Source organism: Leclercia sp. S52, assembly GCF_039727615.1.
Lineage (GTDB): Bacteria > Pseudomonadota > Gammaproteobacteria > Enterobacterales > Enterobacteriaceae > Enterobacter > Enterobacter adecarboxylatus_B.
This window is the reverse complement of record NZ_CP152474.1, coordinates 1,784,823-1,899,160: the sequence shown is the minus strand read 5'-3', so window position 1 is coordinate 1,899,160 and position 114,338 is coordinate 1,784,823. Positions and strand designations below refer to the sequence as shown.

The 114,338-nt window shown below is 55.7% G+C and carries 112 protein-coding genes and 12 pseudogenes (2 of these 124 cut by a window edge); 47 read left to right on the top strand and 77 right to left on the bottom strand.

Features of this window, described 5'->3' with window-relative positions; genetic code table 11:
* From AAHB66_RS09075 to AAHB66_RS09045, 7 genes and pseudogenes are all read right to left on the bottom strand, one after another.
* A protein-coding gene (locus AAHB66_RS09075) for a phage portal protein (protein ID WP_347115945.1) crosses the window boundary here: on the bottom strand, positions 1-711 show its 5' portion. 813 nt of this gene lie to the left of the window's left edge; the window shows 711 of its 1,524 coding nt (coding positions 1-711); the start codon lies at positions 709-711; its stop codon lies off the left edge, out of view.
* On the bottom strand, positions 708-929 hold the full coding sequence (locus tag AAHB66_RS09070) for a hypothetical protein (protein ID WP_347115944.1): 222 nt from the start codon (positions 927-929) through the stop codon (positions 708-710). Before AAHB66_RS09070 ends, AAHB66_RS09075 begins: the two co-directional genes overlap by 4 nt.
* Positions 926-3,029, bottom strand: a pseudogene (locus tag AAHB66_RS09065) (phage terminase large subunit family protein). Before AAHB66_RS09065 ends, AAHB66_RS09070 begins: the two are co-directional and overlap by 4 nt.
* Positions 3,029-3,517 (bottom strand): DUF1441 family protein, encoded by a 489-nt coding sequence (locus tag AAHB66_RS09060; protein WP_347116447.1) that lies wholly within the window; start codon positions 3,515-3,517, stop codon positions 3,029-3,031. The pseudogene AAHB66_RS09065 and the gene AAHB66_RS09060 overlap by 1 nt, the downstream one beginning before the upstream one ends.
* A gap of 346 nt (positions 3,518-3,863) precedes the next feature.
* A complete protein-coding gene (locus AAHB66_RS09055) occupies positions 3,864-4,073 on the bottom strand; it encodes a hypothetical protein (RefSeq protein WP_347115943.1) in 210 nt (69 codons plus the stop codon).
* A 59-nt stretch (positions 4,074-4,132) separates the two neighbouring features.
* Positions 4,133-4,378, bottom strand: a complete 246-nt coding sequence (locus AAHB66_RS09050; RefSeq protein WP_347115942.1) for a hypothetical protein — start codon at positions 4,376-4,378, stop codon at positions 4,133-4,135.
* A 160-nt stretch (positions 4,379-4,538) separates the two neighbouring features.
* Positions 4,539-4,766, bottom strand: coding sequence for a hypothetical protein (locus AAHB66_RS09045; protein ID WP_347115941.1), 228 nt, complete (start codon positions 4,764-4,766; stop codon positions 4,539-4,541).
* A gap of 615 nt (positions 4,767-5,381) precedes the next feature.
* Here AAHB66_RS09045 and AAHB66_RS09040 point away from each other — a divergent pair.
* On the top strand, positions 5,382-5,582 hold the full coding sequence (locus AAHB66_RS09040) for a glycogen synthesis protein GlgS (RefSeq protein WP_262658085.1): 201 nt from the start codon (positions 5,382-5,384) through the stop codon (positions 5,580-5,582).
* A gap of 155 nt (positions 5,583-5,737) precedes the next feature.
* Here AAHB66_RS09040 and AAHB66_RS09035 read toward each other — a convergent pair whose 3' ends face one another.
* From AAHB66_RS09035 to AAHB66_RS08990, 10 genes are all read right to left on the bottom strand, one after another.
* On the bottom strand, positions 5,738-6,058 hold the full coding sequence (locus tag AAHB66_RS09035; RefSeq protein ID WP_347115940.1) for a hypothetical protein: 321 nt from the start codon (positions 6,056-6,058) through the stop codon (positions 5,738-5,740).
* A gap of 34 nt (positions 6,059-6,092) precedes the next feature.
* The gene (locus AAHB66_RS09030) at positions 6,093-6,596 is read right to left on the bottom strand and encodes a lysozyme (protein ID WP_347115939.1); all 504 of its coding nucleotides are present in this window, start codon (positions 6,594-6,596) and stop codon (positions 6,093-6,095) included.
* Positions 6,597-6,827: a class II holin family protein gene (locus AAHB66_RS09025; RefSeq protein WP_168192050.1), complete on the bottom strand. Its 231-nt coding sequence runs from the start codon at positions 6,825-6,827 to the stop codon at positions 6,597-6,599.
* Positions 6,828-7,080: 253 nt separating this feature from the next.
* Positions 7,081-7,269, bottom strand: coding sequence for a hypothetical protein (locus tag AAHB66_RS09020; protein WP_347115938.1), 189 nt, complete (start codon positions 7,267-7,269; stop codon positions 7,081-7,083).
* Positions 7,270-8,222: 953 nt separating this feature from the next.
* Entirely contained in the window at positions 8,223-8,837 is a 615-nt protein-coding gene (locus AAHB66_RS09015; protein WP_106992787.1) for a hypothetical protein, read from the bottom strand.
* A 13-nt stretch (positions 8,838-8,850) separates the two neighbouring features.
* Positions 8,851-9,867, bottom strand: coding sequence for a DUF968 domain-containing protein (locus AAHB66_RS09010; RefSeq protein ID WP_225759043.1), 1,017 nt, complete (start codon positions 9,865-9,867; stop codon positions 8,851-8,853).
* Entirely contained in the window at positions 9,867-10,223 is a 357-nt protein-coding gene (locus AAHB66_RS09005; RefSeq protein WP_347115937.1) for a RusA family crossover junction endodeoxyribonuclease, read from the bottom strand. Before AAHB66_RS09005 ends, AAHB66_RS09010 begins: the two co-directional genes overlap by 1 nt.
* The gene (locus AAHB66_RS09000) at positions 10,220-10,516 is read right to left on the bottom strand and encodes a hypothetical protein (protein WP_347115936.1); all 297 of its coding nucleotides are present in this window, start codon (positions 10,514-10,516) and stop codon (positions 10,220-10,222) included. Before AAHB66_RS09000 ends, AAHB66_RS09005 begins: the two co-directional genes overlap by 4 nt.
* A 41-nt stretch (positions 10,517-10,557) precedes the next feature.
* Complete coding sequence (locus tag AAHB66_RS08995; protein WP_347115935.1) at positions 10,558-10,803, bottom strand: hypothetical protein; 246 nt, start codon at positions 10,801-10,803, stop codon at positions 10,558-10,560.
* A 74-nt stretch (positions 10,804-10,877) separates the two neighbouring features.
* Positions 10,878-11,078 (bottom strand): DinI-like family protein, encoded by a 201-nt coding sequence (locus AAHB66_RS08990; RefSeq protein WP_106992785.1) that lies wholly within the window; start codon positions 11,076-11,078, stop codon positions 10,878-10,880.
* A gap of 451 nt (positions 11,079-11,529) precedes the next feature.
* Between AAHB66_RS08990 and AAHB66_RS08985 the strand changes: the two genes are divergently transcribed.
* The gene (locus AAHB66_RS08985; protein WP_347115934.1) at positions 11,530-13,143 is read left to right on the top strand and encodes a restriction endonuclease; all 1,614 of its coding nucleotides are present in this window, start codon (positions 11,530-11,532) and stop codon (positions 13,141-13,143) included.
* Positions 13,144-13,526: 383 nt separating this feature from the next.
* Here the strand turns inward: AAHB66_RS08985 and AAHB66_RS08980 are convergent.
* The 6 genes and pseudogenes from AAHB66_RS08980 to AAHB66_RS08955 all read right to left on the bottom strand — a co-directional run.
* Positions 13,527-13,769: pseudogene (locus AAHB66_RS08980) on the bottom strand (DUF977 family protein); the annotation flags it as partial.
* Positions 13,770-13,772: 3 nt separating this feature from the next.
* Positions 13,773-14,192: a PerC family transcriptional regulator gene (locus AAHB66_RS08975; protein WP_106992782.1), complete on the bottom strand. Its 420-nt coding sequence runs from the start codon at positions 14,190-14,192 to the stop codon at positions 13,773-13,775.
* 15 nt (positions 14,193-14,207) lie between these two features.
* Positions 14,208-14,880 (bottom strand): annotated as a pseudogene (locus tag AAHB66_RS08970) (replication protein P).
* A 76-nt stretch (positions 14,881-14,956) separates the two neighbouring features.
* Positions 14,957-15,055: pseudogene (locus AAHB66_RS08965) on the bottom strand (hypothetical protein); the annotation flags it as partial.
* Between the two features lie 613 nt (positions 15,056-15,668).
* Positions 15,669-16,223 carry a toxin YdaT family protein gene (locus tag AAHB66_RS08960; protein ID WP_347115933.1) on the bottom strand — a complete coding sequence of 185 codons (555 nt, stop codon included), beginning with the start codon at positions 16,221-16,223 and terminating at the stop codon, positions 15,669-15,671.
* A 9-nt stretch (positions 16,224-16,232) separates the two neighbouring features.
* A complete protein-coding gene (locus AAHB66_RS08955; protein WP_337015537.1) occupies positions 16,233-16,445 on the bottom strand; it encodes a helix-turn-helix transcriptional regulator in 213 nt (70 codons plus the stop codon).
* Positions 16,446-16,547: 102 nt separating this feature from the next.
* Here AAHB66_RS08955 and AAHB66_RS08950 point away from each other — a divergent pair, with 102 nt between their 5' ends.
* Positions 16,548-16,955, top strand: a complete 408-nt coding sequence (locus AAHB66_RS08950; protein WP_032651369.1) for a helix-turn-helix domain-containing protein — start codon at positions 16,548-16,550, stop codon at positions 16,953-16,955.
* A 477-nt stretch (positions 16,956-17,432) separates the two neighbouring features.
* Here the strand turns inward: AAHB66_RS08950 and AAHB66_RS08945 are convergent, their stop codons facing one another.
* Complete coding sequence (locus AAHB66_RS08945; protein ID WP_146145500.1) at positions 17,433-17,624, bottom strand: hypothetical protein; 192 nt, start codon at positions 17,622-17,624, stop codon at positions 17,433-17,435.
* Positions 17,625-17,715: 91 nt separating this feature from the next.
* On the opposite strand from AAHB66_RS08945, the gene AAHB66_RS08940 reads away from it, so the two are divergent.
* From AAHB66_RS08940 to AAHB66_RS08905, 8 genes are all read left to right on the top strand, one after another.
* On the top strand, positions 17,716-17,838 hold the full coding sequence (locus tag AAHB66_RS08940; RefSeq protein WP_255474660.1) for a hypothetical protein: 123 nt from the start codon (positions 17,716-17,718) through the stop codon (positions 17,836-17,838).
* Entirely contained in the window at positions 17,835-18,017 is a 183-nt protein-coding gene (locus AAHB66_RS08935) for a DUF1482 family protein (protein ID WP_166182175.1), read from the top strand. The genes AAHB66_RS08940 and AAHB66_RS08935 overlap by 4 nt, the downstream gene beginning before the upstream one ends.
* Before the next feature lie 44 nt (positions 18,018-18,061).
* A complete protein-coding gene (locus AAHB66_RS08930; protein WP_181247213.1) occupies positions 18,062-18,403 on the top strand; it encodes an Rrf2 family transcriptional regulator in 342 nt (113 codons plus the stop codon).
* A 137-nt stretch (positions 18,404-18,540) separates the two neighbouring features.
* Positions 18,541-21,126 (top strand): 3'-5' exoribonuclease, encoded by a 2,586-nt coding sequence (locus AAHB66_RS08925; RefSeq protein ID WP_347115932.1) that lies wholly within the window; start codon positions 18,541-18,543, stop codon positions 21,124-21,126.
* Positions 21,127-21,178: 52 nt separating this feature from the next.
* On the top strand, positions 21,179-21,424 hold the full coding sequence (locus AAHB66_RS08920) for an excisionase (RefSeq protein WP_106992778.1): 246 nt from the start codon (positions 21,179-21,181) through the stop codon (positions 21,422-21,424).
* Positions 21,405-22,535: a phage integrase Arm DNA-binding domain-containing protein gene (locus AAHB66_RS08915; protein ID WP_347115931.1), complete on the top strand. Its 1,131-nt coding sequence runs from the start codon at positions 21,405-21,407 to the stop codon at positions 22,533-22,535. Before AAHB66_RS08920 ends, AAHB66_RS08915 begins: the two co-directional genes overlap by 20 nt.
* A gap of 202 nt (positions 22,536-22,737) precedes the next feature.
* A complete protein-coding gene (locus AAHB66_RS08910) occupies positions 22,738-23,547 on the top strand; it encodes a hypothetical protein (protein ID WP_347115930.1) in 810 nt (269 codons plus the stop codon).
* The gene (locus tag AAHB66_RS08905; RefSeq protein ID WP_347115929.1) at positions 23,522-23,986 is read left to right on the top strand and encodes a hypothetical protein; all 465 of its coding nucleotides are present in this window, start codon (positions 23,522-23,524) and stop codon (positions 23,984-23,986) included. The genes AAHB66_RS08910 and AAHB66_RS08905 overlap by 26 nt, the downstream gene beginning before the upstream one ends.
* Before the next feature lie 107 nt (positions 23,987-24,093).
* Here the strand turns inward: AAHB66_RS08905 and icd are convergent, their stop codons facing one another.
* Complete coding sequence (gene icd, locus AAHB66_RS08900) at positions 24,094-25,344, bottom strand: NADP-dependent isocitrate dehydrogenase (protein ID WP_347115928.1); 1,251 nt, start codon at positions 25,342-25,344, stop codon at positions 24,094-24,096.
* A gap of 117 nt (positions 25,345-25,461) precedes the next feature.
* Here icd and rluE point away from each other — a divergent pair, with 117 nt between their 5' ends.
* From rluE to AAHB66_RS08860, 8 genes and pseudogenes are all read left to right on the top strand, one after another.
* Positions 25,462-26,133 (top strand): 23S rRNA pseudouridine(2457) synthase RluE, encoded by a 672-nt coding sequence (gene rluE, locus AAHB66_RS08895; protein ID WP_347115927.1) that lies wholly within the window; start codon positions 25,462-25,464, stop codon positions 26,131-26,133.
* On the top strand, positions 26,126-26,599 hold the full coding sequence (locus tag AAHB66_RS08890) for an NUDIX hydrolase (RefSeq protein ID WP_347115926.1): 474 nt from the start codon (positions 26,126-26,128) through the stop codon (positions 26,597-26,599). The genes rluE and AAHB66_RS08890 overlap by 8 nt, the downstream gene beginning before the upstream one ends.
* Positions 26,600-26,640: 41 nt before the next feature.
* Positions 26,641-27,750: a tRNA 2-thiouridine(34) synthase MnmA gene (mnmA, locus tag AAHB66_RS08885; protein WP_142489116.1), complete on the top strand. Its 1,110-nt coding sequence runs from the start codon at positions 26,641-26,643 to the stop codon at positions 27,748-27,750.
* A gap of 27 nt (positions 27,751-27,777) precedes the next feature.
* Positions 27,778-28,407 carry a high frequency lysogenization protein HflD gene (gene hflD / locus AAHB66_RS08880; RefSeq protein WP_347115925.1) on the top strand — a complete coding sequence of 210 codons (630 nt, stop codon included), beginning with the start codon at positions 27,778-27,780 and terminating at the stop codon, positions 28,405-28,407.
* A gap of 19 nt (positions 28,408-28,426) precedes the next feature.
* Positions 28,427-29,797, top strand: a complete 1,371-nt coding sequence (purB, locus tag AAHB66_RS08875) for an adenylosuccinate lyase (RefSeq protein WP_347115924.1) — start codon at positions 28,427-28,429, stop codon at positions 29,795-29,797.
* Positions 29,798-29,921: 124 nt separating this feature from the next.
* Positions 29,922-30,593: a two-component system response regulator PhoP gene (phoP, locus tag AAHB66_RS08870; protein ID WP_032617646.1), complete on the top strand. Its 672-nt coding sequence runs from the start codon at positions 29,922-29,924 to the stop codon at positions 30,591-30,593.
* Positions 30,594-32,058 (top strand): annotated as a pseudogene (phoQ, locus tag AAHB66_RS08865) (two-component system sensor histidine kinase PhoQ). It abuts the gene before it with no gap.
* 89 nt (positions 32,059-32,147) lie between these two features.
* Positions 32,148-33,269 carry a cupin domain-containing protein gene (locus AAHB66_RS08860; protein ID WP_347115923.1) on the top strand — a complete coding sequence of 374 codons (1,122 nt, stop codon included), beginning with the start codon at positions 32,148-32,150 and terminating at the stop codon, positions 33,267-33,269.
* Between the two features lie 89 nt (positions 33,270-33,358).
* Here AAHB66_RS08860 and AAHB66_RS08855 read toward each other — a convergent pair whose 3' ends face one another.
* Both AAHB66_RS08855 and pepT read right to left on the bottom strand, forming a co-directional pair.
* A complete protein-coding gene (locus AAHB66_RS08855) occupies positions 33,359-33,850 on the bottom strand; it encodes a transposase (RefSeq protein ID WP_347115922.1) in 492 nt (163 codons plus the stop codon).
* A gap of 92 nt (positions 33,851-33,942) precedes the next feature.
* Positions 33,943-35,169, bottom strand: a complete 1,227-nt coding sequence (gene pepT / locus AAHB66_RS08850) for a peptidase T (RefSeq protein WP_347115921.1) — start codon at positions 35,167-35,169, stop codon at positions 33,943-33,945.
* Positions 35,170-35,417: 248 nt separating this feature from the next.
* Between pepT and potA the strand changes: the two genes are divergently transcribed.
* The 4 genes and pseudogenes from potA to potD all read left to right on the top strand — a co-directional run bounded on the left by potA (position 35,418) and on the right by potD (position 39,227).
* Positions 35,418-36,554 (top strand): spermidine/putrescine ABC transporter ATP-binding protein PotA, encoded by a 1,137-nt coding sequence (gene potA / locus AAHB66_RS08845; protein WP_347115920.1) that lies wholly within the window; start codon positions 35,418-35,420, stop codon positions 36,552-36,554.
* Positions 36,538-37,395, top strand: coding sequence for a spermidine/putrescine ABC transporter permease PotB (gene potB, locus AAHB66_RS08840; RefSeq protein ID WP_347115919.1), 858 nt, complete (start codon positions 36,538-36,540; stop codon positions 37,393-37,395). The genes potA and potB overlap by 17 nt, the downstream gene beginning before the upstream one ends.
* Complete coding sequence (gene potC / locus AAHB66_RS08835) at positions 37,392-38,180, top strand: spermidine/putrescine ABC transporter permease PotC (protein ID WP_347115918.1); 789 nt, start codon at positions 37,392-37,394, stop codon at positions 38,178-38,180. Before potB ends, potC begins: the two co-directional genes overlap by 4 nt.
* Positions 38,180-39,227 (top strand): annotated as a pseudogene (potD, locus tag AAHB66_RS08830) (spermidine/putrescine ABC transporter substrate-binding protein PotD). The gene potC and the pseudogene potD overlap by 1 nt, the downstream one beginning before the upstream one ends.
* 93 nt (positions 39,228-39,320) lie before the next feature.
* On the opposite strand, the gene cobB reads toward potD, so the two are convergent.
* The 5 genes and pseudogenes from cobB to lolC form a co-directional block, all read right to left on the bottom strand.
* Positions 39,321-40,142: a Sir2 family NAD+-dependent deacetylase gene (cobB, locus tag AAHB66_RS08825; RefSeq protein ID WP_347115917.1), complete on the bottom strand. Its 822-nt coding sequence runs from the start codon at positions 40,140-40,142 to the stop codon at positions 39,321-39,323.
* 15 nt (positions 40,143-40,157) lie between these two features.
* Positions 40,158-41,070, bottom strand: a pseudogene (nagK, locus tag AAHB66_RS08820) (N-acetylglucosamine kinase).
* A gap of 54 nt (positions 41,071-41,124) precedes the next feature.
* Complete coding sequence (gene lolE, locus AAHB66_RS08815; protein WP_347115916.1) at positions 41,125-42,369, bottom strand: lipoprotein-releasing ABC transporter permease subunit LolE; 1,245 nt, start codon at positions 42,367-42,369, stop codon at positions 41,125-41,127.
* A complete protein-coding gene (gene lolD, locus AAHB66_RS08810) occupies positions 42,369-43,070 on the bottom strand; it encodes a lipoprotein-releasing ABC transporter ATP-binding protein LolD (RefSeq protein ID WP_347115915.1) in 702 nt (233 codons plus the stop codon). Before lolD ends, lolE begins: the two co-directional genes overlap by 1 nt.
* Complete coding sequence (gene lolC, locus AAHB66_RS08805; RefSeq protein WP_347115914.1) at positions 43,063-44,262, bottom strand: lipoprotein-releasing ABC transporter permease subunit LolC; 1,200 nt, start codon at positions 44,260-44,262, stop codon at positions 43,063-43,065. The genes lolD and lolC overlap by 8 nt, the downstream gene beginning before the upstream one ends.
* A gap of 271 nt (positions 44,263-44,533) precedes the next feature.
* On the opposite strand from lolC, the gene AAHB66_RS08800 reads away from it, so the two are divergent.
* The 3 genes from AAHB66_RS08800 (at position 44,534) to AAHB66_RS08790 (ending at position 50,281) form a co-directional block, all read left to right on the top strand.
* Positions 44,534-45,607 (top strand): acyltransferase family protein, encoded by a 1,074-nt coding sequence (locus tag AAHB66_RS08800; RefSeq protein WP_347115913.1) that lies wholly within the window; start codon positions 44,534-44,536, stop codon positions 45,605-45,607.
* 119 nt (positions 45,608-45,726) lie between these two features.
* On the top strand, positions 45,727-49,173 hold the full coding sequence (gene mfd / locus AAHB66_RS08795; RefSeq protein WP_347115912.1) for a transcription-repair coupling factor: 3,447 nt from the start codon (positions 45,727-45,729) through the stop codon (positions 49,171-49,173).
* Between the two features lie 154 nt (positions 49,174-49,327).
* A complete protein-coding gene (locus AAHB66_RS08790; protein ID WP_347115911.1) occupies positions 49,328-50,281 on the top strand; it encodes a L,D-transpeptidase family protein in 954 nt (317 codons plus the stop codon).
* Between the two features lie 63 nt (positions 50,282-50,344).
* Here the strand turns inward: AAHB66_RS08790 and bhsA are convergent.
* Positions 50,345-50,603 (bottom strand): annotated as a pseudogene (gene bhsA / locus AAHB66_RS08785) (multiple stress resistance protein BhsA).
* Between the two features lie 241 nt (positions 50,604-50,844).
* Between bhsA and AAHB66_RS08780 the strand changes: the two are divergent.
* A complete protein-coding gene (locus AAHB66_RS08780) occupies positions 50,845-51,480 on the top strand; it encodes a TetR/AcrR family transcriptional regulator (RefSeq protein WP_347115910.1) in 636 nt (211 codons plus the stop codon).
* Between the two features lie 482 nt (positions 51,481-51,962).
* Here AAHB66_RS08780 and AAHB66_RS08775 read toward each other — a convergent pair whose 3' ends face one another.
* The 8 genes and pseudogenes from AAHB66_RS08775 to hinT all read right to left on the bottom strand — a co-directional run bounded on the left by AAHB66_RS08775 (position 51,963) and on the right by hinT (position 58,055).
* The gene (locus AAHB66_RS08775; protein ID WP_032617569.1) at positions 51,963-52,502 is read right to left on the bottom strand and encodes a glycine zipper 2TM domain-containing protein; all 540 of its coding nucleotides are present in this window, start codon (positions 52,500-52,502) and stop codon (positions 51,963-51,965) included.
* A gap of 198 nt (positions 52,503-52,700) precedes the next feature.
* Complete coding sequence (locus AAHB66_RS08770; protein WP_347115909.1) at positions 52,701-54,005, bottom strand: NAD(P)/FAD-dependent oxidoreductase; 1,305 nt, start codon at positions 54,003-54,005, stop codon at positions 52,701-52,703.
* 233 nt (positions 54,006-54,238) lie between these two features.
* Complete coding sequence (gene ycfP / locus AAHB66_RS08765) at positions 54,239-54,781, bottom strand: alpha/beta hydrolase YcfP (RefSeq protein WP_103179108.1); 543 nt, start codon at positions 54,779-54,781, stop codon at positions 54,239-54,241.
* A 34-nt stretch (positions 54,782-54,815) separates the two neighbouring features.
* Positions 54,816-55,841 carry a beta-N-acetylhexosaminidase gene (gene nagZ / locus AAHB66_RS08760; protein WP_347115908.1) on the bottom strand — a complete coding sequence of 342 codons (1,026 nt, stop codon included), beginning with the start codon at positions 55,839-55,841 and terminating at the stop codon, positions 54,816-54,818.
* An 11-nt stretch (positions 55,842-55,852) separates the two neighbouring features.
* Positions 55,853-56,678 (bottom strand): annotated as a pseudogene (thiK, locus tag AAHB66_RS08755) (thiamine kinase).
* Positions 56,659-57,309 (bottom strand): penicillin-binding protein activator LpoB, encoded by a 651-nt coding sequence (lpoB, locus tag AAHB66_RS08750; RefSeq protein ID WP_347115907.1) that lies wholly within the window; start codon positions 57,307-57,309, stop codon positions 56,659-56,661. Before lpoB ends, thiK begins: the two are co-directional and overlap by 20 nt.
* Positions 57,310-57,319: 10 nt before the next feature.
* Positions 57,320-57,694, bottom strand: coding sequence for a YcfL family protein (locus AAHB66_RS08745; RefSeq protein ID WP_347115906.1), 375 nt, complete (start codon positions 57,692-57,694; stop codon positions 57,320-57,322).
* Between the two features lies 1 nt (position 57,695).
* Positions 57,696-58,055, bottom strand: coding sequence for a purine nucleoside phosphoramidase (gene hinT / locus AAHB66_RS08740; RefSeq protein WP_146145498.1), 360 nt, complete (start codon positions 58,053-58,055; stop codon positions 57,696-57,698).
* A 354-nt stretch (positions 58,056-58,409) separates the two neighbouring features.
* Between hinT and fhuE the strand changes: the two genes are divergently transcribed.
* A complete protein-coding gene (gene fhuE, locus AAHB66_RS08735; RefSeq protein WP_347115905.1) occupies positions 58,410-60,596 on the top strand; it encodes a ferric-rhodotorulic acid/ferric-coprogen receptor FhuE in 2,187 nt (728 codons plus the stop codon).
* 185 nt (positions 60,597-60,781) lie between these two features.
* Here fhuE and ptsG read toward each other — a convergent pair whose 3' ends face one another.
* The 14 genes and pseudogenes from ptsG to yceD all read right to left on the bottom strand — a co-directional run bounded on the left by ptsG (position 60,782) and on the right by yceD (position 73,135).
* Positions 60,782-62,215 (bottom strand): PTS glucose transporter subunit IIBC, encoded by a 1,434-nt coding sequence (gene ptsG / locus AAHB66_RS08730; protein ID WP_347115904.1) that lies wholly within the window; start codon positions 62,213-62,215, stop codon positions 60,782-60,784.
* Between the two features lie 298 nt (positions 62,216-62,513).
* Positions 62,514-63,308: a metal-dependent hydrolase gene (locus tag AAHB66_RS08725; RefSeq protein ID WP_347115903.1), complete on the bottom strand. Its 795-nt coding sequence runs from the start codon at positions 63,306-63,308 to the stop codon at positions 62,514-62,516.
* A 10-nt stretch (positions 63,309-63,318) separates the two neighbouring features.
* Positions 63,319-64,323: a DNA polymerase III subunit delta' gene (holB, locus tag AAHB66_RS08720; protein WP_347115902.1), complete on the bottom strand. Its 1,005-nt coding sequence runs from the start codon at positions 64,321-64,323 to the stop codon at positions 63,319-63,321.
* Entirely contained in the window at positions 64,320-64,961 is a 642-nt protein-coding gene (gene tmk / locus AAHB66_RS08715) for a dTMP kinase (RefSeq protein WP_347115901.1), read from the bottom strand. The genes holB and tmk overlap by 4 nt, the downstream gene beginning before the upstream one ends.
* Entirely contained in the window at positions 64,951-65,973 is a 1,023-nt protein-coding gene (yceG, locus tag AAHB66_RS08710; RefSeq protein ID WP_347115900.1) for a cell division protein YceG, read from the bottom strand. The genes tmk and yceG overlap by 11 nt, the downstream gene beginning before the upstream one ends.
* Before the next feature lie 2 nt (positions 65,974-65,975).
* Positions 65,976-66,786 (bottom strand): annotated as a pseudogene (gene pabC / locus AAHB66_RS08705) (aminodeoxychorismate lyase).
* A 144-nt stretch (positions 66,787-66,930) separates the two neighbouring features.
* On the bottom strand, positions 66,931-68,172 hold the full coding sequence (fabF, locus tag AAHB66_RS08700; RefSeq protein WP_347115899.1) for a beta-ketoacyl-ACP synthase II: 1,242 nt from the start codon (positions 68,170-68,172) through the stop codon (positions 66,931-66,933).
* Positions 68,173-68,264: 92 nt separating this feature from the next.
* Positions 68,265-68,501, bottom strand: coding sequence for an acyl carrier protein (gene acpP / locus AAHB66_RS08695; RefSeq protein WP_003857954.1), 237 nt, complete (start codon positions 68,499-68,501; stop codon positions 68,265-68,267).
* A 154-nt stretch (positions 68,502-68,655) separates the two neighbouring features.
* Positions 68,656-69,390 (bottom strand): 3-oxoacyl-ACP reductase FabG, encoded by a 735-nt coding sequence (gene fabG / locus AAHB66_RS08690; protein WP_032617552.1) that lies wholly within the window; start codon positions 69,388-69,390, stop codon positions 68,656-68,658.
* Positions 69,391-69,403: 13 nt separating this feature from the next.
* Positions 69,404-70,333 carry an ACP S-malonyltransferase gene (gene fabD / locus AAHB66_RS08685; protein ID WP_347115898.1) on the bottom strand — a complete coding sequence of 310 codons (930 nt, stop codon included), beginning with the start codon at positions 70,331-70,333 and terminating at the stop codon, positions 69,404-69,406.
* 15 nt (positions 70,334-70,348) lie between these two features.
* A complete protein-coding gene (locus tag AAHB66_RS08680; RefSeq protein WP_347115897.1) occupies positions 70,349-71,302 on the bottom strand; it encodes a beta-ketoacyl-ACP synthase III in 954 nt (317 codons plus the stop codon).
* A gap of 6 nt (positions 71,303-71,308) precedes the next feature.
* Positions 71,309-72,344, bottom strand: a pseudogene (gene plsX / locus AAHB66_RS08675) (phosphate acyltransferase PlsX).
* 79 nt (positions 72,345-72,423) lie between these two features.
* Positions 72,424-72,597, bottom strand: coding sequence for a 50S ribosomal protein L32 (rpmF, locus tag AAHB66_RS08670; protein WP_003857964.1), 174 nt, complete (start codon positions 72,595-72,597; stop codon positions 72,424-72,426).
* 16 nt (positions 72,598-72,613) lie between these two features.
* Positions 72,614-73,135 carry a 23S rRNA accumulation protein YceD gene (gene yceD / locus AAHB66_RS08665; protein WP_142489077.1) on the bottom strand — a complete coding sequence of 174 codons (522 nt, stop codon included), beginning with the start codon at positions 73,133-73,135 and terminating at the stop codon, positions 72,614-72,616.
* Positions 73,136-73,276: 141 nt separating this feature from the next.
* On the opposite strand from yceD, the gene AAHB66_RS08660 reads away from it, so the two are divergent.
* Positions 73,277-73,861 carry a nucleoside triphosphate pyrophosphatase gene (locus tag AAHB66_RS08660; protein WP_142489076.1) on the top strand — a complete coding sequence of 195 codons (585 nt, stop codon included), beginning with the start codon at positions 73,277-73,279 and terminating at the stop codon, positions 73,859-73,861.
* Positions 73,862-73,935: 74 nt separating this feature from the next.
* Here the strand turns inward: AAHB66_RS08660 and rluC are convergent, their stop codons facing one another.
* Complete coding sequence (gene rluC / locus AAHB66_RS08655) at positions 73,936-74,883, bottom strand: 23S rRNA pseudouridine(955/2504/2580) synthase RluC (protein ID WP_142489075.1); 948 nt, start codon at positions 74,881-74,883, stop codon at positions 73,936-73,938.
* A gap of 571 nt (positions 74,884-75,454) precedes the next feature.
* Here rluC and rne point away from each other — a divergent pair.
* Complete coding sequence (gene rne / locus AAHB66_RS08650) at positions 75,455-78,637, top strand: ribonuclease E (RefSeq protein WP_347115896.1); 3,183 nt, start codon at positions 75,455-75,457, stop codon at positions 78,635-78,637.
* Positions 78,638-78,677: 40 nt separating this feature from the next.
* Here rne and AAHB66_RS08645 read toward each other — a convergent pair whose 3' ends face one another.
* Positions 78,678-79,616, bottom strand: coding sequence for a LysR family transcriptional regulator (locus AAHB66_RS08645; RefSeq protein ID WP_347115895.1), 939 nt, complete (start codon positions 79,614-79,616; stop codon positions 78,678-78,680).
* Between the two features lie 109 nt (positions 79,617-79,725).
* On the opposite strand from AAHB66_RS08645, the gene AAHB66_RS08640 reads away from it, so the two are divergent.
* Entirely contained in the window at positions 79,726-80,940 is a 1,215-nt protein-coding gene (locus AAHB66_RS08640) for an MFS transporter (RefSeq protein WP_347115894.1), read from the top strand.
* An 82-nt stretch (positions 80,941-81,022) separates the two neighbouring features.
* Here the strand turns inward: AAHB66_RS08640 and flgL are convergent, their stop codons facing one another.
* The 11 genes from flgL to flgB all read right to left on the bottom strand — a co-directional run bounded on the left by flgL (position 81,023) and on the right by flgB (position 90,922).
* Positions 81,023-81,976, bottom strand: coding sequence for a flagellar hook-associated protein FlgL (gene flgL / locus AAHB66_RS08635; protein ID WP_347115893.1), 954 nt, complete (start codon positions 81,974-81,976; stop codon positions 81,023-81,025).
* A 14-nt stretch (positions 81,977-81,990) separates the two neighbouring features.
* Positions 81,991-83,637, bottom strand: a complete 1,647-nt coding sequence (gene flgK, locus AAHB66_RS08630; RefSeq protein ID WP_347115892.1) for a flagellar hook-associated protein FlgK — start codon at positions 83,635-83,637, stop codon at positions 81,991-81,993.
* A gap of 75 nt (positions 83,638-83,712) precedes the next feature.
* Complete coding sequence (gene flgJ, locus AAHB66_RS08625; protein ID WP_347115891.1) at positions 83,713-84,666, bottom strand: flagellar assembly peptidoglycan hydrolase FlgJ; 954 nt, start codon at positions 84,664-84,666, stop codon at positions 83,713-83,715.
* Positions 84,666-85,763: a flagellar basal body P-ring protein FlgI gene (locus AAHB66_RS08620; protein ID WP_347115890.1), complete on the bottom strand. Its 1,098-nt coding sequence runs from the start codon at positions 85,761-85,763 to the stop codon at positions 84,666-84,668. Before AAHB66_RS08620 ends, flgJ begins: the two co-directional genes overlap by 1 nt.
* 12 nt (positions 85,764-85,775) lie before the next feature.
* Positions 85,776-86,474: a flagellar basal body L-ring protein FlgH gene (gene flgH, locus AAHB66_RS08615; protein WP_312743675.1), complete on the bottom strand. Its 699-nt coding sequence runs from the start codon at positions 86,472-86,474 to the stop codon at positions 85,776-85,778.
* Between the two features lie 57 nt (positions 86,475-86,531).
* Entirely contained in the window at positions 86,532-87,314 is a 783-nt protein-coding gene (gene flgG / locus AAHB66_RS08610) for a flagellar basal-body rod protein FlgG (RefSeq protein WP_032617536.1), read from the bottom strand.
* 11 nt (positions 87,315-87,325) lie between these two features.
* Positions 87,326-88,081, bottom strand: a complete 756-nt coding sequence (locus AAHB66_RS08605; RefSeq protein WP_312743678.1) for a flagellar basal body rod protein FlgF — start codon at positions 88,079-88,081, stop codon at positions 87,326-87,328.
* Between the two features lie 20 nt (positions 88,082-88,101).
* Positions 88,102-89,364, bottom strand: coding sequence for a flagellar hook protein FlgE (gene flgE / locus AAHB66_RS08600; protein WP_347115889.1), 1,263 nt, complete (start codon positions 89,362-89,364; stop codon positions 88,102-88,104).
* A gap of 18 nt (positions 89,365-89,382) precedes the next feature.
* Positions 89,383-90,087 (bottom strand): flagellar hook assembly protein FlgD, encoded by a 705-nt coding sequence (gene flgD, locus AAHB66_RS08595; protein ID WP_347115888.1) that lies wholly within the window; start codon positions 90,085-90,087, stop codon positions 89,383-89,385.
* An 11-nt stretch (positions 90,088-90,098) separates the two neighbouring features.
* Positions 90,099-90,503, bottom strand: a complete 405-nt coding sequence (gene flgC / locus AAHB66_RS08590; RefSeq protein WP_337015595.1) for a flagellar basal body rod protein FlgC — start codon at positions 90,501-90,503, stop codon at positions 90,099-90,101.
* 2 nt (positions 90,504-90,505) lie between these two features.
* Positions 90,506-90,922: a flagellar basal body rod protein FlgB gene (gene flgB, locus AAHB66_RS08585; protein WP_337015596.1), complete on the bottom strand. Its 417-nt coding sequence runs from the start codon at positions 90,920-90,922 to the stop codon at positions 90,506-90,508.
* A 161-nt stretch (positions 90,923-91,083) separates the two neighbouring features.
* Here flgB and flgA point away from each other — a divergent pair, with 161 nt between their 5' ends.
* The 3 genes from flgA to flgN all read left to right on the top strand — a co-directional run bounded on the left by flgA (position 91,084) and on the right by flgN (position 92,551).
* Positions 91,084-91,740 (top strand): flagellar basal body P-ring formation chaperone FlgA, encoded by a 657-nt coding sequence (gene flgA / locus AAHB66_RS08580; protein ID WP_347115887.1) that lies wholly within the window; start codon positions 91,084-91,086, stop codon positions 91,738-91,740.
* Positions 91,741-91,833: 93 nt separating this feature from the next.
* On the top strand, positions 91,834-92,121 hold the full coding sequence (gene flgM, locus AAHB66_RS08575; protein ID WP_333850105.1) for a flagellar biosynthesis anti-sigma factor FlgM: 288 nt from the start codon (positions 91,834-91,836) through the stop codon (positions 92,119-92,121).
* Positions 92,122-92,128: 7 nt separating this feature from the next.
* Entirely contained in the window at positions 92,129-92,551 is a 423-nt protein-coding gene (gene flgN, locus AAHB66_RS08570; protein ID WP_347115886.1) for a flagella biosynthesis chaperone FlgN, read from the top strand.
* 59 nt (positions 92,552-92,610) lie between these two features.
* Here flgN and murJ read toward each other — a convergent pair whose 3' ends face one another.
* The 4 genes from murJ to rimJ all read right to left on the bottom strand — a co-directional run bounded on the left by murJ (position 92,611) and on the right by rimJ (position 96,469).
* The gene (murJ, locus tag AAHB66_RS08565; protein ID WP_347115885.1) at positions 92,611-94,146 is read right to left on the bottom strand and encodes a murein biosynthesis integral membrane protein MurJ; all 1,536 of its coding nucleotides are present in this window, start codon (positions 94,144-94,146) and stop codon (positions 92,611-92,613) included.
* 152 nt (positions 94,147-94,298) lie between these two features.
* Positions 94,299-95,222: a Gfo/Idh/MocA family oxidoreductase gene (locus AAHB66_RS08560; protein ID WP_347115884.1), complete on the bottom strand. Its 924-nt coding sequence runs from the start codon at positions 95,220-95,222 to the stop codon at positions 94,299-94,301.
* 2 nt (positions 95,223-95,224) lie between these two features.
* Complete coding sequence (locus tag AAHB66_RS08555) at positions 95,225-95,875, bottom strand: YceH family protein (protein WP_347115883.1); 651 nt, start codon at positions 95,873-95,875, stop codon at positions 95,225-95,227.
* Between the two features lie 9 nt (positions 95,876-95,884).
* Positions 95,885-96,469, bottom strand: coding sequence for a ribosomal protein S5-alanine N-acetyltransferase (gene rimJ / locus AAHB66_RS08550; RefSeq protein WP_142489056.1), 585 nt, complete (start codon positions 96,467-96,469; stop codon positions 95,885-95,887).
* Between the two features lie 234 nt (positions 96,470-96,703).
* On the opposite strand from rimJ, the gene mdtH reads away from it, so the two are divergent.
* The 9 genes from mdtH (at position 96,704) to AAHB66_RS08505 (ending at position 103,395) form a co-directional block, all read left to right on the top strand.
* On the top strand, positions 96,704-97,912 hold the full coding sequence (mdtH, locus tag AAHB66_RS08545; RefSeq protein WP_347115882.1) for a multidrug efflux MFS transporter MdtH: 1,209 nt from the start codon (positions 96,704-96,706) through the stop codon (positions 97,910-97,912).
* 107 nt (positions 97,913-98,019) lie between these two features.
* Positions 98,020-98,580 (top strand): lipoprotein, encoded by a 561-nt coding sequence (locus AAHB66_RS08540; protein WP_347115881.1) that lies wholly within the window; start codon positions 98,020-98,022, stop codon positions 98,578-98,580.
* A 112-nt stretch (positions 98,581-98,692) separates the two neighbouring features.
* Positions 98,693-99,739 carry a dihydroorotase gene (gene pyrC, locus AAHB66_RS08535; RefSeq protein ID WP_347115880.1) on the top strand — a complete coding sequence of 349 codons (1,047 nt, stop codon included), beginning with the start codon at positions 98,693-98,695 and terminating at the stop codon, positions 99,737-99,739.
* 74 nt (positions 99,740-99,813) lie between these two features.
* The gene (gene dinI, locus AAHB66_RS08530; RefSeq protein WP_333850113.1) at positions 99,814-100,059 is read left to right on the top strand and encodes a DNA damage-inducible protein I; all 246 of its coding nucleotides are present in this window, start codon (positions 99,814-99,816) and stop codon (positions 100,057-100,059) included.
* A gap of 270 nt (positions 100,060-100,329) precedes the next feature.
* Positions 100,330-100,584, top strand: a complete 255-nt coding sequence (bssS, locus tag AAHB66_RS08525) for a biofilm formation regulator BssS (RefSeq protein ID WP_142489051.1) — start codon at positions 100,330-100,332, stop codon at positions 100,582-100,584.
* 117 nt (positions 100,585-100,701) lie between these two features.
* The gene (gene solA / locus AAHB66_RS08520) at positions 100,702-101,820 is read left to right on the top strand and encodes an N-methyl-L-tryptophan oxidase (RefSeq protein WP_347115879.1); all 1,119 of its coding nucleotides are present in this window, start codon (positions 100,702-100,704) and stop codon (positions 101,818-101,820) included.
* A gap of 56 nt (positions 101,821-101,876) precedes the next feature.
* Positions 101,877-101,990, top strand: coding sequence for a YceO family protein (locus AAHB66_RS08515; RefSeq protein ID WP_347115878.1), 114 nt, complete (start codon positions 101,877-101,879; stop codon positions 101,988-101,990).
* Positions 101,991-102,251: 261 nt separating this feature from the next.
* Positions 102,252-102,818, top strand: a complete 567-nt coding sequence (locus AAHB66_RS08510) for a cytochrome b (protein WP_347115876.1) — start codon at positions 102,252-102,254, stop codon at positions 102,816-102,818.
* A gap of 1 nt (position 102,819) precedes the next feature.
* On the top strand, positions 102,820-103,395 hold the full coding sequence (locus AAHB66_RS08505; protein WP_347115875.1) for a YceI family protein: 576 nt from the start codon (positions 102,820-102,822) through the stop codon (positions 103,393-103,395).
* 45 nt (positions 103,396-103,440) lie between these two features.
* Here AAHB66_RS08505 and AAHB66_RS08500 read toward each other — a convergent pair whose 3' ends face one another.
* Positions 103,441-104,490, bottom strand: a complete 1,050-nt coding sequence (locus tag AAHB66_RS08500) for a rhodanese-related sulfurtransferase (protein ID WP_347115874.1) — start codon at positions 104,488-104,490, stop codon at positions 103,441-103,443.
* Between the two features lie 221 nt (positions 104,491-104,711).
* Between AAHB66_RS08500 and AAHB66_RS08495 the strand changes: the two genes are divergently transcribed.
* From AAHB66_RS08495 to AAHB66_RS08485, 3 genes are all read left to right on the top strand, one after another.
* Positions 104,712-105,638 (top strand): Kdo(2)-lipid IV(A) acyltransferase, encoded by a 927-nt coding sequence (locus tag AAHB66_RS08495; RefSeq protein ID WP_347115873.1) that lies wholly within the window; start codon positions 104,712-104,714, stop codon positions 105,636-105,638.
* Between the two features lie 149 nt (positions 105,639-105,787).
* On the top strand, positions 105,788-107,038 hold the full coding sequence (gene mdtG / locus AAHB66_RS08490) for a multidrug efflux MFS transporter MdtG (protein WP_347115872.1): 1,251 nt from the start codon (positions 105,788-105,790) through the stop codon (positions 107,036-107,038).
* A 98-nt stretch (positions 107,039-107,136) separates the two neighbouring features.
* Positions 107,137-107,511, top strand: a complete 375-nt coding sequence (locus AAHB66_RS08485) for a MysB family protein (RefSeq protein ID WP_039032335.1) — start codon at positions 107,137-107,139, stop codon at positions 107,509-107,511.
* On the opposite strand, the gene AAHB66_RS08480 is transcribed toward AAHB66_RS08485, so the two are convergent.
* The 3 genes from AAHB66_RS08480 to mdoG form a co-directional block, all read right to left on the bottom strand.
* Complete coding sequence (locus AAHB66_RS08480) at positions 107,512-107,739, bottom strand: YceK/YidQ family lipoprotein (RefSeq protein WP_032617510.1); 228 nt, start codon at positions 107,737-107,739, stop codon at positions 107,512-107,514.
* Between the two features lie 99 nt (positions 107,740-107,838).
* On the bottom strand, positions 107,839-110,367 hold the full coding sequence (gene mdoH, locus AAHB66_RS08475) for a glucans biosynthesis glucosyltransferase MdoH (RefSeq protein ID WP_347115871.1): 2,529 nt from the start codon (positions 110,365-110,367) through the stop codon (positions 107,839-107,841).
* Positions 110,360-111,895, bottom strand: a complete 1,536-nt coding sequence (gene mdoG, locus AAHB66_RS08470) for a glucans biosynthesis protein MdoG (protein ID WP_347115870.1) — start codon at positions 111,893-111,895, stop codon at positions 110,360-110,362. Before mdoG ends, mdoH begins: the two co-directional genes overlap by 8 nt.
* Before the next feature lie 274 nt (positions 111,896-112,169).
* Between mdoG and mdoC the strand changes: the two are divergent.
* Positions 112,170-113,331, top strand: a pseudogene (mdoC, locus tag AAHB66_RS08465) (glucans biosynthesis protein MdoC).
* Positions 113,332-113,365: 34 nt separating this feature from the next.
* Here the strand turns inward: mdoC and AAHB66_RS08460 are convergent.
* Positions 113,366-114,338, bottom strand: partial view of a phospholipase D family protein gene (locus tag AAHB66_RS08460; protein ID WP_347116446.1) — the 3' portion only. Its footprint extends 512 nt past the window's final position; 973 of the gene's 1,485 nt are visible here — the last part of the coding sequence; its start codon lies off the right edge, out of view; the stop codon is at positions 113,366-113,368.

Here is a 114,338-nt window from a genome sequence, read left to right as displayed (position 1 = left end):
TTGATGCAGGCGCCGCATAAATTTCAGGTGAAGCATGCTCTCCGCCTGAATGTCCTTTGTGTCACCCTGGCGCATGCCTTCCGCCGGCATGTTCTTGTAGACCATATATTTGATCGGGCGGCCCCAGTCGTTGAGGTAGATGCCCTGGCACAGCTTCTGCCCCGTCTCCGTCTTCTCCATCGGGACAAAGTCGGGTTCCAGCGCTTCAATCCAGAAAGGAATTTCCGCCACAGGCGACAGACCATTACCGGTGCCACTGACCAGCTGCGCGAACACCTCGCCGTCACGTAACCAGGTCCGGCACATCAGGCGCTCAAGCACAGGCCGGGTAAACTGGCCGGTAACATCAGGAGAAACGGACCACTCCGCCCATTTGGCACGGATCTGCTTGGCAACGTCAGCGGCGATCGCGCCATTTTTCATCAGGGGTTGAGGCTCAACGATGATGCCTTTCGCCCCTACGATTCGCTCTTCGAGCTTATCAAGGAGGCCGATCACCAGATCGTGGTTACAGTCGAGCCACCGGGCCTGCTCGCGCAGTGAGCGCCCGCCGAATTGCGTCAGCTGATTCGCTGAACGGTTCTCGCGTTTGGCCCGGTGCGTCCGGGTAGGAATGACAGCCTCGTACGCCTGGATCATCAGACGAGATTTAAGGCGCTCTGCTTTCCAGCCAGGGGAAAAGACGCCTATCAGATTATCCAGGGTGCTCATCGCGGGAACCTCGCCAGTTTAAAGGGGCCACCCCTGCCCGCTGCGGCAGCCACAACAGCTGCCTCTTTTCGCTCCCATTCCTGACGGCCTTTTCGTATCTCGCTCAGGTTCTCCATGGTCATCTGCTGACCGTTAAACGTAATGGACTTACCCTGCAGGATCGCCATTTCCGCTTCGGTATAGCGGCGAACCATGTCCTGAATATCATTGAGATTCACACCCAGCCTCCTGATGATGATGACCATGCCGATTCACGGGCTGGTTTCGTAGCCTTAGGCTCTGATACTGACGGTTTTGCAACCGGCACCGGTGCCACTGCAGGCGCGTCTGGCGATGGCTCAACCACCAGATAACTCTCCCGGCGCGCCCACTCAGGGGCATCAGGCCACTTAATCTTTTCGTAACCATGAAGAATGACCAGGGCCTGTGCATAAACCATAAGGTCAAACGCTTCGTTAGCCCCCCTTACCAGGCTTCGTCCATTTCCCATCAGCTGATCGCTCCTCATAGGTCAGTTCGTCGTAAAACCACCCTCCCAGCCAGTCAGGGAAATGCACGTAGTTCGGCCCCGGCACATCGCGCCACAGCGCGTTGTTGATCCGGTCTTTCAGTGCGTTGGTCTGGAGAAGGTAGAGAGGGACATCACCGGCTGCCTTCGCGCGCCGGGTAGAACGCCCGGTGTTATCCGGGTAGGTTTTGGTAATCAGCTTCGCCCTGGTCTGGCTGTCACCCTTGAACAGCCAGACTTTGCGCTGCAGACCGTCACGGCGACAGCGCCGCCAGAACTCATAGGCATTGTCGGTAACGCCATCTTCACCACCGGAGTCGACGGCCATGGCCAGCAGACCCATTCGCTTGCCCGGTTCGCCATCAAGGGCCCAGGTTTTCTCCAGCACATCGGTGCGCAGCAGATCCCAGTCCTCCGGATAGCTGGCAGGATCGATGTGGTAGCTTTCGCCGTCAGGCGTGGTGCGCATCGACTGCATGATGTTGTACCGGTCAACCACCCACCGCTCGCCGTGGGCGCCGTAGCCAACAACCTGCACCACAAATCGCCGGTTTTTACCGCCCTGAACATCGACGGTCGCCACCAGGAAGTTGACGCCAGCAGGCACACGCCGGCGCTCAACCGGTTCGGCGCGCTGCTGCAGCTCCTCACCTTTACGTTGTTCAATGCTGGAGCGCGGGAGATACGGGAGTCCCCAGTCGGTGTTAATGACCGTCTTCAGCGTTTCTTCGCTGCCGGTCGCTTCGTACTCCTGTTCAGCGGTCAGCAGTTTGTAAACCAGCTGTGCCCAAGTCTGATATGCAGCTGCCGGGCCTTCCATCCAGAACGATGCGATTCGCGACCGCCGTCCGGTGCCCGTTATTGTTCCGCTGCTGTCGATCTGCTGATCCTCACGCAGCCAGACACCTTTCATATTCAGGGAGCGTTTCAGGTCGGCGGTGATAACCCCGGAGCAGGAAGGGCAATGTATACAGGCCGCTTCGCTGGCCTTTACCGGATCGCTGATTTCCCGGTAACCGGTCATCGCCGTCATCTCAGGCTGGAAAAACTCACCACAATGCGGACATGGCCAGTACCAGCGCCGGCGGTCGCCGCGGTTGTACAGTGACAGAATGCCGGTTGTTGGCGGGGCTTCATGCGCCGAGCTCCGGCGCCACTTCGTATCACGGATGTCCCGGCCTGGTGAACTCTCCACCAGCGTCATGCCGGACGACATAAACGTGGTGGTACGCTTGGAGGCCAGGGAAAATGCGTCACCTTCCCCGTCGATATCCTCCGGGAAGCGATCATAATCTGTCAGGGCGACGCACTTATAATCCGACGAGGACATGATATTGACCGATGGCCAGCCAATCTTCAGGTAGTTACCCGCCCTGAATGTCCTGTCGTAAACGTTGTTATCGTTCCTGCGGGGGCTCAGGCGGGTTGCCACTTCCGGACTGCAACGGAATGTCCGATCCAGTCGTTTCTTCGAGTGCTCGCGGGCCTTTTCCTCTGTCATCTGAATAATCAGCATGTCAGACGGGTCGCAGACCACGTTATAAACCACCCACCCGTCAATCAGGCCAATCGTCTTCCCCGTTCGCGCCGGGCCGACAAATACCACCGCGTCATACTCACGCGACGCCAGGCAGTTCATTGGCTCGAGTACATACGGAGCCAGGTTCGGATCCCAGGGAACGGAGTTACCGGCACCCATTGGCACGCGCATAAATTTACTGACTGCATCGGCCACCAGCATGCGGCGTGGGGCACGAAGTATTCCAGGGACATCCTTTCGGATCCCCCGGGCAGATGCCCGCTTCGCCATCAGTCCTCCTCTGGCTCATCCTCCTCCGGTTCTGCGTCCAGCACGCGCTGCGCAATCTGGTCGCGAAGATCGTCAATCACACTCTGCACGCGGCTGACAGCTGCGGGGTTCAGCGCACAGTCACGTTCCAGAATGTCCGGCAACGTTTCCAGCACCTGCACCACAGCTTTTGCCATGACAGAAAATTCACGGGCCACCTCATCAGCCGGGATTAACTGGCCGGTATCCTGCTCGAATTTGAGCCGCTCGTTTTCTGCTTTCCAGTGGGCGAGCCGATCCGAGGGCGTCATATCTTCGGCGCTGGACGCGACGACCGGCGCCATCAGCTCTGTGAGCACATCGGTGATGAGATAGAGTTTGAGTTTGTTGTTACTGCCCAGCGCAGGCTCGAGTTGCTTAAGCCTGGCGGCAACGGTCTGGCGATGAACGCCGGTGATCCCTGCCAGCTGATTTATGTTCAGCTTCAGGGTGGAGAGCTCCTGGCCCATGATGGTGAACACTTTTTGAACTATTCGACATCATTGCAAAACCGCACTTATAAAAATCATACAGTTATGCACATGATGATGATGACCCTAGATCACGAAAACTAGCCGTTTTCCGCGTGCACGCCGCCTCGTGGCAGGCCGCCCCTCCGGGAGGACCCGCCGAAATGAGAATATTTATCAATTGCAAACCAGGCGGTGATGGGGTGTGGTAGATATTTCGATGCGGCCAGGTCGCTAAGAACAACACATTTTCCATGCACACAGCTCAAAGACGCTCTTCTGAGACGCGTGGGATGCGCATAAAAAAGCCCCGCGAATGCGAGGCCATACCGTTAGCAGGCTTCAATCACATACCGTGAATGAAGTCATCGCTCCCTAATCTATGTGAGCCATAGTGTGCTTCGTAGCCATCCCCTGATGAAGCTGCTTTTGTTTCAGCAACATCTTTGGTGGCGTAAACACCGACTAAATGCCACGGGGATTTTCGAACAACTCCCCATCCTTTTACCCATCCCTCATTATCGAGATCAGGCTTTAATCCTTCTGCAACAAACATAGCTATCTCCTTTGGGTACCCGGAGGTCATGCTATGCAATTGAGAATGAAAAATAAATATTATTCAATCAGCTCAGCCGTGATCGTTAGCCATTTCAAATCATGGCGATCATGCGTCACAAAAATATCGGCATCACTGGCGGTAACATCGTAAGTTTTAGTGAATGGTTGGGAAGCTTTACCGGATAACGAGTCCCGGACTAATACTTTCTCATTCTGTATAACCTGGAAAGTGATTTTCGTCCCGTGAACAATGCCATCTCTGTGCTCCTCGAGATGAGCAATCGTAACTTTTAGCTTTTTCATAAATTGACTCCTGAGTTGCAGTACCACGGGCACTATGAGAATGCCTATAACATTATCCTTTTACCCCCTATAGGGCATATTTTATATTTATCCGCTACAGCCATTACGATGGCTCGGTCCATGATGATGGCAATAAAAAACCGCCCGAAGGCGGTTTAGATTAATTGCTTAGCAATTGCTCGATATTTGTTGGGATAGGGACGCCAGGCTCTACTTTAAGTTTGTTTAACCTTTCGAGGAGTGCTTGTCTCTCAGCCTCACTGGCGGACTGATAATAGGGCTTAACACGCTCTATGATTTCGTTAGCTGTTGCTGAAGAGCCAATCCCTGCGGCTCTTTCATTTTTAGTCAATGCGCTATAAATAACTTTCTCAACGGCCTGATTCATGGTCATTATCCTTAACCGATGGCGACATGCCACATCCTGTATATATGTTCACCATCGACCATTATCAAGCCACACGAAGCTCAGGACACCCTATGCTTAAAGTCCAGAGGAGAGACTGTGTCAGAGCCTCAGGGATGAGGTTCTATTTAGGGTTAGGTCGCATAGGATTAATCGTCATTGATCCACCAGCCAAAACTAAGAATCGTTCAGGTGTTTGCCAGTTCGCTTGTTAACTCAGCATTATGTGCCATAGTCAATATCCCTGCGAAGGCTCCTACCTACACCAGGGAACACCATGGAGCTGTATCATGACCCACATGAGAACACTCAACATAAGAGTCTGTTAATAGCATGTATTGCCCTCTTGCCAGAGGGCATTTTTTTTACCAACATCAAGCCTACCAGCAGAATAGCTCTGTAATGGCTGCCACTTCCCGGAGTGACCACACCCATGCCCTTGAGTTGATTACTCCGGCTCGTCTCTTATAACCAGTGCATGACTGGCGACGGCTTCAAGCCTGCTTCAGCGGCCGGAGTGATAGCGCGTGTGGATATTTGAGCCATACTTACAACAGTCGCATTTTTCTTTTTGTTGGTCTAACAGAGGAGGAATGTATGCAGTTAGTAAGTGAGAAGGGTGTCGTGTCTTCCCGGGATTTAGATTTTCTTGCCAGTAGCTTTGCCCGGATGCGCTTGCACGGCCGACACCTCTGCACGGATGCAATTACCGGCAACATGGATGAAGACTGCCGGCTGTGGTTCCTTAAGCGTTATGACTTTTACGTTGAACAACTAAAAGATAAGGAACTGCAGTAGTAAGCACAGGCCGGGTGGTGACAGCTGCCTGGCATTCACTTCAAAGCAACGCTTTATACCAGGCCTGCCAGCGATACGTGTTGAGCCGCAGCTGGCGCAGGCATTGGGCGGTTTCTATATCAGCCTGTAGATCTTCGTCGCTGTTGGCACCAGCATCACTTCCCTTGCACGGCTCCTGCATCAAATCCGCTGATGGAGTTGGCAGCATCGATAGCCTGTTGCCGCAACCGGACAGACTCATCATCAAAATCACAAACGGTACGATTCGGATCCTGGACATATTTCACCACATCGCGGGTTATGGTTCGGTAGATGATCCGGCCTTCGTCGCTGGCCTTAGCGGCCTTCGGCTCAACAGGCTGAATCGCCTTCTCTGCTTTGGCGCGCTTATCGGCAGCCAGCACGTTGATGTGGTCGGCGTGGGCGTACCAGCCATTCCGGTACCGTAGCTCGCCATAGCCAATAGTTAGCAGCATGCCCACGAGAGCAATCAGCAGAACTGTTCGAAGGCTAAAGGTCATATTTGCTCTCCGCCAGGCACATCGAACGCTCCATCTCTCGCCGGTTCTGGAGGCCTTTCCACTTCATACCACCAGCGTAAACCCAGCGGCGCATCTCTTCGCACGCTCCGTCGTGATCGCCTTTATTTAGCTTGCGCAGCAACGTGGACTTCGAGAATGCATCAGAGCCAACGTTAAAAACAAAGCTGTAAAGTGCGGCGCGCTGATATTCGCCCAGCGGCACCTTAACCAGACTGTCTACCGTACGCTTGGCTGGCTGGAGGTCTTTCCATAGCAGCTGGTCACATTCGCGATCGGTATACTTTTTACCTCTCACGATATCCCGGCCCGTGTGGCCGTCGCAGACAGTCCACACCCCGGCGACGTCTTTATAAGCTTCGTGTTTCCGTCCTTCTACGCCATCTTGCCCACCGAGGAACAGCGAGGCGATCAGCATTGCACCGCCACCAGCAGCGGCAATGAGTTTGTTACGCTGGCTACTGGTCATTGGCATTTAATCATCTCCGACTTTGACTGCAGGCCCGTACTTCTCAAGCGCTTTTACCTGTGCATTGGCGACCTTGCGTTTGAAATACCAGTTAATAAGCCCTGTAACGATGATCCCGGCAATACCAGCCAGTACGCCGATGGCGCTCCATTCGTCAGGGCTCAGTTTTGTGAGGACGCCGTTCAGGATGGTTCCTCCTGAGGTGCCGAGGGCGACTCCGGTGACAAGTTTGCTCATACGGGACATTTCTCTCACCTCGCTGGGATGCGGGTGCTATTTGGTAAGGGATCAGGCCCTCCGGATGAATAAACGACAAAACGAGTGATGGGGTTCCGGGAGCCTGAAACAGAAAAGCCCCGGCTTGATGCCGAGGCTTATGATTGTTGGACTGACCTCGCGGATAATTCCAACTTTCCGCCGTCCATTGGCGACGAGGCCAGTGGCGCGGGATGTTATAGATAACAATAAGTCGGTGATTAGCTATCAGTGCTTACACTGGTTGTGGTAACGGACCACTGATTACTTCTGCTTCACCATTGTCACAAATGTCATCGCCCTGCGTCAGATGCCAGATACCGGTTACGGTCTTGCCCGTTTCAAGGTCTTCAGTTTCGCCATTAGTGTAATAAGCGACCTGCACCCTGCCGTTATGCTGTATCCAGTAGAAACCTTCTTGCATACTCACCGTCCTCTTCAAGCTCTGATAGAACTCATCAAGACGACAGTATCTGATCTGTTAACCGGAATCCATGCGTGATGTGGACGGCAAAGCCTATATCAGAACCGTGCAAAGAAGCTCATTGTTGAATGTGATGCTGGGTGCCTCCCAGTGACTCTGCGCCAGACCGCAGAATCGCGCTACTCACTTGCCATGTCTAGTCGCCCCGCCGCATAGGGGGATTCATCACAGGCACAGCCTAGTCGTCTTCCTGCCATAAAGCTATTTTTATCTGTTTATATATTCAGTCTGAACAAAACGACCAGTAGTGCTGTGCTGGCTAAAGTCATATAAAACAAAAAGGCCGCCAATCGGCAGCCTTAGAAATCTATAGTAATGGGACTGTAGTGCCGGGTGCCTCCCGGTGACTCTATGCTAGACCACAGAATCGCGTCATTCACCTCCAAGTCTAGTCGCCCCGCCGCATAGGGGGATTCACCACAGGCGCAGCCTAATCGCCTTCCTTCAATAAAGCTAACTTTATCTGTTTATTTATTCAGTACGAACAAAAAAGACAGGCGGTGCTATGTAGGTCAAAACCATGTACATCAAAAAGGCCGCCAATAGGCAGCCTTAGATATAGATGACACTGAAGTTGTGGTGCCGGGTGCCTCCCGGTGACCCTGCGCTAGACCACAGAACCGCGTTTTACAAACCCGACTCGTTTTGCCTAGCCGCCCCACCGCTTAGGGGGGATTCACCACTCGCGCACTCTACGTGGCTTGCATCTTAAAAGATACATATCATTTACCATTTATTAATAATAAAAAACCCCGCCGGAGCGAGGTTTCGTAATTTGTTTGATAAGGGCTTTTCGACGCTGCCATCGTGGCGCAGCTCTGCCAAGCATGAATGAATTATTCATCTTTCTGGCCCGTTTTCAACATAAATTGAAATATTTTTTAAGAGGCCTCTCAGTTTTGCTCCGTTTTCATCTGCCGGCACACGGTCAGAAACACCTTTGCCTGGAAGATTTCAAGGCACCACCGCACGCGCTTACGCGCTTCGCCGTCAGTGAGCCAGGGGGCCACGTGCTGCAACTCTCGCGTGATGTCGGACATCTTCTTGCGGGTGGTATAGAACTGCCGGCCAACCAGATACACCGGGTCGTGCAGGTCGAAGGTGTTCAGCATGATCTGCTCGATAAAGTCAGCATCATCGCGGCGCTCGCTCTCTTCGATCAGCGCTGACAGGGTCACCGGCCACAGAATGGACCGGGCACGCAGCGCTGCCTGAACGCCACGGAACCCCTCTTCCCTCGCCTGACCCAGCGCCTCAGTGATGCGCGACAGCTGAGTGTCCGACCACTCCGATTGCTTAACCTCAGACCAGAACTGGCTGAAATTCTCCAGACGGTATTGCGCGCGGGTTTTACCGCCGACGCATTCGCCCCAGACCGTCAGCAAGGATTTGATCCAGGCAGACTGAACACTCTTAAGGGGCGTGAACTTCCCGAGGTAACTTTTTCTCGGTGCAGCAGCTGCTTTACCCAGACCTTCGATATGAATGCGGCGTTGACGTGGTGTCATCCTGTACTGCTCCTTAAGCCAGAACGCCGAGCGCAAATGCCCGGTCCAGCACTCTGATTATCATTTCCGGCTGAGTACCGTGCTTACGCTCGAATTTCACCGGATCGTCATGTAGTTCGGTATGGTGCTGGCGGCACAGGGGGATCACGAGACTGTCGTGCGCCTTCGTTCCCATGCCACCCTGGCCCCAGCCGATTAGATGGTGTGGATCATCTGACGGTCTGCCGCAGCACTCGCAGGGCTGCGTCTTAACCCATGCCAGATATTTGGGTTTGTCCCAGCGGGTCCGCTTTGGCCGCTTCATCAGGGTCTGAGGGGATTCGGGATCCACAAGTACGCTCACTACTGGCTTAATGGCTCGAACTTCAGGTAGCGCGCGGGCCTTGTCGGCGATGATGCTGGTGGCCGGTACCGACGGCACTATCTCGCTCTCGCGGTACGTTTGTGTCTCCGCTGGCAGGCGCAATGCCTCACGGGCAACGGATTCAGGCAGCGCATCAGTGACGCCGACACGAACAGCCCACCAGCACAACTCAGGCAGGGATATCTCGCGGGTCTTCTCGATCGCCAGCGCCGACCGCGCAGTGTCCAGCACCCAGTCGATGACGTTCTGCCGCGCCAGCTCCGCCAGACGTTCGGTGAATTGCTCGCGCAGCTGGTTGTCGCAGTGACCGCAGAGGCGGATTGCGCCGGGCTTGTGTCGCATGGTCGTCAGTTCGTGGTAGTGGTAATTGCTGTGCTGGTACTGGCAGGTGCCGCCGCCGTGGCGCAGCAACCAGTATTCCAGGCCAGCCAGCCCACCAGCAGCGGTGATCACCTTTTCGTGGAGGAAGAACGGACGCAGCGCCGGGTTGGCCGCCAGCGGCTGGCGAAGATCAGGCACCCGCCCGGTCTCAAAGCTGGCCATACTGGCAGGCTGGCTCTCCACCAGCACGCGCCCTGCAGTGAACATGGGCATCAGCTCGCTGCCGGGTTTCAGCAGAACAACACCCAGTTCGCGGGCGATAACAGGTTTCAGCAATGCGCGCATCAGGCGATCTCCCCGATAGTGATCTGCCCTTCTTCATCCCAACGCTTCGTAACGCGAGAATCCCAGATATGGGCATCATCCGCATAGATGGCATCCATCAGGGCTTTCTCCAGGTTATCTTTGTCGGGCTTCTGCTGGTGAGGTTTCCCCGTCATCTCCTGGCGCTTCTTCTGGCTCCAGCTCTGGGGCATCGGAAGGATAAACGTAATGTGTGCGCCTGCTTCCGGTAGCTCTACGCCCAACAGCCGAACGTGATCGCAGAACGCGCGGTACCGAAGAACCTCCGGGCGTTTCTTCCACTTATCGGCGCGGGTCATTCTGGGCTTGCCCATCGGGGTGATGTTGTATGTCTTCACGCTTCCCTCCAGAGCTTTTGCTGGAAGGTCTTATCCTGACGCGGGGCTCTGTTTGCCTCGGGCAGATAAGCGGTGAGCGTCCAGTGGATGAGATCGAAATCAAGGCTGCGCACAGTCCGCACGTCATTAGCGCGATAGCGGGCCTCGAGCTCGTCCACTTCTTTCGTCGTGAGCTGGGTGTGAATGAAGCTAGTTTTCTTCATGCCGTCACCAGTAAGTGCGCAGGCAAAAAAGAAATCGCTGATTCCGAAAGGAACCAGTTTAAGTGCTTGTTTGGAAGGTTTTTGCGCCATGGTATCTCTCCAGTGGCGCAGCAGGTATAGGTTGTTCAGGCCTATGACGGGAGTTTAACAGAATTAAGCGAAACACGGTAACCTGCCCGCTCCAGCATCTGCGTAAAGAGAGTTGGCGACCCTACAATCTCATCATCCAGAAGCGGCGTAAACGACACCACATCACCTCGCCTGTACATCAGCGCACGGTCACATTCAGGAAATGAGTGCAGTCGTGCAACGATAACCCCATCGTGACATCTGATGACTACATAACCCTTTTTTGGAAATTCTTCTTTTTGTTTCACCAAACCTCCCCTTCCACCCAGGAAACTAATTACATGCTGAATTAATAAAACCAGTCGTCAGCGCTTTCCCAGGTCTACTGGAAGATCTTTTCTACCTTCTTCTTCGCGTCCTTTTCACCGCCCAGAACACTTAACCCATCTGAGCCTGTTCGTCGTATAACCAGGGTGCAATCGCCTACCTGATCCTGCAGTCGTGTTAACAGTTCTTTTTCCAGAGCCGGGACAGCGCCCTTAGGAAGTTCTTTAGTTCTATCAATGCTTAACTCAACTCTCATAATAGCCTCCGCTGCATTAACTGTATGAATATACAGTATACCTATGGGCCGTTTTGATCAATGCTTTAGGCACACAAAATGCCGATAAGAATTATGAAAAATGAGAGCATAAGCCCGCTTGCCGCACTGTGTGCAAAGCGCTCGTTTAAGTCTGTAAAGTTCAATACGCCCCAACAGAGTCCCGCTTACAAGGGAAGAGTAACTTCCGTTTTGTGCCAGAAGCGGACGTTGATAAAACAGCACTCAATCAGTTAGTGATCATGACCAGCACTCCGTTGATTGGATAAGCGAAAACAAACCTGCATATTTTGAGATGTGGGCTAATTGCTTTTTTAAAATGTTATAGATTGAGTTGGTGCTAATAAAGTAGATTAATTACAGGTTAATTAGATGGACGGTTGCTTGAGGCAACTTCCCTTGTTGCAAACTGAACTTTATGTTGGGGATTGGGATGGGACGGAGATCAGGATTTGAAGGTTTTATACGTGCTACAGGCAGAGCCGTAGCAGCAGCAGAGCGTGAGCGTAAGAGAGCAGAGCGCCATCAGTTTGCCGAGGCTCGCCGAATAGAGCGCGAAATAAAACGTGATAATGCTCAGAGACTTCGCGAGCAAAAGGAGGCTGATAAGTTAGCAAAAGCCATGTATTTGGAAGAACGTCAAGATGAAGTTTCCGATCTTAACGCTGAGCTGAACGAGACTATTTCCGCGCTTTCAACACTTCTGGAACATACTCTCGAATTTGATGATTCAATTGATTTTTCGGCGCTGAAAAAATACCCAAAATTCGAAGACTTCAAAACACCTAAGCATCTCTTACCAGACCCGGAGCCAGAGATAAAAGTTGTGCATGCTCCAGCTGCATGGAAGACTATTTTCCCGTGGGTAAAGAACAGATATTATCGAGAATTGCAGCAGGCAGAAGAATCTTTCAATAAAAGTAAGGAAGATCATTCAATTAAACTTTTAAGCCAGAAAGTTGAGCTTGATGCTTTAGTTGCTGATTATCAGGCCCGAAGAACTGCTTACCTCGAAGAAATAAAAAGTCAGCACGACGAAGTTGACCTGTTTGAGCAAGACTACCTCAACTGCGATCCTGACAGCGTGTTGGCATATTGCGAAATGGTGTTGACACGGTCTGAATATCCTGAGAACGGCTTCCCACAAGCCTTTAGGTTGGCCTATTTACCTGACAGTAAGGAGTTGTTGGTTGAATACAACTTACCTGATATTGCAATAGTACCGCGCGAGTTGGAATACAGATATGTCAAAACGAGAGATGCCATTGATGCCAAGGCGCGAAAGATTGGCGAGATCAAAGAACTCTATCAAAACATAATCGCCGCGATCACACTCCGCACAATGCATGAGCTTTTCGAAGCTGACAAGGCATCTGCTTTAACATCAGTTCTTTTTAACGGTGTAATCGAAACGATCGATCCTACAAGCGGGCATGACACTAAAGTCACATTAGTATCTGCCCGTGCTTACAAGGACGATTTTATGCAAATAAAACTCGAAAGGGTCGAAAAGAGTGCATGCCTTAGAAGTTTAGGTGCACAAGTTTCAGGGCGGCCAGATGAACTTCAGGCAGTAAAGCCTATTATCGAATTCAACATGGTTGATAAACGCTTTATTGAACAAGGTGATGCTTTATCTGCCCTTGAAACACGACCAAACCTTATGGAACTTTCACCGTCAGAATTTGAGGTATTAGTATCAAATCTTTTCACCCAAATGGGACTAGATACCAAACTCACCAGAGGTACAAAAGACGGTGGCGTTGATGCGGTGGCATTCGACACACGCCCGATACTCGGTGGCAAAGTGGTGATTCAGGCTAAAAGATATAAAGACACTGTCGGTGTTAGTTCTGTAAGAGATCTTTATGGAACAATGATGAATGAAGGTGCTAACAAAGGTATTCTGGTGTGTACAAGTCAATACGGTAAAGATGCATATCGTTTCTGCGAAGACAAACCAATCGAACTCATAGATGGAGGTGGACTTCTCTACCTCTTAAAAGAGCATGCTGGGGTATCAGCACGTATCAACCCCAATTTTTAATTACTGTTCCAGACTCGGTCTAATGTTTATCGCGAATGTTTGAAATTAGAAATTCAGCACAAGATTTCTAGTCGAGTAATTCAAGGATATTAACTTAGGGCAGAATTTCCTGCCCTTTTTGTTATCCCATTAAACTAGCCTGCGCCCCGTTGATTACTATATCGCAATACCTGTAAATACCCCTCAAATCCGCATATTCTCTTTAGAGAGTAGATAACGCTACTTTGGAAGCGAGCATGGAGATCTATGTGCCTTCGCACATTCCTGATGATTTCAAGATTTAGCGAACGTCCGCTCTTCGCTTATAGCCGCCCTAAAAATCCTTTCCGGGCGGCTTGGTGATAGTTAATTCTCAATCTTTAGTTTCATTTCGCCGTCATACGATTGGTGTAACGCTCCATGTCAAAGTCAATAACTGCCCGCTGGTCGCGGAAGACGCCGCAGCGTCCGTGGCGGATAAGATGGCCCTGCTTCACGGCAGCCCGAATGTATTTCTCGGCAGTAGTACGGTGCAGGCCGAACATGGCGACGACATCATTGGTCGTAGCGTGGCCATGCTTTTTCACCATCTCGATAATCCAGCTGATGAACAGGGTGCGTTCCCTGTGTGTTTTTGGTCTTGGCATCAGTCAGGCCCTCCCCGCCTGGCGCAGGCACTCTTTACGGCGTTTGGCGATCCAGGCAACCTCCACAGAGCTGCAGGCAATGCCGAACATGTCCGAATAAACCGCTGCAGCGCGGCGCCACAGTCCTTTTTCTTCCAGCGCTTTTGCCTTCTGCTCAGCAGCCTGCATCTTGATCGGGTCGCTTTTCTCCTCCATGCATGGAAGGATTACATCCGGGATATCAGCATGCGGCACCGCCGCATAGGTGTACTGGACGCTGTTACGTGAGCGTGTTATCACCCCATCATCACTCAGTTCGCGCAGCAGCTTGCCTGCTGTTGCACCTGACATATCCAGCGCTTCGGAAACGTCGCCGACAGCACAGTTCGGCTGGTAGCGAACGAAAATCGCCACCTGGTCTTTCTGGGTTAATGGTTTGGTCATTGGTCATCACTCGATTTAGTTGGTTAAACCTGCCGCCTTTCGGCGTTTGTACTCTTCCATCAGCAGCTGCGCCGGAGTTGGCCCTGCCGGGTGTTGCGGTGCTGCAAGCTGGCGACGTATCGGCGGTACCGAAAGGCCGTTACTGACGTGCTTGCTCCATTTTGTTAACAGCTTCTCTGCCAGTTTTTTCAGTTCCCCCTCTGTCATCTGGCGCTCCACGCCCGTTCTGCGCATTTCAATGCAGATGTGGTACAGCACCGGCTGCGGCCACGGATACTTATCGCTACCTGAGTACCGGTAGGACTCGTTACGCCAGCGGCGATACTCACCCATTACACTGTCGGACGTCAGGCCGAAGTGGTTGGCGCCGCTCTCTGAAACGAGCGATACAAACTCAGCGAGATCAGGCGGCCATGTGTTTCCAGCGGCACAACGTTCCATGCACTGCTGGCAGACCAGCTTGATTTGCTTTTCAGTCATCGAACCTATCTGGGCGATCCAGAGCGCCGACGGCTCCGCCCCATTCTTCTGCGTCCACCGGTTCGAGAATATTTCCCCCCATGACCTGCCACAGGCGCCATGCCGTTTCCGTTGCCATCAAGTCCATTGCGACGTCTCCACTCTGCGTGGGCTGACTGAATCTGCTGAACAGCCCTGGATGCTGTAGGCTCTCCCCTAACTCCTGCATTGTCCTTACCTCCGGTTTCAGGTTGTTTTTTCGATCTCACCAGCACGATGTGCCGTGCGAATTTTTGCTCCCACTGAACCTGGGTGAATACCTTCCCCTCTGACTCCCAGTACGACGCGAACTCAGCGAGCTCTGTGGCAAGGTAATCAGGGTCAGGCAAAGCTATTCCCCACATCGCCGCGCGCTGGCGAAAATCTCTGGATGGTAGCCAGGCGCTGGTCATGGTGAACTTACCGATCGGCTCATCCAGACCCTCAAGGTATCGGGCTGCAGTTGGCTCCGCTGGGGGCTGACCCTCTTCCGATTTTTCTTTCGCGCCCTCGTTAAGAGAGGGGTTTAGATCTTCTCTTCTCTTCTCTTCTCTGGTCCGCTTTTTGTCTGCATCTGATGCGGACATCTTGCGGACATTTCGTTTTCTGTCTGCCTCCTGCGCACGCCGTTTTGCGGACTGCCCGTTATGCTCAGAAAATCTTGGCATACAGAGACTTACATCAGTCGATTCAAGCCAGCCGACAGTGATAAGAGCCTGCGCGAAACCTTCAAATCCGATCATGTCGTTCAGAGTTTTTGGGGAGTAACCTTCTAGCTCTCCATCTACTGAATGGGCATCAAACAGACACCATGTCGCATGTAGTGCGCCGACAACGCGCAATCTGTCCGCATCCAAAGCGGACGCAATGCGGACGACTTTGGGGTGTGTGTGCAAATCAGCACGCATCTTGATCCAGTCTCCAGCCATTACCGCTCTCCTGCCGTGGATGATTTATTGGTCATTGGTCAAAACTCGATTACGTAAATAGCGGAGCCAGAGCCTGCAGGTGAGCAATCACCACGCCGGCCAGTTCTCCCGGTAGTAGTGCTGCATTGGCAAGAAGGTTTTCAAAACCCTCCTTCGCTTGCTTCTTGCTCGGCAGGCCTAGCAACTTTGCCTGGTGGTGCTCTCCGGTCTCTTTTATTGCTTCGGCCACCAGCTCGATATCGGTTTTACCCTGACGGAGGCCATGTTTTCTGGCGATCTCAATCGGCATTGCCATGCTGATCGCGTCCGCGAGTTGCATGACATAAGCCGTGTACTTGCTGGAATTGGTTTCGTTTTTCAGGTAGCGATAAAGGTTCTGTTTGTTCACAGTGATCCCACGTCCGCCCTCTTTTGCCCACTGCTCGGCCACCAGCTGCGTAACAACGTCCTGCGCCTGGCCGGGCAGAGTAAGCTCCCATTCACGAACGGCTGTCAGGATCGCTTGGCGCCGTAGGTTGTCTCTGCGGCGTGGTTCATACTGATTTTTAGTTTTCAGCGGAGCGATAGCCTTTTGGTTATCATGCTCATAAGTGATCGCATGCATTTGAACTCCTTAACCATTTGTTTGTGGCGGGAAAACCTCATCTAATGAACAGCGCGCCCCCAGAGCATTCAACGCGCCTACGATACGGCGGGAGTCTTCCAGGCTTGGCGTTCTCAGATTCGATTCGTAGTTCGCCAAACGTGGTTGGTTCCAACCAATCTGTTGTGCAAGCGCCAGCTGGGAAATGTTTGCTTTTTTGCGATAGTGAGAAATTAGGTTCATCCGACTCTCCTGTAAGATGTGAACATTATTCACATATCGTGAATTGCATGTCAACATAATCGTGAATCGATAAAGATTCACTATGCGTGATAAAATCGAATCATGAAGACAATTGCAGAACAGATCGGCGAGCGTATTAGAACGCTGCGCATTCAAAAGGGATTGAGCCAGGCCCAAGCTGCAAAGTTATGCGGTTGGTCAGCTGCGTCTCGTCTCGCCAATTACGAATCCGGTTTGAGAAACGTTGGCGCTGACGATGCAATGGTTTTAGCCAGAATATTAGGCACTTCACCAGGCGAACTGCTATTCGGTGAGCGCGGTGATGAAGATAAATGGCTTACAGAAAAACAAAGAGTAATGCTCAATTTGTTCAAACAATTACCTGAAACTGAGCAAGATAAAATGATTGATATCTTCCAGGTCAGGCTAAAAGAAATTGATGAATACGTTGAGAAGTACCTTCGCGGACGATTCAAGCCGATGGATGACCAGTCTGATACAAATAGCTAACTAACTCATACCGTCCATAACCAGCCATCCGGCTGGTTTTTTTTGTCCTTACATCCAATTCCTCACGTTATGTGAAAAATAAAATTCACTATATGTATTGACGAGGTATTCACGCCGTGTGAAACTTCGAGCACACCAAGCAGCAAGTAAATCATCCAGGCAGGATGCCCACGTAGTAGCTGCCGGCGGCATATGAAACACCGGATGAGATGACCAGAGAATGTGCTTTGCGGTGAACCAGCTATTTGCTGAGTTTATCGAGTTTTTCAGGCGGAGAAGCGACTGACCACCGCAGCTGGGGCGCCAGCAAAGCACATACAAACAATGCGCAGCAGATAGTACCGTTCCGCTTGCCAGCGTTACAGGCTGATATAGGAGTAAAAATTGTGGATTACATGGACATCAGAAAGAGTGAGCTTTATGCACATTGCAAAGGCTCACTCTGGAGAAATGGGTCTGGCTGGAAAGCATATAACCCTATTTCCATTCGTCTTCTGCGAGCTTCTGGTTAAGAAAGACTTCGAATTTTACATAGAGTTTTTCAATCTCTTCAACAGGATCGTGTTGGTCTGAAAGATTTCGACCGGATGAGATTTGAGCAGAACGGTAGGAGTTATATGTATCAACCGCCAGGCGAGTTAAATACAAGACCTTCTCTTCTTTTTCCACAGTTAATTCCCTCGTTACAGTATGGGAATTACCACAATAGCACTGAAGTTAGGGCCGCGATACGACAGGCAAAATTAAACAGGAGATAACCATGATCGACTACGCACGTAATCCCGTTAAACAGCAGGCTATTCGCCTCAACATTGTTGAAGTCCTGATCCGCAAGTTCTGCTACTTCATGGCGCAAAAAGGCAATCCAGAGCTCAACGCATGAACTCGCTTTTCGCCTTAATCGTTAACGTCTGCGCCCTCACCGGGGAATGCTCAGACATCATGCTCGGGGTTTATAAGACCGAGGCGGTTTGTGAAGCAGCTGCCGCAGAGCAGCACGTTAAAGGACAGTGTTACCCGTACAAACCGGCTGACGACCAACAGCCAGCGTTACATTTTTAATCGAGTTTTGACCAATGGCCTGACTGGCCCTGAAGGGATCCATTATGGAATTTGGAATGAAACGAGTGATGGCATCTGTACAGGCTGTTGCGGTTCTGGAAAGAATCTACTGCGGCAAGCCAGTACCCCTCGCCACACTGAGTAAAGAATCGAAGCTCTCAGTTTCCTACCTGGAGCAAATTTTTAAGCGGCTGCGCAGCGGCAAGCTGGTCACCTCACACAGAGGACCGGGCGGCGGATATAGCCTTCGTGAAGGTGATATCTCAGTTTCAGCAGTCATCCGCGCAGTCAGCAAGATCCCGTCGAATACCACGTTCGACCCGGTTCTTGTTGCACTTGACGGAGTGCTTATCTCTCAGCTGGCGAACAAGCCCAGCGCCCAATAAGCACAAAACCCGCGCAAGGCGGGTTCAGTACCCGGTCAGCCGACCAAAGCTTTCCGGAATCGAGTTTTGACCAATGACCACTACCTAAGCAGCGCTCATTAGCTGTTGGGTATCTTACACCCAAACGAGGCTCCACCATGGAATTTTTTTATCATATTAAGGCGACTCAGAAATCCGGCAAACCTGACGGTGTTATCTGGTTCAGTGCCAATACGGCGTCACGCGCTGCGCTGCAGCTGGACGTCGCGCTGGAAGATGTAGGTATCGAAACTGGCCGCGGTAAGGACTACGCCAAGCCTGTTCGTACCGACATGCCTGTTGTTGACGATCTACCTGAAGAAGGCGTGATTGATTACACCTGGTGCAAATGCTACGAACTGGCTGACGACCAGCGAACCTGGAATGTGATTGCCGGCACTGCGCAGCAACCTCATCCAGACGGAAAAGTTGTTGAGGGTACCGACACCACTATCGTCGATAGCGTGGATATCGAAACTGGCGAAAGCATTGTTGATGCAGATGGTACCGAAACGGTTTGTGATGCGGTAAGAGAGTTCCGCGAGCGCAAACTTCCGGTATTGACGACCGTCGCCACCCTGCCTTTCCGTCAGCGTCTTCTGGCGCAGTTCATCGCGGACAAACATTATCTCTACCACGTCGACGAAGAGCAGAAGAAGGCCATACTGGAGCTTGAGCTGGATGTGGACAACAGCTACGTGCAGAACCTTATTCTGGCCGCCGAAAATGTTGAGGGCTTCAAGAAAGCACATGAGCCCGACATCTGGAAAGTGGTCAGTGCTCTGAAACCCATCTTCCCAGTTGATGGAAAACGCACAGAGCTGTCTGTCGTCATCCAGTTCTTCAAAGCGTGGTTCAACACCGGACACATTGACCGCGGGATCCTGACGCGAGAGTGGGCCGCCGGCAATCGCATTAACCTCGTGCAGCGCACTGACTCAGGGACCAATGCTGATGGTGGATACGTAACCGACCGCGGCGCTGACACACAACATACCCTGGACACCCTTGATCTGGAAATCGCCTGCGCCCTGCTGCCGATGGACTTCAACCATCGTGAAATCCCGGGCAGCATTGCGCGCCGCGCCAAAGAGATTATCGCGAACAAAGAAGAGCCGTGGAAATCGTGGAGCAAGATCCTGCGCAACCAGCCTGGCGTTCTGGCAGTGAACCGCGCGGCGATCTTCAACCTGGTGCGCATCGCGCCGGAGGATATCCACCTGAACCCGGTTGCGCATCTGGAGTTCGTTAACCAGACGATGACAGCTGAATTCAATGCTGCAACTGAGTTGCTGCCGCTGCCTGCGCCAGCTGCTGAACCTGAGGTGCCAGCAGCACAGCCGGGCGGCGGCGGAAAAACCGATCGCAACCCTAACTACAAACCCGACTTTGACGGGCTCGATACTGAGATTGCGTTGGCAACGCTGTCAGCAGATTTCAATATTTACGACATTCCAAGTGATGTTTTCCGCCAGGCGAAGGCTATCGTCGCTGCGAATGACAGTCCGTTTAAAGAATGGTCTGAAGCTTTGCGCGCAACGCCCGGTATTCTGGATTACTCCCGCGCTGCAATTTTTGCGCTGATCCGTAGCGCTTTTAAAGGGATTCATTTCGAGCCTAAGCATATTCGCGGACACATCCACGCAAACCTGACCGAAACCGACCACGAGAATCCTACAGCGGAAGTGCTGGCGGCGGCTCGCCACACCCCAGAGGTTAGCTGGGAAAAAGAAATTAACGAGAAGATTGAAGCGGAAAAAGCAGAGTTAGCCAGTCAGCCGCAGGTCGCGAACCTCGGCGGCGGCATGTTCTCCATCGAAGGCCTGATGAACGAAAAACAAACAGAAAATGATGACCGTTCACCGGTTAATGAGGAGACCACCAGCGATGTGCAGATGGAAGAGACTAACCCGGCGGAAGGAGAAAATAGTGATGCGGTTTCACCAGACGAAGGCGCTGATGCAGCTGCTGCGCAAACAGATGCCGTAGCGGGAACCATCTGCACTGGCTGTGGTACCGAAGGTGGCGGCGGTTGCCCTGACTGTGGTGCCGTGGCTGGCGATGCAACCTATGCGGTAATGGAGGGGGGCCTGAAAGAGGAACTGGAGGCACTGGGGGCAGATACCTCAAAATCGGAAACCATGTTCACGCACCTGATGGTGGATCTCGAGACAATGGGTAAAAAACCGGGCGCGCCGCTCGTTTCTGTGGGGGCAGTATTCTTTGACCCGGCCAGCGGGAAAACCGGTGCTGAATACTATCAGGTGATTAGCTTGGAATCGTCGATGTCATTCGGGGCCAGGCCAGATGCCAGCACCATCCTCTGGTGGTTGAAGCAATCGCCGGAAGCACGATCTGCAATCGTGGTGGATGATACGGTCGGCCTGGTGGAAGCGTTGGAGCAATTCCTCGACTTCATTGCTGAAAACGCGGCTAACGACTCGAAGAATGTGCAGCTCTGGGGGAATGGTAGCTCTTTCGATTGCCCACTTCTGGAAGCAGCTTTCGAACTGGCCGACACGCCCTTCCCGATCCCGCACTGGAACTATCGGGATGTTCGTACTGTTGTCGAACTGGGCAAAGCTGTTGGGCTGAACTCGCGCTACGACATCCCTTTTGAAGGCGATCAGCATAATGCCCTGGCCGACGCCCGCCACCAGGTCAAATACGTATCAGCTATCTGGCAGCGCCTGACAGCAATCTGATTTCAGTTTTTCAGCCAATGGCCCGTTTCTGGGCCATTATGAGGTAAAGCATATGATCCAGATGTTAACTCTTGAAGAGTGGGCCGCTGAAAAATACAGAAGCAACCCTCCAAGCTTGTCGACACTTCGACGATATGCAAAACAGAATCAGTTCTCTCCACCAGCAATGAAGCAGGGCCGCTTATGGCGTGTTCGTGAAGATGCTGAACTGGTAGGTGAACTGACCGCGCCGGTAGTTAAGAAGAACGACTCCATATTGCTGCAAAGGATTTTGAACGATGGCTGCCAGACCACGTAAAAACAATGTATCTGTTCCGAACCTTTACCCCCTCTACAGCAGGAAGGTGAATAAGGTTTACTGGCGTTACAAACATCCAATCACTGGCAAATTCCATGCGTTAGGCACTGATGAGGCCGAAGCTGTAGCGATCGCCACGGAAGCAAACGAGCGCCTGGCGGAACAGAGAACCCGGCAGATCATGGCAATCAGCGACAGGATCGCCACCAGCAAGGGCAAGGCAATAACCGTATCCACATGGCTCGACCGCTACTGGAAGATTCAGGAAGAGCGCCTGGCAACAGGCGATATAAAGCTGAATACGTTTAAACAGAAAGGTAAGCCGGTATCGTTGTTGCGAGATCGAGTAGGAATGAAGCTGCTACCTTCAGTGGATGTTCGCGATATTGCCCAGTTGCTTGATGAGTACGTCACAGCCGGCCAACCGCGAATGGCCCAAGTAGTTAGGACAGTCCTGGTTGATATTTTTAAAGAAGCGCAACATGCGGGTGAAGTACCCCCAGGTTACGATCCTGCATCGGCGACCAAAAAGCCGCGTCGGAAAATTACCCGACAGCGCCTCAGTCTGGAGGAATGGCAGCGGATATTCGATATTGCCGACGGCAACCATCAATATATGGGCAACGCTATGTTGTTGGCTTTGGTAACCGGCCAACGCCTCGGGGATATTTCGAATATGAAGTTTAGCGATGTCTGGGATGATCACCTGCATGTCATTCAGGAAAAGACTGGAAGCAAAATAGCTATCCCGCTATCGCTTCGCCTCACGGCAATTGACTGGAGTTTGCGGGACATAATTTCACGTTGCAGGGATTATGCCGTCAGTCCGTATTTGGTTCATTTTTTCAGAGCAACCTCTCAAGCGGAACGCGGCTCACAGGTTAAATCCAATACACTCACAACCAATTTCAGCAAGGCTCGCGATAAAGCAGAGATTCCATTAGAAGAGGGGAAAACGCCTTCCACTTTTCACGAGCAGCGATCCTTAGCGGAAAGATTGTATAAAGCGCAAGGTTTGAACACAAAAGAGCTCTTGGGACATAGGTCTCAACAGCAGACCGATGGCTACCATGATGATCGAGGGAAGGATTGGGCAAAAATCAATGTTTGAATTTTCCATCCTTAGATGATACTGTATATAAATACAGTTAAAAATAAATATAAGCTCTTGAAGGTGCTTGGTTTTATGGAATAATGAAGCCAAACAATTTACAGGAGTTTTCTTATGCTGTTTTATGCCTTACGTGTGTTAATAAGACCGCGCGATCCAGACCTCTTTTCGAAAGGGACTATTCAAAAAGACATTACTCATTTTGAAAACGCTATGGTTGTCGCTGCAAAAAAAGTTACATCTGACCTCACCAACTCCATCCGTTCATAAAAAAACTAGTTACACCCTGAAATTGAGCATAAAACCTACTGATGGCGTTATGGCAGGAGTGATATCAAAGCAGCAAAAGATTAAGGGTCATGATAAAGATTTTCGTGAGTACGATGTAGACAACTATCCACCTATCGTATGGATTTGGGACAGAGAAGAACAAGTGTTACTGGTTGAGAAGAAAACCTCGGTTTTCAAGGATGCACATCAAGTTTCTAAAGCGTTTGAAGATCTTGCCAATAACAACTATTTGGCTCAGTTAGGACTTAGAATATTCATAGAGCCTTGCCTTGAAATGGACGATTTTTGGTCGGAATACCAAAGACTTCCATTTATAGACAAAGTCAGCTTTACGCTGATTACCCCAAATATTTTCGGAAGCAGTAAACAAGCCTTAACCGATGATTTACGGAAGCTTGAAGAAGATACCAATGCAAATGCTGTAACCACTACTTTTGAAAACAAGGATGGCAACTTGAAACTCAAAAGTTCTCATTGGGCTTCAGTTCTTGTTGATTGGGTCAAAGATGGTGGCGGGTCATGGTTAATTAAAGGGCGTAAGACACTCAAGTCAAAATCTACAATTGTATCCAGTAACCAGACAGCCAAAATTGTGCTGATCGAAGGTGAGATATCAGAAATTGAACTTGATGGCTACTCAGCAAATGATGTTAAAGAAATCATAGCCTTACATCAAAATAGGTACACGTTCAAAAATGAAAATTTTAAGCGTCTGGACTAAAGCTGTAGTTACTTTCATTTTGTGCTTAGCGTTATCTTCAACTGATAAACAAATTTATACCTTGCTTGAGCAGGCATCTGCTGGAGTAATTGGTTCAATACTCGGGGGGATAACCGCTGGTATCTCCGTGATCTTCGGGATTTTGGCTGTAATCAACAAGGGCGAGAAAACCGCAGACTTTACGGGTTATTTAGCAAGTTTAGAATCAGATCTAAAATTACTGGTTCTCTGTCTGGCAGCAACAATTTTTCTTCCTTACTTGCGAAATTACGACATACCACTATTAAATTATCCTCAGCACGAATTGATTCCTTCTAAAGGCAAGCTATTTACTGCTCTAGAACTTTTCGCAGTCGTACTATCTCTTAACCTCATTGCAGAAGTGATTAGCTGTATGATTTTAGTGGTGAAAAAAAGTCTCAAAATTGAAGAAAAGTGAACCTGTTTTGATAACTTGTTTTGATAAACTTTTGATAACCGTTCGAAAGCTAATAATAAAAAACGGGAACCATCAGGCTCCCGTTCTCACACAACCCAGAATCTGGATTACATGTTTTCGATGATCGCGTCACCAAACTCTGAACATTTCAGCAGTTTAGCGCCTTCCATCAGACGTTCGAAATCGTAGGTTACGGTTTTAGCGTTAATCGCGCCTTCCATACCTTTAACGATCAGGTCTGCGGCTTCGAACCATTCCATATGACGCAGCATCATTTCTGCGGACAGGATGATAGAACCTGGGTTCACTTTGTCCTGACCCGCATACTTAGGTGCAGTCCCGTGGGTCGCTTCGAACAGGGCGCACTCGTCACCAATGTTCGCGCCTGGTGCGATACCGATACCGCCAACCTGCGCCGCCAGGGCGTCGGAGATGTAGTCACCGTTCAGGTTCATACAGGCGATAACGTCGTACTCAGCCGGACGCAGCAGGATCTGCTGCAGGAACGCATCGGCGATCACATCTTTAATGATGATCTCTTTGCCGGTGTTCGGGTTCTTGATTTTCTGCCACGGGCCGCCGTCGATCAACTCGCCACCGAACTCTTCCGTCGCCAGCTGGTAGCCCCAGTCTTTGAAGGAACCTTCGGTGAACTTCATGATGTTGCCTTTGTGAACGATGGTCACAGAGTCACGGTCGTTGGTGATCGCGTACTCAATCGCTGCACGGACCAGGCGCTTGGTGCCTTCTTCGGAGCACGGCTTGATACCGATACCGCAATGTTCCGGGAAGCGAATTTTCTTCACGCCCATCTCTTCACGCAGGAACTTGATGACTTTCTGTGCGTCGGCAGAGTCGGCTTTCCACTCGATACCCGCGTAGATATCTTCGGAGTTCTCACGGAAGATAACCATGTCGGTCAGCTCAGGGTGTTTAACCGGGCTTGGGGTACCCTGGTAGTAACGTACCGGGCGCAGGCACACGTACAGGTCGAGTTCCTGACGCAGCGCAACGTTCAGGGAGCGAATACCGCCACCCACTGGAGTCGTCAGTGGGCCTTTGATGGCAACGCGGTAGTCACGGATCAGATCCAGCGTCTCAGTCGGCAGCCAGACGTCCTGGCCATAAACGTGGGTAGATTTTTCACCGGTGTAAATTTCCATCCAGGAAATTTTACGCTCGCCTTTGTAGGCTTTCTCAACAGCGGCATCCACCACTTTCAGCATCGCTGGGGTTACGTCAACACCGATACCGTCACCTTCGATGAACGGGATAATCGGATTGTGTGGGACGTTCAGCTTACCGTCTTGCAGGGTGATCTTTTTACCTTCCGCCGGAACAACTACTTTGCTTTCCATTAACCTCTCCTTCGAGCGCTTCTGGTTGTTACTGATCTTATGTTAATAATTTGTAATGAGCCCATCGATAGTACCTGAATGTCTGGCGCCATGAAAGGCATTCGTTATTAGGCTATAATGCGGCAATTGATAACGTCTGAAAATACCATGCAGAAAACTTCTTTTAGAAATCACCGGGTTGAACGATTCAGCACACGACAAGCGACTAAGCCGCGTAAGCAACGTGCGCCAACGCGCGTTATTTTGTTCAATAAACCTTACGATGTCCTGCCGCAGTTCACCGACGAAGCCGGGCGCAGCACCTTGAAAGATTTCATCCCCGTTCAGGGGGTCTATGCCGCAGGCCGTCTCGATCGCGACAGCGAAGGACTGATGGTGCTCACCAACGACGGCGAGCTGCAGGCCAGGCTCACGCAGCCGGGAAAACGCACCGGCAAAATCTACTACGTGCAGGTAGAGGGCGTCCCGGACGACGAGGCGCTGGCGGCATTGCGTAACGGCGTCACGCTGAACGACGGCCCTACCCTGCCCGCGGGCATTGAGCTGGTCAGCGAGCCTGAGTGGCTCTGGCCGCGCAATCCGCCGATCCGCGAGCGCAAATCGATTCCCGTATCATGGATCAAAGTCACCCTTTATGAAGGCCGCAACCGCCAGGTGCGTCGCATGACGGCCCATGTCGGGCATCCGACATTGCGCCTGATTCGCTACGCCATGGGCAGTTATACACTGGATTCTCTCGCCAACGGTGAGTGGCGGGACGTTACCGACCAGGGAGAACATCATGTTTAAGCCGCACGTCACGGTAGCTACGATTGTCCACGCTCAGGGCAAATTTTTAGTGGTGGAAGAGACCATCAAGGGTAAAGCGCTGTGGAACCAGCCGGCGGGCCACCTTGAAGCCGATGAGACGCTGGTTCAGGCCGCACGCCGCGAGCTGTGGGAAGAGACCGGCATCCATGCCGAGCCGCAGCACTTCATCCGTTTACATCAGTGGATCGCCCCGGACAAAACGCCGTTTTTGCGTTTCCTGTTTGCCGTTGAGCTTAGCGAAACGTGCGCCACTGAGCCGCACGACAGCGATATCGACCGCTGCCTGTGGGTGGACGCCGACACCATTCTGACCGCGACTAATCTGCGCTCGCCGCTGGTTGCGGAGAGCATTCGCAGCTACCTGACCGGCAATCGTCTGCCGCTGGAGACGATCGGCGAATTTAACTGGCCGTTTACAGAGGGTGTCAATGCCGGGGGCGCGTGATAGAATACGCCGCCTTGAAGTTCAATGTCGTGAGTATTCCAATGTCTGAAAGCCAAAAAAAAGTGATCGTCGGCATGTCCGGCGGCGTCGATTCTTCCGTCTCTGCCTGGCTGTTGCTGCAACAGGGCTATAAGGTTGAAGGCCTGTTCATGAAGAACTGGGAAGAGGACGATGGCGAGGAATACTGTACCGCTGCTGCGGATCTGGCTGATGCGCAGGCGGTTTGCGACAAGCTCGGCATTGAACTGCACACCGTCAATTTTGCCGCAGAGTACTGGGATAACGTGTTCGAGCATTTCCTGGAAGAATACAAAGCCGGCCGCACGCCGAACCCGGATATTCTGTGCAACAAAGAGATCAAATTTAAAGCCTTCCTCGAATTCGCCGCTGAAGATCTGGGCGCTGACTACATCGCGACCGGCCACTACGTGCGCCGTGCCGATGTCGACGGCAAAAGCCAGCTGCTGCGCGGTCTCGACGGCAACAAAGATCAGAGCTACTTCCTTTATACCCTCGGCCACGAACAGATTGCCCAGAGCCTGTTCCCGGTGGGTGAGCTGGAAAAACCGGAAGTGCGTAAAATCGCTGAAGAGCTGGATCTGATCACCGCGAAGAAAAAAGACTCTACCGGTATCTGCTTTATCGGTGAGCGCAAATTCCGTGAGTTCCTTGGTCGCTATCTGCCCGCCCAGCCGGGCAAAATCGTCACCGTTGACGGCGACGTGATTGGCGAGCACCAGGGGCTGATGTACCACACCTTAGGCCAGCGTAAAGGGCTGGGGATCGGCGGCACCAAAGAGGGGAGCGAAGATCCGTGGTACGTCGTCGATAAAGACGTAGAAAACAATATCCTGATTGTGGCCCAGGGCCATGACCACCCGCGTCTGATGTCCGTCGGCCTGATTGCCCAGCAGCTGCACTGGGTCGCCCGCGAGCCGCTGAAAGGCACGCTGCGCTGCACGGTGAAAACCCGTTATCGTCAGACCGATATTCCCTGCACCATTACCGCGCTGGACGACGAACGCATTGAAGTGCGTTTTGACGAGCCGGTCTCCGCCGTAACCCCGGGCCAGTCTGCCGTCTTCTACAGCGGTGAAATCTGCCTCGGCGGCGGTATTATTGAACAACGCCTGCCGCTGACTGCGGTTTAATGCGATTACACACAGAAAGGAGCCAGTGTGGCGAAGAACTTTTATGACATCACCCTGGCGCTGGCGGGAATTTGCCAGTCTGCCCGTCTGGTGCAGCAGCTCGCACATCAGGGTCATTGTGACGCTGACGCGCTGCACGTTTCGCTCAACAGCGTCGTGGATCTGAACCCCAGTTCAACCCTCGGTGTCTTTGGTGGTAGCGAAGCGAATCTTCGCCTCGGTCTGGAAACCTTACTCGGTGTGTTAAATGCCAGCAGCCGTCAGGGGCTGAACGCGGAACTCACGCGCTATACCCTGAGCATGATGGTGCTGGAGCGCAAACTGTACGCCGCCAAAGGGGCCATGGGCACCCTGGGCGATCGCATTTCTGGCCTTCAGCGTCAGCTCGATCATTTCGATTTGCAGTCCGATACCTTACTTAGCGCCATGGCCGGCATTTATGTGGATGTCATCAGTCCACTGGGGCCGCGGATCCAGGTCACCGGCTCCCCTGCCGTCCTGCAAAGCCCGCAGGTACAGGCCAAAGTGCGCGCCTCACTGCTGGCCGGTATTCGTGCCGCGGTACTGTGGCATCAGGTCGGCGGTGGCCGCCTGCAGTTAATGTTTTATCGTAATCGCCTGACCACTCAGGCAAAACAAATTCTTGCTCATTGTTAACCTCCCGGAGTTGCGAACTATGGAATTATCCTCACTGACCGCCGTTTCCCCTGTCGATGGACGCTACGGCGATAAAGTCAGCGCGCTGCGCGGGATCTTCAGCGAATATGGTCTGCTGAAATTCCGTGTCCAGGTTGAAGTACGCTGGCTGCAAAAGCTGGCCGCACAAGCAGCGATCGCGGAAGTTCCTGCTTTTGACAGCCAGGCAAACGATTACCTCGATAAAATCGTCGCTGAGTTCAACGAAGAAGACGCGGCGCGCATTAAAACCATCGAGCGCACCACCAATCACGACGTGAAAGCGGTTGAGTATTTCCTGAAAGAGAAAGTGGCAAGCGTCCCGGCGCTGCACGCGGTATCGGAATTCATTCACTTCGCCTGCACCTCAGAAGACATCAACAACCTCTCCCACGCCCTGATGCTCTCTACCGCGCGTGAGGAAGTGGTGCTGCCGTACTGGCGCAAAATCATCGACGCGGTGAAAGCCCTGGCGGTGGAGTATCGCGATATTCCGCTGCTCTCCCGTACCCACGGGCAGCCGGCCACCCCGTCCACCATCGGTAAAGAGATGGCTAACGTCGCCTACCGTATGGAGCGTCAGTACCGCCAGCTGGAGCAGGTGGAGATCCTCGGCAAAATTAACGGTGCCGTTGGTAACTACAATGCCCACATCGCCGCCTATCCAGAAGTGGACTGGCACCAGTTCAGCGAAGAGTTTGTGACTTCTCTGGGCATCCAGTGGAACCCGTACACCACTCAGATCGAGCCGCATGACTATATCGCCGAGCTGTTTGACTGCATCGCGCGCTTCAACACCATCCTGATCGATTTCGACCGCGATGTGTGGGGCTACATCGCCCTGAACCACTTCAAGCAGAAAACCATCGCCGGTGAAATTGGCTCGTCCACCATGCCGCACAAGGTAAACCCGATCGACTTCGAAAACTCCGAAGGCAACCTGGGTCTGGCGAACGCCCTGCTGCAACACATGGCCAGCAAACTGCCGGTATCCCGCTGGCAGCGCGACCTGACCGACTCCACCGTGCTGCGTAACCTCGGCGTGGGCATTGGCTATGCGCTGATTGCGTATCAGTCTACCCTGAAGGGCGTGAGCAAGCTGGAAGTGAACCGCGAGCGTCTGCTTGACGAGCTGGATCACAACTGGGAAGTGCTGGCGGAGCCGATCCAGACCGTGATGCGCCGCTATGGCATCGAAAAGCCGTACGAAAAACTGAAAGAGCTGACCCGCGGCAAGCGCGTTGACGCCGAAGGCATGAAGCAGTTTATCGACGGTCTGGAACTGCCAGAAGATGAGAAAACCCGCCTGAAAGCGATGACCCCGGCCAACTACATCGGCCGCGCCATTGCGATGGTTGACGAGCTGGAATAACGCTTTTACCCTCTTTCCGCCCGGAAAGAGGGTCCCTTCCCCTTCGGTTTACGAAATGTTTATCCCCGCCGCAACATAATCAGCGTTAAACTATTCAGACCATTCATATTAGGGAGAAGCGATGATGCGCGTACTGGTTGTTGAGGATAATGCGTTGCTACGTCATCACCTGAAGGTTCAGCTTCAGGAAATGGGGCATCAGGTGGACGATGCCGAAGATGCAAAAGAAGCCGACTACTATCTCAATGAACACCTACCCGATATCGCCATCGTTGACCTGGGTCTGCCTGATGAAGATGGCCTGTCGCTGATCCGCCGCTGGCGCAGCCACGATGTCTCCTTGCCGGTGCTGGTGTTAACCGCCCGTGAAGGCTGGCAGGATAAGGTTGAAGTGCTGAGCGCCGGAGCGGATGACTACGTCACCAAACCTTTTCATATTGAAGAAGTGGCCGCCCGCATGCAGGCGCTGATGCGCCGCAACAGCGGCCTCGCCTCGCAGGTGATCTCCATTCCGCCGTTTCAGGTGGATCTCTCCCGCCGTGAGCTCGCCATACATGACGAGGTGATCAAGCTCACCGCCTTTGAATACACCATTATGGAGACGCTGATCCGCAACAGCGGCAAAGTGGTGAGCAAAGATTCCCTGATGCTCCAGCTCTATCCCGACGCGGAGCTGCGCGAAAGCCACACCATTGATGTATTGATGGGGCGCCTGCGCAAGAAGATCCAGGCCCAGTATCCGGAGGATGTCATTACCACCGTGCGTGGTCAGGGCTATCTGTTCGAATTACGCTAAATGAAAAGTCTCTTTCGTCACTTTCTGCCGCTGTCGCTGCGGTTTCGCTTCCTGCTGGCCACGGCGGTGGTGGTGCTGGTGCTTTCGCTGGCCTACGGGATGGTGGCGCTGGTGGGCTACAGCGTCAGCTTTGATAAAACTACCTTCCGCCTGCTGCGCGGAGAGAGCAATCTGTTCTATACCCTCGCGAAATGGGAAGACAATAAGATCACCATCGATATGCCGGAGCATCTGGATCGCCAGAGCCCGACCATGTCGCTGATTTACGATGAGAAAGGCAAGCTGCTGTGGGCCCAGCGCGATGTGCCCTGGCTGATCAAAAGCATCCGTCCGGAATGGCTCAAAGCTAACGGCTTTCACGAGCTTGAGGCGGATGTGGATGCCACCAGCGTGCTGGTCGGTAACGACCGGCACATGCAGAAAGAGCTGGCCGAGATCCGCGAGGACGACGACGACAGCGAGCTGACCCACTCGGTGGCGGTCAATATCTACCCTGCCACCATGCAAATGCCGCAACTGACGATTGTGGTCATCGACACTATTCCGGTAGAGCTGAAACGCTCTTATACAGTGTGGAACTGGTTTGTCTATGTGCTGGCCGCCAACCTGCTGCTAGTGATCCCCCTGCTGTGGCTGGCCGCCTGGTGGAGCCTGCGGCCCATCCAGTCGCTGGCGAAAGAGGTACGTGAGCTGGAGGAGCATCACCGGGAAAAACTCAACCCCAACACCACACGTGAACTTACCAGCCTGGTGCGCAACCTGAACCGGCTGCTGAAAAGCGAGCGCGAGCGTTACGACAAATACCGCACTACCCTGACCGATCTGACCCACAGCCTGAAAACGCCGCTGGCGGTGATGCAAAGCACGATGCGCTCTTTACGCAGCGCCAGGCTGAGCGCCGATGAGGCGGAACCGGTGATGCTGGAGCAGATCAGCCGTATCTCCCAGCAGATCGGTTACTACCTGCACCGCGCCAGCATGCGAACCGGCAGCACCCTGCTGAGCCGGGAGCTGCACCCGGTCGCACCGCTGCTGGACAGCCTGACCTCGGCCCTGAACAAGGTCTATCAGCGTAAGGGGGTGAACATCACGCTCGATATTTCGCCTGAAATCAGCTTCGTGGGTGAAAAGAACGACTTTATGGAAGTGATGGGCAATCTGCTTGATAACGCCTGTAAATACTGTCTGGAGTTCGTCGAGGTCTCGACCCGCCAGGGTGAAAATGAGCTGCACATTATCGTTGAGGACGACGGCCCGGGGATCCCACAGGGCAAACGCGATCGGGTCTTCGATCGCGGCCAGCGCGCCGACACCTTACGCCCCGGCCAGGGGGGTGGGCCTGTCGGTGGCGCGCGACATTGTTGAGCAGTACGACGGCCGGATCGACACCGGTGACAGTCTGCTCGGCGGGGCGCGCATGGAGGCAATTTTTGCCCGCCAGCACCTTACAAGCGACGAGAGTTAAGCCTTCGGGTGAAAAAAGCGTGATTCTCGCACGCAGGTCGCTGAGCTTCCGTTATAATCCGAGTCAGTAAAAGCCTGCGGAATATAAAAATGGATTATCAATTAGCTCTTAACTGGCCCGACTTTATCGAACGCTACTGGCAAAAACGCCCGGTCGTTCTGAAACGCGGCATTACCAATTTCGTCGATCCGATCTCGCCCGATGAGCTGGCCGGCCTGGCCATGGAGAGCGAAGTCGACAGCCGCCTCGTCAGCCATAACGAGGGCAAATGGCAGGTCAGCCACGGCCCGTTTGAAAGCTTCGATCACCTGGGCGAGAACAACTGGTCCCTGCTGGTGCAGGCGGTCAACCACTGGCACCAGCCCGCCGCAGCTCTGATGCAGCCGTTCCGCGCCCTGCCCGACTGGCGGATGGACGATCTGATGATCTCCTTCTCCGTGCCGGGCGGCGGCGTTGGCCCGCATCTGGATCAGTATGACGTGTTTATCATTCAGGGTACCGGCCGCCGCCGCTGGCGCGTGGGCGAGAAGGTGCCAATGAAGCAGCACTGCCCGCATCCTGACCTGCTGCAGGTGGATCCTTTTGTTGGCATCATCGACGAAGAGCTGGAGTCGGGCGATATTCTCTATATTCCGCCAGGCTTCCCGCATGAGGGCTACTCCCTTGAGAACTCGATGAACTATTCGGTGGGCTTCCGTGCACCAAGCGGGCGCGAGATGATCAGCGGGTTTGCCGATTATGTTCTGCAGCGCGAGCTGGGCAGCCATCGCTTCAGCGATCCGGATGTCCCTGCCCGTGAGCACCCGGCCGATATCCTGCCCGAAGAGCTGGATAAACTGCGTGGGATGATGCTGGATCTGATCAACCAGCCGCAGCATTTCAACCAGTGGTTCGGCGAGTTTATCAGCCAGTCCCGTCACGAGCTGGACGTCTCCCTGCCGGAGCCGCCGTATCAGCCGGATGAGATTTACGATGCGCTGCAGCAGGGTGACAAGCTGGTGCGTCTGGGTGGCTTGCGCGTCTTACGCATTGGCGAAGAGGTATACGTCAATGGCGAGCAACTGGACTCCCTGCACCGTCCGGCCGTGGAAGTGCTGGCCAGCCATACGGTACTGACGGCCGACAAGTTCGGTGATGCGCTGGAAGATCCGTCCTTCCTCGCCATGCTGGCGGCGCTGGTCAACAGCGGGTACTGGTTCTTCGAGGACTGAGTCGTTTTATTGCCGGGCGGCACTGCGTTTGCCCGGCCTACAACACCGTACCGTAGGCCGGGTAAGGCGTAGCCGCCACCCGGCATTTTTTACCGGCGCTCTCCTGCATCAAAAACCTCTATCTCCCCCGCCCAATCTTCTGGATAGCGCCCTTCCCGCACGTCACGATGAAAGGTGGAATAGGGCCAGTCTTTTACTCGCCTGACATAGCCATGTTTTAACGGGTTGATATAGATGTAATCCGTATGCCTGCGCAGGTCATTTTCATCCCGGATGGTGTGTTCCCAGAAGCGCGGCTGCCAGATGCCTGACATCCCTAGCGCACGGGTGAAGGTCTTTTTAATGTCCCGCCAGCGGCCAGAGTAGTCAGTGTCGTCTTCGGGCAACGTCCAGATACAGTGCATATGTTCGGGCAGGATCACCCAGGCGTTAATCAGAAAGAGTTTTACGCGTTTAACACATTGGGTCGCCGTGCGAAGCGTATCGATATGGCGCGTGAGCAGATCGCTGCGCCTGTTTTGCAGGTTAACGGTGAAAAACCAGGTCCCGCCCGGCACATAATGACGACGGTAGTTTGACATATGAGGTTCCCTCCCCATTAGTGGCAATGCCGGGCGGCACGTTGTTTGCCCGGCCTACGTGTAGGCCCGGTAAGCGTAGCGCCACCGGGCAATTACCGCTGCTTCGCGGTTAACTCGGCAATCCGCACGATCACCTGCACCGCTTTCTCCATCCCCTCGAGGGTCACGAACTCGTGCTTGCCGTGGTAGTTGTAGCCGCCGGTAAACAGATTCGGGCATGGCAATCCCATAAAGGAGAGCTGCGCACCGTCGGTGCCGCCGCGGATCGGTTTTAGCTGCGGTTCGACCCCGCAGTCGCGCATCGCCTGCTGTGCCACCTCAAGAATGTACGGATGCTCGATCACCTTTTCATGCATATTGTAATAGCTGTCTTCAATGATCAGCTCAATGTAGCAATCCGGGTGCAGCCCTTTGCCCACCTTTTTGGCGATATCCATCATCCTGCGTTTACGCGCTTCAAACCCGTCGCGGTTAAAATCGCGGATGATGTAGTGCATGTCCGCGCGATCGACCGTCCCTTTGATGCTGGTGAGGTGATAGAAGCCCTCATAGCCCTCTGTTTGTTCCGGGCTTTCGTCTGCCGGGACTTCGGCATGAATGCGGGCCGCCAGCGACAGGGCATTCACCATTACCCCTTTCGCCGTGCCCGGATGGACGTTGTTGCCAACGATGCGAATATTGACCGACGCCGCATTGAAATTCTCAAACTCCAGCTCACCCACGCCGCCGCCGTCCACGGTATAGGCCCAGCGGGCATCGAACGCCTCTACGTCGAAATGCTTCGCCCCTTTGCCCACCTCTTCGTCCGGGGTAAAGGCGACGCGGATATCACCGTGCGGCACCTTGTTGTGCTTAAGCACCGCCAGCGCGGTCATGATCTCGGCCACCCCGGCTTTATCATCGGCACCGAGCAGCGTTTTGCCGTCGGTGGTGATTAGCGTCTGCCCGAGCAGCTGGTGTAACACCGGGAACATTACCGGAGACAACACCTCGTCGCCGACCCCCAGCGCAATATCGCCGCCGCGATAGTTCTCAACAATCTGCGGATTCACGTTTTTACCGCTAAAATCCGGTGAGGTATCAACATGGGAAATAAAACCAATGGCCGGAATATCGCCGCTCACAGTGGCGGGGAGCGTCCCCATTACCGTCCCTTTTTCACTTAACGTGACGTTGACCAGACCCAACTCTTCCAGTTGCGTCTTTAACAGCTGTAACAGTTTCCATTGTCCTTCGGTGCTCGGCACCTGACGGACACCCGGTTTAGATTGGGTATCCAGCGATACGTACTGTAGAAAACGCTCAAGTAATTTATCCATGCAGTCACCCTCACTTTTTGTGACAACATTATCAGTAAGCATCAAAACCCAAATATTGCGTCAGGTCACTTTTATCCCGTAAACGAGAATATTTCCGTTTTTCGCTGCGTTCGCTAATAAATGTAGCTTATCAATGGGTAACAAGGATTGGCGATTACAGCGTATTCCCGTAGAATGTCCGCCCTCATTACGTTTCACCAAGGTGGCTAACCACAAACCCCGCTGCGATAAGTCTCTGCAGCGTCGATATGGGACTGAATCAAAAATTGAATACACAACCAGCTTCACTGTCACCGTTGGTGCAACTGGCCGGAATTCGTAAAAGCTTTGACGGAAAAACCGTCATTTCCGACCTCGATTTGACCATCAACAACGGCGAATTTCTTACGCTGCTTGGCCCGTCGGGCTGCGGTAAAACGACAGTGCTTCGCCTTATCGCCGGGCTGGAAAACGTCGATCACGGCCATATTCATCTTGAAGATCAGGATATTACTCAGGTTCCTGCTGAACACCGTCACGTCAATACCGTCTTTCAAAGCTACGCCCTGTTCCCGCATATGACGGTTTTCGAAAACGTCGCCTTTGGCCTGCGGATGCAAAAAACCCCTGCCAGTGACATCGCGCCCCGCGTCACCGATGCCCTGCGCATGGTGCAGCTCGAAGCGTTCGCCCAGCGCAAGCCGCACCAGCTGTCGGGTGGGCAACAGCAGCGCGTCGCCATCGCCCGCGCGGTGGTCAATAAGCCGCGTCTGCTGCTGCTGGATGAGTCCCTGTCCGCACTGGATTACAAGCTGCGCAAGCAGATGCAGAACGAGTTAAAGGCCCTGCAGCGTAAGCTCGGGATCACCTTTGTCTTTGTCACCCACGATCAGGAAGAGGCGCTGACCATGTCAGATCGCATCGTGGTGATGCGCGACGGTAAAATCGAGCAGGACGGCACCCCGCGTGAGATCTACGAAGAGCCGAAAAACCTGTTTGTCGCCAGCTTTATTGGCGAAATCAATATCTTCAGTGCTACCGTTATTGAACGCCTCGATGACCAGCGGGTGCTGGCTAATGTCGAAGGCCGCGCCTGCAACATCTTCGTCAACTTTGCCGTGGAGCCTGGTCAACAGCTCAACGTTCTGCTGCGCCCGGAAGATCTGCGCGTCGATGAGATCCACGACGAGACCGAAGCGGAAGGGTTGATCGGCTATATCCGCGAGCGTAACTACAAAGGGATGACCCTCGAGTCGGTGGTTGAACTGGAAAACGGCAAGATGGTGATCGTCAGCGAGTTCTTTAACGAGGACGATCCTGATTTCGACCACTCGCTCAATCAGAAAATGGTTATTAACTGGGTAGAAAGCTGGGAGGTTGTGCTGGCTGATGAAGAACACAAGTAGATTCCAGAATGGGGTGATCGCCACTATCGTCGGTTGGCTTGTGTTATTTGTCTTTTTACCCAACCTGATGATCATTGCCACCAGCTTTTTGACCCGCTACGACGCCCATTTCGTCTCGCTGGTCTTTACGCTGGATAACTACGCGCGCCTGCTCGATCCGCTCTATTTCCAGGTGCTGCTCCATTCCCTCAATATGGCGCTAATAGCCACCCTTGCCTGCCTGATCCTCGGCTATCCCTTCGCCTGGTTTCTGGCAAAGCTGCCGCAGAAGGTGCGCCCCCTGCTGCTGTTTCTGCTGATTGTGCCCTTCTGGACCAACTCCCTGATCCGCATTTATGGCCTGAAGATCTTTCTTAGCACCAAGGGCTATCTGAATGCGTTTCTGCTGTGGCTGGGAGTCATCGACACCCCGATCCGCATTATGTTTACCCCCGGGGCGGTGATTGTCGGGCTGGTCTATATCCTGCTGCCGTTTATGGTCATGCCGCTCTACTCCAGCATTGAGAAGCTGGATAAACCCCTGCTGGAGGCGGCAAGAGATCTGGGTGCCAGCAAGCTGCAGACCTTTATTCGCATCATCATCCCGCTGACTATGCCTGGGATCATTGCCGGCTGCCTGCTGGTGATGCTGCCGGCGATGGGGCTGTTCTACGTCTCCGACCTGATGGGCGGCGCGAAGAACCTGCTGATCGGCAACGTCATCAAGAGCCAGTTCCTCAACATTCGCGACTGGCCGTTCGGCTCGGCCACCAGCATCACCCTGACGCTGGTAATGGGCCTGATGCTGCTGGTCTACTGGCGTGCCTCGCGCTTGCTTAACAATAAGGGTGAACTCGGATGATCGGTCGACTGCTCCGCGGCGGTTTTATGACCGCCATCTATGCGTATCTCTACATTCCGATCATTATTCTGATCGTTAACTCCTTTAACAGCTCGCGCTTTGGCATCAACTGGCAGGGGTTTACCACCCAGTGGTACAGCCTGCTGATGAACAACGACAGCCTGTTGCAGGCGGCGCAGCACTCGCTGACGATGGCTATCTTCTCGGCCACCTTCGCCACCCTGATTGGCTCCCTGACCGCGGTGGCGCTCTACCGCTACCGTTTTCGCGGCAAGCCCTTCGTCAGCGGGATGCTGTTTGTGGTGATGATGTCTCCGGATATCGTGATGGCTATTTCGCTGCTGGTGCTGTTTATGCTGCTGGGGGTGCAACTGGGCTTCTGGTCGCTGCTCTTCTCGCACATCACCTTCTGCCTGCCGTTTGTGGTAGTGACGGTCTACTCCCGTCTGAAGGGCTTTGATGTGCGGATGCTGGAAGCGGCGAAAGATCTGGGTGCCAGCGAAATGACCATCCTGCGCAAAATTATCCTGCCGCTGGCGATGCCCGCCGTGGCCGCGGGATGGCTGCTGAGCTTTACCCTGTCGATGGATGACGTAGTGGTCTCGTCGTTTGTCACCGGGCCGGGCTATGAAATTCTGCCGTTGAAGATCTATTCAATGGTGAAAGTCGGCGTCTCACCGGAGGTGAACGCGCTGGCGACCATTCTGTTGATGTTATCGCTGGTTCTGGTGATCGCCAGCCAGCTTATTGCTCGTGATAAAACAAAATCTCAGGGGACGTATTAATGAAAAAATGGTCACGCCACCTGCTCGCGGCAGGCGCTCTCGCAATGGGTATCAGCGCTGCGCACGCGGACGACAGTAAAACGCTCTACTTCTACAACTGGACCGAGTATGTGCCGCCTGGCCTGCTGGAGCAGTTCACCAAAGAGACCGGCATCAAGGTGATTTATTCCACCTACGAGTCGAATGAAACCATGTATGCCAAGCTCAAGACCTATAAAGAGGGCGCCTACGATCTGGTGGTTCCGTCGACCTATTTCGTCGACAAGATGCGCAAAGAGGGAATGATCCAGAAGATCGACAAATCGAAGCTAACCCATTTTTCAAACCTCGATCCGGAGATGCTCAACAAGCCGTTTGACCCGAACAACGACTACTCCATTCCGTACATCTGGGGGGGCGACGGCGATCGGGATCAACAGCGAGGCCATGGATCCTAAAACGGTCACCCGCTGGGCGGATCTGTGGAAACCGGAATACAAAGGTGGACTGCTGCTGACCGACGACGCGCGCGAAGTGTTCCAGGTAGCGCTGCGTAAACTGGGCTACTCCGGCAACACCACCGATCCGAAAGAGATTGAAGCGGCGTATCACGAGCTGCAAAAACTGATGCCAAACGTTGCGGCCTTCAACTCCGATAACCCGGCGAATCCGTATATGGAAGGGGAAGTCAACGTGGGGATGGTGTGGAACGGTTCGGCGTACGTGGCGCGTCAGGCCGGTACGCCGCTGGAAGTGGTGTGGCCTGAAGAGGGCGGGATCTTCTGGATGGACAGCCTCTCTATTCCGGCCAACGCCAAAAATGTCGACGGTGCGCTGAAGCTGATTAACTTCCTGCTACGCCCGGATGTGGCAAAACAGGTGGCTGAGACCATCGGCTATCCGACGCCAAATCTGGCCGCCCGCAAACTGCTGAGCCCGGAGGTGGCGAACGACAAGTCGCTCTATCCGGATGCGGCAACCGTCAGCAAAGGCGAGTGGCAGAACGACGTCGGCGATGCGAGCCGTCTGTACGAAGAGTATTACCAGAAGTTAAAAGCGGGTCGTTAAGTCCGGCGACAACGCCCGGTGGCGCTGCGCTTACCGGGCCTACAATGGCATAAACCGTAGGCCGGGCAAACGCAGTGCCGCCCGGCGTTTTTTCTACAAACCTTTCAGAAGCTTATCCACAAACTCTGGCACCACTTCGCTGGCCAGTCCGTAGGTTTTCTCTTCAAACTCGCTGCCCACCTGGCTCGGCTCCAGATTCAGCTCCACCGTGTGCGCCCCGTGCAGCTTCGCCTCGTGGACGAATCCCGCCGCCGGATAGACGTGCCCGGAGGTGCCAATGGCGATAAACACATCCGCCATCGCCAGGGCGCTGTAGATCTCATCCATCCCCAGCGGCATTTCGCCGAACCAGACCACGTGCGGACGCAGCGGGGACGGAAACTGACAGCAGTGGCATTTGTCATCGAGGGTGACATCGCCGGTCCAGTTAAACACCTGGCCGCTGCCGGAACAGCGCACCTTCAGCAGTTCGCCGTGCATATGGATCACGTTCTGGTTACCCGCACGCTCGTGCAGGTTATCGATGTTCTGCGTCACCAGCAGAAAACGATCTCCCAGCGCCTCCTCCAGCCTGGCCAGCGCCAGATGCGCCGCGTTAGGGGCAATCTCCGGCGACTGCAGCTGACGACGGCGGGCGTTGTAGAACGCCTGCACCAGCTGCGGATTGCGGGCGAAACCTTCCGGCGTCGCCACATCTTCAACGCGATGTTCTTCCCACAACCCGTCGGTGGCGCGGAAGGTTCGAATGCCCGACTCGGCGGAGATCCCCGCCCCGGTCAGGACCAACACTCTAGGCTTTTCCATCAATTCTGGCAGTGCCCCATCCTGAAAGAAAATTCGCTGGCGTAAGCGTTCACGCAAGCGGCGTTTGTTTTTGCGAAAACGGCTGAGTCGATGTGACCGACGCGACAGCATAGTAACCTCGTATGACTAACGGGTGAGATGGAGGAACGCGGCACCGCGCATCCCGCCGGCATCGCCATGGCGAGCGCGCTCAATGCGCGGCACGCGGGCGACCGGCAACAGATGACGCGGCAACCGACCGGATAACCGCTCGGCGATGGCCGTAAAGTTTGATAATCCTCCGCCGATCACCAGCAGGTCAGGATCGACAATGGTCAGGATGTTGCCCAGACACACGGCAAGCAGATCGAGATAGCGCTCCACGTGCTCAATGGCCTGTTCATCACCCTGCTCCCACAGCGTAATGATTTCTGGCGCCTGTCGTTTTTGATGATAGAAGTGTTCATACAGCCACGCAAATCCGCCCCCCCGAGAGGTAATTCTCGATGCAGCCGTGCTGGCCGCAGCCACAGCGGATCAGCGGGAAATCGCGCCCAACCACCTCCAGCGCATCCACCGGCAGGCGAATATGGCCGAACTCGCCAGTGATATAGCTGCGTCCGGTGACGGGTTTCCCGTCAACGACGATCCCGCCGCCCACGCCGGTGCCGAGGATCAACCCCATCACCAGCGGATACTGCTGGAACTCATCATCCCAGGCTTCGGAAAGGGCAAAACAGTTGGCGTCGTTGTCGAGGCGCACGTCGCGCTCGAGGAGTCTGCTCAGGTCGGCGCGCAGCGGCTTACCGCTGGCGGCAGGGACGTTGGCGGCATACAGCGTGCCGTCGTCGGTTTCCGGCATCCCCGGAATGCCAATGCCCACCGAGCCCTTCACGCCGAAGCGGTCATCTGCCTGGGCCACCAGCGCGGCAATGGCGGTTAAGAATTCATCGTAGCTTTCGCGCGGGGTGGGAACCCGGGTTTCCCACTGCAATTTCAGGTTGGTATCGAATACGCCCAGCGCAATTTTGGTGCCGCCAATATCAAATCCGTAATACATAGTGCATTCCTCTTTCTGATATAGCGGCCCTACGACCGCTACACCATGACGTAATTACTGGCCACTTAGTACCCTCGCCGGATCAATTCGGCTTGCGCGACGCGCCGGATACCAGCTTGCCAGCAGACTCAGTAAAAGTGCTGTAACCAGCACATAAAAAACGTCCAGCCAGTGCAGTTCAGACGGCAGGAAGTCAATAAAATAGATATCGCCCGACAGGAACTGATGGCCAATAAGGGCCTCAAGACCGTTGATAATCGGGGTCAGCTGCAGCGAAACCACCACGCCGATGACCACGCCGCACAGGCTGCCAAATAGCCCCGCCAGCAGACCATACCAGACGAAAATGGCACGAATAAGACCGTCTTTAGCCCCGAGGGTACGCAGCACCGCGATGTCGCCGCTCTTGTCTTTCACCGCCATCACCAGGGTGGAGACGATGTTGAAGCAGGCCACGCCGATCACCAGCACCATCGCCAGGTACATGATGGCGCGGATCATCTGGATATCACGATACATATAGCCGTAAGTGCCGATCCAGCTCTTGATGTAGACATAGCTGTTGGTCACTTCTCCGGCGTCGCGCACCAGCTTGTTGGCGTTAAAGACGTCGTTAACCTTGATGGCGATCCCGGTGACGCTGCTGCCCATATCGAGATACTGGCGCGCATCTTCCAGCGGCACCATGGCAAAGCTGTGATCCAGCTGGCCGCTGAGCTGCAGAATACCGGTCACGTGCAGACGCACGCGCTTCGGCTGCTGGAGCTTATGATCGGCGCTGGCATTCGGGATCATGATTGACACCCAGTCGCCCTGCTTCACCTTCAGCGCATCGGCCACGCCCTTGCCGATAATAATCTGCTGATCGCCCGCTTTAAAGTTGGCCCAGGCATCCTTCTGGATAAACTGCGGCAGCGCGCTGAGTTTCTCTTCCTGACGCGGGTTAACCCCTTTCACCTGGATGGCGCGCAGGTTTGCCCCGCTCTCCACCAGCCCGGTAAAGTTGATGTACGGCGCGGCGGCGGCAATGCCTTGCACCTTTTCCACCTTGTTCAGGGCGTCGTTCCAGTTATTCCACGGCTGGTTGACCGGCTCAATTTCACCGTGCGGCACCACCGCCAGAATACGGTTGTTCAGCTCACGCTCGAAGCCGTTCATGGCGCTGAGACCGACGATCAGCACCGCCACCCCCAGCGCAATGCCGATGGTGGAGATAACAGAGATCAGCGACACCATGCCGCCGCGACGACGACCCCGGCTAAAACGCAGGCCGATGAGTAACGATAACGGTGAAGCCATCAATCCGCTCCCATCAGCGTCAGCTCGGTATTCAGGTGACCATCACGCATCTCCAGCTGGCGGGACATACGTTTTGCCAGCTGCAGGTCGTGGGTCACCACCAGAAACGCGGTGCCCTGGGAGGCGTTTAGCTCCCCGATGAGCTGGAAGATGCTGTCGGCGTTGCGGGCGTCGAGGTTACCGGTCGGCTCATCCGCCAGCACCAGGCGCGGGTTGTTGACCAGCGCACGGGCAATCGCCACACGCTGGCGTTCGCCGCCGGAGAGTTCAGACGGACGATGATTGCCGCGATGGCCAAGGCCGACCGCTTTCAGCATATCGCTGGCGCGGGCGTTGATTTCAGCCGGTTTCTTTTTGCCAATCAGCAGCGGCATCGCCACGTTTTCCAGCGCCGTAAAGTCCGGCAGCAGGTGGTGGAACTGATAAATAAAGCCCAGCTCGCGGTTACGCAGATCGGCTTTGGCGCTCGATGACATTGAACTCAACGGCGTGCCGGAGAAAACCACATCGCCGGAGGTCGGGGTATCCAGCCCGCCGAGCAGGTGCAGTAAGGTACTTTTCCCGGAACCGGAGGTGCCAACGATCGCCATCATCTCCCCTTCCCCGACGTTGAAGCTGACATTGTGCAGGACGTCCGTCTGCACCGTGCCTTCCTGATAGCGTTTGCACAGGTTGTCGCATTGCAACAGGATCTTATTCATAACGTAAAGCCTCAGCGGGTTGGGTGGCGGCAGCGCGCCATGAAGGATAAAGCGTGGAGAGTAAGGCAATGACCATCGCCACCAGGGCGATACCCACGACCTGCAGCGGCTCAATGGCCACCGGCAGCGCCGCGCCGTCGAGCAGCGCGCCGATGATCGGCATCAGATTGTTCAGCTGGCTGGCGAGCAGGGTACCGAGTACCGCCCCCAGCAGCGCACCGACAATCCCGGCGCTGGCACCCTGGACCATAAACACCGCCATGATTTGCCGCGGCGTGAGGCCCTGGGTTTGCAGGATCGCCACCTCGCCCTGCTTCTCCATCACCATCAGGCCAAGCGAGGTAATAATGTTAAACGCGGCGACCGCCACAATCAGGCTCAGCAGCAGGCCCATCATGTTCTTTTCCATGCGCACGGCCTGGAACAGCTCGCCCTTACGTTCGCGCCAGTCCTGCCATTTGGTGCCTTCCGGCAGGGTCTGCTGGCTCAGAACATCGACTTTCAATGGCTCGTTGAGCCACAGACGCCAGCCGGTGATATTTCCGGCCGGGTAGCGCATCAGGCGTGATGCGTCCTGGATATTGACCAGCATCTGATAGCCGTCCACTTCGCTATTAGCGGCGAAGGTGCCGATGACGTTAAACAGGCGCTGGCTTGGCAGACGCCCCATCGGGGTGAACTGGCTGGCGGAAGGAACCATCACCCGCAGCTGATCGCCGCGGTTGACGCCGAGCTGGCCGGCAAGCTGTTCGCCGAGAATGACGTTGTACTGGCCGGCGGCCAGATCGCTCTGTTTGACGTTGACCAGATACGGCGTGAGAGGGTCTTTTTGCGCCGGGTCGATACCGAGCATTACCCCGACCGCCACGCTGCGCGCGCTCTGCAGCACCACGTCACCGGAGGTGATTGGTGCCACGCGGCTCACGCCCTGCAGCTTAACGGCGCTTTCTGGCAGCTGCTGCGGATTGACCGACCCGTTGCTGGAGGAAAGAATGGCCTGCGGCATCAGCCCCAGAATGTTATTTTGCAGCTCGCGCTCGAAGCCGTTCATGACGGAGAGAACCGTCACCAGCGCCATCACGCCAAGCGTAATGCCAATGGTTGAAAGCCAGGAGACAAAGCGACCGAAACGGTCCGCGGCGCGCCCACGCATATAACGTAAGCCTATGAATAGTGCGACAGGTTGGTACATGAAATCCGTCTGTTTGCTGGTAGCAGACCCACGAGTATATAAGCGAATCCGCTAAGGGTAAATGACTGATACCCGAAGCTTTGCTAATCAATTGTCCGAAAAATCAGGTCAAATCAAGGCAGTAACCGCTGCCTGGCCTTCTCCTTTATTACCGCGCTCTTTGCAGTTTTTCTGAAAATCGTCCGCTTACAGACTCTTACCCGTTACAACCCGCCAGCCGCTCAACACACTTACCCCTTTCGATGACGATAACAACAGGACCCGGTAAGCGATGAAACAAAAAGCACTATGGATTAACCAGATAAAAGGGCTGTGTATCTGCCTGGTGGTAATTTACCACTCGGTGATCACCTTTTATCCCCATCTTGAGGCGCTGCACGCTCCGCTTTCGGTGCTGCTCGCCAAATGCTGGGTGACGTTCAATCTTTATCTCGCCCCCTTCCGCATGCCGGTGTTCTTCTTTATTTCGGGGTATCTGGTGCGGCGCTATATTGATGAGGTGGACTGGAAAACCTGCCTCGACAAACGGCTCTGGAGCATTATCTGGGTGCTGGCGCTGTGGGGCATATTGCAGTGGCAGGCGCTGACGCATCTCAATGCCTGGCTGGCACCGGAGCGGGATCTTAATACCGCGTCGAACGCCGCCTATGCCGACTCGCTGAGCGGCTTTATCACCGGGATGCTTACCGCCAGCACCAGCCTGTGGTATCTCTACGCCCTGGTGGTCTATTTCACCCTCTGCAAACTGCTGAGCCGCTGGAAGCTGCCGCTTATCGGGCTGCTGGCGCTGGTCAGCATCGCGATCAACTTCCTGCCGCTGCCGTGGTGGGGGATGAACAGCGTGGTGCGCAATATGATCTATTACAGCCTCGGCGCCTGGTACGGGGTGCAGCTGATGGCGTGGATGCAGGCCCGGGTATGGCGCCGTGACGCGCTGGCGGTGGCGGCGTTCGGGGTGGTCTCCGTCGTGCTGTGGTTTGTGGGCGTTCCCCTGCCGCTGTCGCTGCTGTCTATCCTGCTGATCATGGCCCTGTTCTATCGCCTTGAGCAGCGCTTCACCGTTGGGCCTGACAACCTGCTCAACGTGGTTGGCTCGAACACCATTGCCATCTACACCACCCACCGCATTCTGATCGAGGGGGTCAGCCTGTTTATGATCCACCAGCTGAACAGTGGAACCTGGCCGGTGTGGGCAGAGCTGACGCTGGTGCTGTTGTATCCCTTTGCCAGCCTGCTGGTCTGCACCCTGGTGGGGCTGGGGGCGCGTAAGCTCTCCACTGCGCTGACCGGGGATTTCTTCTTTACGCCGCCTGCCCGCCTGACGCCGGTTCAGGCCACGCGCTAGCGCCCCTGCGGGGGCCTCTTCACGCTGTGTGCGGTTACGGTTTGCTAATGTAAAACGATCAAGGATAATAAAGACATTGTGTTTCAGTGATATGCCCAATAAGAGATCCTGACAAAGCCATGCCTGAACAATATCGTTTTTCCCTGCCCGGCAAAGCGGGCGACCAACGCCAGTTGGGTGAACTGACCGGGGCAGCCTGCGCCACGCTGGTTGCGGAAATCGCAGAGCGCCATCAGGGACCGGTGGTACTGGTCGCGCCGGACATGCAAAACGCCCTGCGCCTGCATGATGAGATCCGCCAGTTTACCGATCAGCTGGTCACCAGCCTGGCTGACTGGGAGACTCTGCCCTACGACAGCTTCTCCCCGCACCAGGAGATTATCTCCTCGCGTCTCTCCACGCTCTATCAGCTACCCACCATGCAGCGCGGCGTGCTGATTGTGCCGGTGAATACCCTGATGCAGCGCGTCTGCCCGCACAGCTATCTGCACGGGCATGCGCTGGTGATGAAAAAGGGCCAGCGCCTGTCGCGGGATGCCCTGCGCGTCCAGCTCGACAGCGCGGGCTATCGCCACGTGGATCAGGTGATGGAACATGGGGAATACGCCACCCGCGGCGCCCTGCTCGATCTCTTCCCGATGGGCAGCGCGCTGCCGTATCGCCTGGATTTCTTCGATGACGAAATCGACAGCCTGCGCCTGTTTGACGCCGACACCCAGCGCACGCTGGAGGAAGTGGAGGCCATCAACCTGCTGCCGGCGCACGAATTTCCGACCGACAAAACCGCCATCGAGCTGTTCCGCAGCCAGTGGCGCGATAAGTTTGAGGTCAAGCGCGACGCCGAGCATATCTATCAGCAGGTGAGCAAAGGCACCCTGCCGACGGGGATCGAATACTGGCAGCCGCTGTTCTTCAGCGAGCCGCTGCCCGCCCTGTTCAGCTACTTCCCGGCCAATACCCTGGTGCTGAATACCGGCGATCTCGAGGCCAGCGCCAACCGTTTTGAGAGCGAAACCCGCGCCCGCTTTGAGAATCGCGGCGTGGATCCGATGCGCCCGCTGCTGGAGCCTGAGCTGCTGTGGCTGCGCACCGACGAGCTGTTCAGCGAGCTGAAACGCTGGCCGCGTATGCAGCTCAAAACCGAAAACCTGCCGGATAAAGCCGCCAACACCAATCTGGCGTATCAGCCGCTGCCGGACCTCGCCGTGCAGGCGCAGAATAAATCCCCGCTGGATAACCTGCGTAAATTCCTCGAAGCCTTTACCGGCCCGGTGATCTTCTCGGTCGAAAGCGAAGGCCGCCGCGAGGCGCTGGGCGAGCTGCTCAGCCGCATCAAAGTGGCGCCGAAGCGGATCCTGCGTCTGGACGAGGCCAGCGGCACCGGGCGCTATCTGATGATTGGTGCCGCCGAGCACGGCTTTATTGATACGATCAATAATCTGGCGCTGATCTGCGAAAGCGATCTGCTGGGTGAGCGCGTAGCGCGCCGTCGCCAGGACAGCCGCCGCACCATCAACCCGGACACGCTGATCCGCAACCTGGCGGAGCTGCACCCCGGCCAGCCGATTGTCCATCTCGAACACGGCGTGGGTCGATACGCGGGAATGACCACCCTCGAAGCAGGCGGCATCAAGGGCGAGTACCTGATGCTGATGTATGCCAACGACGCCAAACTCTATGTGCCGGTCTCCTCCCTGCATCTGATTAGCCGCTACGCGGGCGGCGCGGAAGAGAATGCGCCTCTGCATAAGCTCGGCGGTGACGCCTGGGCGCGGGCGCGGCAGAAAGCGGCGGAGAAGGTACGCGACGTGGCGGCAGAGCTGCTGGATATCTATGCCCAGCGCGCGGCCAAGTCCGGCTACGCCTTTAAGCACGACAAAGAGCAGTATCAGCTGTTCTGCGACAGTTTCCCGTTTGAAACCACCCCGGACCAGGCCCAGGCGATCAATGCCGTGCTCAGCGACATGTGTCAGCCGCTGGCGATGGACCGGCTGGTATGCGGCGACGTGGGCTTCGGGAAAACCGAAGTGGCGATGCGCGCCACCTTCCTCGCGGTCGAGAACAACAAGCAGGTGGCGGTGCTGGTACCGACGACCCTGCTGGCCCAGCAGCACTACGATAACTTCCGCGACCGCTTTGCCAACTGGCCGGTGCGCATTGAGATGCTGTCCCGTTTCCGCAGCGCCAAAGAGCAGGCGCAGATCCTGGAGCAGGCCAGCGAGGGCAAAATCGACATTCTGATCGGCACCCACAAGCTGCTGCAGAGCGACGTGAAGTGGAAAGACCTGGGGCTGTTGATCGTTGACGAAGAGCACCGTTTTGGCGTGCGCCACAAAGAGCGGATCAAAGCGATGCGCGCCGATGTCGATATCCTGACCCTCACCGCCACGCCTATTCCGCGTACGTTAAACATGGCGATGAGCGGCATGCGCGATCTGTCGATTATCGCTACCCCACCGGCCCGTCGTCTGGCGGTGAAAACCTTTGTCCGTGAATACGATAACCTGGTGGTGCGCGAGGCGATCCTGCGTGAAGTCCTGCGCGGCGGCCAGGTCTATTATCTCTACAACGACGTGGAGAATATTCAGAAAGCGGCCGACCGGCTGGCGGAGCTGGTGCCCGAGGCGCGGATCGCCATCGGCCACGGGCAGATGCGCGAGCGCGAGCTGGAACGGGTAATGAACGACTTCCACCACCAGCGGTTTAACGTGCTGGTCTGCACCACCATCATTGAAACCGGGATCGATATTCCTACCGCCAATACCATCATTATTGAGCGGGCGGATCACTTCGGCCTGGCCCAGCTTCACCAGCTGCGCGGTCGCGTCGGGCGTTCCCACCATCAGGCCTATGCCTGGCTGATGACCCCGCATCCGAAAGCGATGACCACCGATGCGCAAAAACGTCTCGAAGCCATCGCCTCGCTGGAAGATCTGGGTGCCGGCTTTGCGCTGGCGACTCACGACCTCGAGATCCGCGGCGCGGGCGAGCTGCTGGGTGAAGATCAGAGCGGATCGATGGAGACCATCGGGTTCCAGCTGTATATGGAGCTGCTGGAAAACGCCGTCGATGCCCTGAAGGCAGGGCGCGAGCCGTCGCTGGAAGATCTCACCAGCCAGCAAACGGAGGTGGAACTGCGGATGCCGGCCCTGCTGCCGGATGACTTTATCCCGGACGTGAATACCCGTCTGTCGTTCTATAAACGCATTGCCAGCGCCAAAGACGAAGCCAGTCTGGATGAAATCAAAGTGGAGCTGATTGACCGCTTTGGTTTATTGCCGGATGCGGCGCGCAACCTGCTGGATATCGCCCGCTTACGCCAGCAGGCGCAGAAGCTGGGGATCCGCAAGCTGGAGGGGAATGACAAAGGCGGCATGATTGAGTTTGCCGAGAAGAACCATGTCGACCCGATGTGGCTGATTGGCCTGCTGCAGAAGCAGCCTCAGCACTACCGCCTGGACGGCCCGACGCGTCTGAAATTCACTCAGGATCTGGCGGAACGAAAAATCCGCATGGAGTGGGTGCGCAACTTTATGCGCCAGCTGGAAGAGAACGCCGTCGCCTGACCCCTTGCCGGGCGATCCTGCCATCGCCCGGCCTCATTTCCCCGTGCAATTTACAACTCTTTGCAATCCGCCTGGATTTCCCGACACGTCCATTCGCCATAATTATCAATTAACTTTCAAATATTAATAATCTTTATTGCTATGGATTCTGGTGATGATGACGACTTCGCGTTTTACCCGTTGGATATCGGTAGTTGCGCTGCTCTCGACCCTGGCGCTTGCCCTGCCCGCACAGGCCAATACCTGGCCCCTGCCCCCGGCGGGTAGCCGTCTTGTGGGCGAGAACCGCTTTCATGTGGTGGAAAATGACGGCGGCTCGCTGGAAGCGATTGCCAAAAAATATAACGTCGGCTTTCTGGCGCTGCTGCAGGCTAACCCCGGCGTGGACCCTTATGTACCCCGCGCAGGCAGTGTGCTGACCATCCCGCTGCAGACCCTGCTCCCCGATGCGCCACGGGAAGGTATTGTGATTAACCTTGCCGAACTGCGTCTCTACTATTACCCGCCGGGTAAAAATGAGGTTACGGTCTACCCGATCGGCATTGGCCAGCTGGGGGGCGACACCCTGACGCCAACCATGGTGACCACGGTGTCGGACAAACGCGCCAACCCCACCTGGACCCCGACCGCTAATATCCGCGCTCGCTATAAAGCCCAGGGCATCGATCTGCCTGCGGTCGTGCCTGCCGGGCCGGAAAACCCAATGGGGCATCATGCGATCCGCCTTGCGGCCTACGGTGGTGTCTATCTGCTGCACGGTACCAACGCCGATTTCGGTATTGGCATGCGCGTGAGTTCCGGCTGCATTCGCCTGCGGGATAATGACATCGAGACGCTTTTCCGCGTCATCCAGCCTGGCACCAAAGTGAATATCATGAATACGCCGATCAAGGTGTCAGAAGAGCCTGGCGGCGTGCGGCTGGTGGAGGTGCATCAACCGCTGTCGAAGCAGCTGAATGACGATCCTCAGACCCTGCCAATTGTGTTGAATGCCGCCCAGCAGGGTTTCAAAGCCAGCTCAGACGAAAGGGTAATGGAGCGTGCGATGGAAGCGCGCTCGGGGATGCCGGTGGATGTGACCCGACATCCGGAAACTCAGGCGCTATAAAAAAACGCCCTGCATTTGCAGGGCGTTTTTTTCGCAGTGGCATTAATGAGGGTTAAGCCATGCTTATTTGTAGATCACCGCAGTACCGTGCAGATTGTTCGGGCCGGTAACGGAGGTGATACGGTAAGATTTAGCACCCATTTCATCCGCTTTTTGTGCTAACTGGCTTTCCAGTGAGCCCAGGTTAGTCCCGGCGTTAGCAGAGATGGTACCCACTTTTTTGTTGATCTGCAGGGGTAGACTGGACCTGCACAGCGGCGAAGCTGGTAAAAGAGAGTGAGCTTAGTACGGCAGCGGCGATCAGTGTTTTTACGTTTTTCATGTTATGAACCTTATGCAAGTGTTGGGGAGGTCGCAAGCATTAACTTAACGATCGATAACTAAATGATAAATGTGATCTGCATCACGGTCAAATTATTTTTATAACGATCGTTAAAATAAAATTAAAAGCGTTTAAATTCATATTGATATGATGAAATTAATTTTATGAATTCAGCGCTGGCTGCAAGAAGGGATTATTTTTATAATGGTCATTCAACAAACCAACTGAGGTACAACGGCTCATGACAACCGATGACACGAGTTGCGCGAAGAAAAGCCGTGGCCGACCAAAAGTGTTCGACAGGGAAGCGGCGCTGGATAAGGCCATGACGCTGTTCTGGCAGCATGGGTATGAAGCAACATCGCTGGCCGACCTCGTCGCTGCGACGGGAGCCAAAGCACCTACGCTGTATGCAGAATTTACCAATAAAGAGGGGCTGTTCCGTGCGGTGCTGGATCGCTATATCAGCCGTTTCGCCGCTCGCCATGAAGCGCAACTGTTCTGTGAGGAAAAGCGTGTCGAAGACGCCCTGAGGGACTACTTCACCGCGGTGGCGACCTGCTTTACCAGCAAAGATACGCCCGCGGGCTGTTTTATGATTAACACGTCAGCGACGCTGGCGGCGTCGTCAGAAGAGATTGCCCATACGGTCAAGTCTCGCCACGCGATGCAGGAAGAGACGCTGTGCCGATTTTTACAGCAGCGCCAGCTGCGCGACGAGATCCCCGCCCACTGCGATCCGCACAAACTGGCCCAGTATCTGAGCTGCATATTGCAGGGGATGTCCATCAGCGCCCGGGAAGGTGCCAGCCTGGAAAAACTCCAGACCATCACGCAGATCACCCTGCGCCTGTGGCCTGAACTCCTGAAAGCCTGATCTGCAGGGCGGCCTGCCGCCCTGCTCCTGCCCCACTTTCAGACAAATCCGTTTAAAGATAGGTAAAATCTATCACCGTATCTCTGCCGCTTGCTATCCTTAACGGGTGATTATTGATGTGCTAATGATTAGGCGCATGGGTCATAACGGAGCTGTTCTGGCTATTCACATTCAGAAGGAGAATAAAATGATTTTGCTATTACCATTTTTTAAGGTGTTAATAGTCATTACATTGTTATTCGGTCTCTGGGTCTTATGTGGTGGGTCAGTTTTATTTGCTTTTCTTTCCGTACTGATAACAGGATTTATGTTGCTGCGCCAGTATCACGAATTTGACCTGTAACCACTGGTACCCTGCTGTATCCCTAAGAAAGGCCTTATTGCCGCGGCAATTCCCGCAGGCGTTAAGGTCTTTTTTTATGGACAAAAAAAAGCTCCCCAGCCTGAGCGAATGGGGAGCTAAATGCAGAGAACAGATTTTTTTATGCTTTGTTATTCAGTACCAGCTGACCATCACCGTTAAGCGGAATTTGCGTGCCGGGATCTTTATCCATGCGGATCTTGCCCTGCTGATCGCCAATTTTGTAGGTTACATCGTAGCCGAGCATCTTTTCTGATTTGTCATACACCGTCTTACAACGCTGCTGCGTCGTGGTGTAGGTGTCGCGCTCCTGCAGGGCTCCCTGAGCCTGGTTGCCGGCATAACCGCCGCCAAGCGCGCCCACGACCGTTGCGACATCTTTACCGCGTCCGCCACCAAACTGGTGACCAATCACGCCGCCCGCCACCGCACCCAGCACGGAACCGGCAATGCGGTTTTCATCCTGCACCGGACGACGATGCGTCACCGTCACGTTGCGGCACTCCTGGCGCGGGGTTTTTACCGTCTCTTTAATCGGTGTCGCCGAAACGACCTGCGCATATTGTGGGCCACGTTCAAAGACATTAAGACTGGCAACTGCCGCCACGCCTAACGCGGCAACCACGCCAATCCCTATACCTGCCACCATGGATTTATTCATGGGACAACCTCCTTTTTATTGCTATTGGTAACAATTCTGCAACCAAAGCGGGTCATTAGCAAATCAGATAAGGGAGCAAAAATGTGGGAAGAAGCGGGAAAACAGCGTGATTAGGAGAACTCTTAGGCCTGTGAGGGGTAATTAGCAGTGTGATATGCTAAAAAAAGCCCCTCCGGCCAGTGCGGAGGGGCAAGGGATTTAGTGCAGTTTCAGTCGCGGTCGGATCACGCGGTTGATGCTGCCCACCAGCATCATCAGCCCGGTTTTGAAGTAACCGTGCAGCGCAACCTGGTGCATACGGTACAGCGAGATATAGACGAAGCGCGCGATGCGCCCTTCTACCATCATCGAGCCGCGCATCAGGTTACCCATCAGGCTGCCGACGGTGGAGAAGTTAGAGAGCGACACCAGGGAACCGTGGTCTTTATAGACGTAGTTCTTCAGGGTTTTGCCTTTTGCCTGCGCCAGAATGTTATGCAGCGCCAGGCTGGCCATCTGGTGAGCGGCCTGAGCGCGCGGTGGCACAAAACCGCCTTCCGGGCGAGCACAGGAGGCACAGTCGCCAATAGCGTAAATGTCCGGGTCGCGGGTGGTTTGCAACGTCGGCTCCACTACCAGCTGGTTAATGCGGTTGGTTTCCAGACCGCCGATCTCTTTCATGAAATCAGGCGCTTTGATGCCCGCCGCCCAGACCATCAGATCGGCTTTGATGTGTTCGCCATCTTTGGTGTTCAGGCCATGCTCATCGGCGCTGGTCACCATGGTTTGGGTCAGCACGCGCACGCCCATCTTGGTCAGCTCGCTGTGGGCTGCACCAGAGATACGCGGCGGCAGCGCAGGCAGAATACGCTCGCCCGCTTCCACCAGGGTGACGTTCAACGCCTCGTTAGTGAGCCCTTTATAGCCGTAGCTGTGCAGCTGTTTCACCGCATTGTGCAGCTCTGCAGAGAGCTCAACGCCGGTCGCGCCGCCGCCAACGATGGCGATGTTCACCTTGCCGCTTGCGCCGAGGTTATTGGAATACTTCAGGAACAGGTTCAGCATCTCCTGATGGAAACGACGCGCCTGATGCGGGTTGTCGAGGAAGATGCAGTTCTCTTTCACGCCCGGGGTGTTGAAGTCGTTGGAGGTGCTGCCCAGCGCCATCACCAGCGTGTCATACGCCAGCTTGCGCTCCGGCACCAGCAGTTCGCCCTTCTCATCGCGCAGCTCGGCCAGGGTAATGGTTTTGCTTTCACGGTTGATATCCATCACCGAGCCCAGCTGGAACTGGAAGCCGTGATTGCGCGCATGCGCCAGATAGCTCAGCGCGTCAACGCCCTCATCCAGAGAACCGGTCGCCACTTCGTGCAGCAGCGGTTTCCACAGGTGGCTGTGATTGCGATCGACGAGCGTAACTTTGGCTTTTTTACCGCGCCCAAGCTTCTTCCCCAGCTGCGTCGCCAGCTCCAGACCGCCGGCACCACCACCCACAATCACTATCTTTTTCAATGGCGTAGTCAACGTGACCCCCTAAATTATTAACCAATTGTTAACTAAAAGTTATGAAAATAACCTTTAGTTAACAACAGGTTACAGCACTGAAACCATTCAACGGACATGAGAATAACATGTTCGGTGCATTGGTCATACCAAAATTGATATGCATCAAGTTTTGCCGCCTGAAATTTACACAAGCTTAGCAAAAAGAGAGCCCGGCTCACTTAAGGTGGCCGGGCTCTGGGTGAAATCAGGAATTAACCTAAAGTCTTGAACGCTTTGATGCGCTGCAGATGGGGGGCGATATTCTTGAACTTATGCGTCTGCTCTTCATCCCAGACAATTTCATAGTAGTGGTGCAGCAACTCTGCGGCGCGCGGGCTGTTCAGCGCCTCGTCGTTGCGGGAGAGGATCACCAGACAGCGATCGCGGTTCTTCTCGCGAAAGTTGCTCACGCACTTGGTGGCGATATCGACGTACTCTTCCGGCCGATCGATCTTGCCTTCCATGTTCTCGTTCGGGAACAGGTTAGGGTTGAAGACCACCTGGCGAATATCGCACAGGAAGCCAATGCGCTCCGCCCAGTATCCGCCGAGGCCGACGCCGCAGATCAACGGACGCTCATCGACGTTCAGCTGCAGCATTTTGTCCACTTCTTTCAGCAAATGCTGCATATCATGCTTCGGATGACGCGTGCTATAGCTAATCAGCCGCACATCCGGATCGATAAACTGCAGCTGCAGTACTTTCTCATGATTACCGGGACTGTTCGAATCAAAACCGTGCAAATAGATGATCATCGTATCCTCGCCACACTACGCTTGCCAGGAGGGGTTACTGCCCCGCTTTATGCGCTTGCCAGCGCTCATGAAGCGCTTCAAGCTGCGCATTCATGGTTTTCCAGCGTGCTGTATCCCGCAGCTCCTGACGGCTAAAAGAACCTTTATGATACAATTGTGTAACACGTTCAGCCTTGATCGGCGACAGGTTATCTAACACGCTGACCGCGCCTTTACGATTATTGCAGACCAGGATCATATCGCAACCCGCGTCCAGCGATGCCTGACCGCGTTCTGCGTAGCTGCCCATGATCGCCGCCCCTTCCATCGACAAATCGTCCGAGAAAATCACGCCGTTAAAGCCCAGCTCCTGACGCAGGACGGTTTTCAGCCAGTGCGGCGAGCCGCTGGCCGGACGCGGATCGACATCGGTGTAGATCACATGCGCAGGCATGATGGCGTCGAGCTTGTTGTCGGTGATGAGCGATTTGAAAATCGACATATCCCGGGCGCGGATCTCCGCCTGCGGACGCGGGTCGCGCGGAGTCTCTTTATGGGAGTCCGCCGTCACGGCGCCATGGCCCGGGAAATGTTTGCCGGTGGTTTTCATGCCGGCCTCGTGCATCCCGTCGATAAAGCGGGTCGCCACCTGCAGCGCTTTCTGTGGATCTTCGTGGTACGCACGCTCGCCGATAGCGGCGCTGATATGGCCCACGTCCAGCACCGGGGCGAAGCTGATATCAATGTCCATGGCGATCATCTCGCTGGCCATCAGCCAGCCGGCCTCCTGCGCCAGTTTGCCGCCCTCTTCCAGGCCGAGCAACGCCGCAAACGACTGGGCTGCAGGCAGACGGGTAAAGCCGTCGCGAAAACGCTGCACGCGGCCGCCTTCCTGATCCACCGCCACCACCAGACGGTGATGCGAAGCCTCGCGGATCTGGCGCACCAGCTCCCGTAGCTGCGCCGGATCGTGATAATTGCGCGTAAACAGGATCAGGCCACCCACCAGCGGATGCGCCAGAATTTCGCGCTCCTCCGCATCCAGCTCATAACCTTCCACATCCAACATGACCGGACCCACACGAACCTCTCTTATTCTGTTGTTTCTAACTGGCGCCAGATTTCATCGGCCAGCGCAATAAATTGTTTGTCTTGTGATTGTTGCCAGCGCAGCTCAAACCAGCCTGCCATCAGCATCAGCACCCAGGGGCGCCAGCGTTTCACCTGTCGTTGCAGCCGGGACATTTCAAGCTGAGCCATCTCGCCGTAGGCGGCGAGCAGCTGCTGACGCTCGGCGTCACTCTCTGTCCAGACGCTGGCCAGCTCCAGCGCAACGTCGCCGTCGCCGGCATATTCCCAGTCCAGCAGCCGGACGCCATTCGTGGTATGCACAATATTACCCGCATGAACGTCCATATGCAGCGGCACCAGGCGCAGCGGGCGCGGCTCCCCCCCGTTTTTGCAGCCGCTTATGCCATCGCAGCCATAGGGGTGTGCGCCGGGAGGGCGAGGCCTGCAGCCAGTACTGCTCCAGCAGCGGAGCCAGAGTGATGCGCCAGCCAAATCGGGGCTGTCGATGCAGATGATACAGCATCGCAGCCAGCGCGGGTGCGGCGGGTAACCTGGTTTTGATCTCACCGGGCAGATAATCGACCGCTATCCAGCCAGGACTGTAAAAATGCGGCTGGGGAGCAATGTCGGCGGGAAGATGGCGTAGCGCATGGTACTGGCGGCGAAAATGCGCTGGCGTGGCCAGCGCGGCGTGATACTGCCGCAGCACCAGCCGCCGCCCGGCATGCTCAATAATGCAACTCGCGCCGCTCAACCCGGTGTGGGTCTGCGGCGCGACAAGGCGATACTGCGGGAAAAAGCGCGACAGCAGCGTGTCGCGCGTCAGTTTACTGTTGCTGAACTGCACCTTTACCTGACCAGATAATTTCACCTGTCTGAACCAGCATCAGCTGCATTTGCAGTGCTGGCGAGTTGACGTTGCCGGTCGCGCTGGAGTAGAGCACATACTGCGCCCCTACGTTGCGGGCAATGCCGATAGCTTTACTGCGCGAGCCCAGGCTGTCCTGCGGAGAAAGGCCTAACTGCTGTTTGGCCACCGCCAGCTGCTGCGCGGACACCAGGGTAAATTTGCCGTTGTTCGCCAGCGCATTGCGCAGCGTTTCAGTGGCTTCCCCGGCGTTCAGACTGCCGTTGGTACGGTTGTTGACGCTGTCCACCAGCAGCACGCTGCCCGCGGTGACGCCCTGGGCCTGCAACATCTTAGCGACCATCGGCTGCATCGCGCCGTTCCAGTCGTAATGACGTTCACGTGGCGCAGGCTGCGCCGTTTCTTCCTGATGCTCGATCGGACCTGGCTGTTCAGGTACGGACGGCACGGTAGGCACGGTTGGCACCGGCTGTGTAGGCTGGACCGGCTGTTGTGCGCCAGGTTTCACCTCTTCGACCGGTGCAGGCGGCTGCTCGGTACGGTTGATACATCCCGAAAGGAACAGTGCAAAAGCCGTGACCAGCGCGTAACGACTGAAATTTTTAATCAAGGATCACCCCTTAGAGATAGAGATAAAGTCTGACCTTATGGGCACCCAGATAGTTGGCGCTGCCGTAGAGCGTAACCGACGAATTCGCCGGAATAGTCACGCTGCGCGGCGCCTCAAGCGGGTGCATTTCCAGGCCTCTGGCGTCATACCAGAAAAAACGGTAATGGACGGTAACGGACTCTTGTCTTTCATTAAACAGCGTGGAGGAGGCAGACGGCTGAATTTCGCTGATGGTCAGCGACGGTTTTTCAGCGGTAATGCCCGCCGCCAGCACAGAAGACTCCATCACTAATGTTTGCTCATCATTGACGGGGATCGCGGGCTGAGATTTACATCCCGCCAGCACTACCATCATCAACAGCATCGCAATCCGTCCACCGGGCATCTTAAAGACCTTTATGCGCAAGCATCGGCCCCAGCGGACGACCGCCGAGCAGATGCATATGAATATGATAAACTTCCTGACCACCGTGGCGGTTACAGTTCATGATCAAACGGTAACCATCCTCGGCCACGCCTTCCTGCTCAGCAATTTTCGCTGCTACTGTCAGCATACGGCCTAATGCCAGTTCATGCTCAGTTTTCACGTCATTTACCGTCGGAATCAGAATATTAGGAATAATAAGGATGTGGGTCGGTGCCTGCGGGGAGATGTCGCGGAAAGCGGTAACCAGTTCATCCTGATAGACGATATCCGCCGGGATCTCGCGGCGGATAATTTTACTGAAAATGGTTTCTTCAGCCATGAGGTTTTCCTTATTCATTAATCTGGCGACGTGCCCGGAGACAACACGCTCGGTGCAGGCGCATAATTATGTGATACGACTCAAGAGTATGAGCGACTTTCTCCAGTTCTTTCAACCTTATCCCTCGAATTCCTTCCTTATAGCGCAATTTATACGCAGCCGTTCACCGCGCCCTGCCCTGAAATCTTAAAACATAATTTCATATACGGCTGAAACCCTTGTTTACAGGTTTAATCACAATGCGTATATTTCGCATTTGCATTTACATGCGCATTTTATACATAGAAAACGACCTCAGACTGTGCTTACGGAACTGGGGCATAACATTCACACTTCACTCAGAAAGGTTTGTTGATGTCTTTCATGAATTATACCAGGGACGGGCAACGCCAGCCTGTCACTAAACCCTCGCTGCTCGCAGCCTGCATTGCTTTCGCATTAACACCCGTCGCCAGCTTCGCCGCCCCGACCGAAGAGACGGTGATTGTTGATGGTTCATCGCAGCCGGACGCCGCTGATGAAAGCCAGGACTACAGCGTAAAAACCACGACCGTGGGCACCAAAATGCAGATGATCCAACGTGACATTCCGCAGTCGGTCACGATCGTCAGCGAACAACGCATGGAAGACCAACAGCTGCAGACCTTGGGCGACGTGATGGACAGCACGATGGGGATCAGCAAAAGCACCACTGACTCCGATCGCAGCAATTTCTACTCCCGCGGTTTTGAAATCGACAACTACATGGTTGATGGCATCCCAACCTACTTTGAGTCGCGCTGGAATCTGGGTGATTCTCAGTCTGACACCGCGCTGTTTGAGCGGGTTGAAGTCGTGCGCGGCGCTAACGGCCTGATGACCGGGACAGGCAACCCGTCTGCGGCGATCAATATGGTGCGTAAGCATGCCACCAGCCGCGAGTTCAAGGCCAATCTGTCGGCGGAATACGGTAGCTGGAACAAACAACGCTACGTGATGGACATGCAAAGTCCGCTAACCGAAGACGGCAATGTGCGCAGCCGCATCGTGGCGGGTTATCAGGACAGCGACTCCTGGCTCGACAAATACAATCAGAAGCGGACCTTCTTCTCCGGGATTCTGGACGCCGATCTGGGCACCAGCACTTCGTTGTCCGCGGGCTACGAATACCAGCGTATCGACATCAACAACCAGACGTGGGGTGGGTTGCCGCGCTGGAACACCGATGGCAGCACCAAACATTACGATCGCGCGCACAGCACCTCACCCGACTGGGCTTACAACGACAAAGAGTTCAATAAGGTCTTCTTCACCCTGAAGCAGCGCTTTGCCGACGACTGGCAGGCCACCCTGAATGCCACCCATACCGAAGCGAAATTCGACAGCAAAGCGATGTACATCGATGCCTTTGTGAATAAGAGCACCGGCATGCTGGAAGGCCCCTATGCGAACTATGGTCCGGGCTATGATTATATTGGCGGCACCGGCTGGAACAGCGGCAAGCGTAAAGTAGACGCAGTGGATCTGTTTGCGGATGGTGGTTACGAGCTGCTGGGCCGCCAGCACACCATGATGATTGGTGGCAGCTTCAGTCGTCAGACCAACCGTTACACCAACTCATGGGCCAACGTCTATCCGGATGAGTTCGGCAGCTTCTACGACTATAACGGTAACTTCCCGGAAACCAACTGGGGATCGCAGTCGCTGGCTCAGGATGACACCACCAATATGAAATCGCTGTACGCCGCGACGCGCATTTCACTGGCCGATCCTTTGCATTTAATTCTTGGGGCCCGTTATACCAACTGGAGTGTTGACACCCTGGCCTACGGCATGGAGAAAAACCACACCACGCCGTACGCGGGTCTGGTTTACGACATCAATGACAACTGGTCTGCCTATGCCAGCTATACCTCTATCTTCCAGCCGCAGAACTACCGCGACAGCTCGGGCAAATATCTTGATCCGATCACCGGGAATAACTATGAAGCGGGCCTTAAATCCGACTGGATGAACAGCCGTCTGACCACCACCCTCTCCGTATTCCGCATTGAGCAGGATAACCTGGGACAAAGCACCGGCCGGACGATTCAGGGGTCCACGGATACGGCTTACGAGAGCGTAGACGGTACCGTGAGTAAAGGCGTTGAGTTTGAAATCAACGGCGCGCTGACGGATAACTGGCAGATGACCTTCGGTGCAACGCGTTACGTTGCCGAAGATAACGACGGCAAGGCGGTGAACCCGCAGCTGCCGCGTACTACCGTAAAACTGTTTACCAGCTACCGTCTGCCGGCCATGCCTGAGCTGACCGTCGGTGGCGGCGTTAACTGGCAAAACAGCGTCTACACCTACCAGGACACGCCTTACGGCACCTGGCGCGCATCGCAGGGCAGCTACGCGCTGGTGGACCTCTTCACCCGTTACCAGGTGACGAAGAACTTCTCCCTGCAGGGCAATCTGAATAACCTCTTCGATAAGACTTACGACACCAACGTTGAAGGCGAAATCGTGTATGGCGAACCACGCAACGTGAGCGTGACCGCAAGCTATCAGTTCTGATAAATCATCAGACGTCTAAGGGAGCCAAATGGCTCCCTTTTTTGTGCCGGGTGGCGCTACGCTTACCCGGCCTACGGTCTGAGCTTTTGTAGGCAGGGTAAGGCGCAGCCGCCACCCGGCATTTCACAAACCATAGATATAAAAAAGGCAGCCATTCGGCTGCCTTAGTCTCCCCAGGTCACAACTTAGTTGCTGCGGATGTACTCATCCATTTCGGTTTTCAGGTTATCGGATTTAGTACCGAAGATAGCCTGTACACCGGAACCTGCAACAACTACGCCAGCTGCGCCCAGTTTTTTCAGACCCGGCTGGTCAACTTTCGCGATATCAGCAACGCTCACACGCAGACGAGTGATACACGCGTCCAGGTTAGTGATGTTCTCTTTACCACCGAACGCTGCAACCAGTGCCGGAGCCATTTCGCTGGTCGCGCCAGCTTTAACGTCATCAGATGCATCTTCACGACCCGGAGTTTTCAGGTCCAGTGCTTTGATCAGCACGCGGAAGATGGTGTAGTACGCAACCGCGTAGCACGCACCCACGATTGGGAACAGCCACAGCTTGCTGCTGTTACCTGACAGAACGATAAAGTCGATCAGACCGTGCGAGAAGGAAGTCCCGTCACGCATACCCAGCAGGATACAGATTGGGAACGCCAGGCCAGCCAGAATCGCGTGAATAACGTACAGGATCGGCGCAACGAACATGAAGGAGAACTCGATCGGCTCGGTGATACCGGTCAGGAACGAGGTCAGCGCTGCGGAGATCATGATACCGCCCACTTTTGCACGGTTCTCTGGTTTAGCAGAGTGCCAGATTGCAATCGCAGCAGCCGGCAGGCCGTACATTTTGAACAGGAAGCCGCCAGACAGTTTGCCTGCAGTTGGGTCGCCTGCCATATAGCGTGGGATATCGCCGTGGAAGACCTGACCTGCTGCGTTGGTGAACTCGCCGATCTGCATCTGGAAAGGAACGTTCCAGATATGGTGCAGACCAAACGGCACCAGGCAACGCTCGATGAAGCCATAGATACCGAACGCCAGTACCGGGTTCTGGTAAGCAGCCCACTGGGAGAAGGTCTGGATCGCGGAACCAATCGGTGGCCAGATGAAGGAGAGGATCACACCCGTGAAGATCGCCGCCAGACCAGAGATGATTGGAACAAAACGCTTACCTGCAAAGAAGCCCAGGTACTCAGGGAGCTTGATGCGATAGAAGCGGTTAAACATATACGCCGCAATAGCACCCGAGATGATACCGCCCAGAACACCGGTGTCAGCCAGGTGTTTAGCAGCGATCTCTTCCGGTGGTAAGTGCAGCACCAGAGGTGCAACCACAGCCATGGTTTTAACCATGATGCCGTAGGCAACTACAGAGGCCAGTGCAGATACGCCGTCGTTATTGGTGAAGCCAAGCGCAACGCCGATGGCGAAGATCAGTGGCATGTTACCGAAGACAGAACCGCCCGCTTCGGCCATCACATGAGAAACTACGGCTGGCAGCCAGCTGAAGTTTGCAGAACCGACGCCCAGCAGGATACCTGCGATAGGCAGTACGGATACCGGCAGCATCAGCGATTTACCGACCTTCTGCAGGTTAGCAAATGCATTCTTAAACATAATTGAGAGTGCTCCTGAGTATTTGTGCTTTTTTTACGTTTTCACGCATTGGCCCGGGGGGGAGAACCGTGCCGTGGACAGGACATCTAAGCGCCCTTTATTTATTACACAGAGTAAAATAAATCCGCGTATCTTTGTTTGACGGCTATCACGTTTCAGCGCAGGGCAGCTGAAAAACTTTCAGATTTTTACAAAACAAATTGCCAGATGTTTCTAAAAAGGTCTTCACCGCCCCCACATGGGCGGTGAACTTTACTCGTTTTGGCTATTAATTACGAGCCATAAAAAAATAGATTAATCAGGCAGATTGCAGGCGGGAGGGATCGATGTGAAACAGGCTGGCAAAGTTGTCGGTGGTAATGCGTGCCAGTTCTTCAACATCGACGCCTTTTAATACGGCCATGTACTCGGCCACATCCCGTACCATCGCGGGCTGATTTTCTTTACCACGATGCGGTACCGGTGCCAGATAAGGGGAATCTGTTTCCACCAGCAGACGATCGAGCGGCACGTAGCGCGCGGCATCACGAAGCTGCTCGGCGTTACGGAACGTCACGATCCCGGAAAACGAGATATAAAAACCCATATCCAGCAGCTTGCCCGCTGTTTCTCTGTCTTCTGTGAAACAGTGTAGTACGCCGCCGCAATCCGTCACGTTTTCTTCTTTCAGGATCGCCAGTGTATCGGCGCGCGCGTCGCGGGTATGAACGATCACGGGTTTATTCAGCTCCCGGCCAATACGGATATGGTCGCGGAAAGATTCCTGCTGGCGGGCTTTGGTTTCCGGGGTGTAGAAATAATCCAGCCCGGTTTCCCCCATCGCCACCACACCCTCTTCCGCCGCCAGACGGCGTAGATCTTCGACGTCGTACGCTTCATCCTGGTTGAGCGGATGCACGCCGCAGGAGAACACGACGTTGTCGCGCACCCCCACCAGCTCGCGCATGGTTTTGTAGCCAGGTAACGTCGTGGCGACCGCCAGACAAAATTTCACATCGCGGGCGGCGGCTTTTGCCAGCACGTCATCGACGTTTTTATGCAGGGATTGATAATCCAGGCCATCGAGATGGCAGTGTGAGTCGACTAAAAACATAATGTGTCTCTCAGAAAGAGGATACAGGCAGCGTCGTGCCCGGTTGCAGGTAATGCTCGATAGTGAGTAACAGGTCGGTAAGGACAAGCTCCCGATTCAGCCCCGTTACGCTGAGTAGTTGTTCGCGACACTGGCAGACATCATGAAGGATAGCCCGCAATGCCACACCCGGCAGGTGTTGTGCCAGGCGATTAACCAACGGCCAGGCATCGACATTGCTGAGCAGGGTCGCTCCCTGCTGAATTTTAAGGGCATCCAGCAGCAGGGCTGCCAGCCAGTGCAGACGATTGGGCGCCTGCTCATGGTTCAGGACCGGCAGCAGGCTCAGCCAGTCGCCGCTGTCCGGCACCGCATTAAGCGCCTGACAGAGTTGTTCCCGTTGCGTCTGGACGTTGGGCTGCAGCAGATCCAGCGCCGCGGCCGGTGCCCCACCACACAGACGTAGCGCGCTCAGCGCCGCCTCTTGTGACGTTGTCACTTCCCGTGCCAGCCAGCTGATGGCCCAGGCCTCCTGCGGCACGCTGAGATGGTGGAGACGACAACGGCTACGCAGGGTCGCCAGCAGCCGTCCCGGTTCGCGGCAGGCCATCAGGAACCAGGTATTTTCCGGCGGCTCTTCGAGGGTTTTTAACAGCGCGTTGGCCGCGGCCTCGGTAAGCTGGGCGGCATCCTTCAACCAGACCACTTTGGCCCCGCCAAGCCGCGCGCGCTCGTAAAGCTTTTCGCTCACCGCGCGCACCGCATCGATGCCCAGCGTGGTCTTGCCCTTCTCCGGCTCCAGCGCGTAATAGTCCGGGTGCGTTTCCGCCTGCATCAGCTGACAGCTGCGGCACTGACCGCAGCTTTTGTGCCCCTGCGGCTGCTGGCACATCAGAAAACGGCTGATGGCGTAGATCAGCGCCTCATCGCCCATGCCCGGCAGCGACTGGATCAGTAACGCATGATGCCCCCGACCGGACTGATAGCTGTTCACCAGCTGTTCAAAGTGCGGGCGCAACCATGGGTACCATTTCATGCCTGTTGTTCCTTCAGCCAGTCGATGACCGTCTGGCGAATGTCATTCATCACATCCTCCAGCGGTTGGGTTGCATTGATGGTGCGGATCGAACTGTCCTGGGCGGCCAGCTCAAGGTAACGGGCACGGGTACGGTTAAAGAAGTCCAGCGACTCCTGCTCGATACGATCCAGTTCGCCGCGGGCGCGGGCGCGTTTCAGGCCCACTTCCGGCGTCACGTCGAGATAGAGCGTCAGGTTCGGACGGAAATCACCGAGAACCGCATCGCGCAGCGTGCCGAGCATCCGCTGGTCAATACCGCGTCCGCCGCCCTGGTACGCCTGGGTAGAGAGATCGTGGCGATCGCCAATCACCCAGCATCCTCGCGCCAGCGCAGGTTTAATAACGGTTTCAACCAGCTGGACGCGTGCGGCATAGAACATCATCACTTCGGCTTTATCGGTAATGACTTCATCCCCGACCGATTTAATGTCCAGGACCAGGCTGCGCAGTTTTTCAGCCAGCTGGGTGCCGCCCGGTTCGCGGGTGAAGATCATCTCTTCGATACCACACTGTTTGAGCGTCTCGACCACCACGTCACGTGCGGTCGTTTTCCCGGCGCCTTCCAGCCCCTCAATGACGATGTAATTACTGCGCATTTTTTTCCTTAAGTGCCTTCAGATAGTCCTGGACGGAACGATTATGACTGGCAAGATTGGTGTTAAAAGTATGTCCACCCTTTCCGTCTGCGACGAAATAGAGATACGGCGTTTTAGCCGGATGCGCGGCGGCATTCAACGATGCCTGACCCGGCGTGGCAATCGGCCCCGGGGGTAAACCGCTAATGACATAGGTATTATAATCGGTTGGGGTTTCCAGGTCTTTACGCGAAATTTTGCCCTTATAGTTCTCACCCATCCCGTAAATCACGGTCGGATCGGTCTGCAGACGCATGCCGATGCGCAGGCGATTGATAAATACCGAGGCGACCTGATCCCGCTCACTGGCGACTGCCGTCTCTTTCTCGACAATCGAGGCCATGGTGACAAACTGGTTCTGATCTTTATACGGCAGGTTCTCCATCCGCCCTTCCCAGGCTTTATCCACCGCCTCAACCATCTTTTTATGCGCGCGTTGTAGCAACGCCACATCCGTGGTACCTGCGGTGTACATCCAGGTATCCGGCCAGAACCAGCCTTCGACCCACTTGGGATGCTCAAACTTCAGGGCCTCAGCGACGGTGGCATAGCTGTCGTCCTGCAGGGTGTGTTTGATATAAGGGGCTTCGCGGAGCTGTTTCAGGTAGTCGCTCAGGCGCATCCCTTCCACGAAACGCAGCGGGAACTGGGCCTCTTTACCGCTTTCAAGCAGCTGCAGCATCTCTTTAACGGTCATCCCCGGCGTAAAGCGGTAGGTACCCGCCTTGAAATGCGACAGCTCCGGCTGCACACGTAATAACCACTGGAACACCCGTGGGCGGTTAATGATCTTCTCACCATACAGCTGCTCGCCCAGCGCCAGCCGTCCGGTGCCCGGTTTCAGAGTAAAGATCGTCTCTTCGGCGATCAGAATTTGACTGCCCGCCAGCTGGCGAACTTTCCACATCCCCACGCCAGCAGCAATGCCCAGCACGACAAGGATGAGGAGAATAAAGCGCAACATTTTCTTCATGACTATCTGCTTTGCTCACACAGAGGGGCTAAAAATGCGTACAACTCACGCGATGAAAAACGTTGAGAATCATACTGACGAACCGGCACGATGGGCATAAGCGCATTGCAGACCAGCATCTCGTCTGCCTCAGCCAGCGCAGCCTCGCGGGCCTGCACTTCGACCACGTGATAGCCGGAGTGTGCCAGCTGCTGCAGACAAAACTGGCGCATCAGACCGTTGACGCCTGCCTGATCCAGTTTTGGGGTGAAAACGTCCCTCCCCTGTCGCCAGAATAAATTCGCCGCACAGCATTCCGTAATGAACCCTTCGCTGTCAAGAACCAGCGCCTCGTCGGCATCGGTCTGTTCGAGATGCGTGCGGATCAGCACCTGTTCAAGCCGGTTGAGATGTTTTATCCCGGCCAGCTGCGGGTTACGTCCCAGACGTACCGGGCTTAAGGCCAGCGCAATCCCCTCACGACGCCAGCCATCATAATGAGCGGGATACGCCGACACCGAGAGAAGTCGAACCGGATGCAGGCAGTTCGCCGCGCTGTATCCTCTGCCGCCGCTTCCCCGGCTGATAATGACCTTCAGCACGCCACGGTCATTCCCCCCGGGCGAGCTCAACCATTTCACGCTTTAACTCGGCCCATGCCACATAGGGGATAAGCAGTTTTTCACAGGCGTTCTGCAAGCGTTGCAGATGGGCATCCAGCAGACAGACCTGGCCCGCAGCAATGCGTGCCGTCGTGAAGCAGCCGTCACCAAACTGAATAGCCCTGTCGCTCGCTGGCAGCGTTTCCTGGGGTATGCCATTGATCAAGAACATGATGGCTCCTTTTAAATGGTCGAATAGTCTGGCAGGAAGGCGAGCCGCGGACAAGGGAATAAAACCGAATAAAAAAAGGCCCGACAAGCGGACCTTTTTTTATCAATGTGCCGGGAAGGCGATAGACCGTCCCGACTGTCAGCCTCAGACCTTTTTAAAGATCAGAGAGCCGTTGGTGCCGCCAAAGCCGAAGGAGTTACACAGGGTGTACTCCAGACCGCTGACCTGACGTGCTTCGTGCGGAACGAAGTCCAGATCGCAACCATCATCCGGATTATCCAGGTTGATAGTCGGCGGAACAGCCTGATCGCGCAGCGCAAGGATGGAGTAGATTGATTCTACTGCACCCGCCGCACCCAACAGGTGGCCGGTCATGGATTTGGTCGAGCTGACCATCACGCGGCGGGATGCATCGCCAAACACAGACTTCACGGCCTGCGCTTCAGCTTTATCGCCTGCTGGCGTGGAAGTACCGTGCGCGTTCACATAGCCAATCTGGCCCGGTTCGATACCCGCATCGCGGATCGCGTTAACCATTGCCAGCGCAGCACCTGCCCCGTCTTCCGGCGGAGAGGTCATGTGGTAAGCGTCGCTGCTCATGCCGAAACCAATGATCTCTGCATAGATTTTCGCGCCGCGTTTCTTCGCATGCTCGTACTCTTCCAGCACGACCATACCCGCACCGTCACCCAGCACAAAACCATCACGGTCTTTATCCCACGGACGGCTTGCCGCCTGAGGATTTTCGTTGCGGGTAGAGAGAGCACGCGCTGCGCCGAAGCCGCCTACACCCAGTGGGGTGCTGGCTTTTTCTGCACCGCCTGCAACCATCGCATCGGCATCGCCATAGGCGATAATACGCGCCGCCTGGCCGATGTTATGCACACCGGACGTACAGGCAGTGGCAATCGAGATGCTTGGGCCACGCAGGCCAAACATGATGGTCAGGTGACCTGCCACCATGTTAACAATCGTTGACGGAACGAAGAACGGGCTAATTTTACGTGGACCACCATTTACCAGAGAGGTATGGTTTTCCTCGATCAGGCCAAGACCGCCAATCCCGGAGCCAATAGCGGCGCCAATACGGGTTGCGTTCTCTTCCGTAATTTCAAGGCCAGAATCCTGCATGGCCTGAACGCCAGCGACAATTCCATATTGAATGAAGGCATCCATCTTGCGCTGTTCTTTGCGCGAGATGATCTCTTCACAGTTAAAATCCTTTACTAAGCCAGCAAATTTCGTTGCATAGGCGCTAGTATCGAAATGGTCGATTAGGCTGATGCCACTCTGACCGGCAAGGAGAGCGTTCCAGGTAGACTCTACGGTATTGCCGACAGGAGATAACATGCCAAGTCCGGTCACAACTACACGACGCTTAGACACGCTTGTCCTCCAGGGAGGGATAAAAAAAGAAAATCGAGGGACTACAAAAGAAAAAAACACAGGCGGTCGAATGACCGCCTGGAGATGCTCACTTACGCCTGGTGACCGTTGATGTAATCAATGGCAGCCTGAACGGTGGTGATTTTCTCAGCTTCTTCGTCCGGAATCTCAGTATCAAACTCTTCTTCCAGAGCCATTACCAGCTCAACGGTGTCAAGAGAATCTGCGCCCAGGTCTTCAACGAAGGAAGCGGAGTTCACAACTTCTTCCTGCTTAACGCCCAGCTGTTCGCCGATAATTTTCTTAACGCGTTCTTCGATAGTGCTCATACTCTTAAATTTCCTATCAAAACTCGCTTTCGCGATGGTTTTCGTAGTGTATAAAATGTTGAAAAATTTGCAACTAAATCCCGGCAGGTCTTACCACGATTTTACGTTATTTTGAGGCCATTCGCCCTAATAACGCAAATATTTTCTATCGTGATTAAACCATATACATCCCGCCATTGACGTGGAGAGTTTCACCAGTGATGTAACTCGCTTCGTCAGAGGCTAAAAATGCAACCGCGCTGGCGATTTCTTTAGGGTCGCCTAAACGACCCGCTGGAACTGCCGCCAGCGTACCCGCACGCTGCTCATCGGTCAGCGCACGCGTCATGTCCGTTTCAATAAAGCCCGGAGCAACAACGTTTACAGTAATCCCGCGGGACGCAACTTCGCGTGCCAGCGACTTACTGAAACCGATCAGACCTGCTTTCGCCGCAGCGTAGTTAGCCTGACCAGCATTTCCCATGGTACCAACCACAGAACCGATAGTGATAATACGCCCATGACGCTTCTTCATCATAGCTCGCATTACCGCTTTTGACAGACGGAACACAGATGACAGGTTGGTTTCGAGAATATCGCTCCACTCGTCATCTTTCATTCGCATCAATAAGTTGTCGCGAGTGATTCCGGCATTATTGACCAGAATATCCACTTCGCCAAATTCTGCGCGAATATTTCCCAGAACAGATTCGATAGATGCAGGATCGGTCACATTCAACATCAGACCTTTACCGTTCGCACCCAGGTACTCACTGATGGCCTGCGCGCCGCTTTCGCTGGTCGCGGTGCCGATCACTTTCGCGCCGCGCGCGACGAGGGTTTCAGCGATAGCACGGCCAATACCGCGGCTTGCACCAGTGACCAGTGCGATTTTTCCTTCAAAACTCATGGTATTCCTCTTCTTACTGCGCGAGTGCCGCTGACAGTGCTTCCGGCTCATTAATGGCCGACGCGGTCAGGGTATCAACAATACGTTTGGTCAGACCGGTGAGGACTTTACCCGGGCCCACTTCATACAGGTGCTCAACGCCCTGGGATGCCATAAACTCAACGGTTTTCGTCCACTGAACCGGGCTGTACAGCTGGCGTACCAGCGCATGGCGGATAGCCTCTGGCGCGGTTTCACACTGCACATCAACGTTATTCACCACCGCAATAGTCGGTGCGTTGAAGGTGATTTTTTCCAGCTCTACCGCCAGCTTCTCGGCAGCAGGCTTCATCAGCGCGCAGTGTGACGGCACGCTCACCGGCAGCGGCAGCGCACGTTTGGCGCCAGCAGCTTTACAGGCTGCGCCTGCACGTTCAACCGCTTCTTTATGACCGGCGATAACCACCTGGCCCGGCGAGTTGAAGTTTACTGGAGAAACGACCTGACCTTCTGCAGATTCTTCACAGGCTTTGGCAATGGAAGCATCATCCAGACCAATAATGGCCGACATGCCGCCCGTGCCTTCCGGCACCGCTTCCTGCATAAATTTGCCGCGCAGTTCAACCAGACGCACGGCATCAGCAAACGCAATCACCCCGGCGCAAACCAGTGCAGAGTATTCGCCCAGGCTGTGACCGGCCAGCAGCGCTGGCGTTTTGCCGCCCTGCTGCTGCCATACGCGCCACAGTGCGACCGATGCGGTCAGCAGTGCAGGCTGGGTCTGCCAGGTTTTATTCAGCTCTTCAGCAGGCCCTTGCTGGGTCAGCGCCCAAAGATCGTAGCCCAGGGCATCCGATGCTTCACGGAAGGTCTCTTCGATGACCGGATACTGCTCCGCTAAGCCGGACAACATTCCAACGGCCTGGGAACCCTGGCCGGGGAATACAAAAGCAAATTGCGTCATTTTTTTATCCTTATACTAGAAACGAACCAGCGCAGAACCCCAGGTGAAACCGCCCCCGAAGGCTTCGAGCAAGACCAGTTGGCCTCGTTGAATTCGTCCATCGCGCACCGCTTCGTCAAACGCGCAGGGCACGGATGCTGCAGACGTGTTGCCATGACGATCCAGCGTCACCACAACGTTATCCATAGACATGCCGAGTTTTTTCGCCGTGGCGCTGATAATACGCAGGTTCGCCTGATGCGGCACCAGCCAGTCGAGGGCGGAACGCTCCAGATTGTTCGCTTCCAGCGTCTCGTCAACGATGTGCGCCAGCTCGGTTACCGCCACTTTGAAGACTTCGTTACCGGCCATGGTCAGGTAGATGCCATTGTCCGGGTTAACACGATCGGCGTTTGGCAGCGTCAACAGTTCGCCATAGCTACCGTCTGCATGCAGATGCGTCGAGATGATGCCCGGCTCTTCAGATTGTCCTAACAGGACAGCCCCTGCACCATCACCAAAAATAATGATCGTTCCGCGATCGGTAGGATCGCAGGTACGCGCCAGCACGTCAGCACCGATCACCAGCGCATTTTTAACAGCGCCAGATTTCACGTATTGATCGGCAATGCTCAGTGCATAGGTAAAGCCTGCGCACGCAGCAGCAACGTCAAACGCCGGGCAGCCTTTAATGCCCAGCATGTTCTGAACCTGGCACGCAGCGCTTGGGAAGGCATGGGTCGCAGAGGTCGTCGCAACGATAATCAGGCCAATGTCGTTTTTATCGACACCCGCCATTTCCAGCGCGCGCTGGGCAGCTTCATAGCCCATGGTGGAAACTGTTTCATCTGGCGCGGCAATACGACGTTCGCGGATACCTGTACGCGTGACGATCCACTCGTCAGACGTATCTACCATTTTTTCCAGATCGGCGTTGGTTCGCACTTGCTTTGGCAGATAGCTGCCGGTACCTAAAATCTTCGTATACATGTACGCTCAGTCACTTTTTGCTAATACAGATCCCAGGCGAGCGGCAATCCGCTGTGGGACTTGTCGCTGCACCGCCTGCACTGCCTGTTCAATCGCGACGGCAAACGCTCGCTGATTGGCCGCACCGTGACTCTTAATCACAATGCCGCGCAATCCTAACAGACAGGCGCCATTATACTGGTCGGGGTTGAGGTGACTGAATCGCCGCGCCAGGCTCTTTTGTAACCAACGCTTTAATAAAATCAGCCACCATGACCGTTTTTTACCCTCTCCCTGCGATTTAAGCAGAGAAAGAAACATTCTCACCACCCCTTCCATGGTTTTTAATGTAACGTTTCCTGTAAACCCGTCACACACCAGTACATCCGTTTTTCCGGTCAATAATTCGTTGGCTTCGAGATATCCAATATAGTTGATGGATGGCTCGTTTTTTAGCCGCTCGGCCGCCTCACGGATGCTGTCGAGACCTTTGGTCTCTTCCTCACCAATATTCAGTAAAGCAACGCGGGGATGAGAAATACCCACCACTTCCTCTGCCAGCACCGAGCCCATGACGGCAAACTGCGCCAGCATAACACTGTCGCAGTCGACGTTGGCACCTAAATCCAGCACCACCGTTTTGCCCTTCTGCTGATGCGGCAGTACCGTCACCAGCGCCGGGCGCTCAATCCCCTCAAGGGGTTTGAGCAGTAATTTTGCCAGCCCCATCAGCGCGCCGGTATTGCCGGCGCTGACGCACGCCTGCGCGCGCCCTTCTTTTACCAGCTCCAGCGCAATGCGCATTGAGCTTCCGCGACTGCTGCGGATCGCCTGTGAGGCCCGGACATCACTGGCAATAACTGACTGGGCAGGAATAATCTGCAGACGTGAACGTTGTTCGAAGTCAGCTTTTGCAAGTAATGGCGTGATTGTGTCGGGATTGCCGACTAAAAGGAGAGTGAGTTGCGAATTAGAGTTCAGTGCCTGCAATGCTGCAGGCACTGTCACGGAAGGGCCAAAATCGCCCCCCCATGACATCTAACGCCAGGGTTAGACGTGTCAAGGTATCGTCGCAGCCTGGTTCGGTATATCCCCGTTTGCACGGGGAAACCCTCACTAAGCCTAATCACGCAAACGCGTGATTACTTAGTGATAACCTTGCGGCCGCGGTAGAAACCGTCAGCAGTGATGTGGTGACGCAGGTGTTTCTCACCAGAAGTCTTGTCTACAGACAGGCTGGTAACTGCGGTCAGCGCGTCATGGGAACGACGCATGCCACGTTTGGAACGGGTTGGTTTATTCTGTTGTACGGCCATGGACCTTACTCCTTAATTACTTACGCTTTAAACTGGCTAATACGGCAAATGGGTTTGGTTTTTGCGCTTCATCAGGCAGTTCCCCAAAGACCATGTCCGCCTCGGACACTTCACAGTGTTCAGAATCATGCACCGGAACTACAGGCAAGGTGAGGATGATTTCATCTTCAACCAGCGCCAGCAGATCGATTTCACCGAATTCGTTAACCTCAATCGGCTCATACGCTTCCGGGAGTGCTTCAGCCTGTTCGTCTGAACGAACCGGACTAAAACAATATGTTGTGTGAACATGAAGTGGGAACGGTTTCCCGCAACGCTGACATTCGAGCGTGACCGACACCTTTGCATCACCGGTAATAACGGCGAGGCGCTGGGGATCGATCTCAAACGACATGGAGCATTCCACATCACTGTCCACACTGACTACGGATTCGGCGACACGCTCAGCCTGATCACGAGTATAGATACCTTCGTAATCAAGGCGTTTTTGAGCCGTACGAACCGGATCAAGAGTCAGGGGTAATTTTACCTTTTGCATAGGGCGCGCATATTAACTTTGTAACGTCATAGAGTCAAAGAAAAAGGCAACCTCAGGCTGCCTTTTGCCATTTATTCGCACACATTGCGGCCCGTAGTTTAAAATGGCTGGCATCGATACGCTATATCTGGTGAAAAAAATATGCCAAATCTCATTCTCGCCTCCACGTCACCCTACCGCCGCGTGTTGCTGGAAAAGCTGGGCGTCCCCTTCGAATGCGCCGCGCCGAACGTGGATGAAACCCCACAGCCCGGTGAATCGCCACGCCATCTGGTGGTCCGTCTGGCTCAGGAAAAGGCGAAAAGTCTGGCAGCGCGATTTCCTGACCATCTAATTATAGGTTCCGATCAGGTTTGCGTCCTGGATGGAATGATTACCGGTAAACCGCACACCGAAGAGAACGCCCGCCAGCAGCTGCTGAAAGCGCGCGGCAGTATCGTCACCTTCTACACCGGCCTGGCCCTTTATAATTCGTCTACGGGCCATTTACAGACCGAATGCGAGCCCTTTGACGTGCACTTCCGCCATCTCAGCGAGCAGGAAATTGACGACTACGTGCGAAAAGAGCGGCCGCTAAACTGCGCGGGCAGCTTTAAAAGCGAGGGGCTGGGAATTGCATTGTTTGACAGGCTGGACGGGCGCGACCCGAACACGCTGGTGGGATTACCGCTGATTGCGCTGTGCCAGATGCTGCGCCGGGAGCATTATAACCCGCTGATGGCGTAATTTATGCCGGGTGGCGCTGCGCTTACCCGGCCTACACGTTCGTAGGCCCGTGCAAGCGCAGCGCCGCCGGGCAATTAACCGCGCAGAACTTTCAGACAGCGCTTCAGCTGCTCGTCCAGCGGGGCTTCGATACGCATCACCTCGCCAGTACCCGGGTGGGTAAACTTCAGCGCGGCGGCATGCAGGAACAGACGCGATAAGCCCGTTCCGGCCAGCTGTTTATCAAACTCGCGATCGCCATAGCGATCGTCAAAGGCGATAGGATGGCCCGCATGCTGCGTGTGAACGCGGATCTGGTGGGTTCGTCCGGTCACCGGGCTGCAGCGCACGAGGGTGGCAAATTCGTAACGCTCTTCCACCTTAAACCGGGTTTCAGACGGTTTACCTTCCTGGCTTACGCGAACGATACGCTCACCGCTTTGCAGAATGTTTTTCAGCAGCGGCGCCTGCACCACTTTGACATGGGACTGCCACTGTCCGCGCACCAGCGCGAGATAATCCTTCTGCATCCCTTTCTCGCGCAGCTGCTCATGCAGCGAACGCAGCGCCGAACGCTTTTTGGCGACCAGCAGAACGCCGGAGGTGTCGCGGTCTAGGCGATGTACCAGCTCAAGGAAGCGGGCTTCCGGGCGCAGCGCGCGCAAACCTTCAATCACCCCGAAGCTCAACCCGCTGCCGCCATGTACGGCTGTACCAGAGGGTTTGTTGAGCACCAGAATATGATCGTCTTCATATAAAATCACATTCGTCAGCGCGGCGACCTTATTCAGATGCGGCGACACCGCCTCTTCTTCACGTTCGGCGACGCGCACTGGCGGGATGCGCACTTCATCACCCGCTTCAAGTTTGTATTCAGGTTTGATGCGCTTTTTATTTACCCGCACCTCACCCTTTCGCAGGATGCGATAAATCATGCTCTTTGGCACACCCTTCAGTTGGGTGCGCAAAAAGTTGTCAATGCGTTGCCCCGCTTCATCTTCGGTGATGGCAACCATTTTTACGGCTGGAGTCTCTGTTTTCATGGGGGGCGATTCTAATTATCACCAGCCATTAGCGCCACTCATTTTTCTATGCTTATATTTACCTTTACCCGGTCAGGGTTTCGTTCACGCAATCGATTTGGTGGTTATTAAACCAATCATCCGAAAGAAGTGAAGAAACTGTGAGTAACCGGGTGATAATTGGCAAAAGTCATCTTGCTATAACCCGGTTAGCAATGGAATAATGCTGCTGTTTTCCGTGTTAAATCCTGGTTAAGTAAGGATATCGACGGAATGACCAATTTTGTCTGACCGATCATCCACGCAGCAATGGCGTAAGACGTATTGATCTTTCAGACAGTTAGCGGGCTGCGGGTTGCAGTACTTACCGGTAAATGGAATCTTCTCTGGAGAGTTTTACCCAGGCTATTCCCCTGATAATCGCGCTGTATTTCCGTATGAAATACAGGCAACCGACACTTTGCGCCTCTTAAGCGAGCGACAACCGTGAGGTTGGCGACGTGAATAGACACGAGGCCATCGGTTCATACCCCGGAAAGCGTCACCTTGCCCGCAGCTTAGTCGTCAATGTAAGAATAATGAGTAAGTTACGATGAAAAGAATGTTAATCAACGCAACTCAGCAAGAAGAGTTGCGTGTCGCCCTTGTGGATGGGCAGCGTCTGTACGATCTGGATATCGAAAGTCCTGGACACGAACAGAAAAAAGCGAACATTTACAAAGGCAAAATCACCCGTATTGAACCTAGCCTCGAAGCCGCATTTGTTGACTACGGTGCCGAGCGTCATGGTTTCCTCCCCCTCAAAGAGATCGCTCGCGAGTACTTCCCTTCCAACTATAACGCCCATGGCCGCCCGAACATCAAAGATGTGCTGCGTGAAGGCCAGGAAGTTATCGTTCAGATCGATAAAGAAGAGCGTGGCAACAAAGGCGCTGCGCTGACCACCTTTATCAGTCTCGCAGGCAGCTATCTGGTACTGATGCCAAACAACCCGCGTGCGGGTGGTATCTCTCGTCGGATTGAAGGCGACGATCGTACCGAGCTGAAAGAAGCGCTGGCCAGTCTTGAACTGCCAGACGGCATGGGCCTGATTGTTCGTACCGCAGGCGTAGGCAAATCTGCCGAAGCGCTGCAGTGGGACCTCGGCTTCCGCCTGAAGCATTGGGAAGCGATTCAGAAAGCTGCTGAAAGCCGCCCTGCTCCATTCCTGATCCACCAGGAAAGCAACGTCATCGTGCGTGCCTTCCGTGATTACCTGCGTCAGGACATCGGTGAAATTCTGATTGATAACCCGAAAGTGCTTGAGCTGGCTCGCCAGCACATTGCCGCGCTGGGTCGTCCTGATTTCACCAGCAAAATTAAACTGTACACCGGTGAAATCCCGCTGTTCAGCCACTACCAGATCGAATCGCAGATTGAATCGGCCTTCCAGCGTGAAGTTCGTCTGCCTTCCGGTGGTTCTATCGTTATCGACAGCACCGAGGCGCTGACCGCTATCGACATCAACTCCGCGCGTGCAACCCGCGGCGGCGATATCGAAGAAACCGCGTTCAACACCAACCTCGAAGCGGCCGATGAGATTGCGCGTCAGCTGCGTCTGCGTGACCTGGGCGGCCTGATCGTTATCGACTTTATCGATATGACGCCAGTACGCCACCAGCGCGCGGTGGAAAACCGTCTGCGTGAAGCGGTGCGTCAGGATCGTGCGCGTATCCAGATCAGCCACATCTCCCGTTTTGGCCTGCTGGAGATGTCCCGTCAGCGTCTGAGCCCGTCCCTCGGTGAATCCAGCCACCACGTCTGCCCACGCTGTAGCGGCACCGGCACCGTGCGTGACAATGAATCGCTGGCGCTCTCAATTCTGCGTCTGATTGAAGAAGAAGCGCTGAAAGAGAACACCAAAGAAGTCCACGCCATTGTGCCTGTGCCGGTCGCCTCCTACCTGCTGAACGAAAAACGTGCCGCGGTAAGCGCAATCGAAGCCCGTCTGAGCGGCGTACGCTGCGTGATCGTGCCTAACGACCAGATGCAAACCCCGCACTACTCTGTACTGCGCGTGCGCAAAGGCGAAGAGACATCCACCCTGAGCTACATGCTGCCGAAGCTGCATGAAGAGGAGATGGCTCTGCCTTCTGACGAAGAGTACGCCGAGCGTAAGCTTCCGGAACAGCCAGCTCTGGCAGCGTTTGTGATGCCAGAAGCACCACCTGCGCCAGCGCAGGAGGCCGTGGTAGCCAAACCGGCAGCCGCTAAACCTGCGGCAGAAGTCAGCCAGCCTGCTGAACAGCCTGGTTTGCTGAGCCGCTTCTTCAGCGCGCTGAAGAAAATGTTTGCTGGCGAAGAGCCGCAGCCAGCCCCGGCACCGGTTGAGAAGAAAGAAGAGAAGCAGGAGCGTTCTCCGGATCGTCGTAAACGTCAGAACAACCGTCGTGACCGCAACGAGCGCCGCGATAACCGTTCAGAGAATAACGAAGGTCGTGAAGGCAGCGAAAGCCGTGACAATCGCGAAAGCCGCGATAATCGCGACAACCGCGAAGGCCGTGAGCGCCGCGAAGGTCGTGACGATAACCGTCGCAACCGTCGCGAGAAGCCGCAGCAGAATGCGGAAGATCGTGAAATTCGCCAGCCGGTCAGCGAAGAGGCTGACAAAGGCAGACAGCGTGATGAGCAGCAGCCACGCCGCGAGCGCAACCGTCGTCGTAATGATGACAAGCGCCAGGCGCAGCAGGAAGTTAAAGCGCTGAATCGCGAAGAAGAGACCGTGCAGGATGCCGATCAGGAAGAACGCGTTCAGGTTATGCCGCGCCGTAAGCAGCGTCAGCTGAACCAGAAAGTGCGCTTTGAGTCTCAGACCGAAGAAGCCGCTGTTGAAGCGGTAGCGCCTCAGGTTGAACCGGCCCAGAGCACCGAACTGGCCAAAGTCGACCTGCCTGCGGTTATCGAAAATGCGCCTGAGCAGGAAGAGACCGGCGAAGGTCGTGATAATGCGGGAATGCCGCGTCGTTCACGTCGTTCCCCGCGTCACCTGCGCGTGAGCGGTCAGCGTCGTCGCCGTTATCGTGACGAGCGTTACCCGCTGCAGTCACCGATGCCGCTGGCTATCGCCTGTGCGTCACCAGAAATGGCCTCCGGTAAAGCCTGGATCCGTTATCCGGTTGCGCGTCCTCAGGAGCAGCAATTTGACGAGCAGAACGCGGCTGTCGAAGCGGTAGCCCCGGTAGCGCCAGTCGTTGATGAAGCGATCGTCGAGGCGGCGGCAGTGGTTATCCCTGAGCCACAGGTGGCTGAAGTTGAAACTGCACATCCGGAAGTGATTGCTGCGCCTGTGACTGAACAGCCGCAGATTATCGCGCCTGAAGATGCAGTTGTTGCAGAACAGGTCGTGGAGGAAGCTAAGGCTGCCGATCCGGTTGAAATCACCGAGGAAGCCGTTGAGCCTCAGCCGGTAGTGGAAGTTGAAGTGGAAACTGAAGTTCAACCTGAAGTTGAAATTGAAGTTGAACCTGTTGCTGAAGTTGCTGAAGAGGAACCTGAAGTCGCTGAAGTCAAAGCGCCGGAAGTGAAGCCAGCACCAGCCGCTCAGGTTAACGCGGATCTTCACCACGCCACTGCGCCAATGACCCGCGCTCCGGCTCCGGAATATGTTCCGGAAGCACCGCGTCACAGCGACTGGGTACGCCCGGCGTTTGATTTCGACGGTAAAGGTTCTGCTGGCGGCCACAGCGCCACGCACCAGGCCACCGCGCCTGCCACGCGTCCACAGCCGGCTGAATAAGCCCGCTTAAGCGCAAAAGCCGACCTTCGGGTCGGCTTTTTTATTGCTTCTGCTCAGGCCTGCGCATCCCCGCGATTTCAGGCATCACCTCTCGCATCATCTCCAGAAAGCGGCGCAGACGTGCCGGATAGTAGCGTGACCACGGATAGACCAGATGCACCGGCAACGCGGCCGGCTGCCAGTCGGGCAAAAGGTGCACCAGCCTGCCCTCGCGGATGTCGGCTTCCACCGTCCAGCTTGATACCACCGCCACTCCCAGTCCGGTTAATGCGCTTTTACGCGCCACGTACAGGCTGTCGGTACTCAGCCGGGGTGAGATAGCCACCCGTAGCGGTTGTAGTGCGCCGGCATGGAACAGCTCCACGTGCTGACGATAAAAGGTATTGAGTGCCACCCAGGGCAGCGCAGAGAGATCCTCCGGCTTATCTACCGGGGCATGGCGAGCGAGCAACTCCGGCAAGGCAACGATACTGCGCGGAACCTCGGCCAGTAATACCGACACCGTGGCGGGATCTATTTCTGCTCCCACCCGGATGGCGCAGTCGATATTATCGCTCAGGAAATCAGCCGAGCGGTCATTAAGCATCCACTCCACATTGAGGCGCGGATAGCGCAGCAGAAACGCCGTCAACGGCTCCAGCAGCTGTTCCTGCCCGAAGGCGTGGGGAGCGCGAACGCGAAGCACACCGACGGGTTCATCTTCCGTCTGCCCGACCTCATCTTCCAGCGCATGCCAGCTGTCGATCACCCGTCGGGCATGCTGGTAGCAGCGCTCCCCGTCATCGGTCAGCTTCATGGCATGGGTGGTGCGCAGGATCAGGCGCACGCCGAGCAGCGTCTCCAGCGATTGCAGGCGACGGCTGACGGTAGCCTGCGTGGTCCCCATCTGCACAGCGGCGGCAGAAAGGGAGCCTGTCTCGATGATGCGCACAAAGGTTCGCATCAGTTCGACCCTGTCTATACGCTCTGAACGCTTCATGATTTATCCGGTTATACGTTACACGTATAAGTGTTTTAACACTGCGCCTGCTACCACCGCAAGCCGGGCTGGTAAAGAATAGCGACACACCCGAAATGAGGAACTGCATATGAACACCAGCACCTTAACCCCAGCCGTCAGCCGTTGGGTCATTTTTATCCTCGCCATTGGCGCAGGATTCAGCGTCGCTTCAATCTATTATGCCCAGCCGCTGCTGCCGCTGATGGGTGCCGATCTGCATCTCAGCATTGAAGGGATGGGGATGGTGCCCACGCTCACCCAGGCAGGCTACGCGCTGGGGATCCTCTTCCTTCTGCCGCTGGGCGATCGCTATGACCGTCGCACCCTGATAGTGGTTAAAAGTATCGCTCTGGCGGGGCTGCTGCTGGCCTGTAGCCTGACGGGGCAGATCCACTCCCTGCTGCTGGTCAGCCTGTTGATCGGGATGGCGGCCACCATGGCGCAGGATATCGTTCCGGCGGCGGCTATTCTTGCTCCGGCAGGTAAACAGGGGAAAACCGTTGGGACGGTGATGACCGGTCTGTTGCTGGGGATCCTGCTCTCCCGGACGGTGAGTGGCGTGGTGGGTGAAGCCTTCGGCTGGCGCGTGATGTATCAGCTGGCGGCAGTCAGCATTGCGATCCTTGCCGCCGTGATGTGGTTAATTTTGCCCCGCTTCACGGTTCCGTCGAATCTGCGTTATCCGGAGCTGATGCGTTCGATGGCGCACCTGTGGCGTCGCTATCCGGCGCTGCGTCGTGCCGCACTGGCGCAGGGCTTCCTCTCTATCGCCTTCAGCGCCTTCTGGTCTACCCTGGCGGTGATGCTGATGGAACACTATCAGCTGGGCAGCGCGGTCGCCGGTGGATATGGCATTGCCGGTGCCGCAGGCGCTCTGGCAGCCCCGCTGGCAGGCGGTCTGGCCGACAAACTCGGTGCGGGTAAAGTCACCCAGCTTGGTGCCGCGCTGGTGACCGTCTCCTTCGCCCTGATGTTCCTGATGCCCGCTCTCGGCGTACAGGGCCAGTTAGTCCTGATTGCGGTCTCCGCGGTAGGCTTTGATCTCGGCCTGCAGTCAAGCCTGGTCGCCCACCAGAATCTGGTGTACGGTCTGGAGCCGCAGGCACGTGGTCGTCTGAACGCCCTGCTCTTCACCGGCGTGTTTATCGGCATGGCACTGGGTTCAGCGCTCGGTAGTCAGCTGTATACGATGGCAGGCTGGCCGGGTGTGGTTGCCCTGGCGACGGTTACGGCAGCCATCGCGCTGGTCATCCGTCTGGCAGAAAGCGCCCGCACCAGCAGCCCGGTCATGCAGAATTCCTGATAAAAAAAAGCCCAATCCGCGAGAACGGATTGGGCATACAGAACATAACCAGTTTCAAGCCATGTTCTAAAGGTCAAGTCTGTTATTTATTCATCTGGAACAGAGACATACCCTGCATATCGCTGAACGCTTTATAGGACGCCTGAAGCGCGGCCTGTTGCATCGTGTAAGAAGAAATCGCCGCGTTCCAGTCAACGTCAATGAGATCGCTCATCTGCTGGGTCTGGCCTAACGTACGGTCACTCCCCAGCGTATCGAGAGCATCGAGTTCGGTCAGCTTGGTCCCCAGGTCAGCGCGCACGGTCAGGACATTATCCAGCGAGTTACGCAAGCCGCGGTTCGCCTTATCGATGTCCAGACTCAACTGATCCGTCTTATCCTGATCGCCACTGACCGGCGTTTTCAGGGCCGCAATGGCGCTATCGATAATTTTAAACAGATTCTTTTCCGGGGTAGAGCCATCCGGCTCTGGCGCGGCATTGCTGGTGAAGGACTCAAAGACTTCACTGCCGGTATGGCTGATCTGCATGTTACGCGCGGAATCGACCTGCTGTCTGATCGGCGTATCACCGCCGTCATACGCACCGGTCGCCTGATCGAACGCCGGAGCATCCGTTTTATAACCGGCAAAAATATAGCGCCCGTTACCGTCGGTACTGTTTGCCAGGTTGACCAGCTGATCGCGGATACCCTGCAGATCGGTGGCAATCGAGCTACGGTCGTTGTCACTCAGGGAGCCATTGCCCGCATAGACAATTTTATCCTGCGCCGATTGCAACGCGGTAGTTACCTGGCTCAGCACGCTCTCTTCCAGCCCGACTCGCTGAGAGGCAAAAGAACGGGCCAGCTTGAACTGGCTGTTCTCTGCCTGCGCCTGAGACAGCACCACGGCCTGAGACGCGGCGATCGGATCGTCAGAAGGACGGTTTACACGTTTACCGGTGGACATCTGCTCACCGTAACTCAGCCACTTGCTCTGGGAATCGGTGATCCCACGCATGTTCTGCTGATACATCATCTGGGTGCTAATACGCATCGTTGACCTCAGCTTTAGCGAATATTAATTATGGCGTCGAAGAGCGTGCTGGCGGTTTGCAGCACCTGGGCATTGGCCAGGTAGTACTGCTGGAAACGCTGCAGGTTGCCGTACTCTTCATCGAGGTTAACCCCGGAGATCGACTGCTGCTGGTTGCTCAACTGCGTCGTCACGTTTGCCTGGGTGGTGCTGCTGGTTTTCAGCGTCGCGGTCTTGCTGCCGACGGTACTCACCAGAGAGGCATAGGCATCGTTAAAGGTTTTGCTGCCGCCAACTTCTTTGCTTTTCTGCAGATCCAGCAGCGCCTGACCGTTGCGGTTATCACTTTCACCGCCCGTTGCGTCAGAGGCGAGAGCCAGTTTTGACTCATCGCTGATCGCCAGATCCATATTCACGATGGCATTAGCGACAGGCTTAACGATAAAGCTGTCTTTATTTTTCGCCGCGCCCGATACGTTGACCGTCAGGCCATCGAAGGAGAGGTTACCGCTACCGTCATCGGTGGCGGTGACCGTGGTTTTATCAGACAGCCGGGTGATCTTCCAGTTGGAGCCATCAAACTCCATCTTGTAATCCGTCGCCTGCACTTTGGTGTAGTTGGCCATATCAACCGTCGCTGACACGGCAGCTGAACCGGTGTTTTTGCTGTTGGCCAGTACCGCAGGCGCACCGATATCGAATAATTTTTCGCCGGGTTCGCCGTCTGCGTCAAAGCCCTTTTCATGCTGGGTGTTCATCGCGTTAGCGAAAGAGAGCGCCAGCTGGTTCAGGGTGTTACGTGCACCGTCAAGCTCTTCGCTGCGGAAGTTCAACATCCCGCCCAGCGAGCCGCTGGTCATCAGTTTTTCCGGGATCTCGACCGGGCCCGAAGTGCCGTCAACAAACGCCACCGTAGTACGGGACGGATCGGCGCTGGACTTCACCGCCGCCAGCTGGTTAGAGGTGCTGCCCTGGACCAGGTTGTAGCCGTTGCCGAAGGAGACGTTATAGGTGCCGCCATCCTGGACCGAGACTTCGACGCCCACGATCTGGTTCAGCTCGCTCACCAGCTGGTCACGCTGATCGAGCAGGTTGTTCGGGGAAGCCCCCGCCCCCACGCCGGTCAGACGGGAAATCTGATCGTTGAGGTTGGCAATTTGTTTGGCGTAGTTGTTGATCTGCTCAACGCTGGTACCGATCGCGATATTAATCTGTTTATCCTGATCGCGCAGATACTGATCGTTCACCTTGAACTGGTTCACCAGGCCATCGGCCTTGCCCAGCACCGTCTGGCGCGCTGCCGGATCTTCGGCATTGCTGACCAGGGTCTGCAGGCTGCTGAAGAAGTCCTGCATGGTGGTCGCCAGGCTGTTGGTGCTTCCGGACAGCACGTCGTCAATTTTGGACATCTGCTGGTAGCGGGTGGTCAGGGCGCTGCTCTGGTTCTGCGCGGCGCGCAGCTGGTTGGTAATGAATGAATCATATTCGCGCTGTACCCCGGAGACATACACGCCGTTGCCAACCCAACCGCCGCCTGTCAGGGTGCTATTTGAGGCGCTCAGCACCGTCGTCTGACGGGTATAGCCCGTCACGTTGTAGCTTGAAATATTATTACTGGCGGTATTCAGCGCAGCCTGTGCCGCGCTGAGGCCACTCATGGCGCTGTTGATCAAACTGGACATGGGGGTTCCTTTTATACTTTCAGACACGAGTCCTGCTGGAGATTATCGGCAGACCCCAGCCGGACTTGAGAACTTTCAGAACAGATTTTCGATATCGTTGCTGTACGCTTTGCTGACTTTCTCACCCATCGCTTTAAGCTGCTGGATCATACTGGTCAGCTTGCGGGCGTACTGCGGATCGGTGGCGTAGCCCGCATTCTGCAACGCCTGGGCGCCCTGCTCTGCCGTTGCGGCCTGGGTCACTGCCGCGTAGCGCGGGTTACGGCTCAGCACACCGACATAGTCTGAAAGCGCTTCCAGATACGAGCTGTAGACGCGGAACTTAGCTTTGACCTTCTTCGCTTCGCCATTTTCATATTCGGTGGTGGTGATCTCGGTGGTCGGCCCTTTCCAGCTCCCGGTAGCCTTCACGCCAAAGATGTTGAAGCTTGGCTCGCCGTTCTCACGACGGATCTGCCGTTGCCCCCAGCCGGACTCCAGCGCCGCCTGGGCCAGAATCAGGTGGTGCGGCACTCCGCTCTGCTGGCTGGCAAGACGCGCCGGCAGCGAGAGCTGGGCCAGGAAGTCTTTGCTATCGCCGGTGAGCGGTTCATCGTTACTTTCTGGCGCTTTCGGCACCGCCTTACGCACCATCTGGGTCAGGGCCTGGTTTTGATAGCTGGTCACCTTTTCCAGATCGAACTTCATCGGCACCTGCTGCGGCGTCTCTTCCGGCGGCACGCCCTGGGCGGCCGCCATCTGCTTGACGATCACATCGGCCAGCCCGAGCCCTTTACCGGAGGTCATCTGCTGCGCAATCTGCTGGTCATACATGCTGGTGTACAGACGCGTTGAGTCGCTGCTGAAGATGCCGTCTTTCGGCAGCGCCTCACGCATGCTTTTCAGCATCATCTGGACAAACATCCCTTCCACCTGGCGGGCCACCGGACGGATGTTACCCGCCGGGTCTTTGCCCGCTTTGGCTTTCAGGTCGTTGAGCGACTGGGTATCCCAGGCCGCGCTGCTCAGCAGTTTGCTATCGGTCAGCATCAGATAATTTCCACTTTGGCGCGCAGACAGCCGGCGCTCTGCATGGATTGCAGAATCGACATCAGATCGATCGGAGTCGCACCCAGCGCGTTCAGCGCACGTACCACGTTGTTCAGGTTGGCGCTGGAGCGCACGCTCTGCAGCGAGCCTCCGCTCTGACGCATATCAATCTGGGTCTGCGGCGTTACCACGGTTTCTCCGCCGCCAAACGGCGTATCCGGCTGGCTGACGTTAGCCGAGCGGTTGACGGTGACCGAGAGGTTGCCCTGCGCCACGGCGCAGTTATCCAGGGTGACTTCACGGTTCATCACCACCGAGCCGGTACGGGAGTTGATGATCACTTTGGCATCCTGCGGCGTGACGTTCACTTCCATGTTCTGGATATCCGCCAGCAGGCGAACCTGATTGCTGCCCCCGGTGGAGACGCGGATCTGCACGGTGCGGGCATCCAGCGCCGTAGCGCTGCCGTAGCCGCGACCACGGTTAATGGTGTCAGCAATCTGCTGCGCCATGGTGAAGTCGTCCTGGTTCAGCTGGAGGTTGATGGTGTTCCCGGAGCCGAACTGGGTTGGCAATTCACGCTCAATGATCGCCCCGTTGGTGATACGGCCGCCGTTCAGCTGGTTAACCTGCACGCTGCTGCCGCCTGCGGACGCACCCGCCCCGCCGACCAGAATGTTACCCTGCGCAAGGGCGTAGACCTGACTGTCGACCCCTTTCAGCGGGGTCATCAGCAGCGTACCGCCGCGCAGGCTTTTCGCGTTACCCATGGAGGAGACCACCACATCGATGGTTTGTCCCTGGCGGGAAAAGGCCGGGTAAGAGGCAGTAACCATCACCGCCGCCACGTTTTTCAGCTGCATGTTGGTCCCGGCCGGCACCGTGATGCCGAGCTGGGAGAGCATGTTATTCAGGCTCTGGGTGGTGAACGGGGTCTGGGTCGTCTGGTCACCCGTGCCGTCCAGCCCGACCACCAGGCCGTAACCGATCAGGGAGTTTTCCCGCACGCCCTGAACGCTTGTGAGATCGCGGATACGGTCGGCCTGGGCAACGGTTGCCACCAGCACCAACAGGATCCCGAAGAGGGATTTAAACATAGGTCACCTCGCTTACATCGGTGATAAATTAAGGAAGAAACGCTGCAACCAGCCCATATTCTGCGCTTCATTGATGTAGCCGTTACCGACGTACTCGATGCGCGCATCCGCCACCTGGGTGGACGGTACGGTATTGGAGCCGCTGATGGTGCGAGGGTTAACCACACCTGAGAAGCGAATGAACTCAGTGCCCTGATTAATGGCGATCTGTTTTTCACCCACAACATGTAAATTGCCGTTCGCCAGCACCTGGTCAACGGTGACCGTCAGGGTGCCGCTAAAGGTGTTGCTGGCATTGGCGCCGCCTTTACCGTTAAAGGAGTTGCCGCCAGACGCCTCGGCATCGGCGCGGGCATTACCGAAGAGCCCTTCGAGGTAACGCGGCACGGTGTCGAAGCCAAAATTGGTTTTCCCGTCCCGGCTGGCATTGGCTGACGAGCTCTTGCTGGCGCTGACGTTTTCCTGGAGCTGAATGGTCAGCGTATCGCCGATATTACGTGGGCGACGGTCTTCAAACATCGGCTGATAACCGTAGTTAATCGGCTGCGCTGTCTGGAAAATAGAGCCATTCGCGACCGGCGTCGGGCCAGGAATGGGTTGGGCGGAAGTCGCACCCTGCACCAGAGGTTGAGACGGAACCCAGGCGCAACCGGTCAGGGTAACGGCCAGGAGAGTCACTATCGGATAACGAATCGCCGCGAGTTTTTGCATTGCCTTCATCTTCGAAAACAGGGAGCCGGTGCGGCGCGAACCGCACCGGACTACACCTTAAAGTTGCGTCAGTTTCTGCAGCATCTGGTCGGTCGTCGACACTGCTTTACTGTTAATTTCGTACGCGCGCTGAACCTGGATCATATTCACCAGCTCCTCCGCAACGTTGACGTTTGAGGTTTCCACATACCCCTGGTACAGCAGACCTGAACCGTTCAGACCCGGCGTGCTCTCATTCGGCGCACCGGAGGACTGGGTTTCGATGTACAGGTTCTCACCGATGCTTTCCAGACCGGTGTCGTTCATGAAGGTGGTCAGGTTAAGCTGGCCGACCTGCACCGGTGCTGCCTGACCCTGCTGGGTCACGCTTACGATCCCGTCACGCCCGATGGTTATGCTCAGGGCGTTGGCCGGAATGGTAATGGCCGGCTGCACCTGGAAACCGCCCGCCGTCACCAGCTGGCCGTTCTGATCCACCTGGAACGAACCGTCACGGGTGTAGGCAGAGGTACCGTCAGGCAGCTGCACCTGGAAGAAGCCCTGGCCTTTGATCGCCACGTCTTTGCTGTTGTTGGTCTGGGACAGGTTGCCCTGGCTGTGCAGACGCTCGGTCGCCACCGGACGAACACCGGTACCGATCTGCAGACCGGATGGCAGCGTGGTCTGTTCAGACGACTGCGCACCCGGCTGGCGGATGGTCTGGTAAAGCAAATCTTCGAAAACCGCACGCTGACGTTTAAACCCATTGGTGCTGACGTTCGCCAGGTTGTTGGCGATGACATCCATATTGGTTTGCTGCGCGTCGAGACCGGTTTTCGCGATCCATAAAGAACTGATCATAAATAGTCCTGTTAACTCATTGACAGCAGCTGGTTGGCGCGACCGGCGTTTTCATCGACGCTGGAGATCACCTTCATCTGCATTTCAAAACGGCGCGCGCTGGCGATCATGTCGGTCATCGCCGCTACCGGCTTAACGTTACTGCCTTCCAGCACGCCAGACATGACGCGAATGCTCGGGTCGGCCTGTAAGGTTGCGCCACGGGTGGCCTGCGCCGCCTGGGTCAGACGGAACATGCCGTCGTCGCCACGCTGCACTTCATTACCCGCGGCTTTGACCAGCTTCAGGCGGCCAACCGGCGCCACGGTGTTCGGCGGATCGCCGGGGTTCAGGGCCGAGATGGTCCCGTCTGCCGCGATGGTGATCTCCGAGCCTTCCGGCACGGTGATTGGGCCGCCTTCACCGATAACCGGATGTCCCTGGATAGTCAGTTGCCCGACCGAATCCACCTGGATGTTCCCGTTACGGGTGTAGCCTTCGCTGCCGTCGGCGGTTTCAACTGCCAGCCAGCCGTCCTGCTGCAGCGCCACGTCGAGCGGGCGCGAGGTGTAGTCCATCGAACCCGGCGTCATGTCGGCACCAGGGGTCGAGGCGGTGACCAGCGTACGCGTCGGCAGGGAGAGCCCTTCCACCGGGACGGCGCGCATCGCATTGAGCTGCGCGCGAAAACCCGGCGTCGAGGCGTTCGCCAGGTTACTGGCGGTGACTGCCTGCTGATTGAGCGTCTGACTGGCGGCGCCCATCGCGGTATATATTGCGTGATCCATTAAGCTATCCCGTCAGCCACTTAGCGGAGGTTAACCAGCGTGTTGAGGATCTGATCCTGGGTTTTGATGGTCTGCGCGTTCGACTGATAGTTACGCTGCGCGACGATCATATTGACCAGCTCTTTACTCAGGTCGACGTTGGAGGCTTCCAGCGCACCGTTGGTCAGGGTACCGAAGTTACCGGAACCGGCGGTGCCCAGCAGCGCCACGCCCGAAGACTGGGTAGCAGACCAGACGTTGTTACCTTCAGACTGCAGACCTTCGTTGTTGGCGAAGTTCGCCATCACGATCTGACCCAGCACCTGGTTTTGTTCGTTGGAGTAGTTACCTACCACGGTACCGTCATCGTTGATCTGATAGCTCACCAGGTCGCCCGGCTTGTAGCCGTTCTGGTTGGTTGCCACGATGTTGTTCGCCCCGGTGTTCTGCTGCATGGAGTTCAGGAAGCTCAGGGAGAAGGTCACCGGCACCGCGCCGCTCAGCGCTTCGGTGGTCACGTCGATAGACGGGCTGGTATTTGCGGTGGCGCTCAACGTACCGGCGGCGTCGTAGTTGTAAACGCCTTCCAGGTTACCGTTGGGGTCGAAGCTCATCTGCGCGGCTTTGCTGATCTTGCCATTCGCTACGCTGCCATCCTGGGTGTAAAGATCCCACTTGTTGTCTGCCGTTTTCACGTAGTAGACATACATGTTGTGGGCGTTACCCTGGTTGTCGTAAACGGTGATGGTGCCTTTCTTGTTGAAGCTGTCTGAATCCGGGTTAGCAGATGTCGCGTCAAACGGAATGGTCGGCACGCTGTCGGTGGAGTTCAGGTTGATCTGCTGCGCGGCGGTGCTGGTCGCTTTGGCCGACATCAGGGTGTTCGGAATGTTGATCGGCTGCGGGTTTGCGCCGGTCTGCACCGTTGGCGGGCTACCTGCTGCCGGATAGCCGGTCAGCTGCAGGCCCTGCATGTTCACCAGGTTGCGGTTTTCGTCCATGCTGAACTGGCCGTTACGGCTGTAATAGACCGCACCGTTGCTGTCGAGCATACGGAAGAAACCGTTCTGGCTGATGGCGACGTCCAGGCCACGGCCGGTGTTGGTGGTGGTACCGTCTGAAAAGTCCTGGGTAATCCCGGCGACTTTAACGCCCAGACCCACTTTGGAACCGGCGAACATATCCGCGAACGACGCGCTACCGGACTTAAAGCCATAGGTCGCGGAGTTGGCAATGTTGTTACCAATGACGTCGAGGTTAGTGGCTGCAGCATTCAGGCCGCTGACCGCTTGTGAAAAGGCCATGAGTTACTCCTAAAGGGTTTAAATAATCTGCCGAACTTCGTCGAGCGTGGTGGTACCGTAAGTCCCGAGATCCAGCGTGTTACCGCTGCTGCTGCGGATCACGCCCTGCACCATCGCAAACTGCAGTGGCTGTGCCACCAGCTGCGTGCTGCCACTGCTGGCGGAAATCGCAACGTTGTAAGAGCCGTTTGGCGCCGTGGTGCCGTCGGTCAGGGTCCCGTCCCAGGTAAAGGTATGGACGCCCGCTTTCAGCTCGCCAATGTCAATGGTGCGTACCACCGCACCGTTCTTATCGGTGATGGTGGCGGTCACTTTGTCCGCGCTCTGCTGCAGCTCAACGCCAAACGGAGTCGTTGAGGTGGTGGTCGAGCCTTCAGCACCGCTGGTGCCTGCCAGAACGGTGGAGCCCGGGATCATCACGCCATGGCCAATCAGCGTGCTGGCCTGCATCGACTGGCTGCTGTCAATCTGCCCGGAGATGGAGCCCAGCGTGGTGTTGAGTTTCTCGATGCCGCTCACCGTACTGATCTGCGCAAGCTGCGTGGTCAGTTCGTTGTTCTGCATCGGGTTGGTTGGATCCTGGTTCTTCAGCTGTGCAACCAGCAGCGTCAGAAAGCTACCCTGCAGATCGGAAGCATTGCTTCCGGTTAGCGAGCTGTTGCCGGTGGCGCTGCTAACGCCAGTGGCAGTCGATCTGTCATTTACATTTACGGCAAGGGACATTGATCTCTCCTTTACTGGCCCAGAGTGAGGGTTTTAAGCATCATGCTCTTCACGGTATTCAGCACTTCTACGTTGGCCTGGTAGCTGCGGGAGGCCGACATGGTGTTAACCATCTCACCAACCACATCCACGTTCGGCATTTTGACGTAGCCACTGGCGTCTGCCAGCGGGTTGCCCGGTTCGTACACCAGTTTGTCCGGCGCCTGGCTCTCAATCACGCTGGCCACTTTTACCCCGCCGGTTTGCGCTCCCGGTGCAGCATCCACCTGGAACACCACCTGCTTGGCGCGGTAAGGTTGACCGTCCGGCCCCGTCACGCTGTCGGCGTTCGCCATGTTACTGGCGGCCACGTTCAGACGCTGGGATTGCGCGGTCAGCGCTGAACCTGCGATATCAAAGATATTGAGTAAGGCCATTATTAGTTGCCTCCCTGCAGAACACTCATCATGCCTTTAATCTGCCCGCCAAGAACGGTCAGCCCCATCTGGTACTTGAGGCTGTTATCAGCGAACTGCGTACGCTCCCGGTCCATATCGACGGTGTTACCGTCCAGGGATGGCTGATCGGGGATGCGATAAAGTAAATCGGTACTCGGGGTGGTTACGGTCTCTGCGGGAATATGGCGTGCAGAGGTCAGCGCAAGGGCGACACCGCTATTCTCGGCCCGGCCGCGCTCCATCACTTTCTTTAATTCACTGGAAAAATCGATATCACGCGCCTGAAACCCGGGGGTATCGGCGTTGGCGATATTGGCGGCCAGAATCTCCTGACGCTGGGCACGCAAGTTGAGCGCTTCTTGCTGAAAACGTAGCGCGGCGTCGAGTTTATCGAGCATGTCTCCTCCGCTGATGGCAAAATTTCAGTGGATAGCTTAAATCTCCACCCGTCTCCGTCATCGACGGAATAAGCGCAAAATGCGTCGCTATTTATTGCGTTGATGCCCACCTGCTACAGGTAGAATCCTGCTCATTCTGTAAACTGACGGTAACTGGCGATATGACATTCAAACGTGGTGTGACCGCAACCCTGCTCCTCTGGAGCTCCCTCTCTCAGGCGCAGGATCTGAACGCCCAGCTGACGGCGTTTTTTGCCCAGCGGCTGGCAGGGTTCAGCGATGAGGTGTCGGTCCAGGTCCGCACGCCAGCCAGCATGCTCCCCAAATGTGAAATGCCTGAATTCAGCGTCCCCGGCAACACAAGACAGTGGGGCAACGTGAGCGTCACGGCACGATGTGACAATGAAAAACGGTTTATACAGGTTGCAGTTCAGGCGACGGGCGATTATGTTGTCGCGTCCCAGAACATTCCCCGGGGCGCGACCCTGCAGCCGGGCAGCGTTACGCTGAAACGCGGCAGGCTGGATCAGCTTCCGCCGCGCACGATTCTGGATATTAACCAGGCGCAGAACGCCATTAGCTTGCGCGATCTGGTGCCCGGGCAGCCTCTGCAACTGTCGATGCTGCGCCAGGCATGGTTAATCAAAGCCGGGCAGCGGGTGATGGTGATCGCCAGCGGCGAGGGCTTTAGCGTTAACAGCGAAGGACAGGCACTGAACAACGCGGCCGTGGCGCAAAACGCCCGCGTCAGGATGACTTCCGGCCAGGTTGTGAGCGGCACGGTCAATTCTGATGGGAATATTCTGATTAACCTATAATCTTTTTAAAGATTATGCGGCAACTGCCGATAAATCATTAACGAATGATAATGTCAGGCGCTAACGCCGCCAACCCTCGATGAGGACACCACAATGAGCATTGATCGTACATCGCCCCTGAAACCGGTTAGCACTGTACAACCTCGCGAACTGAATGACACTGCGACGGCAAAAACGCGCCTGCAAAAATCGGCAGCGGCCAACAGCACCAGCGTCACGCTGAGCGATGCCCAGGCGAAACTGATGCAGCCGGGCAGCAACGATATCAACATGGAACGTGTTGAAGCGCTGAAAACCGCGATCCGTAACGGTGAGCTAAAAATGGATACCAGTAAAATCGCTGACGCGCTGATCCAGGATGCGCAAAGTTTCTTAGAGTAATCGCCGCATGAGTCGTCTGACGGAAATAATGGATCAAATGACGGTCGTCTTAAACGACCTGAAAACGGTAATGGACGCCGAGCAACAGCAGCTCTCTGCCGGGAATGTCAACGGTAGCGCGCTGCAGCGCATTACAGAAGATAAAAGCTCCCTGCTGGCAACGCTGGATTATCTGGAGCAGCAGCGACGCACCGAGCAGTCCGCGCGCCATAGTGCCAATGATGATGTGGCCGATCGCTGGCAAACTATTACTGAAAAAACCCAGCATCTGCGCGACCTCAATCAGCACAACGGCTGGTTACTCGAAGGGCAAATCACCCGCAACCAGCAGGCGCTGGACGTGCTGAAGCCGCATCAGGAGCCAGCACTGTATGGCGCCGATGGCCAGACATCCAGCTCACGCAGCGGCGGGAAGAAGTTTTCGATTTAATTGTCCGGACAAGACAGACAGTGAACGGGGAGTACCGACAGGTACTCCCCTTTTTTGCGTTACGCCGTGCGGCGGGCGAACTCTTTGACCTTAAAGCCCAGTACCGCGAGGGTGGCGAAGTACGCTACCACCCCCACCACCACTACCGCCATCAGGCGCAGCAGACGGTAAGGCATAGTACCCAGCGACCAGTCCGGCATCACGTACAGCATCCCCACCAGCGCCGCGGCCATCACCAGCACCGCAATCACCAGACGCAGCAGGAAGCTCGACCAGCCCGGCTGCGGGGTAAAGATCTGCTGCTTTCTCAGCTGCCAGTAGAGCAGGCCAGCATTGAGACAGGCCGCCAGACCGATGGACAGCGACAGACCGGCATGCTTCAGCGGGCCAATAAAGGCCAGGTTCATCACCTGGGTCATGATCAGGGTCACGATGGCGATCTTCACCGGGGTCTTGATGTCCTGACGCGAGTAGAAGCCCGGGGCCAGCACTTTCACCACGATCAGCCCCATCAGGCCGACGGAATAGGCCACCAGCGCCCGCTGGGTCATGGCGGCGTCAAAGGCGGTAAATTTGCCGTACTGGAACAGGGAGACGGTCAGCGGTTTGGCCAGGATCCCCAGCGCTACCGCGCTCGGCAGCGCCAGCAGGAAGCAGAGGCGTAGCCCCCAGTCCATCAGGCGGCAGTACTCATCATGGTTGCCGCTGGCAAAGCTGCGGGAGAGTGACGGCAACAGAATAGTGCCCAGCGCCACCCCCAGCACTCCGGACGGGAACTCCATCAGGCGGTCGGCATAGTACATCCATGAGACCGACCCGGAGACGAGGAACGAGGCAAAGATGGTGTTGATGATCAGCGAAATCTGGCTCACAGAGACGCCCAGGATCGCCGGCCCCATCTGCTTCACTACCCGCATCGCCCCTGCATCGCGCAGGTTAATGCGCGGCAGCACCAGCATGCCAATCTTCTTCAGGTGCGGGAGCTGGTACGCCAGCTGCAGCACACCACCTACCGTCACCGCCCAGGCCAGAGCCAGCACCGGCGGATGGAAGTGCGGAGCGGCGAACAGCGCAAAGCCGATCATGCTGACGTTGAGGAAGGTCGGGGCAAAGGCCGGGACCGAGAAGCGGTTCCAGGTATTAAGAATTGCCCCCACCAGCGACGCCAGCGAGATCAGCAGAATATAGGGGAAGGTGATGCGCAGCAGCTGCGAGGTCAGGGCAAACTTATCGGCGGTATCGGCAAAGCCGGGGGCGGTGATCATAATCACCCAGGGTGCCGCCAGCATCCCGATCACCGTGACGATCGCCAGGGCGAGGGTCAGCAATCCCGAGACGTAGGAGACAAATACTTTCGTCGCATCTTCACCCTGCTTGCTTTTGTACTCCGCGAGAATGGGGACGAAAGCCTGAGAAAATGCCCCTTCGGCAAAGATACGGCGCAGCAGGTTGGGCAGCTTAAAAGCAACAAAAAAGGCGTCAGTCGCCATCCCTGCGCCAAAGACCCTCGCCACAATAGCGTCGCGCGCAAAGCCCAGCACGCGCGAAAACATGGTCATCGAGCTGACGGCAGCCAGCGATTTTAATAGGTTCATTAACGTGAATTTCCACTACCAGACGGCAAAACGCCTGCAAAGCAGGCGTGATTCTCGCCGGGTGGCGCTGCGCTTACCCGGCCTGCAAGACAATAAACGCGCCTAGTCTACTCGTAAAAACGCGAATTGCTATGGGCAGATGTTACCGCAGATTATTCGCTCATGGCCTGGCGCCAGAGCTTCTCCACGATACGCTGGGCGCGGATCGCCTGTTCGCCCGCGGTTTCAGGAACCGTCTGATTTTGCACGCATTCGATAAAGTGACGCGCGCAGCCTGCAAAGCCGCGCTGCTCCAGAGTGCTTTGCCAGCCCGGAATGGCGGGCGTAACCACCCCTGCCCCGCGCTCTTCACGCCACTCGCGCATGTCGGTGATGTCCAGCAGCGCGCCGTCCGTTACCGCCTGGATCCACTCGCGCTGGCTGCCTGCCCGGCGGTGCATAGAGGTGGTGATCTGCAAAGTGCCGGCGCTGAAATGGTGCTCGGCATAGACCATCGCCCCCTGCTCGTTAGTCTGCAGCGTCCCGCCGGTAAGCCGGGCATCATCGCCCGCCAGCCACAGGGCGGTGTCCACCACGTGAAGATAATCATCCAGCAGGGTGAAGCGCAGATCGTGAGGCCCGATGCTGTCGGCGCGGTGCTTATCCATCCGCAGCGATGCCGCATCACCGAGCTGGGTTTTCAGCTGCTGGTAGAGCGGCGCAAAGCGGCGGTTAAAACCGACCATCAGGGTGAGCTTCTTCTGCGCGGCGAGGTCAATCAGACGCTCGGCGTCGGCCAGGTTGTCGGCCAGCGGCTTGTCCACGCAGACATGCACGCCCGCGTTAAGCAGTTCGCTGACCACCTGATAATGGGTGACGGTGGAGGTATGGACAAAGACCACATCGCACGCGCGGGCCAGATCCTGTAACGACTCATAATAAGGCATGCGTACGGACTCGCAGATCCGCAGGGCCTTATCCCGCGACGGCGACCAGGCACCCTGCAACGTCCAGTCTGTCGCGGTGCTCAGCACCGGCAGCCAGGCTTTCTGCGCGATCCCGCCCAGCCCTACAACGCCTACACGTAATTTTGCCACCGTTAATCTCCCAGATGTGCCAGCAGCGAATCGAGTCGCTGCCTGAGTTCTTCGACTTCATTCTCCAGCGCTTCAACGCGGGCCACTAAGGTCTCATCCGCAACCGGGGCTGCGGCCTCGGGTGTCGCGACGGCAGTATCAACCTCGCCGCTGAAGAGGTGCATATAGCGGCTTTCACGCTTGCCCGGCTCGCGCGCAAGACGCAGGACAAAAGGCCCATCTTCCCGGGCGGCCAGGCCCTCGAGCGCCTGCTCCACCTCCTGCATATCCGCGAACTCGTGCATCCGCGCGGCCCGGGTACGCAGTTCACCAGGCGTCTGCGCCCCGCGCAGTAGCAGGGTAGCGACGAGCGCCACTTCAGCGGAGTTCAGCTTCAGGGCACCAAACTCGGAGTTGCAAAAACGCTGCTCATATTTGGTGACGCGATTGCCAAAGCCGCTGACGGTGCGCAGATAGTGGCGCTTAACCAGCGCATCGAGCTGATCCTGCACCTCATGCTCGGCGAGGTTCATCACCGGCTCACGGTTGGTTTTCTGATTGCAGGCCAGGGTGACCGCATTCACCGAGAGAGGATACTGTTCCGGCGTAGTGACCTGCTTCTCCAGCAGGCAGCCGATAACGCGCGCTTCTGTGGCGGTTAATTGGTATTTCATCTCTGTTCCTTAGCGCCCCGCGCTCCACTCTTTGGTTGTCAGCGCCGTCAGGACATGATCGCGCCATTCGCCGTCAATCAGCAGGTAATCTTTGGCATAGCCCTCTTTTTCGAACCCGAGGCGCGCCAGCAGATCCCCGCTGCGCTGATTGTGCGGCATGTAGTTGGCCATAATGCGGTGCATATGCTGGGTCCGCTGCATATAGCGGATCGCCGAGGTCAGCGCCTCAAACATCAGCCCCTGCCCCTGCCATTTTTGCCCGATAGAGTAGCCCAGATAGCAGGCGTGAAAGGATCCCCGCACCACGTTAGAGAAGTTGGCGATCCCGACGATCTCTTTCTCGTCCGGATCGAGCAGGGCAAAGTAGAACGCCGAGCCCTGCTTGTGGAACTCTGCAATCATGCTCAGCCGGGCCTGCCAGCCGGAAGGATAACAGTGGCTTTCATCCCGCACGGGTTCCCAGGGTTTTAAAAACTGACGATTCTCAGCGTAGTAGTCCGCCAGACGCCAGGCATCACGCTCGTGCACCAGACGAACCACCAGCCGGTCGGTCGTCAGGCGCACTTTCGGCACATTACTGCGATAGCCAAACATGGATACAACTCCTTCCTGTTACAACCTTGACCCGTTAGCTTTACTATACCTGCGCCGCTGCCGTCTGGGAAAACAGTGACATACCATTTTGAATACTTTTCACATTTTTCGATGAAAAGCCTCAATCAAAGTACCCTTTTGATAAAAAAATATTGTCGCCTGCGCTGTGGGAAAAACGCCGGCGAAACCGCAAAATATTAGCGCGCTCATTATCTTTATTTCCCTGGAGGGGAAATGTCCCGTATATCACAGGCCCGCCGTCTGGGTAAAGGCTTCCTGCTCGTTGATAACATGCTGGTTGTGCTCGGCTTTTTTGTCGTTTTCCCGCTTATTTCGATTCGCTTTGTCGATCAGATGGGCTGGGCGGCGCTGATGGTCGGCATTGCCCTGGGTCTGCGCCAGTTTGTTCAGCAGGGGCTGGGGGTATTTGGCGGCGCGATTGCCGACCGCTTTGGCGCTAAACCGATGATCGTCACCGGCATGCTGCTGCGGGCGGCGGGATTTGCCACCATGGCCATCGCCCATGAGCCCTGGCTGCTGTGGGTTTCCTGCTTTATCTCCGGTATTGGCGGCACCCTGTTCGATCCGCCGCGCACGGCGCTGGTGGTCAAACTGATCCGCCCTCAGCATCGCGGGCGCTTTTTCTCCCTGCTGATGATGCAGGACAGCGCCGGGGCGGTAGTGGGCGCGCTGCTCGGCAGCTGGCTGCTGCAGTATGATTTCCGTCTGGTTTGCGCCACCGGTGCGGTGCTGTTTATCCTCTGCGCGGGCTTCAACGCCTGGCTGCTGCCCGCCTGGAAACTCTCCACCGTCAAAGCACCGGTGCGCGAAGGGCTGGATCGGGTCTGGCGCGACAAGCGCTTTATCACCTATGTGCTGACTCTCGCGGGCTATTACATGCTGGGGGTACAGGTGATGCTGATGCTGCCGATCATGGTCAACGATGTGGCGGGCTCTCCGGCGGCGGTCAAATGGATGTACGCCATTGAGGCCTGTCTCTCCCTGACCCTGCTCTACCCCATTGCCCGCTGGAGTGAAAAACGCTTCCGCCTTGAGCACCGCCTGATGGCGGGCCTGCTACTGATGTCCCTGAGCATGCTGCCCATTGGGATGGTGAGTTCTCTGCAACAGCTGTTTATGCTGATCTGCACTTTCTATATCGGCTCTATCATTGCCGAACCGGCCCGCGAGACCCTGAGCGCCGAGCTGGCCGACCCGCGCGCGCGGGGCAGTTATATGGGCTTCAGCCGTCTCGGGCTGGCGATAGGCGGCGCGCTGGGGTATGCCGGGGGCGGCTGGTTGTTTGATGCCGGGAAAGCCTTCAACCAGCCCGAGCTGCCGTGGGTGATGTTGGCCTTAATCGGCGTGATCACCTTCTTTGCGCTGGGCTGGCAGTTCAGCCACAAACGCCGCGGGCCCGTTATCCTGGAGCCTGGCGGCTGATCGACTGACAGCTGCAGATATCAGTTTTTTCTGCTGGTCTGACTCACGCTCCCCTGACATACTGGCGCGTCAGGATTGAAGCGCTGACATATATGTCGAGGAAAACCATGAAGAAGATCGTTATTGCCACTGCGTTGATCGTTAGCGGCCTGCTGGTTGGTTGTAATCAGCTTACCCAGTACACCGTCAGTGAACAGGAGATCAACCAGGCACTGCAAAAGCGCAATAACTTTGCGAAAGATATTGGCGTTCCGGGCGTGGCGGATGCGCATATTGTCCTGACCAATCTTGCCAGCCAGATTGGCCGCGAGGAGCCGAACAAAGTGGTGCTTTCCGGAGATGCCAGCCTGGACATGAACTCGCTGTTCGGCAGCCAGAAAGCCAACATCAAACTGAAATTAAAAGCGCTGCCGGTCTTTAATAAAGATCAGGGCGCCATCTATCTCCAGCAGATGGAGATCGCCGATGCGGTGGTGTCGCCGGACAAAATGAAGCCGGTCCTGCAAACCCTGATGCCGTACCTGAACCAGTCGCTGCAGAACTACTTCAACCAGCAACCGGCCTACATCCTGCGCGAAGATAACAGCAAGGGTGAAGCACTGGCGAAAAAATACGCAAAAGGCATCGAAGTGAAGCCGGGCGAAATTGTTATCCCCTTCATTGATTAACCTCCAGGGCGCTTCGGCGCCCTTTTTTTTACGGAAAAGAGTGCAAACGAAAACGTTTCCCCCCTATCCTTTGTGTCCGGCAAAAATCATCTCACTCAGCCGGAGCCTATCCATGACTGCACCATCCCAGGTTTTGAAAATTCGCCGCCCAGACGACTGGCATATCCATCTTCGCGATGGCGATATGCTGAACACTGTCGTGCCCTATACCAGTGAAATTTATGGCCGCGCGATTGTCATGCCAAACCTGGTGCCGCCCGTCACCACGGTCGACGCGGCGATTGCCTATCGCCAGCGCATTCTTGACGCCGTGCCTGCCGGTCACGATTTTACCCCGCTGATGACCTGTTACCTGACCGACACCCTCGATCCGAACGAGATTGAGCGCGGCTTTAACGAAGGGGTCTTTACCGCCGCCAAACTTTACCCGGCCAACGCCACCACCAACTCCAGCCACGGCGTGACCAGTATCGACGCGATTATGCCTGTGCTGGAGCGCATGGAAAAGCTGGGGATGCCGCTGCTGGTGCATGGCGAAGTCACCCATGCTGAGATCGATATCTTCGACCGTGAAGCGCGTTTTATCGACACCGTGATGGAGCCACTGCGTCAGCGTCTGCCGGGTCTGAAAGTGGTGTTTGAACACATCACCACCAAAGACGCGGCCGAGTACGTGCGCGATGGTAACGAGCTTCTGGCCGCTACCATTACCCCGCAGCACCTGATGTTCAACCGCAACCACATGCTGGTGGGCGGCGTGCGCCCTCACCTTTACTGCCTGCCGATCCTCAAGCGCAATATCCACCAGCAGGCACTGCGTGAACTGGTAGCCAGCGGCTTTGAACGTGCCTTCCTCGGCACCGACTCCGCCCCGCACGCCCGTCATCGCAAAGAAGCCAGCTGCGGCTGTGCAGGCTGCTTTAACGCCCCTACCGCGCTGGCCAGCTACGCTCAGGTGTTTGACGAGATGAACGCCCTGCAGCACTTCGAGGCTTTCTGCTCCCTGAACGGCCCGCGCTTCTATGGCCTGCCGGTCAATGAGACCTATATTGAACTGGTCCGCGAAGAGAGCAGCGTGGTGGACTCTATTGCCCTCACGGATGACACCCTGATCCCGTTCCTCGCGGGTGAAACCGTGCACTGGACGGTAAAACGCTAAAAATTGTGGGTCCCCTGTTGTAAGTTCAATAATATAACTGTATAAATAAACAGTACATTGCACAGGGGGCAACTATGCGTATCGAAGTTACCATTGCCAGAACAACTGCTTTGCCTGCCGGTGCGCTGGACGCGCTGGCGGGTGAATTATCCCGCCGTATAAATGACTCCTTCCCTGAACGCGATGGTGCAGTCACCGTGCGTTATGCCGGGTCAAACAATCTGTCGGTCATCGGCGGCGCTAAAGAAGATAAAGAGCGCATCAGCGAAATTTTACAGGAAACCTGGGAGAGCGCTGACGACTGGTTTATTACCGATTAGTTTCTTCTTCATTGTGTTTTTTGCCGGGTCGCCCCGGCTTTTTTTCGTCTGTGCAGCAGATAGTACGAATAATCTGAGTGACTCCCTCAAAAAACATCAGCAAGATGATGTTTTAATGTTCAAACAATCCTAAAACGCACAAATTTGTTGTGCTCCCTGTTTCTTTTTCCCTTCAGAAGCCTTATTTATTGATATACTGAAATTGCTTCAGAAAAACACGCATTGAACCTCACAGTCGTTGTCTTTTAACACGTATTCAGGGGGGTTATGATGGAAAAGAATAATGAAGTCATCCAGACACATCCGCTTGTTGGCTGGGATATCAGCACTGTAGATAGCTACGACGCACTGATGCTGCGTTTGCATTACCAGACCCCGAATCACCCTGACACCGAAGAAGCGGAAGTTGGGCAAACGCTATGGTTAACCACAGACGTCGCACGTCAGTTTATTTCTATTTTAGAAGCCGGTATTGCAAAAATAGAATCCAGTGACTACCAGGCAAATGAGTACCGGCGACATTAATGTAATGTCTAAACCTCACCCAAAAAGGCACCTGACGGTGCCTCATTTATTTCGCCCTTGTATAACCGTCACGTCTTAATTACCCTGCTAAGCAACGAAACGCGTAAAGAGAATCTGATGAAATACGATTTAATTATTATTGGCAGCGGATCTGTCGGTGCAGCGGCAGGTTATTACGCTACACGAGCCGGTCAAAACGTACTGATGATCGATGCCCATATGCCACCCCACAGCGAAGGGAGCCACCACGGCGACACCCGCCTGATGCGTCACGCATACGGCGAAGGTGAACGCTATGTGCCGCTGGTATTGCGCGCGCAGGCGCTGTGGGATGAGCTGGCCGACATCAGCGGCGAGCCGGTCTTTGAACGCACGGGCGTGGTCAATCTCGGGCCGTCCGATTCGTCATTTCTGGCGAACGTTGAGCAGAGTGCCCGCCAGTTCAATCTCAACCTTGAACGGCTGGACGCGGCGGCGGTGATGAAGCGCTGGCCTGAAATTCAGGTTCCCGAGGGGTATATCGGTCTGTTTGAGGCCGAGTCCGGGGTCCTGCGCAGCGAGCTGGCGATCAAAACCTGGATCGCCCTGGCGAAAGAAGCCGGCTGCGCCCAGCTGTTTAACTGCCCGGTCACCGCGATTACCCATCAGGACGACGGCGTCACCGTCGAAACCCCGGAAGGCCCCTATCGCGCGGATCGCCTGCTGGTGAGCGCCGGAACCTGGGTATCGCGTCTGGTGCCAGGCCTGCCGGTCCAGCCGGTGCGCAAGGTCTTCTCCTGGTTCCAGTCCGACGGCCGTTACAGCCATCAGAATCACTTCCCGGCCTTTACCGGCGAGCTGCCTGACGGAGATCAGTTCTACGGCTTCCCGTCTGAAAAAGATGCCCTGAAGATCGGGAAACACAACGGCGGGCAGGTTATCAACTCCCCGGAAGAGCGCAAACCCTTTGGTGCCTACCCTGGCGACGGATCTGAGGCCTTTAAATTCCTGCGCAACGTGCTGCCGGGCATCGGCGGTCTGTTATACGGGGCGGCCTGCACCTATGACAACACGCCGGACGAAGACTTCATCATCGACACCCTGCCGGGCCATGACAATACGCTGCTGATCACCGGCCTGAGCGGCCATGGGTTCAAATTCGCCAGCGTGCTGGGGGAGATTGCCGCACAATTTTCACAGCAGATCGCCCCGCCGTTTGATCTCACGCCTTTCTCCCTGTCGCGCTTTAGCCGATAATGCTGTCAGGCTTCGGTATACCGAAGCCTTTCATTCCTCTCATTACCGGTACCCTCATGCGTCGTATTGTTAATTATCTGGTCAATAATATTCGCGAGCATCTGATGCTCTATATTGTGCTGTGGTCGCTCCTGGCGATCATCGATATTCTGTACATTGTATTTTTCTGATGAGTTATATTGACAAAAACTGACGTTTCTTAAGATAACTATAATTTCACAATAAATTATTTGAACATCATAAAATCGTCATAACCCGCCTCAAATCAACCTCTATTACAAAGAACTAACAGCCGAATTGACTATCATTAGTAATTTTATTTCAAAATAATTGAACGAATAAAATTAATAATGAATATCTGGAAATATTATTTGCATTAATGTTTCCCGCACGCCATTTTGAGCGCTTGCTTATTAATGACGGTATTCACAATGCAGGTGCGTAATTCCCCCACACGCTATGGCGTTATTTCCATGAGTTTACACTGGCTGATGGCTATTGCGGTCTATGGCATGTTCGGCCTTGGATTATGGATGGTCACCCTCAGCTATTACGATGGCTGGTATCACCAGGCGCCGGAGTTGCACAAAAGCATCGGCTTTATGCTGATGCTGGCGCTGGTGGTGCGTCTGCTGTGGCGCCGTATTTCCCCGGTGCCACCGGCGCTGAAAAGCCAGGCGCGCGCCACCCGTCTGGTCGCTGCCGCGGCGCATATCGCCCTGTATGCGGTGCTGTTCGCCATTCTCTTCAGCGGTTATTTGATCTCCACCGCCGACGGCAAGCCGATCAGCGTCTTCGGTCTGTTTGACGTCCCTGCCCTGCTGGCGGATGCCGGGGCGCAGGCCGATCTGGCCGGGACCGTTCACCTGTGGCTGGCCTGGGGGCTGGTCTCGTTATCTGCACTGCATGGTCTTGCGGCCATGAAACACCACTTTATCGACAAAGACGCCACCCTGACACGTATGTTGGGCAAAGCGTCACCTGACTCTGGAGCATAAAATGAAACAAAGCCTGCTGGGTTTAACCTTAGGTTCTCTGCTGTTCACCACCGGCGCCGCGGTGGCAGCCGACTACAAAATTGATAAACAAGGCCAGCACGCCTTTGTAAATTTCCGCATCCAGCATCTGGGCTACAGCTGGCTGTACGGCACATTTAAGGATTTCGACGGCTCCTTCACCTTCGATGAGAGCAATCCAGCGGCCGATAAGGTCAACGTGACCCTGAACACCAACAGCCTGGATACCAACCACGCCGAGCGCGATAAGCACCTGCGCAGCGCGGACTTCCTCAACGTGGCGAAGTTCCCGCAGGCTACGTTCACCTCGACCGAAGTGAAAAAAGACGGTGACGGGCTGGATATCACCGGCGACCTGACGCTGAACGGCGTGACCAAGCCGGTCAAGCTGGATGCAAAACTGATGGGTCAGGGTGACGATCCCTGGGGCGGCAAACGTGCAGGATTTGAAGCGACAGGTAAAATTCACCTGAAAGACTTCAACATCACCACCGATCTGGGCCCGGCGTCGCAGGACGTGGAGCTGATTATTTCGGTGGAAGGGGTACAGCAGAAGTAATGTCCTCGCCCGGTCAGCATCGCGCGACCGGGCAAGGTTTCAGGGTTATTCCGGGTCAGGAATACCCAGGCGGGTGTTCAGACGCCCACGCGACTTATTGAAGATCTTATTACCATTCTCGCGACCGGCACGGCGGCGGCGCTGCTCCTCTTCCGGCAACATGCTCTCCTCGCTACACAGCTCGCTGCAGCAGCCGTGGAACTTCTCGGCGCAGGCAGGGCACTGAATAAACAGCAGATGACAGCCGTCGTTTTTGCAGTTGGTGTGGGTATCGCAGGCGGTGCCGCACTGATGGCAATGGGCGATCACATCGTCTGAGATGCGCTCCCCCAACCGCTCGTCGAAGACGAAGTTCTTGCCGATAAAGCGCACCGGCAGCCCCTGTTCGCGCGCGCGGCGGGCATACTCAATAATCCCGCCTTCGATATGCCAGACCTTGTTGAAGCCCTGATGCTTCATGTACGCGCTGGCTTTCTCGCAGCGGATCCCGCCGGTGCAGTACATGACAATTTTCTTGTCCTTATGCTCCTGCATCATCTCAACCGCTTTTGGCAGCTGCTCGCGGAAGGTGTCCGCCGGGATTTCAAGTGCGTTCTCAAAATGGCCCACTTCATATTCGTAGTGGTTGCGCATATCAATAAACACGGCGTCGGGATCGTCGAGCATGGCGTTAACCTCGGCCGCTTTCAGGTATTCCCCCACGTCGCTGGCGTCAAACGTCGGATCGTCAATGCCGTCGGCCACGATGCGTTCGCGCACTTTCAGGCGCAGCACCCAGAAAGATTTGCCATCGTCGTCGAGGGCTACGTTCAGGCGCAGGCCGTCCAGCGCCGGGTCAAAGGCGTACAGGAAGTCCCGCAGGGCGTCGACATTGCTTTCAGGCACGCTGATCTGGGCGTTGATGCCCTCGTGCGCCAGATAGATACGGCCAAAGACGTTCAGGGCAGTTAACGCCTTATACAGGGCGTCACGCGTAGCCTGTGGGTTAACGATAGTGAAATATTTATAGAACGAGATCGTCGTGCGCGGCTCGGTTTCAGCCAACATGCGCGCTTTCAGCTCTTCGTTCGAAATGAGGTTGTGTAACACTGGCATGGTGTACGGTTCCTGCAATCGTAATGAGAATGAAAATCGGGCGGCATCATATAGCAAACAATGAGAATTTACATCCCTTCATTTTGCGCTACATTTCCCCCGTTAAAACGCGCGGGCCATAACATTTGCCGTTTTTATGAACATTTCGTCGCCGTGCGTTTTGGATATGAAACGAAAAATGCGACAATCTGCCGACAGGACGTATCAAAAACAGGAATGACATGACTCAATTACCTAAATTTTCCACTGCGCTATTGCATCCTCGTTACTGGCTGACCTGGGCTGGCATCGGTTTATTATGGTTACTGGTGCATCTGCCCTACCCGCTGATCTACCGTCTCGGCTGCGGCATGGGTCGCCTGGCGATGCGCTTTATGTCCCGCCGCGCGTACATTGCGCGACGCAATCTGAAACTCTGTTTTCCAGAGATGAGCCAGCAAGAGCGTCACGACATGGTGGTTAAAAATTTTGAATCCGTCGGTATGGGGCTGATGGAGACCGGGATGGCCTGGTTCTGGTCCGATAAACGCATGGCGCGCTGGACCGAAGTGACCGGCACCGGCATGGAGCCCGTGCATCAGTTGCAGGCGCAGAAGACCGGCGTACTGCTGATCGGCGTCCATTTTCTGACCCTGGAAATCGGCGCGCGGATGTTCGGCATGCAGGCCCCCGGCATCGGCGTCTATCGCCCAAACGACAATCCGGTTATCGACTGGTTGCAGACCTGGGGCCGGATGCGCTCCAACAAGAGCATGATCGATCGTAAAGATCTCAAGGGGATGATCCGGGCGCTGAAATCCGGCGAGGTGATCTGGTATGCGCCGGACCATGACTACGGTCCTGGCGCCAGCGTCTTTGTGCCGTTCTTTGCCGTCGATGAAGCCGCCACCACCACCGGCACCTGGACGCTGGCCCGTCTGTCACAGGCGGCGATTGTGCCCTTCGTACCGCGCCGGAAATCCAACGGCAAAGGTTATGAGCTGATGATGCTGGAACCTGAGTGTTCCCCACCGCTTGACGATGCAAAAACCACTGCCGCGTGGATGAACGACGTGGTTGAGAAATGCATCCTGCTGGCGCCGGAACAGTATATGTGGCTGCATCGCCGCTTTAAAACCCGCCCTGAAGGCGTCCCTTCGCGCTATTAATCTCTTGCCCCGCGGCCTCTCCGGCCGCACCTCCCTTTTGACTTATGATGCTTTCCCAGATTGCAGCAACCATCACCCAGGCGCATAATTAGCAGGCTTATTACCTTCTTTAAATGATGATGCCGCTGCGCATCATAACGCGGATAGCTATGTCTCCCTCAGAAACGCCAATTAACTGGAAGCGGAACCTCACGGTGGCCTGGCTGGGCTGCTTTCTTACGGGTGCCGCCTTTAGCCTGGTGATGCCTTTCCTGCCGCTGTATGTCGAGCAACTGGGCGTCAGCGGCCACAGCGCCTTGAATATGTGGTCGGGACTGGTGTTCAGCATCACCTTCCTCTTCTCCGCCATTGCGTCGCCCTTCTGGGGTGGGCTGGCGGATCGCAAGGGGCGTAAGATTATGCTGCTGCGCTCGGCGCTGGGCATGGCGATTATCATGCTGCTGATGGGGATGGCGCAGAACATCTGGCAGTTTCTGATCTTACGCGCCGTGCTGGGGCTGCTGGGCGGGTTTGTGCCCAATGCCAACGCCCTTATCGCCACACAAATACCCCGCCACAAAAGCGGCTGGGCGCTGGGTACACTCTCCACCGGTGCGGTAAGCGGTGCCCTGCTCGGCCCGCTGGCAGGCGGATTGCTGGCGGACAGCTACGGTTTGCGACCGGTCTTTTTCATCACCGCGGGCGTGCTGTTTGCCTGCTTCCTGCTGACCTTTTTCTGCATCCGGGAAAATTTCACCCCGGTGCCGAAAAAAGAGATGCTGCATGCCCGTCAGGTTTTCGCCTCGCTGAAAAACCCCAAACTGGTGCTCAGCCTGTTTGTCACCACCCTGATCATTCAGGTGGCCACCGGCTCCATTGCGCCGATCCTGACCCTGTACGTGCGCGACCTCGCCGGCCACGTCAGCAATATCGCCTTTATCAGCGGCTTAATCGCCTCGGTGCCCGGCGTGGCGGCGCTGATCAGCGCCCCCAGGCTGGGGAAACTAGGGGATCGGATTGGTCCGGAAAGGATCCTGATTGTCGCCCTGGTGATCTCCGTCCTGCTGCTTATCCCGATGTCCTTCGTGCAATCGCCGTGGCAGCTGGGCGTATTACGCTTTTTACTCGGCGCCGCCGACGGTGCCCTGCTGCCTGCGGTGCAAACCCTGCTGGTTTATAACTCTACCAACCAGATCGCCGGGCGTATCTTCAGCTATAACCAGTCGTTCCGTGATATTGGCAACGTCACCGGCCCGCTTCTCGGGGCCGGGATTGCCGCCAGCTATGGATTTCGCGCGGTGTTTATTGTGACCGCCTGCGTGGTAATGTTTAACGCCTTTTATTCCTGGGTGAGTCTTTCTCGCGCCGTTCGCCAGCCGCGGGCTGTTGCCGAGCCGGATAAGGTCTCTGCGCCCGATTAAGACAACTTCGTGAACGCTTTTACGGCTTTCATACTTGCAATTATGGAGAATCAGCTATTCTTTCCCTGAACACCATGTCAAATCACAGGGAGACGCCGATGACTATGTTTGCCACTCTAGAGGAAGCGATTGATGCCGCGCGCGAGGAGTTCCTCGCTGATAATCCCGGCATTGAGGAAGATGACGCGAATATTGAGCAACTCAATATCCAGAAATATGTCATGCAGGATGGGGACATTATGTGGCAGGCCGAATTTTTTGCCGATGACGGCGAAGACGGCGAATGCCTGCCGGTACTGAGCGGTGAAGCGGCCCAGGCAGTGTTTGATGGCGATTATGACGAGATTGAGCTGCGTCAGGAGTGGCTGGAGGAGAACACCCTGCATGAATGGGATGAGGGTGAGTTTCAGCTCGAGCCGCCGCTGGATACCGAAGAGGGTCAAACCGCAGCGGATGAGTGGGATGAGCGTTAATTACTCATAGGGTCCATGATGAGCGTCGATGGGCAGCAGCAGGGTGTCGAACACCAGCGAGAATGGCAGATCCAGCACCGTCAGGTAACGCCACGCCGAGTCGCGAACGTCCCACTGCACGCCCGGGTAGTATTGATTGCCGTGTCCCTGTCCGGGGATGGTCCGGCTGATAATACTCCCGCAGCCGCTCAGTAATAACGCCATGGTAATGACGATGAAAAATCGCATCTAATACCTCAAAGATAAAAATACCGGCCCTTGAGCCGGTATTTATTTGCCGGGTGGCGCTTCGCTTACCCGGCCTGCACGTCCTGCAACACTAAGGGCTTATTTGGCCTTCAGCGCCTGCGGGTTCATCTTCAACGTCTCATAATGGTGCACCCAGGAAGAGTATCTCTCCGGGGCGGACCAGACACGATAGTGCAGACGCGACATGGTAACCGGGTCGCTCAGCAACACCAGACGACGATCGCGGTTCAGCTTCTCCGGCGTTTCGTTCAGCGCCTGCTCAACGTGGCGATCGCGGGCGATCTCCAGCACATGGCTGGCACGGTGACGGGCTGTCGCCATGGCGGTGGCCAGGGCGTTGAAGGATGGGTTAAACACGGCGTGCATAAAACCATCTTCCAGTGAACGGCTGCGGTTGAGCTCCAGATACTTGTCGGTATCCACCAGCACCTGCGGCGGGGAATACTCTTCCGGGATCAGGAACAGCTTCCAGCGTTTGGTGCGCAGACCCACGGTCGAGCGGCTGGAGATCACCGACACAAACGGCGACAGGATCAGCGAGAAGACAATCGGCGCCAGCCAGAACAGGAAGCGCAGATCCAGCCACGCCATCCCGACGGCCCACACCAGGCCAAGCAGCATCTGCGAGCCGTGACGCATGAACGCTTCACTCCACGGGGTGGAGTCATCGTCACGCTGCGGTGAGTTCCAGACCACTTCCCAGCCGAGGAACGCGCTGACCACGAAGACGGTGTGGAACAGCATACGCACCGGCGCCAGCAGCACCGAGAACAGGACCTCCAGCAGCAGGGAGAGCGTCACACGGAAGAAACCGCCGTACTCTTTCGAGCCTTTACACCAGATCAGCACGATACTCAGCAGCTTCGGCAGGAACAGCAGCACCATGGTCGAGGCAAAGAGCGCAATCGCCAGCTCAGGACGCCACTGCGGCCACACCGGGAACAGCTGGCGCGGTTGCAGGAAGTACTGCGGCTCGGTCAGGGCATGCACCACCTGCAGCGCGGTCGACAGGGCGAGGAACATAAACCACAGCGGCGCGGAGAGGTAGGACATTACCCCGGTCAGGAACACGGCACGGTGTACCGGGTGCATCCCTTTGACGAGGAACAGGCGGAAGTTCATCAGGTTACCGTGACACCAACGACGGTCACGCTTCAGCTCATCCAGCAGGTTCGGCGGCAGCTCTTCATAGGAACCCGGCAGGTCGTAGGCAATCCACACCCCCCAACCGGCACGACGCATCAGCGCCGCTTCCACGAAGTCATGCGACAGGATCGAGCCCGCAAACGAGCCTTCGCCCGGCAGCGGTGCCAGCGCACAGTGCTCGATGAACGGCTTCACGCGGATGATGGCGTTATGCCCCCAGTAGTGCGATTCACCCAGCTGCCAGAAGTGCAGACCGGCGGTGAACAGCGGCCCGTATACGCGGGTCGCAAACTGCTGGCAGCGCGCATACAGCGTGTCCATGCCTGACGCTTTTGGCGAAGACTGGATGATCCCGGCATTCGGGTTGGCTTCCATCAGGCGCACAAGGCCCGTCAGGCAGTCACCGGTCATCACCGAATCGGCATCCAGCACCACCATGTAGCTGTACTGATTACCCCAGCGACGGCAGAAGTCATCGATGTTGCCGCTTTTACGCTTCACGCGACGACGGCGGCGACGGTAGAAGATCTGCCCTTCGCCCTGCACTTCGGCGATCAGCTCCATCCAGGCTTTCTGTTCCGCCACGCAAATGTCGGGGTTGTAGCTGTCACTCAGGATGTAAACGTCGAAGTGTTCGCCGTTACCGGTAGCTTTCACCGACTCCCAGGTGGCGCGCAGGCCGGCGAAGACGCGATCCACGTCTTCGTTACAGATAGGCATGATCAGCGCCGTGCGGTGCTCAGGGTTGATAGGTTCATCCCCCACCGTCGACGCAGAGATGCTGTATTTGTCCCGGCCGATCAACAGCTGCAGGAAGCCCATCAGCGCGGTCCAGAAACCGGCCGATACCCAGCAGAAGAGGATGGCGAACAGAAGCAGGATGCCGCTTTGCAGAATATACGGCAGCAGCTGCATAAACGAGACCAGCAGATCCTGGCCGAACATATCGGCCGGATTGATCAGCGCCCAGCCCTGGTAAGGCAGAATGGTCTTCATATACCAGGTGGCGACGACGGTCTGCGCGATGGTCAGCAGCAGCAGGATGTAGCGACGAATACTGCCGACGGTACGCCATTTTTCCTCGCTGGCCTGCTGCTCTTTCGTCAGGCGGGAGAGGTAACGCGGGGTCACGTCGCGGCCACGCAGACGATCCCAGAAGCGGCCCACCGGGTTGGTGCGCCAGGGATCCGGGAACATCGAGGAGCGCGTCGCTTTCGGCATCGCCTCAAGCTGGGTACGCCCTTCGTCATCGCGAATCAGCTGGCCTTCGGCCAGTGAGTCGGGCCAGGCCTGCTCAAGGCGGCTTTTAACCGAGCCCAGCGGGGTATCATCTTCACGGGTAAACGGATGATGATCGGCATCCAGCGCGGTATGCACCGCGCTGATGTCACCCTTCGGCAGTGCCGCCTTCTCGATATCGGTCAGCGGCATGGCATCGATATACTCAGTTGTCTTATTCATTGGCAGGTAGCTGATAGCTCCAGGTTTCACTCAGCGGCTGATCGGCGTTCACCAGAGAGGCACGCATCTCAGTCGGTTGTTTCGCGTCTTTCAGTTTCACACGCAGGGTTAAACGCCAGCCTTTAGTGACCGGGTTATAACGCACGTTGTTTTCAACGATTTCACCGTTGTCACCGATGCTCGCCTGCGCGGTGACCGGGGTTTCCGGTGCCAGTTTAGCCATCTCCTGGCCGGTGAAGTCCACCACGAACGCGATGGTGCCATCCGGCTGGCGGATCAGATTCGACTGTTTCACATCACCGGTGGAACGACGCGTCTGCAGCACATACGCGTTGTCTGCCGCATGCAGCTTGTCTTCATCGCGGCTCATGGTGATGGAGTAGTTGAAGTTCATCTCTTTTCCGGCTTCCGGCAGCTGATCCGGCGTCCAGTAGGCGACGATGTTGTCGTTGGTTTCGTCGTTGGTCGGGATCTCTACCAGCTCAACCTTGCCTTTGCCCCACTCGCCTTTCGGGGTGATCCAGGCGCTTGGGCGCAGATCGTAACGATCGTCCAGATCTTCAAAACGAGAGAACTGACGACCGCGCTGCAGCAGGCCGAACCCCTGTGGGTTTTCCATGCTGAAGCTGCTTACCGCCAGGTGTTTCGGGTTGTTCAGCGGACGCCAGATCCACTCGCCGTTGCCGGCCAGGATCGACAGACCGTTAGAGTCGTGCAGCTCCGGGCGGAAGTTGGTGGCAGACGACGGCTGGTTAGGCCCGAACAGGAACATACTGGTCAGCGGCGCAACGCCCAGTTTGCCGACTTTATCGCGCAGATAGACTTTAGACTGCACGTCAACCACGGTGTCGCGACCTGGAATAATGGTAAAGCGATAGGCGCCGGTTGCACGCGGGGAGTCCAGCAGCGCATAGATGGTCAGGCGCTTGTCGGTTGGTTTTGGACGTTCAATCCAGAACTCGCGGAAACGAGGGAACTCTTCTCCGGAAGGCAGTGCGGTATCGATCGCCAGACCGCGCGCAGAGAGGCCATAAACCTGGCCGCCACCGATCACGCGGAAATAGCTTGCCCCCAGCATGCTGACAATTTCGTCGTTCTTATCTTTACTGTTGATGGGGTAAAGCACTTTAAAGCCCGCGAAGCCCAGATCTTTCACGGTGTCTTTATCGTGTTGCACATTGCCGAAATTAAAATAGTCCGGGCTGTACTTGATTTTACGTACCGCGTTGGATGTCACTTCATTAATGGTGACAGGCGTGTCGAAGTACATCCCCTGATGATAAAACTCAAGCTTGAACGGGGTTTTAATCTTATTCCAGTACGCTTTATCGTGATTAAACTGGATCTGCTGATAGTCCGCATATTTCATGTCGCGGAAAACGGAGGGCAAGTTACTTTTTGGCGCTTCGTACCCCTTACCCGCCATCGATTTTGCCTGTTTTGCGACGTCGTCGATGGTAAAGGCCAGGGCCGATGAGGTATACAGAGACAACAAGACGGCTGCCCCTAACCAACGCATTTTCATCATTTGTGGTGTATGTTTCATAATAAGTAAGCACTTCCCCCCTTTGTGTGCTTATATCGATCCGATCCATTTTAATGGAAAATCAGGCATTCCGACAACATAATCACCGCTTTGTTCAGCGTGCTGGCTCATGGATTAAGCAAGTGAAAGTAACCCGTATTCACTTTGCGTGCTTATCCTGGAGACAGTATGTCGGACTTCGTGTAGGGTTGGCCCCGAATGTAACCACTATTGCTCTTAGGGATAAGGCGATAAGTCTGAGAATGCACAACGCTATATGAGTAACGTACCCGCACAACGCGAATATTTCCTTGATTCTATTCGGGCCTGGCTGATGCTGCTGGGGATCCCGTTTCACATCTCCTTGATCTATTCGAGCCACGTCTGGCACGTCAACAGCGCCGAGTCCTCATGGTGGCTGACGCTGTTTAACGATTTTATCCACTCATTCCGGATGCAGGTCTTTTTTTGTTATTTCGGGCTATTTTTCCTACATGCTGTTTTTGCGCTACCCGCTTAAGCGCTGGTGGAAAGTGCGCGTCGAGCGCGTCGGCATCCCGATGCTCACCGCCATTCCCCTGCTCACGCTGCCGCAATTTATCATGCTGCAGTATGTAAAAGGGAAAGCAGACACCTGGCACAACCTGTCGCTGTACGAAAAATACAATACCCTCGCCTGGGAGCTGGTTTCGCACCTGTGGTTCCTGCTGGTGCTGGTGGTGATGACCACGGTCAGCCTGTGGGTGTTCAGCCGTATGCGCCGCCATCTGAGTACCCGGACAGAGACGTTTTTTGCTGACATCAGCTGGGGCAAACTGTCGGTCCTGTTTTTACTGCTGGGCATCGCCTATGCCGCGCTGCGTCGCACCTTGCTCATCGTTTATTCGCCGATCCTTAGCGACGGCCTGTTCAATTTTGTGGTGATGCAGACCCTCTTCTATCTGCCTTTCTTTATCATTGGCGCGCTGGCGTTTGTGCATCCGAAACTGAAAGCCCTGTTCACCACCCCGTCGCGCGGCTGCACCCTCGGCGCGGCGCTGGCGTTTGTCGCCTATCTGCTGAATCAGCGTTATGGCAGCGGCGATGCGTGGATGTATGAAACCGAAAGCGTGATTACCATGCTGCTGGGGCTGTGGATGGTGAACGTGGTCTTTGCCCTGGGACACCGCCTGCTGAACTTTAAATCCGCTCGCGTCACCTACTTCGTTAACGCTTCGCTGTTCATTTATCTGGTGCACCATCCGTTGACGCTGTTTTTCGGCGCTTACATCACGCCGCATATCAGCTCAAACCTGCTGGGCTTTATCACCGGCCTGGTGTTTGTGGTTGGGATCGCGATTGTGCTGTATGAAATTCATCTGCGTATTCCGCTGCTGCGCTTCTTATTTTCCGGTAAACCGGCCAGTAAACCTGACAGCACCCCACAGGCCACCAGCTAAACTGTTGCGCGCCGGTTACTGAACCGGCGCCGCTTTACAGCAGCCACTCCACCGGCAGCCAGTAGGCCAGCCGCACCAGCACCCGCTGCATAAAACGGGTTTTCGGCTCTTTTTTGTGCACGATTTCCTGCCCGTCCTTGCGCTCAATCCAGTTCAGACGCCCCAGATTATCCAGCTTCAGCTGCCAGGCCTCATGGCGCTGGCTGCGGACAAACCGGGTATGGATCAGTCGCGCCAGCACCTCGCTCTCAATCACAAAGCCCATCTCGGTGTTGAGCATGGTTGAACGGGGATCGAAATTAAGCGAACCAATAAATACCTTCTCGCCGTCGATGCTGAATGTCTTGGCATGCAGGCTGGAGCCGGAGTTGCCGGTAATGCCGCGATCGTGCACCACCGGGACGCCCTCCTGAGTCGGCTTAAGTTCATACAGCTCAATGCCGTGGCGCAACAGCTTCTTGCGCCAGCGGGCATAGCCGGCATGCACTACCGAGACATCGTTAGCCGCCAGCGAATTGGTCATGATGGCGACCTTAACCCCTTTGCGCACCATCTGCAGCAGCAGCGCCACCCCCGCCCGGGTCGGAACAAAATAAGCCGAAATAATCGCAATTTGCTCCACCGGCGAGCCCATCACGTCCAATAAGCGCTGCGGCAGCAGCGAATGACGTTTTGCCCGGCCCTGCCCTTTGCGCGGATCGTCGCTAAGCAACCGGGTTTTTGCCCAGATCAACGGCAAATTACCGGCTTCGAGGCGGGTAATAAACTCGCTGGACTGGAGCTTATCCAGATAGCGGCGAGTAATGTCGTCCCGATACCACTCTTCAGGCGGGTGAATTTTATCCTCGATCTCGGTCTCTGACAGTTCCAGCACCTGCTGGAGCGTGGAGACTGAAGCGCAGTTCCAGTAGCGTTCAAAGTCTTCAGCCACATCCTGCACCACCGGGCCGGTGGCCATTACATCCAGATCGGAGAACAGCGGCTCCTCACCCGCACCAAAATAGGCA

Coding starts and splice junctions, on each gene's coding strand:
- AAHB66_RS09060 (WP_347116447.1), bottom strand. CDS start 3,517: ATGGGCCAGGAGCTCTCCACCCTGAAGCTGAACATAAATCAGCTGGCA.
- AAHB66_RS09055 (WP_347115943.1), bottom strand. CDS start 4,073: ATGTTTGTTGCAGAAGGATTAAAGCCTGATCTCGATAATGAGGGATGG.
- AAHB66_RS09050 (WP_347115942.1), bottom strand. CDS start 4,378: ATGAAAAAGCTAAAAGTTACGATTGCTCATCTCGAGGAGCACAGAGAT.
- AAHB66_RS09045 (WP_347115941.1), bottom strand. CDS start 4,766: ATGAATCAGGCCGTTGAGAAAGTTATTTATAGCGCATTGACTAAAAAT.
- AAHB66_RS09040 (WP_262658085.1), top strand. CDS start 5,382: ATGCAGTTAGTAAGTGAGAAGGGTGTCGTGTCTTCCCGGGATTTAGAT.
- AAHB66_RS09035 (WP_347115940.1), bottom strand. CDS start 6,058: ATGCTGCTAACTATTGGCTATGGCGAGCTACGGTACCGGAATGGCTGG.
- AAHB66_RS09030 (WP_347115939.1), bottom strand. CDS start 6,596: ATGCCAATGACCAGTAGCCAGCGTAACAAACTCATTGCCGCTGCTGGT.
- AAHB66_RS09025 (WP_168192050.1), bottom strand. CDS start 6,827: ATGAGCAAACTTGTCACCGGAGTCGCCCTCGGCACCTCAGGAGGAACC.
- AAHB66_RS09020 (WP_347115938.1), bottom strand. CDS start 7,269: ATGCAAGAAGGTTTCTACTGGATACAGCATAACGGCAGGGTGCAGGTC.
- AAHB66_RS09015 (WP_106992787.1), bottom strand. CDS start 8,837: ATGACACCACGTCAACGCCGCATTCATATCGAAGGTCTGGGTAAAGCA.
- AAHB66_RS09010 (WP_225759043.1), bottom strand. CDS start 9,867: ATGCGCGCATTGCTGAAACCTGTTATCGCCCGCGAACTGGGTGTTGTT.
- AAHB66_RS09000 (WP_347115936.1), bottom strand. CDS start 10,516: ATGGCGCAAAAACCTTCCAAACAAGCACTTAAACTGGTTCCTTTCGGA.
- AAHB66_RS08990 (WP_106992785.1), bottom strand. CDS start 11,078: ATGAGAGTTGAGTTAAGCATTGATAGAACTAAAGAACTTCCTAAGGGC.
- AAHB66_RS08985 (WP_347115934.1), top strand. CDS start 11,530: ATGGGACGGAGATCAGGATTTGAAGGTTTTATACGTGCTACAGGCAGA.
- AAHB66_RS08975 (WP_106992782.1), bottom strand. CDS start 14,192: ATGACCAAACCATTAACCCAGAAAGACCAGGTGGCGATTTTCGTTCGC.
- AAHB66_RS08960 (WP_347115933.1), bottom strand. CDS start 16,223: ATGCATGCGATCACTTATGAGCATGATAACCAAAAGGCTATCGCTCCG.
- AAHB66_RS08955 (WP_337015537.1), bottom strand. CDS start 16,445: ATGAACCTAATTTCTCACTATCGCAAAAAAGCAAACATTTCCCAGCTG.
- AAHB66_RS08950 (WP_032651369.1), top strand. CDS start 16,548: ATGAAGACAATTGCAGAACAGATCGGCGAGCGTATTAGAACGCTGCGC.
- AAHB66_RS08940 (WP_255474660.1), top strand. CDS start 17,716: ATGATCGACTACGCACGTAATCCCGTTAAACAGCAGGCTATTCGCCTC.
- AAHB66_RS08935 (WP_166182175.1), top strand. CDS start 17,835: ATGAACTCGCTTTTCGCCTTAATCGTTAACGTCTGCGCCCTCACCGGG.
- AAHB66_RS08930 (WP_181247213.1), top strand. CDS start 18,062: ATGGAATTTGGAATGAAACGAGTGATGGCATCTGTACAGGCTGTTGCG.
- AAHB66_RS08925 (WP_347115932.1), top strand. CDS start 18,541: ATGGAATTTTTTTATCATATTAAGGCGACTCAGAAATCCGGCAAACCT.
- AAHB66_RS08920 (WP_106992778.1), top strand. CDS start 21,179: ATGATCCAGATGTTAACTCTTGAAGAGTGGGCCGCTGAAAAATACAGA.
- AAHB66_RS08915 (WP_347115931.1), top strand. CDS start 21,405: ATGGCTGCCAGACCACGTAAAAACAATGTATCTGTTCCGAACCTTTAC.
- AAHB66_RS08905 (WP_347115929.1), top strand. CDS start 23,522: ATGAAAATTTTAAGCGTCTGGACTAAAGCTGTAGTTACTTTCATTTTG.
- icd (WP_347115928.1), bottom strand. CDS start 25,344: ATGGAAAGCAAAGTAGTTGTTCCGGCGGAAGGTAAAAAGATCACCCTG.
- rluE (WP_347115927.1), top strand. CDS start 25,462: ATGCGGCAATTGATAACGTCTGAAAATACCATGCAGAAAACTTCTTTT.
- AAHB66_RS08890 (WP_347115926.1), top strand. CDS start 26,126: ATGTTTAAGCCGCACGTCACGGTAGCTACGATTGTCCACGCTCAGGGC.
- mnmA (WP_142489116.1), top strand. CDS start 26,641: ATGTCTGAAAGCCAAAAAAAAGTGATCGTCGGCATGTCCGGCGGCGTC.
- purB (WP_347115924.1), top strand. CDS start 28,427: ATGGAATTATCCTCACTGACCGCCGTTTCCCCTGTCGATGGACGCTAC.
- phoP (WP_032617646.1), top strand. CDS start 29,922: ATGCGCGTACTGGTTGTTGAGGATAATGCGTTGCTACGTCATCACCTG.
- AAHB66_RS08860 (WP_347115923.1), top strand. CDS start 32,148: ATGGATTATCAATTAGCTCTTAACTGGCCCGACTTTATCGAACGCTAC.
- AAHB66_RS08855 (WP_347115922.1), bottom strand. CDS start 33,850: ATGTCAAACTACCGTCGTCATTATGTGCCGGGCGGGACCTGGTTTTTC.
- pepT (WP_347115921.1), bottom strand. CDS start 35,169: ATGGATAAATTACTTGAGCGTTTTCTACAGTACGTATCGCTGGATACC.
- potA (WP_347115920.1), top strand. CDS start 35,418: ATGGGACTGAATCAAAAATTGAATACACAACCAGCTTCACTGTCACCG.
- potB (WP_347115919.1), top strand. CDS start 36,538: ATGAAGAACACAAGTAGATTCCAGAATGGGGTGATCGCCACTATCGTC.
- potC (WP_347115918.1), top strand. CDS start 37,392: ATGATCGGTCGACTGCTCCGCGGCGGTTTTATGACCGCCATCTATGCG.
- cobB (WP_347115917.1), bottom strand. CDS start 40,142: ATGCTGTCGCGTCGGTCACATCGACTCAGCCGTTTTCGCAAAAACAAA.
- lolE (WP_347115916.1), bottom strand. CDS start 42,369: ATGGCTTCACCGTTATCGTTACTCATCGGCCTGCGTTTTAGCCGGGGT.
- lolD (WP_347115915.1), bottom strand. CDS start 43,070: ATGAATAAGATCCTGTTGCAATGCGACAACCTGTGCAAACGCTATCAG.
- lolC (WP_347115914.1), bottom strand. CDS start 44,262: ATGTACCAACCTGTCGCACTATTCATAGGCTTACGTTATATGCGTGGG.
- AAHB66_RS08800 (WP_347115913.1), top strand. CDS start 44,534: ATGAAACAAAAAGCACTATGGATTAACCAGATAAAAGGGCTGTGTATC.
- mfd (WP_347115912.1), top strand. CDS start 45,727: ATGCCTGAACAATATCGTTTTTCCCTGCCCGGCAAAGCGGGCGACCAA.
- AAHB66_RS08790 (WP_347115911.1), top strand. CDS start 49,328: ATGATGACGACTTCGCGTTTTACCCGTTGGATATCGGTAGTTGCGCTG.
- AAHB66_RS08780 (WP_347115910.1), top strand. CDS start 50,845: ATGACAACCGATGACACGAGTTGCGCGAAGAAAAGCCGTGGCCGACCA.
- AAHB66_RS08775 (WP_032617569.1), bottom strand. CDS start 52,502: ATGAATAAATCCATGGTGGCAGGTATAGGGATTGGCGTGGTTGCCGCG.
- ycfP (WP_103179108.1), bottom strand. CDS start 54,781: ATGATCATCTATTTGCACGGTTTTGATTCGAACAGTCCCGGTAATCAT.
- AAHB66_RS08745 (WP_347115906.1), bottom strand. CDS start 57,694: ATGCCCGGTGGACGGATTGCGATGCTGTTGATGATGGTAGTGCTGGCG.
- hinT (WP_146145498.1), bottom strand. CDS start 58,055: ATGGCTGAAGAAACCATTTTCAGTAAAATTATCCGCCGCGAGATCCCG.
- fhuE (WP_347115905.1), top strand. CDS start 58,410: ATGTCTTTCATGAATTATACCAGGGACGGGCAACGCCAGCCTGTCACT.
- ptsG (WP_347115904.1), bottom strand. CDS start 62,215: ATGTTTAAGAATGCATTTGCTAACCTGCAGAAGGTCGGTAAATCGCTG.
- AAHB66_RS08725 (WP_347115903.1), bottom strand. CDS start 63,308: ATGTTTTTAGTCGACTCACACTGCCATCTCGATGGCCTGGATTATCAA.
- holB (WP_347115902.1), bottom strand. CDS start 64,323: ATGAAATGGTACCCATGGTTGCGCCCGCACTTTGAACAGCTGGTGAAC.
- tmk (WP_347115901.1), bottom strand. CDS start 64,961: ATGCGCAGTAATTACATCGTCATTGAGGGGCTGGAAGGCGCCGGGAAA.
- yceG (WP_347115900.1), bottom strand. CDS start 65,973: ATGAAGAAAATGTTGCGCTTTATTCTCCTCATCCTTGTCGTGCTGGGC.
- acpP (WP_003857954.1), bottom strand. CDS start 68,501: ATGAGCACTATCGAAGAACGCGTTAAGAAAATTATCGGCGAACAGCTG.
- fabG (WP_032617552.1), bottom strand. CDS start 69,390: ATGAGTTTTGAAGGAAAAATCGCACTGGTCACTGGTGCAAGCCGCGGT.
- fabD (WP_347115898.1), bottom strand. CDS start 70,333: ATGACGCAATTTGCTTTTGTATTCCCCGGCCAGGGTTCCCAGGCCGTT.
- AAHB66_RS08680 (WP_347115897.1), bottom strand. CDS start 71,302: ATGTATACGAAGATTTTAGGTACCGGCAGCTATCTGCCAAAGCAAGTG.
- rpmF (WP_003857964.1), bottom strand. CDS start 72,597: ATGGCCGTACAACAGAATAAACCAACCCGTTCCAAACGTGGCATGCGT.
- yceD (WP_142489077.1), bottom strand. CDS start 73,135: ATGCAAAAGGTAAAATTACCCCTGACTCTTGATCCGGTTCGTACGGCT.
- AAHB66_RS08660 (WP_142489076.1), top strand. CDS start 73,277: ATGCCAAATCTCATTCTCGCCTCCACGTCACCCTACCGCCGCGTGTTG.
- rluC (WP_142489075.1), bottom strand. CDS start 74,883: ATGAAAACAGAGACTCCAGCCGTAAAAATGGTTGCCATCACCGAAGAT.
- rne (WP_347115896.1), top strand. CDS start 75,455: ATGAAAAGAATGTTAATCAACGCAACTCAGCAAGAAGAGTTGCGTGTC.
- AAHB66_RS08645 (WP_347115895.1), bottom strand. CDS start 79,616: ATGAAGCGTTCAGAGCGTATAGACAGGGTCGAACTGATGCGAACCTTT.
- AAHB66_RS08640 (WP_347115894.1), top strand. CDS start 79,726: ATGAACACCAGCACCTTAACCCCAGCCGTCAGCCGTTGGGTCATTTTT.
- flgL (WP_347115893.1), bottom strand. CDS start 81,976: ATGCGTATTAGCACCCAGATGATGTATCAGCAGAACATGCGTGGGATC.
- flgK (WP_347115892.1), bottom strand. CDS start 83,637: ATGTCCAGTTTGATCAACAGCGCCATGAGTGGCCTCAGCGCGGCACAG.
- flgJ (WP_347115891.1), bottom strand. CDS start 84,666: ATGCTGACCGATAGCAAACTGCTGAGCAGCGCGGCCTGGGATACCCAG.
- AAHB66_RS08620 (WP_347115890.1), bottom strand. CDS start 85,763: ATGTTTAAATCCCTCTTCGGGATCCTGTTGGTGCTGGTGGCAACCGTT.
- flgH (WP_312743675.1), bottom strand. CDS start 86,474: ATGCAAAAACTCGCGGCGATTCGTTATCCGATAGTGACTCTCCTGGCC.
- flgG (WP_032617536.1), bottom strand. CDS start 87,314: ATGATCAGTTCTTTATGGATCGCGAAAACCGGTCTCGACGCGCAGCAA.
- AAHB66_RS08605 (WP_312743678.1), bottom strand. CDS start 88,081: ATGGATCACGCAATATATACCGCGATGGGCGCCGCCAGTCAGACGCTC.
- flgE (WP_347115889.1), bottom strand. CDS start 89,364: ATGGCCTTTTCACAAGCGGTCAGCGGCCTGAATGCTGCAGCCACTAAC.
- flgD (WP_347115888.1), bottom strand. CDS start 90,087: ATGTCCCTTGCCGTAAATGTAAATGACAGATCGACTGCCACTGGCGTT.
- flgC (WP_337015595.1), bottom strand. CDS start 90,503: ATGGCCTTACTCAATATCTTTGATATCGCAGGTTCAGCGCTGACCGCG.
- flgB (WP_337015596.1), bottom strand. CDS start 90,922: ATGCTCGATAAACTCGACGCCGCGCTACGTTTTCAGCAAGAAGCGCTC.
- flgA (WP_347115887.1), top strand. CDS start 91,084: ATGACATTCAAACGTGGTGTGACCGCAACCCTGCTCCTCTGGAGCTCC.
- flgM (WP_333850105.1), top strand. CDS start 91,834: ATGAGCATTGATCGTACATCGCCCCTGAAACCGGTTAGCACTGTACAA.
- flgN (WP_347115886.1), top strand. CDS start 92,129: ATGAGTCGTCTGACGGAAATAATGGATCAAATGACGGTCGTCTTAAAC.
- murJ (WP_347115885.1), bottom strand. CDS start 94,146: ATGAACCTATTAAAATCGCTGGCTGCCGTCAGCTCGATGACCATGTTT.
- AAHB66_RS08555 (WP_347115883.1), bottom strand. CDS start 95,875: ATGAAATACCAATTAACCGCCACAGAAGCGCGCGTTATCGGCTGCCTG.
- rimJ (WP_142489056.1), bottom strand. CDS start 96,469: ATGTTTGGCTATCGCAGTAATGTGCCGAAAGTGCGCCTGACGACCGAC.
- mdtH (WP_347115882.1), top strand. CDS start 96,704: ATGTCCCGTATATCACAGGCCCGCCGTCTGGGTAAAGGCTTCCTGCTC.
- AAHB66_RS08540 (WP_347115881.1), top strand. CDS start 98,020: ATGAAGAAGATCGTTATTGCCACTGCGTTGATCGTTAGCGGCCTGCTG.
- pyrC (WP_347115880.1), top strand. CDS start 98,693: ATGACTGCACCATCCCAGGTTTTGAAAATTCGCCGCCCAGACGACTGG.
- dinI (WP_333850113.1), top strand. CDS start 99,814: ATGCGTATCGAAGTTACCATTGCCAGAACAACTGCTTTGCCTGCCGGT.
- bssS (WP_142489051.1), top strand. CDS start 100,330: ATGGAAAAGAATAATGAAGTCATCCAGACACATCCGCTTGTTGGCTGG.
- solA (WP_347115879.1), top strand. CDS start 100,702: ATGAAATACGATTTAATTATTATTGGCAGCGGATCTGTCGGTGCAGCG.
- AAHB66_RS08515 (WP_347115878.1), top strand. CDS start 101,877: ATGCGTCGTATTGTTAATTATCTGGTCAATAATATTCGCGAGCATCTG.
- AAHB66_RS08510 (WP_347115876.1), top strand. CDS start 102,252: ATGCAGGTGCGTAATTCCCCCACACGCTATGGCGTTATTTCCATGAGT.
- AAHB66_RS08505 (WP_347115875.1), top strand. CDS start 102,820: ATGAAACAAAGCCTGCTGGGTTTAACCTTAGGTTCTCTGCTGTTCACC.
- AAHB66_RS08500 (WP_347115874.1), bottom strand. CDS start 104,490: ATGCCAGTGTTACACAACCTCATTTCGAACGAAGAGCTGAAAGCGCGC.
- AAHB66_RS08495 (WP_347115873.1), top strand. CDS start 104,712: ATGACTCAATTACCTAAATTTTCCACTGCGCTATTGCATCCTCGTTAC.
- mdtG (WP_347115872.1), top strand. CDS start 105,788: ATGTCTCCCTCAGAAACGCCAATTAACTGGAAGCGGAACCTCACGGTG.
- AAHB66_RS08485 (WP_039032335.1), top strand. CDS start 107,137: ATGACTATGTTTGCCACTCTAGAGGAAGCGATTGATGCCGCGCGCGAG.
- AAHB66_RS08480 (WP_032617510.1), bottom strand. CDS start 107,739: ATGCGATTTTTCATCGTCATTACCATGGCGTTATTACTGAGCGGCTGC.
- mdoH (WP_347115871.1), bottom strand. CDS start 110,367: ATGAATAAGACAACTGAGTATATCGATGCCATGCCGCTGACCGATATC.
- mdoG (WP_347115870.1), bottom strand. CDS start 111,895: ATGATGAAAATGCGTTGGTTAGGGGCAGCCGTCTTGTTGTCTCTGTAT.